General features: G+C 39.4%; 96 protein-coding genes, 2 tRNA genes and 8 pseudogenes (1 of these 106 running past the window's edge). 54 read left to right on the top strand and 52 right to left on the bottom strand.

Annotated elements, in window-relative coordinates:
* Both AA974_RS00545 and AA974_RS00540 read right to left on the bottom strand, forming a co-directional pair.
* A protein-coding gene (locus AA974_RS00545) for an L-lactate permease (protein WP_064432966.1) crosses the window boundary here: on the bottom strand, positions 1-288 show its start. Its footprint begins 1,368 nt before the window's first position; the window shows 288 of its 1,656 coding nt (coding positions 1-288); it begins with the start codon at positions 286-288; its stop codon lies beyond the left edge, outside the window.
* 55 nt (positions 289-343) lie between these two features.
* Positions 344-1,993 (bottom strand): L-lactate permease, encoded by a 1,650-nt coding sequence (locus tag AA974_RS00540; RefSeq protein ID WP_064432965.1) that lies wholly within the window; start codon positions 1,991-1,993, stop codon positions 344-346.
* A 220-nt stretch (positions 1,994-2,213) separates the two neighbouring features.
* On the opposite strand from AA974_RS00540, the gene AA974_RS00535 reads away from it, so the two are divergent.
* Genes AA974_RS00535 through AA974_RS00520 form a run of 4 tightly spaced genes read left to right on the top strand, consistent with a single transcriptional unit; the run spans position 2,214 to position 5,512 of the window.
* Entirely contained in the window at positions 2,214-2,942 is a 729-nt protein-coding gene (locus AA974_RS00535; RefSeq protein ID WP_064432964.1) for a (Fe-S)-binding protein, read from the top strand.
* Positions 2,943-2,970: 28 nt separating this feature from the next.
* The gene (locus tag AA974_RS00530; protein ID WP_064432963.1) at positions 2,971-4,416 is read left to right on the top strand and encodes a LutB/LldF family L-lactate oxidation iron-sulfur protein; all 1,446 of its coding nucleotides are present in this window, start codon (positions 2,971-2,973) and stop codon (positions 4,414-4,416) included.
* Positions 4,409-5,044 (top strand): LutC/YkgG family protein, encoded by a 636-nt coding sequence (locus AA974_RS00525; RefSeq protein ID WP_064432962.1) that lies wholly within the window; start codon positions 4,409-4,411, stop codon positions 5,042-5,044. The genes AA974_RS00530 and AA974_RS00525 overlap by 8 nt, the downstream gene beginning before the upstream one ends.
* 9 nt (positions 5,045-5,053) lie before the next feature.
* On the top strand, positions 5,054-5,512 hold the full coding sequence (locus AA974_RS00520; RefSeq protein ID WP_064432961.1) for a peroxiredoxin: 459 nt from the start codon (positions 5,054-5,056) through the stop codon (positions 5,510-5,512).
* A gap of 222 nt (positions 5,513-5,734) precedes the next feature.
* Here the strand turns inward: AA974_RS00520 and AA974_RS08160 are convergent, their stop codons facing one another.
* Both AA974_RS08160 and AA974_RS00510 read right to left on the bottom strand, forming a co-directional pair.
* Positions 5,735-5,869, bottom strand: coding sequence for an HP0135 family lipoprotein (locus AA974_RS08160; protein WP_021436666.1), 135 nt, complete (start codon positions 5,867-5,869; stop codon positions 5,735-5,737).
* A 78-nt stretch (positions 5,870-5,947) separates the two neighbouring features.
* Positions 5,948-7,297, bottom strand: coding sequence for a class II 3-deoxy-7-phosphoheptulonate synthase (locus AA974_RS00510; RefSeq protein WP_064432960.1), 1,350 nt, complete (start codon positions 7,295-7,297; stop codon positions 5,948-5,950).
* Between the two features lie 181 nt (positions 7,298-7,478).
* Between AA974_RS00510 and AA974_RS00505 the strand changes: the two genes are divergently transcribed.
* Together AA974_RS00505 and AA974_RS00500 are read left to right on the top strand one after the other, a co-directional pair.
* Positions 7,479-8,720, top strand: coding sequence for a serine/threonine transporter (locus AA974_RS00505; RefSeq protein WP_064432959.1), 1,242 nt, complete (start codon positions 7,479-7,481; stop codon positions 8,718-8,720).
* Positions 8,720-10,087 (top strand): L-serine ammonia-lyase, encoded by a 1,368-nt coding sequence (locus AA974_RS00500; protein ID WP_064432958.1) that lies wholly within the window; start codon positions 8,720-8,722, stop codon positions 10,085-10,087. The genes AA974_RS00505 and AA974_RS00500 overlap by 1 nt, the downstream gene beginning before the upstream one ends.
* A gap of 627 nt (positions 10,088-10,714) precedes the next feature.
* Here the strand turns inward: AA974_RS00500 and AA974_RS00495 are convergent.
* The 7 genes and pseudogenes from AA974_RS00495 to thrS form a co-directional block, all read right to left on the bottom strand.
* Positions 10,715-11,576 (bottom strand): annotated as a pseudogene (locus tag AA974_RS00495) (hypothetical protein).
* Positions 11,577-11,840: 264 nt separating this feature from the next.
* A pseudogene (locus AA974_RS00490) lies at positions 11,841-12,272 on the bottom strand (DUF1104 domain-containing protein).
* A 357-nt stretch (positions 12,273-12,629) separates the two neighbouring features.
* Positions 12,630-13,490: an outer membrane protein gene (locus AA974_RS00485; RefSeq protein WP_064432957.1), complete on the bottom strand. Its 861-nt coding sequence runs from the start codon at positions 13,488-13,490 to the stop codon at positions 12,630-12,632.
* A gap of 199 nt (positions 13,491-13,689) precedes the next feature.
* Positions 13,690-14,040, bottom strand: a complete 351-nt coding sequence (gene rplT, locus AA974_RS00480) for a 50S ribosomal protein L20 (RefSeq protein ID WP_001264150.1) — start codon at positions 14,038-14,040, stop codon at positions 13,690-13,692.
* Between the two features lie 95 nt (positions 14,041-14,135).
* Complete coding sequence (gene rpmI / locus AA974_RS00475; RefSeq protein ID WP_064432956.1) at positions 14,136-14,330, bottom strand: 50S ribosomal protein L35; 195 nt, start codon at positions 14,328-14,330, stop codon at positions 14,136-14,138.
* Complete coding sequence (infC, locus tag AA974_RS00470; RefSeq protein ID WP_064432955.1) at positions 14,311-14,922, bottom strand: translation initiation factor IF-3; 612 nt, start codon at positions 14,920-14,922, stop codon at positions 14,311-14,313. Before infC ends, rpmI begins: the two co-directional genes overlap by 20 nt.
* Positions 14,919-16,757, bottom strand: coding sequence for a threonine--tRNA ligase (thrS, locus tag AA974_RS00465; protein ID WP_064432954.1), 1,839 nt, complete (start codon positions 16,755-16,757; stop codon positions 14,919-14,921). Before thrS ends, infC begins: the two co-directional genes overlap by 4 nt.
* A gap of 355 nt (positions 16,758-17,112) precedes the next feature.
* On the opposite strand from thrS, the gene ppsA reads away from it, so the two are divergent.
* Positions 17,113-19,551 carry a pyruvate, water dikinase gene (gene ppsA / locus AA974_RS00455; RefSeq protein WP_064432953.1) on the top strand — a complete coding sequence of 813 codons (2,439 nt, stop codon included), beginning with the start codon at positions 17,113-17,115 and terminating at the stop codon, positions 19,549-19,551.
* Positions 19,552-19,693: 142 nt separating this feature from the next.
* Positions 19,694-20,143 (top strand): annotated as a pseudogene (locus tag AA974_RS00450) (DUF874 family protein); the annotation flags it as partial.
* A gap of 122 nt (positions 20,144-20,265) precedes the next feature.
* Here AA974_RS00450 and AA974_RS00445 read toward each other — a convergent pair.
* Complete coding sequence (locus AA974_RS00445; RefSeq protein ID WP_064432952.1) at positions 20,266-21,192, bottom strand: radical SAM protein; 927 nt, start codon at positions 21,190-21,192, stop codon at positions 20,266-20,268.
* The gene (topA, locus tag AA974_RS00440) at positions 21,185-23,395 is read right to left on the bottom strand and encodes a type I DNA topoisomerase (protein WP_064432951.1); all 2,211 of its coding nucleotides are present in this window, start codon (positions 23,393-23,395) and stop codon (positions 21,185-21,187) included. The genes AA974_RS00445 and topA overlap by 8 nt, the downstream gene beginning before the upstream one ends.
* Before the next feature lie 165 nt (positions 23,396-23,560).
* On the opposite strand from topA, the gene AA974_RS00435 reads away from it, so the two are divergent.
* Positions 23,561-25,105, top strand: coding sequence for a flagellin B (locus tag AA974_RS00435; RefSeq protein WP_064432950.1), 1,545 nt, complete (start codon positions 23,561-23,563; stop codon positions 25,103-25,105).
* 62 nt (positions 25,106-25,167) lie between these two features.
* A complete protein-coding gene (locus tag AA974_RS00430; RefSeq protein ID WP_064432949.1) occupies positions 25,168-27,051 on the top strand; it encodes a motility associated factor glycosyltransferase family protein in 1,884 nt (627 codons plus the stop codon).
* Between the two features lie 23 nt (positions 27,052-27,074).
* Here AA974_RS00430 and AA974_RS00425 read toward each other — a convergent pair whose 3' ends face one another.
* The gene (locus AA974_RS00425; RefSeq protein WP_064432948.1) at positions 27,075-27,371 is read right to left on the bottom strand and encodes a hypothetical protein; all 297 of its coding nucleotides are present in this window, start codon (positions 27,369-27,371) and stop codon (positions 27,075-27,077) included.
* 20 nt (positions 27,372-27,391) lie between these two features.
* Entirely contained in the window at positions 27,392-28,021 is a 630-nt protein-coding gene (locus AA974_RS00420) for a class II aldolase and adducin N-terminal domain-containing protein (RefSeq protein ID WP_196207237.1), read from the bottom strand.
* A 219-nt stretch (positions 28,022-28,240) separates the two neighbouring features.
* On the opposite strand from AA974_RS00420, the gene AA974_RS00415 reads away from it, so the two are divergent.
* The 9 genes and pseudogenes from AA974_RS00415 to AA974_RS00370 all read left to right on the top strand — a co-directional run.
* On the top strand, positions 28,241-29,071 hold the full coding sequence (locus tag AA974_RS00415; RefSeq protein WP_064432946.1) for an HrcA family transcriptional regulator: 831 nt from the start codon (positions 28,241-28,243) through the stop codon (positions 29,069-29,071).
* Positions 29,071-29,646 (top strand): nucleotide exchange factor GrpE, encoded by a 576-nt coding sequence (grpE, locus tag AA974_RS00410; protein WP_064432945.1) that lies wholly within the window; start codon positions 29,071-29,073, stop codon positions 29,644-29,646. The genes AA974_RS00415 and grpE overlap by 1 nt, the downstream gene beginning before the upstream one ends.
* Positions 29,647-29,677: 31 nt before the next feature.
* Complete coding sequence (gene dnaK, locus AA974_RS00405; RefSeq protein ID WP_064434030.1) at positions 29,678-31,540, top strand: molecular chaperone DnaK; 1,863 nt, start codon at positions 29,678-29,680, stop codon at positions 31,538-31,540.
* Positions 31,541-32,062: 522 nt separating this feature from the next.
* The gene (locus tag AA974_RS00395; protein WP_064432943.1) at positions 32,063-32,980 is read left to right on the top strand and encodes an O-acetylserine-dependent cystathionine beta-synthase; all 918 of its coding nucleotides are present in this window, start codon (positions 32,063-32,065) and stop codon (positions 32,978-32,980) included.
* A 21-nt stretch (positions 32,981-33,001) separates the two neighbouring features.
* Positions 33,002-34,144, top strand: a complete 1,143-nt coding sequence (locus AA974_RS00390) for a cystathionine gamma-synthase (protein ID WP_064432942.1) — start codon at positions 33,002-33,004, stop codon at positions 34,142-34,144.
* A 30-nt stretch (positions 34,145-34,174) separates the two neighbouring features.
* Positions 34,175-34,642 carry an S-ribosylhomocysteine lyase gene (locus AA974_RS00385; protein WP_064432941.1) on the top strand — a complete coding sequence of 156 codons (468 nt, stop codon included), beginning with the start codon at positions 34,175-34,177 and terminating at the stop codon, positions 34,640-34,642.
* 133 nt (positions 34,643-34,775) lie between these two features.
* Positions 34,776-36,521 (top strand): bifunctional metallophosphatase/5'-nucleotidase, encoded by a 1,746-nt coding sequence (locus tag AA974_RS00380; RefSeq protein ID WP_064432940.1) that lies wholly within the window; start codon positions 34,776-34,778, stop codon positions 36,519-36,521.
* A 211-nt stretch (positions 36,522-36,732) separates the two neighbouring features.
* Positions 36,733-38,430 (top strand): methyl-accepting chemotaxis protein TlpB, encoded by a 1,698-nt coding sequence (gene tlpB / locus AA974_RS00375; protein ID WP_064432939.1) that lies wholly within the window; start codon positions 36,733-36,735, stop codon positions 38,428-38,430.
* Positions 38,431-38,459: 29 nt separating this feature from the next.
* Positions 38,460-39,215, top strand: a pseudogene (locus AA974_RS00370) (glycosyltransferase family 2 protein); the annotation flags it as partial.
* Positions 39,216-39,225: 10 nt separating this feature from the next.
* On the opposite strand, the gene AA974_RS00365 reads toward AA974_RS00370, so the two are convergent.
* The 3 genes from AA974_RS00365 to tlpA form a co-directional block, all read right to left on the bottom strand.
* Positions 39,226-39,981 (bottom strand): outer membrane beta-barrel protein, encoded by a 756-nt coding sequence (locus AA974_RS00365; RefSeq protein WP_064432937.1) that lies wholly within the window; start codon positions 39,979-39,981, stop codon positions 39,226-39,228.
* Between the two features lie 212 nt (positions 39,982-40,193).
* Positions 40,194-41,300, bottom strand: a complete 1,107-nt coding sequence (locus AA974_RS00360) for an epoxyqueuosine reductase QueH (protein ID WP_064432936.1) — start codon at positions 41,298-41,300, stop codon at positions 40,194-40,196.
* Entirely contained in the window at positions 41,300-43,327 is a 2,028-nt protein-coding gene (gene tlpA / locus AA974_RS00355; protein ID WP_064432935.1) for a methyl-accepting chemotaxis protein TlpA, read from the bottom strand. Before tlpA ends, AA974_RS00360 begins: the two co-directional genes overlap by 1 nt.
* A 213-nt stretch (positions 43,328-43,540) precedes the next feature.
* Between tlpA and thrC the strand changes: the two genes are divergently transcribed.
* Both thrC and AA974_RS00345 read left to right on the top strand, forming a co-directional pair.
* Complete coding sequence (thrC, locus tag AA974_RS00350; RefSeq protein WP_064432934.1) at positions 43,541-45,001, top strand: threonine synthase; 1,461 nt, start codon at positions 43,541-43,543, stop codon at positions 44,999-45,001.
* 96 nt (positions 45,002-45,097) lie between these two features.
* Complete coding sequence (locus AA974_RS00345) at positions 45,098-45,811, top strand: hypothetical protein (protein ID WP_064434029.1); 714 nt, start codon at positions 45,098-45,100, stop codon at positions 45,809-45,811.
* 140 nt (positions 45,812-45,951) lie between these two features.
* Here the strand turns inward: AA974_RS00345 and AA974_RS00340 are convergent, their stop codons facing one another.
* Positions 45,952-46,896, bottom strand: coding sequence for a D-2-hydroxyacid dehydrogenase (locus AA974_RS00340; RefSeq protein ID WP_064432933.1), 945 nt, complete (start codon positions 46,894-46,896; stop codon positions 45,952-45,954).
* 71 nt (positions 46,897-46,967) lie between these two features.
* On the opposite strand from AA974_RS00340, the gene AA974_RS00335 reads away from it, so the two are divergent.
* The 3 genes from AA974_RS00335 (at position 46,968) to futC1 (ending at position 48,486) form a co-directional block, all read left to right on the top strand.
* A complete protein-coding gene (locus tag AA974_RS00335; protein ID WP_064432932.1) occupies positions 46,968-47,498 on the top strand; it encodes a hypothetical protein in 531 nt (176 codons plus the stop codon).
* A gap of 98 nt (positions 47,499-47,596) precedes the next feature.
* Positions 47,597-48,049 (top strand): O-fucosyltransferase family protein, encoded by a 453-nt coding sequence (locus AA974_RS00330; protein WP_064432931.1) that lies wholly within the window; start codon positions 47,597-47,599, stop codon positions 48,047-48,049.
* Entirely contained in the window at positions 48,046-48,486 is a 441-nt protein-coding gene (gene futC1 / locus AA974_RS00325; RefSeq protein ID WP_064432930.1) for an alpha-(1,2)-fucosyltransferase FutC1, read from the top strand. Before AA974_RS00330 ends, futC1 begins: the two co-directional genes overlap by 4 nt.
* Before the next feature lie 17 nt (positions 48,487-48,503).
* On the opposite strand, the gene AA974_RS00320 is transcribed toward futC1, so the two are convergent.
* From AA974_RS00320 to AA974_RS00310, 3 genes and pseudogenes are all read right to left on the bottom strand, one after another.
* Complete coding sequence (locus AA974_RS00320) at positions 48,504-49,328, bottom strand: DNA-methyltransferase (RefSeq protein WP_064432929.1); 825 nt, start codon at positions 49,326-49,328, stop codon at positions 48,504-48,506.
* Positions 49,329-49,331: 3 nt separating this feature from the next.
* Positions 49,332-50,364 (bottom strand): annotated as a pseudogene (locus AA974_RS00315) (hypothetical protein).
* 221 nt (positions 50,365-50,585) lie between these two features.
* Positions 50,586-50,677 (bottom strand) — tRNA-Ser (locus AA974_RS00310).
* A gap of 129 nt (positions 50,678-50,806) precedes the next feature.
* Between AA974_RS00310 and fabD the strand changes: the two genes are divergently transcribed.
* From fabD to tlpC, 9 genes are all read left to right on the top strand, one after another.
* Complete coding sequence (fabD, locus tag AA974_RS00305; protein ID WP_064432928.1) at positions 50,807-51,736, top strand: ACP S-malonyltransferase; 930 nt, start codon at positions 50,807-50,809, stop codon at positions 51,734-51,736.
* A 10-nt stretch (positions 51,737-51,746) separates the two neighbouring features.
* Entirely contained in the window at positions 51,747-52,442 is a 696-nt protein-coding gene (locus AA974_RS00300; RefSeq protein ID WP_064432927.1) for a 5'-methylthioadenosine/adenosylhomocysteine nucleosidase, read from the top strand.
* 241 nt (positions 52,443-52,683) lie between these two features.
* Positions 52,684-54,726 carry an RNA polymerase sigma factor RpoD gene (gene rpoD, locus AA974_RS00295; protein ID WP_196207229.1) on the top strand — a complete coding sequence of 681 codons (2,043 nt, stop codon included), beginning with the start codon at positions 52,684-52,686 and terminating at the stop codon, positions 54,724-54,726.
* A 20-nt stretch (positions 54,727-54,746) separates the two neighbouring features.
* Positions 54,747-56,111 (top strand): C40 family peptidase, encoded by a 1,365-nt coding sequence (locus tag AA974_RS00290; protein WP_064432925.1) that lies wholly within the window; start codon positions 54,747-54,749, stop codon positions 56,109-56,111.
* Between the two features lie 53 nt (positions 56,112-56,164).
* Positions 56,165-57,517, top strand: a complete 1,353-nt coding sequence (locus AA974_RS00285) for an FAD-dependent oxidoreductase (protein WP_064432924.1) — start codon at positions 56,165-56,167, stop codon at positions 57,515-57,517.
* Between the two features lie 8 nt (positions 57,518-57,525).
* On the top strand, positions 57,526-57,714 hold the full coding sequence (locus AA974_RS00280) for a DUF5408 family protein (RefSeq protein WP_064432923.1): 189 nt from the start codon (positions 57,526-57,528) through the stop codon (positions 57,712-57,714).
* Positions 57,715-57,962: 248 nt separating this feature from the next.
* A complete protein-coding gene (gene rplM / locus AA974_RS00275; RefSeq protein ID WP_000167680.1) occupies positions 57,963-58,388 on the top strand; it encodes a 50S ribosomal protein L13 in 426 nt (141 codons plus the stop codon).
* Positions 58,385-58,774: a 30S ribosomal protein S9 gene (rpsI, locus tag AA974_RS00270; RefSeq protein WP_001227269.1), complete on the top strand. Its 390-nt coding sequence runs from the start codon at positions 58,385-58,387 to the stop codon at positions 58,772-58,774. The genes rplM and rpsI overlap by 4 nt, the downstream gene beginning before the upstream one ends.
* Positions 58,775-58,920: 146 nt before the next feature.
* On the top strand, positions 58,921-60,942 hold the full coding sequence (tlpC, locus tag AA974_RS00265) for a methyl-accepting chemotaxis protein TlpC (RefSeq protein WP_064432922.1): 2,022 nt from the start codon (positions 58,921-58,923) through the stop codon (positions 60,940-60,942).
* A 116-nt stretch (positions 60,943-61,058) separates the two neighbouring features.
* On the opposite strand, the gene AA974_RS00260 is transcribed toward tlpC, so the two are convergent.
* The 5 genes from AA974_RS00260 to rpsT all read right to left on the bottom strand — a co-directional run bounded on the left by AA974_RS00260 (position 61,059) and on the right by rpsT (position 66,734).
* A complete protein-coding gene (locus AA974_RS00260) occupies positions 61,059-62,834 on the bottom strand; it encodes a hypothetical protein (protein ID WP_064432921.1) in 1,776 nt (591 codons plus the stop codon).
* A 118-nt stretch (positions 62,835-62,952) separates the two neighbouring features.
* Positions 62,953-64,686, bottom strand: a complete 1,734-nt coding sequence (locus tag AA974_RS00255; protein WP_064432920.1) for an outer membrane beta-barrel protein — start codon at positions 64,684-64,686, stop codon at positions 62,953-62,955.
* Between the two features lie 11 nt (positions 64,687-64,697).
* A complete protein-coding gene (locus tag AA974_RS00250; protein WP_064432919.1) occupies positions 64,698-64,955 on the bottom strand; it encodes a hypothetical protein in 258 nt (85 codons plus the stop codon).
* A 323-nt stretch (positions 64,956-65,278) separates the two neighbouring features.
* Complete coding sequence (gene prfA, locus AA974_RS00245) at positions 65,279-66,337, bottom strand: peptide chain release factor 1 (protein WP_064432918.1); 1,059 nt, start codon at positions 66,335-66,337, stop codon at positions 65,279-65,281.
* A 127-nt stretch (positions 66,338-66,464) separates the two neighbouring features.
* Positions 66,465-66,734: a 30S ribosomal protein S20 gene (rpsT, locus tag AA974_RS00240; RefSeq protein WP_064432917.1), complete on the bottom strand. Its 270-nt coding sequence runs from the start codon at positions 66,732-66,734 to the stop codon at positions 66,465-66,467.
* Positions 66,735-66,822: 88 nt separating this feature from the next.
* Between rpsT and glmM the strand changes: the two genes are divergently transcribed.
* The 10 genes from glmM (at position 66,823) to AA974_RS00190 (ending at position 74,902) form a co-directional block, all read left to right on the top strand.
* Entirely contained in the window at positions 66,823-68,160 is a 1,338-nt protein-coding gene (glmM, locus tag AA974_RS00235; RefSeq protein ID WP_064432916.1) for a phosphoglucosamine mutase, read from the top strand.
* Positions 68,154-68,627, top strand: coding sequence for a signal peptidase II (lspA, locus tag AA974_RS00230; RefSeq protein ID WP_064432915.1), 474 nt, complete (start codon positions 68,154-68,156; stop codon positions 68,625-68,627). The genes glmM and lspA overlap by 7 nt, the downstream gene beginning before the upstream one ends.
* A gap of 18 nt (positions 68,628-68,645) precedes the next feature.
* A tRNA-Val gene (locus AA974_RS00225) sits at positions 68,646-68,721 on the top strand.
* 248 nt (positions 68,722-68,969) lie between these two features.
* On the top strand, positions 68,970-69,686 hold the full coding sequence (ureA, locus tag AA974_RS00220; RefSeq protein ID WP_000779240.1) for an urease subunit alpha: 717 nt from the start codon (positions 68,970-68,972) through the stop codon (positions 69,684-69,686).
* Between the two features lie 3 nt (positions 69,687-69,689).
* The gene (ureB, locus tag AA974_RS00215; protein WP_000724281.1) at positions 69,690-71,399 is read left to right on the top strand and encodes an urease subunit beta; all 1,710 of its coding nucleotides are present in this window, start codon (positions 69,690-69,692) and stop codon (positions 71,397-71,399) included.
* 191 nt (positions 71,400-71,590) lie between these two features.
* Positions 71,591-72,178: an acid-activated urea channel protein UreI gene (gene ureI / locus AA974_RS00210; RefSeq protein WP_000901267.1), complete on the top strand. Its 588-nt coding sequence runs from the start codon at positions 71,591-71,593 to the stop codon at positions 72,176-72,178.
* Between the two features lies 1 nt (position 72,179).
* Positions 72,180-72,692, top strand: coding sequence for an urease accessory protein UreE (ureE, locus tag AA974_RS00205; RefSeq protein WP_064432914.1), 513 nt, complete (start codon positions 72,180-72,182; stop codon positions 72,690-72,692).
* A gap of 11 nt (positions 72,693-72,703) precedes the next feature.
* On the top strand, positions 72,704-73,477 hold the full coding sequence (locus tag AA974_RS00200; protein ID WP_080470964.1) for an urease accessory protein UreF: 774 nt from the start codon (positions 72,704-72,706) through the stop codon (positions 73,475-73,477).
* Between the two features lie 28 nt (positions 73,478-73,505).
* On the top strand, positions 73,506-74,105 hold the full coding sequence (gene ureG, locus AA974_RS00195) for an urease accessory protein UreG (protein ID WP_064432912.1): 600 nt from the start codon (positions 73,506-73,508) through the stop codon (positions 74,103-74,105).
* Positions 74,105-74,902 (top strand): urease accessory protein UreD, encoded by a 798-nt coding sequence (locus tag AA974_RS00190; protein ID WP_064432911.1) that lies wholly within the window; start codon positions 74,105-74,107, stop codon positions 74,900-74,902. The genes ureG and AA974_RS00190 overlap by 1 nt, the downstream gene beginning before the upstream one ends.
* A gap of 56 nt (positions 74,903-74,958) precedes the next feature.
* Here the strand turns inward: AA974_RS00190 and AA974_RS00185 are convergent.
* From AA974_RS00185 to AA974_RS00145, 9 genes and pseudogenes are all read right to left on the bottom strand, one after another.
* Positions 74,959-77,393: pseudogene (locus AA974_RS00185) on the bottom strand (FtsK/SpoIIIE domain-containing protein).
* Positions 77,390-77,737: a hypothetical protein gene (locus AA974_RS00175; RefSeq protein WP_064432910.1), complete on the bottom strand. Its 348-nt coding sequence runs from the start codon at positions 77,735-77,737 to the stop codon at positions 77,390-77,392. The pseudogene AA974_RS00185 and the gene AA974_RS00175 overlap by 4 nt, the downstream one beginning before the upstream one ends.
* Before the next feature lies 1 nt (position 77,738).
* Positions 77,739-78,164 (bottom strand): SMI1/KNR4 family protein, encoded by a 426-nt coding sequence (locus tag AA974_RS00170; protein ID WP_064432909.1) that lies wholly within the window; start codon positions 78,162-78,164, stop codon positions 77,739-77,741.
* Positions 78,134-79,462 (bottom strand): annotated as a pseudogene (locus AA974_RS00165) (HNH endonuclease signature motif containing protein). The gene AA974_RS00170 and the pseudogene AA974_RS00165 overlap by 31 nt, the downstream one beginning before the upstream one ends.
* Positions 79,463-79,471: 9 nt before the next feature.
* Positions 79,472-79,732 (bottom strand): hypothetical protein, encoded by a 261-nt coding sequence (locus AA974_RS00160; protein WP_064432908.1) that lies wholly within the window; start codon positions 79,730-79,732, stop codon positions 79,472-79,474.
* A 16-nt stretch (positions 79,733-79,748) separates the two neighbouring features.
* Positions 79,749-80,318, bottom strand: a complete 570-nt coding sequence (locus tag AA974_RS00155) for a hypothetical protein (RefSeq protein WP_064432907.1) — start codon at positions 80,316-80,318, stop codon at positions 79,749-79,751.
* Positions 80,315-82,747 (bottom strand): hypothetical protein, encoded by a 2,433-nt coding sequence (locus tag AA974_RS00150; protein ID WP_064432906.1) that lies wholly within the window; start codon positions 82,745-82,747, stop codon positions 80,315-80,317. The genes AA974_RS00155 and AA974_RS00150 overlap by 4 nt, the downstream gene beginning before the upstream one ends.
* 43 nt (positions 82,748-82,790) lie before the next feature.
* Positions 82,791-83,414, bottom strand: a pseudogene (locus tag AA974_RS08340) (hypothetical protein).
* A 262-nt stretch (positions 83,415-83,676) separates the two neighbouring features.
* Positions 83,677-83,886, bottom strand: coding sequence for a hypothetical protein (locus AA974_RS00145; protein WP_064432905.1), 210 nt, complete (start codon positions 83,884-83,886; stop codon positions 83,677-83,679).
* A gap of 328 nt (positions 83,887-84,214) precedes the next feature.
* Between AA974_RS00145 and AA974_RS00140 the strand changes: the two genes are divergently transcribed.
* The 8 genes from AA974_RS00140 (at position 84,215) to hypE (ending at position 97,028) form a co-directional block, all read left to right on the top strand.
* Positions 84,215-87,772 carry a bifunctional proline dehydrogenase/L-glutamate gamma-semialdehyde dehydrogenase gene (locus AA974_RS00140; RefSeq protein WP_064432904.1) on the top strand — a complete coding sequence of 1,186 codons (3,558 nt, stop codon included), beginning with the start codon at positions 84,215-84,217 and terminating at the stop codon, positions 87,770-87,772.
* Positions 87,773-87,798: 26 nt separating this feature from the next.
* Complete coding sequence (putP, locus tag AA974_RS00135) at positions 87,799-89,289, top strand: sodium/proline symporter PutP (RefSeq protein ID WP_064432903.1); 1,491 nt, start codon at positions 87,799-87,801, stop codon at positions 89,287-89,289.
* Positions 89,290-89,721: 432 nt separating this feature from the next.
* Entirely contained in the window at positions 89,722-90,975 is a 1,254-nt protein-coding gene (locus AA974_RS00125) for an HNH endonuclease (protein WP_064432902.1), read from the top strand.
* Positions 90,972-92,039 carry a DNA cytosine methyltransferase gene (locus AA974_RS00120; RefSeq protein WP_064432901.1) on the top strand — a complete coding sequence of 356 codons (1,068 nt, stop codon included), beginning with the start codon at positions 90,972-90,974 and terminating at the stop codon, positions 92,037-92,039. The genes AA974_RS00125 and AA974_RS00120 overlap by 4 nt, the downstream gene beginning before the upstream one ends.
* Complete coding sequence (locus tag AA974_RS00115) at positions 92,036-92,734, top strand: DNA-methyltransferase (protein ID WP_064432900.1); 699 nt, start codon at positions 92,036-92,038, stop codon at positions 92,732-92,734. The genes AA974_RS00120 and AA974_RS00115 overlap by 4 nt, the downstream gene beginning before the upstream one ends.
* Positions 92,735-92,785: 51 nt before the next feature.
* Positions 92,786-93,778: an agmatine deiminase family protein gene (locus AA974_RS00110; protein ID WP_064432899.1), complete on the top strand. Its 993-nt coding sequence runs from the start codon at positions 92,786-92,788 to the stop codon at positions 93,776-93,778.
* Positions 93,775-96,027 carry a carbamoyltransferase HypF gene (gene hypF, locus AA974_RS00105; RefSeq protein ID WP_064432898.1) on the top strand — a complete coding sequence of 751 codons (2,253 nt, stop codon included), beginning with the start codon at positions 93,775-93,777 and terminating at the stop codon, positions 96,025-96,027. The genes AA974_RS00110 and hypF overlap by 4 nt, the downstream gene beginning before the upstream one ends.
* Before the next feature lie 2 nt (positions 96,028-96,029).
* On the top strand, positions 96,030-97,028 hold the full coding sequence (gene hypE / locus AA974_RS00100; RefSeq protein WP_064432897.1) for a hydrogenase expression/formation protein HypE: 999 nt from the start codon (positions 96,030-96,032) through the stop codon (positions 97,026-97,028).
* 186 nt (positions 97,029-97,214) lie between these two features.
* Here the strand turns inward: hypE and AA974_RS00095 are convergent, their stop codons facing one another.
* From AA974_RS00095 to AA974_RS00030, 14 genes are all read right to left on the bottom strand, one after another.
* Positions 97,215-98,147, bottom strand: a complete 933-nt coding sequence (locus tag AA974_RS00095) for a GDP-L-fucose synthase family protein (RefSeq protein ID WP_064432896.1) — start codon at positions 98,145-98,147, stop codon at positions 97,215-97,217.
* Positions 98,140-99,285: a GDP-mannose 4,6-dehydratase gene (gmd, locus tag AA974_RS00090; RefSeq protein WP_064432895.1), complete on the bottom strand. Its 1,146-nt coding sequence runs from the start codon at positions 99,283-99,285 to the stop codon at positions 98,140-98,142. The genes AA974_RS00095 and gmd overlap by 8 nt, the downstream gene beginning before the upstream one ends.
* 9 nt (positions 99,286-99,294) lie before the next feature.
* Positions 99,295-100,713, bottom strand: coding sequence for a mannose-1-phosphate guanylyltransferase/mannose-6-phosphate isomerase (locus AA974_RS00085; protein ID WP_064432894.1), 1,419 nt, complete (start codon positions 100,711-100,713; stop codon positions 99,295-99,297).
* Between the two features lie 69 nt (positions 100,714-100,782).
* Complete coding sequence (locus tag AA974_RS00080) at positions 100,783-101,919, bottom strand: DNA type IV secretion system protein ComB10 (protein WP_064432893.1); 1,137 nt, start codon at positions 101,917-101,919, stop codon at positions 100,783-100,785.
* Positions 101,912-102,871, bottom strand: a complete 960-nt coding sequence (locus AA974_RS00075) for a TrbG/VirB9 family P-type conjugative transfer protein (RefSeq protein WP_064432892.1) — start codon at positions 102,869-102,871, stop codon at positions 101,912-101,914. Before AA974_RS00075 ends, AA974_RS00080 begins: the two co-directional genes overlap by 8 nt.
* On the bottom strand, positions 102,871-103,614 hold the full coding sequence (locus tag AA974_RS00070; protein ID WP_064432891.1) for a VirB8 family type IV secretion system protein: 744 nt from the start codon (positions 103,612-103,614) through the stop codon (positions 102,871-102,873). The genes AA974_RS00075 and AA974_RS00070 overlap by 1 nt, the downstream gene beginning before the upstream one ends.
* The gene (locus tag AA974_RS00065; protein ID WP_001217871.1) at positions 103,611-103,724 is read right to left on the bottom strand and encodes a hypothetical protein; all 114 of its coding nucleotides are present in this window, start codon (positions 103,722-103,724) and stop codon (positions 103,611-103,613) included. The genes AA974_RS00070 and AA974_RS00065 overlap by 4 nt, the downstream gene beginning before the upstream one ends.
* A gap of 15 nt (positions 103,725-103,739) precedes the next feature.
* Complete coding sequence (locus AA974_RS00060; protein WP_064434028.1) at positions 103,740-104,792, bottom strand: type IV secretion system protein; 1,053 nt, start codon at positions 104,790-104,792, stop codon at positions 103,740-103,742.
* A gap of 5 nt (positions 104,793-104,797) precedes the next feature.
* On the bottom strand, positions 104,798-105,793 hold the full coding sequence (locus tag AA974_RS00055; RefSeq protein WP_064432890.1) for a PDZ domain-containing protein: 996 nt from the start codon (positions 105,791-105,793) through the stop codon (positions 104,798-104,800).
* Positions 105,793-106,086: a YbaB/EbfC family nucleoid-associated protein gene (locus AA974_RS00050; RefSeq protein ID WP_000347917.1), complete on the bottom strand. Its 294-nt coding sequence runs from the start codon at positions 106,084-106,086 to the stop codon at positions 105,793-105,795. Before AA974_RS00050 ends, AA974_RS00055 begins: the two co-directional genes overlap by 1 nt.
* Before the next feature lie 10 nt (positions 106,087-106,096).
* Positions 106,097-106,447 (bottom strand): aspartate 1-decarboxylase, encoded by a 351-nt coding sequence (gene panD / locus AA974_RS00045; protein WP_064432889.1) that lies wholly within the window; start codon positions 106,445-106,447, stop codon positions 106,097-106,099.
* On the bottom strand, positions 106,437-108,659 hold the full coding sequence (locus AA974_RS00040; protein ID WP_064432888.1) for an AAA family ATPase: 2,223 nt from the start codon (positions 108,657-108,659) through the stop codon (positions 106,437-106,439). The genes panD and AA974_RS00040 overlap by 11 nt, the downstream gene beginning before the upstream one ends.
* Positions 108,659-108,847, bottom strand: coding sequence for an ATP-dependent Clp protease adaptor ClpS (locus AA974_RS00035; RefSeq protein WP_080470962.1), 189 nt, complete (start codon positions 108,845-108,847; stop codon positions 108,659-108,661). Before AA974_RS00035 ends, AA974_RS00040 begins: the two co-directional genes overlap by 1 nt.
* A 1-nt stretch (position 108,848) precedes the next feature.
* Positions 108,849-109,262, bottom strand: a complete 414-nt coding sequence (locus AA974_RS00030) for a universal stress protein (protein ID WP_001023005.1) — start codon at positions 109,260-109,262, stop codon at positions 108,849-108,851.
* A gap of 106 nt (positions 109,263-109,368) precedes the next feature.
* On the opposite strand from AA974_RS00030, the gene AA974_RS00025 reads away from it, so the two are divergent.
* A complete protein-coding gene (locus AA974_RS00025) occupies positions 109,369-110,877 on the top strand; it encodes a hypothetical protein (RefSeq protein WP_230380950.1) in 1,509 nt (502 codons plus the stop codon).
* A gap of 3 nt (positions 110,878-110,880) precedes the next feature.
* A complete protein-coding gene (gene bioD / locus AA974_RS00020) occupies positions 110,881-111,537 on the top strand; it encodes a dethiobiotin synthase (protein WP_064432887.1) in 657 nt (218 codons plus the stop codon).
* Here the strand turns inward: bioD and AA974_RS00015 are convergent.
* Both AA974_RS00015 and icd read right to left on the bottom strand, forming a co-directional pair.
* Positions 111,514-112,038, bottom strand: a complete 525-nt coding sequence (locus AA974_RS00015) for a DUF1523 family protein (protein WP_064432886.1) — start codon at positions 112,036-112,038, stop codon at positions 111,514-111,516. The genes bioD and AA974_RS00015 overlap by 24 nt on opposite strands.
* A 72-nt stretch (positions 112,039-112,110) precedes the next feature.
* Entirely contained in the window at positions 112,111-113,388 is a 1,278-nt protein-coding gene (gene icd, locus AA974_RS00010; protein WP_064432885.1) for an isocitrate dehydrogenase (NADP(+)), read from the bottom strand.
* A gap of 200 nt (positions 113,389-113,588) precedes the next feature.
* Here icd and AA974_RS00005 point away from each other — a divergent pair, with 200 nt between their 5' ends.
* A complete protein-coding gene (locus AA974_RS00005; protein ID WP_064432884.1) occupies positions 113,589-114,869 on the top strand; it encodes a citrate synthase in 1,281 nt (426 codons plus the stop codon).
* Positions 114,870-115,343 lie beyond the last annotated feature (474 nt).

The following is a 115,343-nucleotide window of genomic DNA, read 5'->3' as shown; positions in this document are numbered from 1 at the left end:
TTTAACGCTGAGTTTGTATAAAAAAATCGCCGCAATAATGATCCAAGCGATCGGCCATAAGCCATAGAGGAAGCCATAAAGAAAGCTTGAACCTACCATGCTAACAGGCATTTTATACGCTAAAACCGCAATAATGGCTGACAGAGCCACGCTCAAAAAGACCGCTGTATAACCTTTGAGTTTGAAAACTATTAAAGATAAGAAAAATAACAAAATCGGCAATAAGGCCACAAGAGCGCTCAACCAAATATTACCCAAAGGGTCATAAATCTGATGAAATTCTAGCACTAAAAAATCCCTTTTAAAAATATTCTCTTACTCCCCTAAACCCCCTCCATTAAGATTAAGTAGGAGTAACCGGGATAATAAAGGGGAAGACATAAGCAATAAGAGTGAATACAATCCCCATAATGATCGCCAAAGCGATAGAGTATTTTACTGTAAATCTGAACAATTCGCTCTCTTTCCCCACTAGCCCCACCGCCGCGCAAGCGATAGCGATGCTTTGAGGGCTTATCATTTTACCCACAACACCCCCTGAAGTGTTTGCCGCTAAGAAAAGCACTTCAGGCAAGCCAAGCTGTGTAGCGATGAGCATTTGCAAAGAGCCAAATAAAAGATTAGAACTCGTATCGCTTCCGGTTAAAAACACCCCAAGCCAACCTACAACAGGCGAAAAGAAAGTGAAAACATGCCCGGTATCCGCTAACGCTAAAGCGAGCGTAGCGCTCATGCCGCTATAATTAGCCACATACGCAAACGCTAAAACCACGCCAATGGTTAAAATCGGCAAACGCATTTCTTTTAAAGTGGTCCCAAACACCCCTATCGCATCACTGATTTTCACGCGCAACAAAAACACGCTTAAAAGAGCGGCTAAAAAAATGGAAGTGCCTGTCGTTAGGATCAAAGGGAATTTGAACACGACAGGAAAATTGGTCGCTTCAGTGACAATGGGAACGGTTTTAAAAATCTTTTGACTGATAGAACTGAATTCAAACGCAAAGCTAGAAAACGCCAAAGCCCCACCTTCTTTAAAGAGCGCTTTAAACCAGGGTTGCGTCCATATGATAATCGTAATAGTGAGCAACACAAAAGGCATCCACGCCACAATCACCTTACAAATATGGTGTTTTTCTGTGTTAATCGTGGGCTCTTTGCCATTGCTGGTGAAAATGCGCTTGGGCTGCCAGAATTTTAAAAATAAAGTGGTAGCGATCAATGACACTAAAGCTGAAATAATATCCGGGAGTTGTGGCCCTAGATAATTAGAGCTTAAAAATTGCACGATAGCGAAACTAAACCCGGTAACAACCACTGCAGGAAAAGTCTCTCTGATCCCTCTAAAACCATCCATTAAAAACACAATGAAAAAAGGAATACCAATGGAAAAAAGGGGTAACACCCTGCCCACCATTTGAGAAATCTCTAACTCAGGGATACCCACCACGCTAGCCATTGCCGTAATAGGAATACCCACCGCACCAAAAGCTACAGGAGCGGTGTTAGCGATTAGGCACAATCCGGCAGCGTATAAGGGGTTTAGCCCAAGGCCGACTAAAATCGCCGCTGTGATCGCTACCGGACCTCCAAAACCGATCGCTCCTTCTAAAAACGAGCCAAAACAAAAGCCAATCAAAATCACTAAAATGCGGTGATCCGGCGTTAGGGTTAAAATGCTTTCTTTTAAAATCTCAAAATACCCGGATTTCACTGAAAGGTTGTAAAGAAAAATCGCAGCGATCACAATCCATGCGATCGGCCATAAGCCATAAAGAAAGCCATAGAAAAAACTCGTGCTCACCATTTGAGCAGGCATTTTATACACAAATAACGCAATAATGATTGAAAGCACTAAGCTTAAAAACCCAGCGCTATACCCCTTAAGTTTAAAGACAATAAGAGAAATAAAAAAGAGTGCAATAGGCGATAGCGCCACTAAAGCGCTCAGCCAAATATTGCCTAATGGGTCATAGACTTGATAAAATTCCATAAATTTTCCTTGAATAATTAAAAGTATTTTTTTATCTTACTTAAAAGAAAAAACTAATTTTAAGTAGCATTTAATATTAAGTCAAATTTAACGGGTTTGCGGTTTATTTTAGTAACAATGTTTGAGCGAGTGGGTTTATCAACTTGTGATTACAATCTTACTAATTTTGAGTATTATATTATGTTTGAAACTCTTAATTTGGAATTTTAAGGAGCATTCTTTGAAAGTCAATTTCTTTGCTACTTGTCTAGGAGCAGCCATATACAGCAACGCATCGCTTAACGCTATCAAATTACTCCGTAAGGAAAATTTGGAAGTGGTTTTTAAAAAAGACCAAACATGTTGCGGTCAGCCAAGCTATAACTCAGGGTATTATGAAGAGACAAAAAAAGTCGTTCTATATAATATCAAACTTTATTCCAGTAACGACTACCCTATTATTTTACCTAGCGGTTCATGCACAGGGATGATGCGGCATGATTATTTGGAATTGTTTGAAGGGCATGCGGAATTCAACATGGTTAAAGATTTTTGCTCTAGGGTGTATGAATTAAGCGAGTTTTTGGATAAAAAATTGCAAGTCAAGTATGAAGATAAGGGCGAACCCCTTAAAATCACATGGCATTCTAACTGCCATGCCTTAAGGGTGGCTAAAGTGATTGACTCAGCGAAAAATCTCATCAGACAGCTTAAAAATGTGGAACTCATTGAATTGGAAAAAGAAGAAGAGTGCTGCGGGTTTGGAGGGACTTTTTCAGTCAAAGAGCCTGAAATTTCAGCGGTTATGGTCAAAGAAAAGATTAAAGACATAGAAAGCCGTCAAGTGGATGTGATTGTTTCAGCGGATGCTGGGTGTTTGATGAATATCAGCACCGCTATGCAAAAAATGGGCTCTTTAACAAAACCCATGCATTTTTATGACTTTTTAGCCTCAAGGCTTGGGCTTTAACATTAAAGAATTATTTTAAGGAATAATCATGGAAAAATATCACAGCGACCAAGAATACGAAGAAACCATCACCGACCAATTAGGCGATAAGCAATTAAGGGAAAATTTGCGTTCTGCAATGGATACCTTAAGGACTAATCGTAAGAATCTGATTAAAAATCGTTACAGCGAGTGGGAAAATTTAAGGGAATTAGGCAAAGAAGTCAAGCTTAAAATTTTATCCAGGCTTGATGAATATTTGGAATTGTTTGAAAAAAACGCCACTCAAAACGGCTTTAAAATCCATTACGCTAAAGACGGCGATGAAGCTAATGAAATCATTTACAACCTCGCTAAAGAAAAAGATATCAAGCGCATTTTAAAGCAAAAATCCATGGCGAGCGAAGAAATTGGCTTGAACCATTATCTCAAAGAAAAGGGCATTCAAGCGCAAGAAACGGATTTGGGCGAATTGATTATCCAACTCATTAATGAACACCCTGTGCATATTGTCGTGCCGGCTATCCATAAAAACCGCAAGCAAATCGGTAAGATTTTTGAAGAAAAACTCAACGCCGCTTATGAAGAAGAGCCTGAAAAGCTTAATGCGATCGCCAGAAAACACATGCGCAAAGAATTTGAAAGCTTTAAAATGGGGATTAGTGGGGTTAATTTCGCTATCGCTAATGAAGGAGCGATTTGGTTAGTGGAAAATGAAGGCAATGGCAGAATGAGTACCACCGCATGCGATGTGCATGTTGCTATTTGCGGGATTGAAAAATTAGTAGAAAGCTTTGATGATGCGGCGATTTTAAACAATCTGCTCGCTCCAAGTGCTGTGGGTGTGCCTATCACTTGTTATCAAAACATTATCACAGGCCCCAGAAAAGAGGGCGATTTAGACGGCCCTAAAGAAGCCCACATCATTTTATTAGACAACAACCGCTCTAATATTTTGGCTGATGAAAAGTATTATCGCGCTCTTTCATGCATTCGTTGCGGGACTTGTTTGAACCACTGCCCTGTGTATGATAAAATCGGTGGGCATGCCTATCTTTCTACTTATCCTGGCCCTATAGGCGTGGTGGTATCCCCCCAACTCTTTGGCCTGAATAATTACGGGCATATCCCTAATTTATGCAGTCTTTGCGGGCGTTGCACTGAAGTTTGCCCTGTAGAAATCCCTTTAGCAGAACTCATTAGAGACTTGCGATCGGATAAAGTGGGCGAGGGCAGGGGTGTAGTCAAGGGGGCTAAAAGCACCCAACACAGCGGGATGGAAAAATTCTCTATGAAAATGTTTGCCAAAATGGCAAGCGATGGGGCTAAGTGGCGTTTCCAATTGAAAATGGCTCAATTTTTCTCGCCTTTAGGCAAGCTTTTAGCCCCCATACTGCCTTTAGTCAAAGAGTGGGCGAGCGTGAGAACCTTACCCGATATGGACACAAGCTTGCATGCAAAAGTTCAGCACTTAGAAGGGGTTATTTATGAGTAAAGAGCTTATTTTAAACCGCATTAAAGAAGCCAGAGCCAAGCACACCATTCAGGGAGCAAACCCTGCTTACAGGAATATCATTAAAGTGGAATTTGAAGACTTGGTGGAAGAATACAAACATTTCCAAGTGTTGAATAAAGCTGAAGTCATTGAAAGCGCTAAAGAAAATTTAGAGCAAGCGGTTTTAAAGGCTTTAGAAAATTTTAAAAGCAAAAAAGTCTTACACTCTACAGATTTAAATTTGAATTTTGAAGCATTTAAGGATTTTATTTTACAGCCTTATGATAAAGAAATTGAAGCGATGCGTGAAGAGTTGTTTGAGATTGATACGGCTTTGTTGCATGGGGTTTGCGGGATTTCAAGCTTGGGCATGATTGGGGCGGTTTCTTCGCATGCAAGCCCGCGATTGCTTTCGCTCATCACCCTTAATTGCATTATCTTATTGAAAAAAGAATCCATTGTGCGCAATTTGAGTGAAGGCATGCAAGCTTTAAAAAACCAGAGCAAAAACGGTGTATTGCCCACAAACATGCTCCTTATTGGCGGGCCTAGCCGGACAGCCGATATTGAATTAAAAACCGTTTTTGGGGTGCATGGGCCTCAAAAAGTCGCTATCATTCTCTATTAAAGGATAAGGATGGAAAAATTAAAAGTAGGGCAATTAGCCCCTGATTTTAGATTGAAAAACAGCGATGGCGTAGAAATTTCTTTAAAAGATTTGCTCCATAAAAAAGTGGTGCTGTATTTCTACCCTAAAGACAACACCCCAGGATGCACTTTAGAAGCGCAAGACTTTAGTGCTCTGTTTAGTGAATTTGAAAAGAAAAACGCTGTTGTCGTGGGCATAAGCCCTGATAACGCCCAATCGCATCAAAAATTTATCAGCCAATGCTCTTTGAATGTGATTTTGCTCTGCGATGAAGATAAAAAAGCCGCCAATCTTTACAAAGCTTATGGCAAACGTATGCTTTACGGGAAGGAGCATTTGGGGATTATCCGCTCCACTTTCATTATCAACACGCAAGGCGTTTTAGAAAAATGCTTCTACAATGTCAAAGCGAAAGGCCATGCTCAAAAGGTTTTAGAGAGTTTGTAGTTTGGCTCTCAAGCTTTCACCCGTTTTAATTCTGGGCTTTTTAGCCATTCTCTTACTTTTAAAAACTTTAATTTAGTTGGATAATAAAATTTATAAGGGATAGGGAGTGTTTTGAAGTCGTTTCTCCTTACAGCCCTTAAGATCGCTTGACAAAAGACTACCATCCGCTAGCTTTTTTATTGCGTTTATTTTAAAAAATGCCTTTGAGTATTTTTACAATTTTTATTTTTGTTCAGGCTGCCAAATGGTTTTTTCTGAAGGGGTGCTATCGGCTTCGTTTTGTAAAATTTGTTGTTTGGTTTCACGACAAGCTGCAAATAATAGCACTAAAATTACAGCTAAAAAAGAAATTCTCATTTCAAGCTCCTTTGAATATTAAAATGCTAACGATAATTATAAAGAAAAAGAGTTAAAAAAAGATTAATCTCTTTTTAACTAAGCACGCTGTTTTTTAAGCATGTCAGCGATTAAGAAAGCGAGTTCTAGGGCTTGGGTGGCGTTTAATCTTGGATCGCATTGCGTATAGTAATGGCAACTCAAACCCTCTTCAGTGATCGCTTGCGAGCCACCGATACATTCTGTAACATTCTCACCTGTCATTTCCAAATGAACCCCTGAAGCCAAACTCCCTTCAGCCCTATGGATTTCAAAAAAGCTTTTCACTTCATCTAACACGCTATCAAAAGCCCTTGTTTTAACCCCCAAACTGGTTTTAACCGTGTTGCCATGCATTGGATCAATGCTCCATAAAATATGGCGTTTTTCTTTCAACACCCCTTGCAAAAGTTTAGGCAAACGCTCTTTAATCGTCTTAGAGCCCATGCGCACGATCAAATTCAAACGCCCCTTAATGTTGTGCGGGTTTAAAACATCGCACAATTCTAACACTTCGCTCACGCTCGCATTAGGCCCGATTTTCACGCCAATAGGGTTACAAACCCCCCTTAAAAACTCCACATGCGCACCCTTAGGGTCTCTTGTCCTTTCGCCAATCCACAGCATGTGCGCGGAGCAATCATAAAACTGGTTAGTCAAACTATCCTTACGCACCAAAGGCTCTTCATAATGGAGCAGTAACGCTTCGTGGCTCGTGTAAAATTCCACTTCCCTAAGAATAGGTGTTCGCTCTATCTCCACCCCGCATGCTTGCATAAACCCTAAAGCTTGCGTGATCCGGTCAGCGATTTGCTGGTATTTTTGCCCAAAGTCGTTATTTTTGACAAAATCCAAATTGAAACGATGCACTTGCTCTAAATCCGCTAACCCGCCTTGAGCAAAGGCTCTGATAAGGTTTAAAGTCGCTACGCTTTGATGGTAGGCTTTAAGCATTCTTTCAGGCTTTGGCTCTCTTTCTTTTTTGGAAATCCCATTGATAATATCCCCCCTATAGCTTAGCACTTCTTCATTATCTAGTATTTCAGTCGCATTAGAGCGCGGCTTGGCAAATTGCCCGGCAATGCGCCCCACTTTCACGATTGGTATAGAGCCAGCAAAAGTTAAGACAATCGCCATTTGCATCATCACTTTAAACATGTCTTTAATCCTGTTAGCGCTAAATTGAGAAAACGACTCCGCGCAATCGCCCCCCTGCAACAAAAACGCCTTATTGTCAATCGCTTGGGCTAAGCGCTCTTGCAAGTTCCTCGCTTCACCAGCAAACACTAAGGGAGGGTAAGAGCGTAATTCTTTTTTGACCCTTTCTAATTCTTGCTTATCTTTATAAGTGGGGTGTTGCTCTATCTTAAAAGAATGCCATGAAGCGGGCGACCAAGTTGTGTTTGACATTTCTATAATCCTTTATTAATCTTTTTTTAAGCGTTATTATAGCTTGTGCGGGTTAAATCGTGGATTTTAGAAAATAAATGCGCGCTAAAAACCACCCCTTAATCTCAAAAAACCCCAATCATAAAAAGCTTTATGCTACAATGGAAACTCTTTAACACGATAAAAGGGGCGGTTTAATAGCATGGCACAAGAAAAAGCGCTTATAAGAGATCCTAAAAAACTCAATGCGTTTGATTTGCGTTGGATGGCATCCTTATTTGGCACGGCGGTAGGGGCTGGGATTTTATTTTTGCCTATTAGAGCCGGTGGGCATGGGGTATGGGCTATTGTGGTGATGAGCGCGATTATATTCCCTTTAACTTATCTAGGGCATAGAGCTTTAGCTTATTTCATAGGATCTAAAGATAAAGAAGACATTACCATGGTCGTTCGCTCTCATTTTGGCGCTCAATGGGGTTTTCTTATCACTTTGCTTTATTTCTTGGCGATTTATCCTATTTGTTTGGCTTATGGGGTGGGTATCACTAATGTGTTTGATCATTTTTTCACTAACCAGTTGCATTTAGCGCCTTTTCATCGGGGCTTACTGGCTGTAGCGTTAGTCTCTTTAATGATGTTGGTGATGGTTTTTAACGCTACGATTGTTACGCGTATTTGTAACGCTTTAGTGTATCCTTTATGCTTGATTTTATTGCTTTTTTCTTTGTATCTTATCCCTTATTGGCAAGGTGCTAATCTTTTTGTGGTGCCGAGTTTTAAAGAATTTGTGTTAGCTATTTGGCTAACCTTACCGGTGCTTGTGTTTTCATTCAACCATAGCCCCATTATTTCAACCTTCACTCAAGATGTGGAAAAAGAATACGGCACTTTCAAAGAGTATAAACTCAATCAAATTGAATTAGGGACATCGCTGATGCTTTTAGGGTTTGTGATGTTTTTTGTGTTTTCGTGTGTGATGTGCTTGAATGCTAATGATTTTGTGAAAGCAAGGGAACAAAATATCCCCATTTTAAGCTATTTTGCCAACACTTTAAACAACCCTTTAATCAACTATGCAGGACCTGTGGTGGCTTTTTTAGCGATTTTTTCATCTTTTTTTGGGCATTATTATGGGGCTAAGGAGGGTTTAGAAGGCATTATTATTCAAAGTTTAAAATTGAAAAAAACTCCTAGAACCTTGAGTGTTAGTGTAACGATTTTTTTATGGCTGACTATCACGCTTGTGGCTTATATTAACCCCAATATCTTGGATTTTATTGAAAATTTAGGCGGTCCCATTATCGCGCTCATTCTGTTTGTGATGCCTATGATAGCTTTTTATAGCGTTTCTAGTTTGAAGCGTTTTAGAAACTTTAAAGTGGATATTTTTGTGTTTGTCTTTGGGAGCTTAACGGCTTTGAGCGTGTTTTTAGGACTATTTTAATGGCTAGTTTTTCTATTTTATCTATTTTTAAAATTGGCGTAGGGCCTAGCTCTTCACACACTATAGGGCCTATGGAAGCTGGAGCGAGATTTTGTGGGTTGTTAAAAGGCATTTTAGAGCAGGTTGTGCGCGTTCAAATCATCTTGCATGGCTCGTTAGCTTTAACCGGTAAAGGGCATTTGAGCGATGAGGCGGTTTTAATTGGCTTGCATGGTATTTATGCTAACGAATTAGAGGTAACAACCAAAAAAGCCTTATTGCATGAAGTGCTTGAAAACAAAGTTTTAAAGCTCGCTAACCAACATTGCATTCATTTTGATTATTCTAAAGATTTGATTTTTGACAATAAACCTTTATCCAGACACCAAAACGCTCTCATTCTAAAAGCTTTTAACGCTAAAAATGAGGTTTTAAAAGAAGAAACTTACTATTCTGTCGGTGGAGGGTTTGTCTATACCGAAAAAGAATTAGACAACTTGTCTGAAGAGGGCGGGAATGGAAGCGTTGCTTATGATTTTTCAAGCGCTAAGGAATTGCTAGAATTATGCCAAAAACACCAAAAAAACATCGCTGAAATCGTGCGTTTGAGAGAAGACGCCCAAAAAAACCGCCCTGATGCAATGATGGCTAAAATTTATCATGCGATGCTTGAGTGTTACCATAATGGGGCTAATTCTAAAGAAATGTATCTGCCCGGTTCTTTGAGAGTAACACGATTAGCCCCAAGCATTAAAACGCGTTTAGAAAAACACCCCACAAGCGGGAAAGACCCATTAGCGTTGATTGATTACATTTCGCTTTACGCTCGCGCCATTGCTGAAGAAAACGCTAGCGGAGGTAAGGTGGTAACCGCCCCCACTAATGGAGCGTGTGCGGTGGTGCCAAGCGTGCTTTTATACGCCAAAAACCATTTGTTTGAAAATTTATCGCAAAAGGCCATCAATGATTTTTTACTCACCAGCGCGGCGATTGGCTATCTTTACAAGAAAAACGCTTCCTTGAGTGGCGCAGAAGCGGGGTGTCAGGCTGAAATTGGCGTGGCAAGCTCTATGGCTGCGGGGGGGTTAGCCTATTTGTGCCAAGCGACCACGCAACAGGTTTTAATCGCTAGTGAAATCGCTATGGAACACCATTTAGGATTGACATGCGATCCGGTGGGGGGCTTGGTGCAAATCCCTTGCATTGAACGCAATGTTTTAGGAGCGATTAAAGCGATCAGTGCTTCTAAACTGGCTTTAGAAGATGAATACAAGCCTAAAGTGAGCCTAGATGAAGTGATCGCTACGATGTATGCGACCGGAAAAGACATGAATGAAAAATACAAAGAGACTTCATTAGGGGGGTTAGCTAAAACCTTAAAATGCTAGAGGATAGCTCTAATCTTTAGGGGTTTTAAGTTCCTAAAAAGGCTTTGTTTTTATCCAATGCAAATAAGCTTTATCCAACTTTAATATCCTTCAAAGATTTTAAACAATAGGGTTTTCAAGCGTTATTACATCGTTTGGGATTCCCTTTTATAGCAAAACTCATTAAATTTATTTAAAACTCATAAGAGAATAGGAGGCATTTTGAAACAATTCCCCTACAACCCCCAAAACTAAATCCCCCTAACCCTATAAGAGCGCGTTATGAGAAACTACCGCTCTCGCTTACGCAAGCTCTTTTATTTTGATTGTAAAAAACACTCAAAGGCATCCATTTGATTACCGATACTCCGTTAAAATTTTTACAGGCTTTATAAAATGCGTTGGAATGTCTTAAGATGGGGTTATGTTTAACTCTACCAATCGCTATATTTCAAAGATTTTTACGCAACAAAACCTAATCGTTACCGCAAAAAAAAGCCAAAAAACTTAAAGTCTAAAGATTTTAAAAAAGTAATGGTTTTTAAAAAAGATAGCCCTAACACAAAACAGAGTGATAGGGAGCTAAAAACCTAAAAAAGGAATGCTTAAAAAGACTTATTTAAAGCTCCCTACTAAAAGATAAGTTAGCTATTTTTCAGACTTACTAGAGTCACTAATTTGCCTTTCAAACTCTTGTTGCAAGGCTTGTTGTTGCTTTTCTTTCTTTGAAAGGCGGCGTTTTTTCTTAGGCTTTTCCTCTTTTTTTGAAGAAATTTCTGGCTCTTTTGAAGCTGTTTCTTTGAGCGTGTTAGCATTGGTCGTAGAATCTAGATCCGGATTAGAAGCATTCTGTGTTCTCTTAGAAGAGCTTATAAAGTCAGGGCTATCCGTATGGTTTTCAAGCTCCCCACTGCTCCTCTTTTGAAACGCTGCCTTAGTGTCTTTCTCAGCTTGAGCTTCCATTTTTTTAAGAGTGACTGCATCCAGTTTTCTAGCCTTTTCTTTTTGGCTTATCCTAACCATGCTGATCAAATATTTGATATACCCATCATACATATCCCCAAACTGCTCATGCAAAGCCCCAAAATCCGAGCCTTTATAAAGCCAGTTAAACAAAGGGAGTGAAAGCTCTGTCCCTAAGTCTTTAAGCACATGTTTATAAAACTTCTCCCTATCATTCACGACAAAAGAAACCTTACCACCTTTATGTTCATAATAACAGATCTTTTGATCCACACAGCTTTCCAAACTCCCCTTAAAGAAAGCTCCAAAAGCGGATAAGTCGCCCTTACTCATCTTGGTTTCAGAATACTGGTTAAAATTCTTCACGCGCTCTTTTTCCAAATTAACCATACTCTTTAAAACCCTCTTGCGGTCTTTTTTCACATCCCCTGTAGAGCTTTCAAGAAAACATAACATTGGGATCAACTGTAGTGTTAATAGTAGCAGAATCCGTTTCTGCTCTCAACAAAAAAGTCGTAGCTACTAAAAAAAATAAAATCCGTTTCACACTAAAACTCCTAGTTTTAATAAATATATAACCGCAACAAAAATTACTGTTCTTCATAAGCTCTCTTTTGAAATCTTCTTCTATTGATAAAAAACTACCTAAGAATCCAAGCTATTTTAGCCGTCTTAAAATACAGGCGTTCAAAGGGTCCTTATTATTGGACTATGATACTATAAATATCCAAAAAATACAAACACCATTCCAACATTTTAAACCCTAACCAACGCCAAAAAACAAAAACACCCCACTAACACACCCTAAGCGCTAATGTTTATGATGGCTTGGTTTTTTCCCTTTTTTTCCCTTTTTTTCATGATCATGAAAAGGACCTTCACATGTGCAATCATGCAAATCTAGCCCCTCTTCACGATATTCTTTCATGGTCATTGTTTTCTTTTTGTTAGCAATCACTTCAAGAATTTCTTTTTTACGTTTATCGCGATCTTCTTAGCTTAAAGAAGCTAAATTTTTATCCATCGCTTTCTTAAAATCCGCTTTATAATTTTTACGCTCTTCTTCTTTCATCGCTGCTAATCGTTTATTGACTTCTGCACGAAACTCTGGAACTTCACTAGGAGCAACTTTCCCTGCTTGCTCTAATAGTTGCTTATTATCCATGCTCTTAAAATCACTCGCATTCAAAAAAAGCCCCAAAAAAGTCCCTGTAAATAATAAAGACAACGCTAGTTTTTCCATCAAACGCTCCCAATTCAAAAATAAAAAACAAATTCTATCATCTGATTGATTAAAGATAACTTATAGCACTTTAATAGCAAATTGATTTTTAGATTTTATGATCAGCACTCCATTAAAACAGCTAACCTGTATCCTCTATTATTATTTTCAAAAATAATTAATTCATTTTTGATTTTTCAAAAACTTGTTTGTGTGCTGTTGTGGTAAATTCAATCGCTTGTAAGGATTGCACTTTAATTTTTGCCAAGTAGCCGTATTGATTTTTTAAAACAACGGCTTTGATACCAAAAAACCATAAAAGGCTATAAAGAGCAAAAGCCCTTCTCTATGCCCCCATGAGATTAACCCTAAAACACCTTAAAAGCTTACAATGTAACGCCAATAAAAGGCATAGGGGCGGTGAAAGGTGAATTTATAAGTAACCCCTTCAGGAACATTATCCGCACTAGCAGTATAATAATTGTTGCGAATGGTTTGGATTTTCAAGCCAATTTCAAAACCTTGGTGTTTAGTGCCCAAGCGAATCCCACCATTAACTAAGACCTGGAAATTTGACGGGTGGAAACTCCCTCTGTATTCATCAGCTAGGTCCTTGAAATAATAGTTTGTTGGACCCCAAGAGGTACCACCAATCGCAACGCCAACGAAAAACCCAAAATGCAAGTTCTCACGATTGAAAATAGCTGGGTTAAACAACACATCTGTTCCAGCCCCATAGCCAAACATGAAATTTTGAGAACCCTTGCGAGCGTCTCTCATGCCATAATCATTATAAGTGTAATACTTATAATAAGAGCTTGCAAAATCAAAGAACCCGTAATAACGCATTCCAAATTGCGGGGATTTCTTAAAAAAATGCTTATATCCTACAACAAACCCAAAACCATTGATAGCGTATTGTTGGTTGCTTAAGCCTTTATACCCACGAGTCCCTAAAGCACCATGGGTAAGCCCTCCTGTCGGATTTGACGCTGTAGGCATATTAGGCGTATTAGAGCCATAAGCCCCACTTTGATTACCATTACAATTCCCATGGGAACAATTTTGAGCGGTAGTGCTGAGCATACCCAACTGGTAATCAATCCCTATAAAAGCAGCATTTCTTTCACCTTTTTTTGTAGGGCTAGTCTTAATAGCTTTTTCTTGCTTAGGGGTCTCTGCTGACAACAAGCTTGTCATTGCTAGAGAGATAGTGCCTACTATAACAGATTTCTTCATGTATTCCTTCCTTCTACATTTTCTCTATTTGAGTTCTAGATGCCACATTCTACTATAAAATTGCTTTCTTTTTGATTAAATATAGCAATTGAATGAGAATAAATTGAAACAAAAATCAATTTTAGGAACTTTTTAGTAAAAGGTCCTAAATCCTCTCACCTTTTTTAGGCTAAAACTAAAACCTAACAGCCAATAGAGATTAAAGATGCTCTTTTACGCTCTCTAACACGCTTGTAAAAGCTTGCATGTCATTCATCGCCATGTCTGCTAAAACCTTGCGGTCTAATTCAATGTTAGCCACTTTTAAGGCATGCATGAAGCGCGAATAACTGGTATTGTGCATTCTGCAAGCCGCATTGATCCTTACCACCCACAAACTCCTAAAATCTCTTTTCTTTTGTTTGCGATCCCTAAAGGCGTAATACATGCTTCTTTCAAGCTGTTCTTTAGCCTTTCTAAAATGCTTTCTTCTGCCGCTATAAAACCCTCTAGCGAGTTTTAAGACTTTTTTATGGCGTCTTCTGCGCACAACGCCTGTTTTAACTCTCATTTCTTTACCTTTCTTTTTAAAATATTTTTAGGTGCGTTTCTTGAAACGACTTTCCCTTAAATAAGGGGATTAACTCCACTTTCTAATGAGCATTCTTAAGCCCTGCAAAGCAACGACATGACAGAATGCACATTAGTATGATGCACATGTTTTGGCGCGTTTAGATTGGCTTTACGCTTAGGGCTTTTTTTAGTCAAAATATGACTTTTAAAAGCACTGCCACGCTTAATCAAGTTTTTTTTAACTTTGAAACGCTTATACGCGCCACGATTAGTCTTCATTTTTGGCATGATTTTCTCCTTTCATAAGGTTAATACGATTAAAAGGCGGGTTATTTTCTTTAGTTTTTTTTTCGTTTTTGGGGGCTTCTTTAGCCTTAGGCACAAACATCCACGAAACAAAACGCCCCTCGGTTTTTGGCTCTTTTTCAGGGTTGGCTAAATCTTCCATCATGCTTTGGACTCTAAAAAGCACATCAAGCCCGGCTTTTGAGTTTTGGCTCTCTCTACCCTTTAAAACCACTTTGAATTTGACATGCTTATTGGATTCAATAAATTCCCTCGCATGCTTGACTTTGTAGTTAATATCGTTTTGCGCGATTTGAGTGGAAAGCTTGATCTCTTTGATTTCAATTTGCTTTTGCTTTTTCTTGGCTTCCTTGATTTTCTTTTCATTTTGGTAGCGGAATTTATTATAATCCATCACCTTACACACGGGAGGTTTCGCACTCGCTGAAATCAAAACCAAATCCAAACCTAAATTTTGAGCGATATTTAGCGCTTCTTTGGAAGAAATAATCCCATACACTTCGCCATTATCGCCCACGCAACGCACTTCTTTAAAATTAATGTCTCCGTTTAACAACGCTTCGTTTCTACTCAAAAACTAACCTCTTGCATCTTAGATTCAACCATGTTTAAAAACTCCTTTAAGGGCATTTTATATTGAGCTTGTTTTTCTCTGTCTCTAATGGATAAAATTTCGCTCTCCACTTCTTCATTCCCTAACACTAAAATCATAGGGATTTTTTGCTTTTCAGCTAAGCGCACCTTTTTATTCAAGCTGTCGTTCTTATCCAACACTTCTACAAAAATATCGCACTTTTTTAGTGCCTCTTTTAATTTCAAAGCAAAAACATGATGCTCTTCATTAATAGGAATGAGAGCGATTTGAGTGGGTGCGACAAAGAAAGGGAAATTCCCCCCAAAATGTTCGCTCAAAATCGCAATAAACCTTTCAAACGAGCCTAAAATCGCTCTGTGGATCATCACCGGCTGTTCAGCGTGATTACGCTCATTAGTGAAAGCGAGTTGGAAGCGTTCAGGCAAATTCATATCCACTTGAATCGTGCCACACTGCCATTTACGCTTTAAAGCATCAGTGATTTTAATGTCAATCTTAGGCCCATAGAAAGCCCCTCCCCCTTCATCAATCTTATAATCAATGCGGTGCTCTTTTAGGGCTTCTTTTAAAGCGTTAGTGGCCTTTTCCCAAACTTTATCATCGCCTATGGATTTAGCCGGCCTTGTGGATAATTCCATTTCATAGCTAAAATCAAACGCTTGCATGATCTTATGCGTAAAATCTAAAATCGCGCTCACTTCGCTTTGGATCTGTTCAAAAGAACAAAAAATATGTGCATCGTCTTGGGTGAATTCTCTCACCCTTAAAAGCCCATGCAACACGCCGCTTTTTTCATGTCGATGCACCACGCCGTATTCATAAAACCTTAAGGGCAAATCTCTGTAGCTGTGCAAAGTGCTTTGATAGACTTTAATATGCCCCACGCAATTCATAGGCTTTATGCCGTATTCTTGCTCATCAATCGTGGTGAAATACATGTTTTCTTTATAGTTGTCATAATGCCCGCTGATTTTCCACACATCGCTCTTTAAAATCTCAGGGCCTTTAACCGGCTCATAGCCTCTTAAAAGTAACGCTTTACTCAATAAATCTTCAATGCGTTTTCTGATTCTTGCCCCTTTAGGCAGCCATAAAGGTAAGCCCGCCCCTATCTCGTCATCAAAACTAAAAAGCCCTAGCTCCATGCCTAGCTTTCTGTGATCTCGTTTTTTCGCTTCTTCTATTTGGAAAAGATAATCTTTTAAGCCCTCTTTGGTGGCAAAAGCGATGCCATAGATTCTAATGAGCATTTCATTGTTTTCATCGCCACCCAAATAAGCTCCAGCCAATTTAGTGAGCTTGAAATGGTTTAAAAAACGAGTGTTTGGGAGGTGCGGCCCTTTACACAAATCTTCAAACTCGCCTTGTTGGTACACGCCAAATGCATCGCCACTGATTTTACTCATGACCGCATGCTTTAATTCATCGCCCTTAAAACGCTCCAAGGCTTGCTCTCTGGTTAAAACCTCTTTAGTGATAGCGAGTTTTAACTTCGCAAATTCTTTCATTTTCGCTTCAATTTTAGGCAAATCCTCTTCGCTGATTTTTGAAGCGGTCTTGAAATCGTAATAAAACCCCTCTTCTACCACAGGACCTACAAAAAATTTCGCGTCCGGATAAAGGGCTTTCAAGCTTTGCGCGAGCAAATGCGCACATGAATGCCTGATCACTTCTAAAGCCAAAGGCGAATCATCAAAATATATCGGCTCTGTCCCTTTTAACGCTTTAATCCCATCGCTCAGCCCCAAGACTTTCGCGCTCTCTAAATCTATTATTTGCTCGTCTTTATAAACAGCAATCAGTTCCGCACTCATTCTTTAAAACTTATATCTCCTTTCTTTAAACCTTAAAATTTAGCAATCTTTTGAGCCAAACCCGCATTGCACTTGCGAATCCACTTTCTCAGCTTTAGGGTCGCTCATAGGCTTTAAACACGCTTGTAAAAATACCATACAAAACAAATTCAATAGCAACCGCCTATACAAAACTACCCTTTCTGTTCAAAAATACCTAACTGATCGGTTATTATACTATAAAATCATAAACCAAAAAGAACACCTCTTTATCAAAAAGCTTAGAATACAAACTAGCTAAAACTAAAGCTCTATCATGCTATCATTGTTATACTTTATGTTTTAAAAGACTTAATGATAATTTTAAGGGAGTTTTGTGCGATATATCAAGTTTTTCAAAGAGTTGAACAATAAGAATGTGAATTTGGTTGGGGGCAAGAACGCTAGTATTGGTGAAATGTTTCAAGAATTAGTGCCTATTGGCATTAAAGTGCCTGATGGCTTTGCTATTACAAGCGAAGCGTATTGGTATCTTTTAGAGCAAGGGGGGGCTAAACAAAAAATCATAGAGCTTTTAGAAAATGTTGATGCCACGGAGATTGATGTGTTAAAAATCCGCTCCAAACAAATCAGAGAGCTTATTTTTGGCACGCCTTTTCCTAGCGATTTAAGAGATGAGATTTTTCAAGCTTATGAAATTTTAAGCCAGCAATACCACATGAAAGAAGCCGATGTGGCTGTAAGGAGCTCCGCTACTGCAGAAGATCTACCGGACGCTTCTTTTGCCGGGCAGCAAGACACTTATTTGAACATTAAGGGTAAAACAGAATTGATCCACTATATCAAATCTTGTTTAGCGTCGCTTTTTACCGACAGAGCGATTAGCTATAGAGCGAGTCGCGGGTTTGATCATTTAAAAGTCGCGCTGAGTGTGGGGGTGCAAAAAATGGTGCGAGCGGATAAAGGCAGCGCGGGCGTGATGTTTTCTATTGACACCGAAACCGGTTTTAAAGACGCGGTGTTTATCACTTCAGCGTGGGGGTTAGGCGAAAATGTGGTGGGCGGCACGATAAACCCTGATGAATTTTATGTGTTTAAGCCTACTTTAGAGCAAAACAAACGCCCCATTATCAAACGGCAGCTCGGCAATAAAACGCAAAAAATGGTCTATGCCCCAAGGGGTAGTGAACACCCCACCAGAAACATTAAAACCACCAAAAAAGAATGGCAATCCTTTTCATTGAGCGATGAAGATGTGCTGATTTTAGCCAAATACGCCATTGAAATTGAAAAACATTACTCTAAAGAAGCCAAACAATACCGCCCTATGGATATAGAATGGGCTAAAGATGGCGATAGTGGGGAAATCTTTATCGTTCAAGCACGCCCAGAAACCGTTCAAAGCCAAAAAACCAAAGAAGAAAGTCAAGTCTTTGAAAAATTCAAATTCAAAAACCCTAACGAAAAGAAAGAGATTATCTTACAAGGCAGAGCGATTGGGAGTAAAATTGGCTCAGGAAAAGTGCGCATCATCAATGATTTGGAGCACATGAATTCTTTTAAAGAGGGCGAAATTTTAGTTACGGATAACACCGACCCAGATTGGGAGCCTTGCATGAAAAAAGCGAGCGCGGTTATCACTAATCGTGGAGGGCGCACTTGCCATGCCGCTATTGTGGCTAGAGAAATTGGCGTGCCAGCTATTGTTGGGGTGAGCGGGGCGACTGATAGCCTTTATACCGGCATGGAAATCACGGTTTCTTGCACTGAGGGCGAAGAGGGCTATGTGTATGCAGGCATTTATGAGCATGAAATTGAAAGGGTGGAGCTTTCTAACATGCAAGAAACTCAAACAAAAATTTATATCAATATTGGAAACCCTGAAAAAGCCTTCAGCTTTTCTCAGCTCCCTAATCACGGCGTAGGGCTGGCTAGAATGGAAATGATTATTTTAAATCAAATCAAAGCCCACCCTTTAGCCTTAGTGGATTTGCACCACAAAAAAAGCGTGAAAGAAAAAAATGAAATTGAAAACCTTATGGCAGGCTATGCTAACCCTAAAGATTTTTTTGTGAAAAAAATCGCTGAAGGCATTGGCATGATCAGCGCAGCGTTTTACCCTAAACCTGTCATTGTAAGGACTAGCGATTTCAAATCCAATGAATACATGCGCATGCTTGGCGGCTCTAGCTATGAGCCTAATGAAGAAAACCCCATGCTTGGTTATAGGGGGGCTAGTCGGTATTATTCAGAGAGCTATAATGAAGCGTTTTCGTGGGAGTGTGAAGCCTTAGCGTTAGTGAGAGAAGAAATGGGCTTGACAAACATGAAAGTGATGATCCCCTTTTTGCGAACCATTGAAGAGGGTAAAAAAGTCCTAGAAATCTTAAGAAAAAACAATCTAGAATCCGGCAAAAACGGGCTTGAAATTTATATCATGTGCGAATTACCGGTGAATGTCATTTTGGCTGATGATTTCTTAAGCTTGTTTGATGGCTTTTCTATTGGCTCTAATGATTTAACCCAGCTCACTTTAGGCGTGGATAGAGACAGCGAATTAGTCAGCCATGTTTTTGATGAAAGGAATGAAGCGATGCTAAAAATGTTTAAAAAAGCGATTGAAGCTTGTAAAAGGCACAACAAATATTGCGGGATTTGCGGGCAAGCCCCAAGCGATTACCCTGAAGTAACAGAGTTTTTAGTCAAAGAGGGCATCACTTCCATTTCTCTAAACCCTGATAGCGTGATCCCCACTTGGAACGCTGTAGCCAAGTTAGAAAAAGAATTGAAAGGCCATGGCTTAACTGCACCTTGATAATAAAGGGGTTGATCTAACTTGATTGGATTGACCCTTACAATTTTTCAAACCAATCGTTTAATAACGATTAAATATGACTATATACACTACAATAATAAGATTTTGATGGGTGAAATTGTTTTTTGAAAAAAGGTTGGTAATGGAATCAGTAAAAACAGGAAAAACAAATAAAGTTGGCAAGAACACAGAGATGGCTCACACAAAGACAAATAAAGAGACTCATTTTAAACGAGTGAGCACCATTAAAAATATGCTCAGATCAATTGGTGGGATTTTTACAAAAATTGTAAAGAAAGTTAGAGAACTTGTAAAAAAACATCCCAAGAAAAGCAATGTGGCGTTAGTAGTATTAACCCGTGTTGCATGCAAGAGAGCAAAAGAATTAGACGATAAAGTCCAAGATAAATCCAAACAAGCTGAGAAAGAGAATAAAATCAATTGGTGGAAATATTCAGGATTAACAATAGCGACAAGTTTATTATTAGCCGCTTGTAGCGCTGGCGATATTGATAAACAAATAGAACTAGAACAAGAAAAAAAGGAAGCGGATAACGCTAGGGACAGAGCGAACAAGAGCGGGATAGAACTCGGTTAAAAACATTAGTTTTTAATTATCTGTCGGTTTTTGCGATCATTTTTATGGTATTGTGGCGTTATTTGGTAATCATTTAAAAGCTTAAGCTATCCCTAAAGTAAGGTTACAAATGGAGGTTAAAACGCGCAATAAAACTCCAAAGAGCCGACTCTTTTAATCGTAATTTGTTGGTGGTTTAATAAAGTTTCTAAATGCTTAAAGGTGTTAGGATCTAGTATTAGGGGGGCTTCTTCTGCGCTTAAAGGGCGCCTGGAAATCAAAGCGAGCAATTCGTCTATACCGCAAGAAATCAATTTTTTGGCTTGAGCAGTGGATCGTTTAGGCAAACTCACACAAAGCCCTTCAAAAAATGAAGAGCATTTTAATAATTCATCTTCGCTTAATTTAGGGGCTTTAAAGCTTGAGGGTCTGTCTATGGTGCTTAAATCCACTCTAGCGGTATTGATTTTTTTTAAAAATGCAGCGATGAGTTTTAAGTTGTTCGCGCTATCATTCACGCCCTTAATTAGCAACACTTCAGCCACCAGTTGCCCTTGATAAATTTGAGAAAAGCGTGAAATCCCCTCTAAAATCTTGTCAATGTCTTTAGAATAGGGCTTATCCACTTTTTCAAAGGCTTTCAAATCAATAGCGTCTAAAGAAAATTTAACGATGTCAAATTCCTTTAAGGCTTGTTGGACTTTTGGCTCATAAAATAGTGATCCGTTGCTTAAAATCAAAGTTTTAACGCCCTTTAAAAAAGGCTTGATGCTTTGGATAAGCTCTAATAAATGAGGGTATAGCGTGGGTTCGCCATTAGCGGTAATGGTTAAAACATCAATGGGGGCAGTAAGGTTGTTTAAGGCTTTTTGAATGGCGCTAATCAAGGTTTCCACTTTTATCACTTCTTCCATGCGTTCAATAGGCTTGGCTTTACCCAACTCACAATAAATACAATTGTAATTGCATTGTTTTTTAGAGGGCGATAAATCCACGCCCAAAGACTTCCCAAAACGCCTGGATAAAACAGGCCCAAAAACGATAGGCAAATTTTCTTTAGCCATTATCTCCTTCTAAAAATACGCGTTCTTTGCACTGGATGCATTCATGCGCCTTTTTTTTGCGATAGATTCTTTCACTCATCAAATAATGGCATTTTTCACAACGCTTATTGATGGGCTTATGGTTGGATAAAAAATTGCATTTAGGGTAATTGTTGCAACCATAAAACGAGCCTTTTTTACTCCTTTTTAAGGCAATATCCCCCCCGCATTCTGGGCATTTCACGCCTTCTATGACTTCTTTTGCGTTAGGGGCGCTTTTTAGCGATTTGGTGTTTTTGCATTCAGGGTAGTTGTTGCAAGCTAAAAACGCCCCGTTTCTGCTGAATTTTTGCACCATTTCCCCTCCGCATTTTTCGCACAATTCTTGCTTGACTCCATCATTGGCGTTTTCAGTTTGTTTGACATATTTGCATTTAGGGTAATTGTTGCAAGCGATAAACTCCCCATAACGGCTATTTTTTTTGACTAATTCCCCACCGCATTTAGGGCATGATTCGCCGGTTTTTTCATGCACTTTTTGAGAGATGATATTCTTTTTCCCGGCTTCAATTTTATCCATAAAAGGGTAGTAAAAGTCCTTTAAGACTTGCTGATAGTCGGCTTTATTTTGAGCGATATTGTCTAATTCCTCTTCTAAAGAAGCGCTGAATTTGGAATCCACGATTTCTTCAAAATGCTTTTCTAAAATTTCTATCACCTTAAAAGCACTCTCTAAAGCGCTGATTTGCTTTTTTTCTACCTTGATGTAGTCTCTGTTTTGCAAGAGGGAAATCGTTGGGGCGTAGGTGCTGGGTCTGCCTATGCCTAAACTTTCTAAAACTTTAATCAAACTCGCTTCTGAATAGCGCACTGGAGGTTCTGTAACATGGGCGTTGCTCTCTAGTTTTTCTAATTTAATGGGGTCATTTTCTTTCAAATTGGGGAGCAATTTGTCCTTATCCTCATTGCCTAAAATTTTATAATAGCCATCAAAAAGGAGTTTTCTGCCACTCGCTTTAAACTCGCCTTTTTCACAAGCCACAACCACGCTTTGGCTTTCAAAAAGAGCGTCTTGCATTTGAGAAGCTAAGAAGCGTTTGTAAATTAAGGCATAGAGCTTTAATTCTTCAGGCTTAAGGTAGTCTTTTAAAGCGTTTGGCTCTAAAACAATAGAAGTGGGCCTGATCGCTTCATGGGCTTCTTGGGCGTTTTTATTCTTGCTGGAATAGACTTTGGCTTTAGGGGGTAAGTAGTCTTTGCCATAGTCTTTTAAAATCTTATTCCTCGCTTCTTCTAAAGCTTCTTTAGCGATATTCAAGCTATCGGTCCTCATGTAAGTGATCACCCCCATAACACCTTGCGGGGTGGCTACGCCTTCATACAATTTTTGAGCGATATTCATGGTTTTTGTGGGTGAAAAGCCTAAAAGACTGGAAGCGCTTTGCTGTAAAGTAGAAGTCATGAAAGGGGGCGGTGTGGGGGATTTTTTAGATTTTTTAACGATACTAGAAACAGCGTAGCTTTCTTTTTCTAATTCGTTTTTAATCTCTTGAGCTTTTTTTTCATCAATAAGCTCTTGGGCTTTGAGTTTGTTGCCCTTATAGCTAATGAGTTGCGCTTCTAAATGCGACTCAAAATAAGCGTCTAGCGTGAAGTAGGTTAAAGGTTTAAAGGCTTTGATCTCCCTTTCTTTGTCAATCACAAGCTTTAAAGCCGCGCTCTGCACCCTCCCAGCACTCAAACCTTTAGTGATTTTTGATGCAATCAACGAGCTGAGCTTAAAACCCACGATCCGATCTAAAAAGCGTCTGGCTTGTTGGGCATTGACCTTAGACATATCAATTTGTCGTGGGGTTTTTAGAGCGTTTAAAATCGCATTTTTCGTGATCTCATGAAAAACAATCCTAGGATAGCTCTCCAATTTCCCCCCAATCAAACATGCCACATGATAGCCTATCGCTTCCCCTTCTCTGTCTTCATCAGTAGCGATGTAGGTGGTAGATGCTTTTTTAGAAAGCTCTATGATCTGTTTGACAAGCTCTTTATGATCTTTATCCACGACATAATTAGGGATAAAGCCTGTTTCATCAATCTTAATGCCTAAAGCGAATTTGGATAAATCCCTAACATGCCCTTTAGAGGCGATGACTTCGTAATTTTTATCCAAAAAATTTTTAATGGTTTTAGCTTTTGCTGGGGATTCTACAATAATAAGGTGCTTCATTGAACGCCTTTAATGGAATGTTTATACCTATTAATGAATGATTGTAGCATAGAATTTTGACTAAACGCCCTATTAAACCATAAAAACTATAGCGGTGCTCAAAATCAAAGAGTTGGAACACCCTTTGCTTGACTAACAGCAAATATCTATGCAAAGGATGCAAACATGAGTTTTAGGATAAATACCAATATCGCCGCTTTAACTTCTCATGCGGTAGGGGTTCAAAACAACAGAAACCTTTCAAGCTCGCTTGAAAAGTTAAGCTCAGGGCTTAGGATCAATAAAGCCGCTGATGATTCTAGTGGGATGGCGATCGCTGATAGCTTAAGGAGTCAAAGCGCGAATTTGGGTCAAGCGATCCGCAACGCTAATGACGCTATTGGTATGGTTCAAACCGCTGATAAAGCGATGGATGAGCAAATCAAAATCTTAGACACCATTAAAACCAAAGCCGTTCAAGCCGCTCAAGACGGGCAAACTTTAGAAAGCCGAAGAGCACTCCAGAGCGATATTCAAAGGTTGTTAGAAGAACTAGACAATATCGCTAACACCACAAGCTTTAACGGTCAACAAATGCTTTCAGGAAGTTTTTCTAACAAAGAATTTCAAATTGGCGCGTATTCTAACACCACGGTTAAAGCGTCTATTGGCTCAACGAGTTCGGATAAGATTGGGCATGTGCGCATGGAAACCTCTTCTTTTAGTGGCGAAGGCATGCTCGCTAGTGCGGCAGCACAAAACTTGACTGAAGTGGGATTGAATTTCAAACAAGTCAATGGCGTGAATGATTACAAGATTGAAACCGTGCGCATTTCTACGAGTGCTGGCACTGGGATCGGAGCGTTAAGCGAAATCATCAATCGTTTTTCTAACACTTTAGGCGTTAGGGCTTCTTATAATGTCATGGCTACCGGTGGCACTCCCGTGCAATCAGGAACCGTGAGAGATCTTACCATTAATGGCGTAGAAATCGGGACCGTGAATGATGTGCATAAAAACGACGCTGACGGGAGATTGATTAATGCGATCAACTCCGTCAAAGACAGGACCGGCGTGGAAGCGAGCTTGGATATTCAAGGGCGCATTAATTTACACTCCATTGATGGGCGTGCGATTTCTGTGCATGCAACGAGCGCGAGCGGTCAGGTTTTTGGGGGAGGGAATTTTGCAGGGATTTCTGGGACACAGCATGCGGTTATTGGGCGCTTAACCTTGACCAGAACCGACGCTAGAGACATCATTGTGAGCGGTGTGAATTTTAGCCATGTGGGTTTGCATTCCGCTCAAGGGGTGGCAGAATACACCGTGAATTTGAGAGCGGTTAGAGGTATTTTTGATGCGAATGTGGCTTCAGCAGCTGGAGCGAACGCTAATGGCGCGCAAGCTGAAACCAATTCTCAAGGTATAGGGGCTGGGGTAACAAGCCTTAAAGGGGCGATGATTGTGATGGACATGGCGGATTCAGCGCGCACGCAATTAGACAAGATCCGCTCTGATATGGGTTCGGTGCAAATGGAATTGGTTACAACCATCAATAATATTTCTGTAACCCAAGTGAATGTTAAAGCGGCTGAATCTCAAATCAGGGATGTGGATTTTGCTGAAGAAAGCGCGAACTTTTCTAAATACAATATTTTGGCGCAAAGCGGGAGTTTTGCTATGGCGCAAGCGAATGCGGTGCAACAAAATGTCTTAAGGCTTTTACAATAACAGCCCTTTTAATTCAAAGGGGCGTTAGCCCTTCTTATAAATTATTTTTATAAGTTAGAATGATGGATATTTATCAAAAAAACTTACAAGCTCTTTTCAAAAAAGACCCTCTTTTGTTCACACGACTCAAAGCCGTTAAAGAAAACAAAAAATACGAAGTGTTTTTAGGGAATGATAGCGCGAATTTCAACCTATTAGATAAAGAAACCAACACGCCCTTATTTGAAAAAAGCCCGCTAGATTCAAGCTTAGAGCTATACCAAAATAGTGAAATTTACATGCTCTATCCTTATTTGTATTATTTTGGCTTGGGTAATGGGGTGTTTTATCGCTTGCTTTTAGGCAATGAAAATTTAAAACGCTTGGTGGTCATTGAGCCTGAAATAGAGATTATTTTCATTGTGCTGAATCTTTTGGATTTTTCCACTGAGATTTTAGAAAATCGTTTGATTTTATTGCATGCTAGTTTTTGCAATTACAACATGATCGCTTCATTATTTGATATGGATAAAAAGTCTCGTTTATACGCAAGAATGTATGATTTAAAACTTTTTAACGCTTATTACGAACGATACTCCAGTCAAATGATAGAAATCAACCAGCATTTCACGCGCGCTTTAGAGCATGGTGCTATTAGCGTAGGCAATGACGCTAAAGACGCACTTATAGGCATCAAACAGCATGCCGCTAATTTGCCTGAAGTCATCAAAAGCCCTAGTTTAGTGGATTTTGTGAGCACTTTAAAAAACAGAGACACCGCTATTATTGTTTCAACCGGGCCCAGTTTGAACAAGCAGCTCCCCCTTTTAAAAGAAATCGCTCCTTACGCAACGCTTTTTTGTATAGACGCTTCTTTCCCTATTTTAGCCAGAGCCGGTATCAAGCCTGATATTGTGCTGTCTTTAGAAAGGGTGGATTTAACGGCGAAATTTTACGAAGAAACCCCCTTAGATTTTCAAGAAGGCGTTATTTTTGCTCTGACTTCCATTGTGCATAAACGATTGATTAAAGCGATTAAAAAAGGAGTTAAACAATTCAGTTTCCGCCCCTTTGGTTACACCAACCTTTTTGATTTGCACCAGTATGGCTATGTGGGCATAGGCATGAGCGCAGCGAACATGGCGTATGAATTAGTGGTGCATTCTCGTTTCAAAAGATGCGTGTTTATCGGGCAAGATTTGAGCTTTTCACAAAGCGGTAACAGCCACGCTAGTGGGGCGATTTATGGCGATAGAGAGATCAAGCCTAAAAAAGATAAAGACAAGATCTTTATAGAAAAATATGGGGGTGATGGGGAAGTAGAAACCACTTTAGTGTGGAAACTTTTCTTAGAATTTTTTGAAAAAGATATTTTTAACACGCCCTATAAACTAGAAGTCATTAATGCTACTGAAGGGGGGGCTAGGATTAAAGGGACTAAAGAAATGCCCTTTAAAGAAGTGTGCGAAAAAATAGATAAATCCAAGCCAAAGCCTCCTATCAATCTGATTTATCCCACTCAATCAGAACAGGCTAAAAATTTAAAGATTGCTGAGCAAAAATGCGAAGAAATCATCAAATACGCCCATGAGAAAAAAACCCAAGTTGAAGAAGTGTTTTTGAAAGTGGCGCGATTTTTAGAAGAAGTGGAAAAGCTTCATGAAGAAAAAAAATTAGAAGAGTTGGACTTTAAAAAATTAGAAAATTTGAGCGCTGAAATTGATAACATTAAAGAGCTTTTTGATGACAAGCGATTCAATTCGTATTTTATGGATGCGATACAATCTTACATCTTCCACCAGGAATTGCATATCGCTGAAATCGTGTGTAAAAAAACGAATAATGAAGACGAATTAAGGGCTAAGCAATTAGAATACATTTATGTGCACAAATACTGGCTTTTTAGTTTAGCGGGTGGGATTGATTGCGTGATAGAAGCGATCAAAATGGCTTTGAAAGAATGGTAAAACCCCTTTTTAAATGTGTATCTTTAAGCGTATGTGTCTAGGTTGGAATACATTTCAGGGGTATTTTCACCACCAACAAGGCTTTTCTCAACTTGGGATCTATCTTTAATCCCGCCGTCGTTATTGATAGCGTTTAAAGCTTGTAATCGATCAAAATCAGGGGCGTTTTGCGTATCATCTTGGCTGAAACCATCTTGAACGCTGCTTTGTTGTAGATCTTGCTCTACTTGATTCCTGTCCTTTATGGTTGCGTCATTATTGATATTGTTCAAGGTTTGGAGCTGTGTGAAATTAGGGGTGTAACGGGTGTTGATGGTCATGCTTTATCCTTTTTAGCTTTTTACACGCTCAATCGTGGATCATCATTATAGCAACAATCCATTAAATCGCCTAGTCGTAAAACCTTGCATGAGTTTTCAATCAGATCAAAAACTTCCATGAGTTTAGAAAGCTCCCTGTGGTAGGCAAAAATCCCACACCCCTTAATGAAAACAAAATATTTTTTGCTCTCTTGGAGTTGGCGTAAAATTTCTGTATCCGCTCTTTCTTGCCAGCTGTCATAGTCTTTGGGGTTAAAAATGGCGATTTCTTCGCCCAAAGAACGATACCCTAAATAATCTCTAGGGAGCAATCGGTTGTGGCGCAAGGAATACGCCAAGCTATAAGGAGGGCGCGCGTAAGCGATGAATTTAGCGTCCAAAAACTCCCTATACACGCTCGCATGAATGGGCGAATCCAAGCTTGCTTCTTTCCAGCGGTAATCTATCTTGTCATGCAAAACCAGTAAGGTGTTTTCATTCAATTGATCAAAAACAGCGTTTCTTTTATTGATCACAAATTGATTGGTGCCAATGCGTGCTGAAATAGAGCCTTGATAAAGCCCAAAAAAACCTTTTCTGAACATGGATAATGAAATGCTTTGGAGCGAATGAATCAGCCCGCTGTCAATGCCTCTTGTGTGTGTGTTCATGCTTGCCATGATAACAAGTTTTTTTAATAAAAGTTATTAGTTGCCCAATAGATCTAAATTAAATTAACTCTATAAAAAATCCTAATTTAATACTAGTAAATAAATTTAGTGATACAGACTAAACTTTAAAGAAAAATCGGGTAATTTTTATCACTTTTTTAAAACAAGTGATAGATTATTAACTTTTTATGCTATAATGCGAGGGTTCTTTCATCAAGAATGGTGATTGACGAGATTTTTCAAATAATGATGTTAAGAAGAATTAAAGTAGGTTCTAATTTGAATAAAAAAGAGAGTTTGTTAGATGCGTTTGTTAAAACCTATCTGCAGATTTTAGAACCCATTAGTTCTAAACGCTTAAAAGAGTTGGCAAACTTGAAAATATCTTGCGCGACGATCAGGAATTATTTTCAAATCCTTTCTAAAGAGGGCATGCTTTATCAAGCCCATTCTAGCGGTGCTAGATTGCCTACTTTTAAGGCGTTTGAAAACTATTGGCAAAAATCGTTGCGCTTTGAAGCTTTAAAGGTGAATGAAAAACGCCTGAAAAGTGCGAGTGAAAATTTTGGGCTTTTTACGCTGTTGAAAAAACCCAGTTTGGAGCGTTTAGAAAGAGTCATTGAGTGCGAAAAACGCTTTTTAATTTTGGACTTTTTGGCGTTTTCTTGTGCGGTGGGTTACAGCGTTAAAATGGAGAAGTTTTTATTAGAGCTTGTGGGTAGAAGCGTTGGAGAAGTGCGCTCAATCGCTGCTTCTGTCAATGCGTTGAGTTTGGCCAGACAATTAGAGCGTTTGGAGTATTCCAACACGCAAATTACGCGCTTTAATCTAATGGGGTTAAAAACGCTTTTAAACAGCCCTTTATTTTTTGACATTTTAGGGGGTAAGGTTTTAGAGCGTTTGAAAAAGGGTTTGCATTTTATAGAGCCTGATTGCATGCTAATAATGCGCCCTATAGAATTTCAAAACAAGCGGATGCAGCTACTTTGCGTGGGGAAATTGGAATGCGATTATGAAGGGTTTTTTCAAATGATTTCTAAGGAGGAATAATGAAAGATGAACATAACCAAGAACACGATCATTTAAGCCAAAAAAATCTAGAGTCTTGTGAAAATCCTTGCGCTTGCAAAGAACAACAAGGTGGAGAAAAACAAGAAGCGAGCGAAAAAGAATGCGAGATCAAGGAAGAATTTGAGCTTAAATATAAAGAAATGCACGAAAAATACTTAAGAGTGCATGCGGATTTTGAAAATGTGAAAAAGCGCTTAGAAAGAGACAAGAGCATGGCGTTAGAGTATGCGTATGAAAAAATCGCATTGGATCTATTGCCAGTGATTGATGCGCTTCTTGGGGCTCATAGAAGCGCTATAGAAGTGGATAAAGAGAGTGCTTTAACCAAGGGCTTGGAGCTTACGATGGAAAAGTTGCATGAAGTTTTGGCAAGGCATGGCATTGAAGGGATTGAATGCTTAGAGGAATTTGATCCCAATTTCCACAATGCGATCATGCAAGTCAAAAGCGAAGAAAAAGAAAACGGGAAAATCGTGCAAGTTTTGCAACAGGGCTACAAGTATAAGGGTAGGGTTTTGAGACCGGCAATGGTGAGCATTGCTAAAAACGATTAAAAACATTTATTTTAAAAGAAAGGATAATACTATGGGAAAAGTTATTGGAATTGATTTAGGGACAACCAACTCCGCAATGGCGGTGTACGAAGGCAATGAGGCAAAAATTATTGCCAATAAAGAGGGTAAAAACACCACTCCTTCTATTGTAGCCTTTACGGATAAGGGCGAGATTTTAGTGGGCGAGAGCGCGAAAAGACAAGCGGTAACCAACCCAGAAAAAACCATTTATTCTATTAAAAGAATCATGGGTTTGATGTTTAATGAAGATAAGGCTAAAGAAGCTGAAAAACGCTTGCCTTATAAGATTGTGGATAGGAATGGGGCTTGCGCGATTGAGATTTCGGGTAAAGTTTATACCCCTCAAGAGATTTCAGCCAAAATTTTAATGAAGCTCAAAGAAGACGCTGAAAGTTATTTAGGCGAGAGCGTTACTGAAGCGGTTATCACGGTTCCGGCTTATTTTAACGACAGCCAAAGAAAAGCGACTAAAGAAGCCGGCACGATTGCAGGGCTTAATGTTTTAAGAATCATCAATGAGCCTACAAGCGCGGCGTTAGCTTATGGCTTGGATAAAAAAGAGAGCGAAAAAATCATGGTTTATGATTTGGGTGGGGGAACTTTTGATGTTACCGTTTTAGAAACAGGCGATAATGTCGTAGAAGTTTTAGCCACAGGGGGCGATGCGTTTTTAGGGGGTGATGATTTTGACAATCGTGTGATTGATTTCTTAGCGCTTGAGTTTAAAAGCGAAACGGGCATTGAAATTAAAAACGATGTGATGGCGTTGCAACGCTTGAAAGAAGCGGCTGAAAACGCTAAAAAAGAATTGAGCTCTGCAATGGAGACTGAAATCAATTTACCCTTTATCACAGCGGACGCTACTGGGCCTAAACACTTGGTTAAAAAACTCACTAGGGCTAAATTTGAAAGCTTGACAGAAGATCTAGTGGAAGAAACGATTTCTAAAATTGAAAGCGTGATCAAAGACGCAGGGCTAACCAAAAATGAGATTTCAGAAGTGGTGATGGTAGGCGGCTCCACTCGTATCCCTAAAGTCCAAGAAAGGGTGAAAGCGTTTATCCATAAAGATTTGAATAAAAGCGTCAATCCTGATGAAGTCGTAGCGGTGGGAGCGAGCATTCAAGGGGGCGTGTTGAAAGGCGATGTGAAAGATGTGCTTTTATTAGATGTTACGCCCTTAAGCCTTGGGATTGAAACTTTAGGGGGCGTGATGACTAAAGTGATTGATAGAGGCACGACTATTCCGGCGAAAAAATCTCAAGTGTTCTCAACCGCTGAAGACAACCAGCCTGCTGTGTCCATTATGGTTTTACAAGGCGAAAGGGATTTGGCAAGGGATAATAAATCTTTGGGTAAATTTGATTTGCAAGGCATCGCTCCAGCTCCAAGAGGCGTGCCGCAAATTGAAGTAACCTTTGATATTGACGCTAACGGGATTTTAACCGTGTCAGCTCAAGATAAAAATACCGGTAAAAGCCAAGAGATTAAAATTTCTGGCTCTAGCGGGTTGTCTGATAGCGAAATTGAAAAAATGGTTAAAGACGCTGAATTGCACAAAGAAGAAGATGCTAGGAAAAAAGAAGTGATTGAAGCGAGAAACCATGCCGATAGTTTGGCGCACCAAACCCAAAAAAGCCTTGATGAGCATAAGACCAATTTGAATGAAAACGACGCTAACGAGATCCAAAACGCCATTAACGCCATTAAAGATTGCGTCAAAAACGATAACGCTACTAAAGCTGAGCTTGAAGACAAAACGAAATCATTAGTGCAAGCGGCTCAAAAATTAGGCGAAGCTATGGCGAATAAAAACAACGCCGAGCAACCCAAGAAAAAAGACGATGATGTGATTGATGCGGAAGTGGAGTGAAACGCTTTTAAAAACTTCTTTTAAGCGGGCGGTTTTAATGAAAACCCGCTTGCTTTTCTCATTTTCATCAATGGGATATTGATTGCAAAATCTAAAAAACACTCAAAGCGTTTTTTAATCAAAATACCAAAGCTTGATTTAATTAAGCGATAGCTTTCAAGGTTTAATTTAAAAAGCGTTGGCAAGATTTTAGGGAAATCCCTTATGGGGGAATTCCTTTTTTGTATAGGGTTGTTTCTCAATGGCTTTTGCTAGATGGCTCTAATTCAAAGTACGCAGCGGGGATTTGATTGAATTCGTTAGCAAAGTGTAAAAAATCGTTGGTAATATTTTCAAGATTGGCTTCTAAATCGTCATAGATCTCTTGGTAATCCCCTAAAAATATCCTGATAGCAAAAGCGATTGATGGCTCAAAGCATAGATTTATTTTACCGACACCAACATTCTACTATCAATTTTACTCCATTTAATGAGTTTAGGCATAATCGCAAAATTGAGTTATTGTTATCTTTAGGAGGAATGATGATTATCACCACCATGCAAGACGCCATAGGCCGCACTCCCGTTTTTAAATTCACCAGCAAGGATTACCCCATTCCCACAAAGTCCGCCATTTACGCCAAACTAGAGCATTTAAACCCAGGAGGGAGCGTTAAAGATCGCTTAGGCCAATACCTTATAGAAGAAGGGTTTAGAATAGGTAAAATCACTTCTAAAACGACCATCATTGAGCCTACCGCAGGCAATACCGGCATCGCTCTAGCCTTAGTCGCAATCAAGCACCACCTTAAAACCATCTTTGTTGTCCCGGAAAAATTCAGCACAGAAAAACAACAAATCATGAGGGCTTTGGGGGCTTTGGTGATCAACACACCTACTAGTGAGGGGATTTCTGGCGCTATTAAAAAAAGTAAAGAGTTAGCCGAAAGTATCCCTGATAGCTATTTGCCCTTGCAATTTGAAAACCCTGATAATCCCGCCGCTTACTACCACACCCTAGCCCCTGAGATTGTCCAAGAATTAGGCACAGGGCTTACGAGCTTTGTAGCCGGGATAGGGAGTGGTGGCACTTTTGCGGGCACGGCTAGGTATTTGAAAGAACGCATCCCTACGATTCGCTTGATTGGGGTGGAGCCAGAGGGTTCTATTTTGAATGGGGGAGAGCCTGGGCCTCATGAGATTGAGGGCATTGGCGTGGAGTTTATCCCTCCTTTTTTTGCAAACCTGGATATTGATGGCTTTGAAACGATCTCAGATGCAGAGGGTTTTAACTACACTAGGGAGTTAGCCAAGAAAAACGGCTTATTGGTGGGGAGCTCTAGCGGGGCGGCTTTTGTAGCAGCATTGAAAGAAGTGCAACGCCTCCCAGAAGGCAGCCAGGTTTTAACCATTTTCCCGGATGTTGCCGATCGTTATCTTTCTAAAGGTATTTATTCATAAATTCATAAACAAGGAAAAACCATGCGCATGCAAACAAAACTAATCCATGGGGGCATTAGTGAGGATGCGACAACGGGGGCGGTGAGCGTGCCTATTTATCAAACTTCCACCTACCGCCAAGACGCCATAGGCCGCCATAAGGGCTATGAATACTCCCGCTCAGGCAACCCCACACGCTTTGCTTTAGAAGAACTCATCGCTGATTTAGAAGGGGGGGTTAAGGGGTTTGCTTTTGCTTCTGGTTTAGCTGGGATCCACGCCGTTTTTTCCCTCTTGCAATCAGGCGATCATGTGTTATTAGGCGATGATGTTTATGGGGGGACTTTTCGCTTGTTCAACAAAGTGCTTGTCAAAAACGGGCTTTCTTACACCATTATAGACACTAGCGATATATCCCAAATCAAAAAGGCTATCAAGCCCAACACCAAAGCCCTTTATTTAGAAACCCCTAGTAACCCCTTGCTTAAAATCACGGATTTAGTGCAATGCACTAGTGTTGCTAAAGATCATGGTTTGCTCACTATCGTGGATAACACCTTTGCCACCCCCTATTGCCAAAACCCGCTTCTTTTGGGAGCAGACATTGTAGCGCATAGCGGTACAAAATACTTAGGCGGTCATAGCGATGTAGTCGCCGGGCTTGTAACCACTAATAATGAAGCGCTAGCCCAAGAAATCGCTTTTTTCCAAAACGCTATCGGTGGGGTTTTAAGTCCCCAAGACAGTTGGCTGTTGCAAAGAGGGATTAAAACGCTAGGATTACGCATGGAAGCCCATCAAAAAAACGCCCTTTGCGTGGCTGAGTTTTTAGAAAAACACCCTAAAGTAGAAAGGGTTTATTACCCGGGCTTGCCCACTCACCCTAACCACGAGCTAGCCAAAGCCCAGATGCGTGGCTTTAGTGGGATGCTCTCTTTCACTCTCAAAAATGACAGCGAGGCGCTTACTTTTGTAGAAAGCCTTAAGCTATTCATTTTAGGTGAGAGTTTGGGCGGGGTGGAAAGTTTGGTGGGGATTCCAGCGTTTATGACCCATGCGTGTATCCCTAAAACACAACGAGAAGCTGCAGGGATTAGAGATGGCCTGGTGCGCTTGTCTGTAGGGATTGAGCATGAGCAGGATTTGTTAGAAGATTTAGAGCAAGCGTTCACTAAAATAAGCTAAAGTTACTATTTATAAACTAAAGGAGTTAAAATGAAAACACCAAAAATGAATGTAGAGAGTTTTAATTTGGATCACACCAAAGTCAAAGCCCCTTATGTGCGTATCGCCGATCGCAAAAAGGGCGTTAATGGGGATTTAATCGTCAAATACGATGTGCGCTTCAAACAGCCCAACAAAGATCACATGGACATGCCAAGCTTACACTCTTTAGAGCATTTGGTCGCTGAGATTATCCGTAACCATGCCAGTTATGTTGTGGATTGGTCGCCTATGGGTTGCCAAACGGGATTTTATCTCACGGTGTTAAACCATGACAATTACACAGAGATTTTAGAGGTTTTAGAAAAGACGATGCAAGATGTGTTAAAGGCTACAGAAGTACCTGCCAGCAATGAAAAGCAATGCGGTTGGGCGGCTAACCACACTTTAGAGGGCGCGCAGAATTTAGCACGCGTTTTTTTAGACAAACGCGCTGAGTGGTCTGAAGTGGGGGTTTGATTGGCGGAGGAATGATTTTACTCCCCTACCCCCTTATCCGTTTTAGGCGTTAAACGCCAATCAAAAACCATCGTATCCGTGTTAATATGATGTAAAAATTAATGTTATGAATCTCTTTTATGGAAGGATTTCAATGAGAAAGTTGGTTTTAATCATCTTTTTAACGCTGGCACTTTCAATATCTGCAAAAGAAGTAAAAATAGTGTTTTTAGAAACTTCAGACATTCATGGGCGGCTTTTTTCGTATGATTATGCGGTGGGGGAACAAAAACCCAATAACGGCTTGACAAGGATTGCGACTTTAATCAAAAAGCAGAGGGCTGAGAATAAAAATGTGGTTTTGATTGACAGCGGGGATTTGTTGCAGGGTAATAGCGCGGAGTTGTTTAATGATGAGCCTATCCACCCGCTAGTTTTAACCGAAAATGATTTGAAATTTGATATTCGTATGCTTGGGAATCACGAGTTTAATTTCAGCAAAGATTTTTTAGAGAAAAATATTAAAGGGTTTAATGGCGATGTCGTGAATGCGAATATTATCCAAACTGCGGACAATAAGCCGTTTGTAAAACCTTATGCGATTAAAAAAATTGATGGCGTGAAGGTGGCGGTTGTGGGGTATTTGGTGCCGCATATCCCCACTTGGGAGGCCTCTACGCCTGAACATTTTGCAGGATTGGAGTTTTTGGACGCTGAAGAATCGTTAAAAAAGACTTTGAAAGAGCTAAAAGGGAAGTATGATATTTTGATTGGCGCTTTTCATTTGGGGCGAGAAGATGAGAAAGGTGGCGATGGGATACCGGATCTAGCGAAAAAATTCCCGCAATTTGACATCATTTTTGCAGGGCATGAGCATGCGGTTTATAACACTAAAGTGGGAAGGGTGCATACCATTGAGCCTGGAGCGTATGGGGCTTATCTGGCAAAGGGCGTGGTTGTATTTGACACCCAAACGAAGAAAAAAATCATAACGACTGAAAATTTACCCACAAAAGATGTTCCAGAAGATGAAGAATTAGCGAAAAAATATGAATATGTGGATAAAAAATCAAAAGAATACGCTAATGAAGTTGTCGGCGAAGTTACAAAAACCTTTATTGACAGGCCTGATTTTATCACAGGAGAAGCGAAAATCACTACAATGCCCACAGCCGCATTGCAAGAAACACCGGTAATAGAATTGATTAACCATGTGCAAAAATATTATGCAAAAGCCGATGTTTCAGCGGCAGCCTTATTCAATTTTGGGGCAAATTTGAAAAAAGGGCCTTTCAAAAGAAAAGATGTCGCCTATATTTACAAGTTCGCTAATACGCTCATTGGAGTGGATATAACGGGTGAAAATCTATTGAAATACATGGAATGGTCATACCGATTTTACAATCAGTTGCAACCAGGCGATTTGACGATCAGTTTTAATGAAAACATTCGCGGCTATAACTTTGATATGTTTTCTGGCGTGAAATACCAAGTTGATGTTACAAAACCCGCCGGATCAAGGATCATTAATCCAACAATCAACAACAAACCCATTGATCCCAAAGCGGTCTATAAATTAGCGATCAACAATTACCGATTCGGGACATTATCCAAGACATTAAATTTGGTTACAGACGCTAATAGGTATTATAATTCTTACGATGGATTGCAAGATAATGGGCAAATACGAGATCTAATCATCAAATACATCACCGAAGAAAAAGGCGGGAAGGTAACCCCTGAACTGGAACATAATTGGGAAATCATCAACTATAATTTCAAAAACCCGTTGTTGGAAAAATTGAGAGAAAAATTAAAAGAGGGGAGCGTCAAAATCCCCACTTCAAAAGACGGGAGGACTTTGAATGTCAAATCCATTAAGGAAAGTGAAGTTAAATAAGGTTTTTTATTTTTATTATGTTTATTTTTAAGCCTAACTTAAAAAAGGGTGTTCTATAATTTTAGCTTGTTTGTTCTCTGTTTACATTGGTTTTCAAACAACCGGGTTTTTAATTTTGTTTTGTGCCACCACTCATTTTTCGGGGGGGGGGTGCATTTAGAAGCTAACTCTAAAATTAGGGTTTGACTTAAAAATGATTGATAGGAGATGAATGGTGTTTTTTTCAATGTTTTCTTCGTTGGGGGCTCGTATTATATTTATCGTGCTAGCCGCTCTTTTAGGTTTAGGGGGGCTTTTTATTGGTTTTGTAAAGGTTACGCAAAAAGATGTGCTAGCGCAACTCATGGAGCATTTAGAAACCGAGCAATACAAAAAGCGTGAAAAAACGCTCGCTTACATGACAAAGCTTCTTGAACAGGGCATTCATGAGTATTACAAAAATTTTGATAATGCTACTGCAAGAAAAATGGCGTTGGATTATTTTAAACGCATTAACGATGATAAGGGCATGATTTATATCGTGGTGGTGGATAAAAATGGGGTGGTGCTGTTTGATCCGGTCAATCCTAAAACCGTAGGCCAATCAGGGCTTGACGCCCAGAGCGTTGATGGGGTGTATTATGTTAGGGGGTATTTACAAGCGGCTAAAAAAGGGGGAGGCTATACTTATTATAAAATGCCTAAATACGATGGAGGCGTGCCGGAGAAAAAATTCGCCTACTCGCATTATGATGAGGTGTCTCAAATGGTGATCGCAACGACTTCTTATTACACTGACATTAACACAGAAAATAAAGCGATCACAGAAGGCGTAGATAAGGTTTTTAATGAAAACACCACGAAATTATTCCTTTGGATACTGAGCGCGACAATAGCGTTAGTGGTTTTGACGCTCATATACGCTAAATTAAGGATCGTGAAACGCATTGATGAACTGGTCCTTAAAATCAACGCTTTTAGCCATGGAGATAAGGATTTGAGAGCCAAAATTGATGTGGATGATCGCAACGATGAAATCTCGCAAGTGGGCCGTGGGGTCAATTTGTTTGTGGAAAATGCCCGCTTGATTATGGAAGAGATTAAAGGGATTTCCACCCTCAATAAAACTTCAATGGATAAATTAGTCCAAATCACGCAAGAAACCCAAAAGAGCATGAAAGATTCATCAACCACCCTAAATTCCGTAAAAAATAAAGCCACTGATATAGCGAGCATGATGAATATTTCCATAGAGCAGTCTCAAGGGTTAAGGAAGCGTTTGATTGAAACGCAAGCGCTTGTCAAAGAGAGCAAGGATGCGATCGGGGATTTATTTTCTCAAATCACAGAGAGCGCGCACACTGAAGAGGAACTCTCTAGCCAAGTGGAGCAACTCAGCCGTAACGCTGATGATGTCAAATCCATTTTGGATATTATCAATGATATTGCCGATCAAACCAATCTTTTAGCCCTAAACGCCGCTATTGAAGCCGCACGGGCCGGCGAGCATGGCAGAGGCTTTGCGGTGGTGGCTGATGAAGTGAGGAATTTAGCCGGGCGCACTCAAAAGTCTTTAGCCGAAATCAATTCCACTATCATGGTGATTGTCCAAGAAATCAATACCGTAAGCTCGCAAATGAATCTCAATTCGCAAAAAATGGAGCGCTTGAGCGATATGAGTAAAAGCGTGCAAGAAACTTACGAAAAAATGAGCTCCAATTTAAGCTCAGTCGTGTCAGACAGCAATCAAAGCATGGACGATTACGCCAAATCCGGACACCAAATTGAAGCTATGGTAAGCGATTTTGTAGAAGTGGAAAAAGTGGCTTCTAAGACTTTAGCCGATTCTTCAGAGATTTTAAACATCGCTACGCATGTGAGTGGAACGACTATGAATTTAGACAAACAAGTGAATTTGTTTAAAACTTAATTGGGGGGAGTTTATCAAAAAGGGTTGGATTGTTAAAAGTTTCTGTGATCACGGCGTGTTTTAATAGCGAAAAAACCATTGAAAACACCATTCTTTCCGTGCTCAATCAAACTTATAAAAACATTGAATACATTATTATAGACGGGGCTAGCGCGGATAACACTTTAGGAATCATTCAAAAGTATAAAGACAAAATCGCTTGCGTGATAAGCGAAAAAGATAAGGGCATTTATGACGCCATGAACAAAGGCATAAAGCGTTCTAGTGGGGATATTATCGCTTTATTGAATAGCGATGATTTTTACAAAGATGAGTTTGTGGTAGAAAAAGTGGTGCATGAATTTGAAAACAAACGCTGCGATAGCGTGTATGCGGATCTGGTTTTTGTCAAACCTGATTGTTTAGAAAAAGTGGTCCGTTATTATGAAAGCGGGGAGTTTAGCCCTAAAACTTTACTTTATGGTGTGGTGCCAGCGCACCCCACGCTTTTTGTTAAAAAAGCCATTTATGAACGCTATGGCTTATACAAAACCGATTATAAGATTTCAGCGGATTTTGAGATGATTATCCGCTTGTTTGTGGTGCAAAAAATAAGCTTTTCTTATTTGAAAGAAGTGTTAGTCATCATGCGCACCGGTGGGGTTAGCGCGAGTGGGTTTAAAAGCCTTTTATTAAGGAATAAAGAAAACATACGAGCATGCCAAGAAAACGGCATTCAAGCGAATGTTTTTTCCATGCTTTTAAAATACCCTAGGAAAATAATGGGCCTATTTAAAAGGGGATCTTAAAGGGGGACTAAAACGAAACGATTAAAGAAAGGTTAGCGTTAAATCGTGGTTTGAATCTTTCTTGATGGTTGTTGTAGGTGTAAAAAACATTCCTCACTAAAGGCGTTTCAATCCCTAACTGCAAAGACAAATAGCCGATAAAATCCACGATAAAACCAAAACGAAAAGGGGCTTGAAAAAAGGTTTTCTTGGTTCTTGGGATGATTGTCGTGATAGCGCCGGATTTAATCGTATCCACTAATAACACCCCTTGCTCTAAAGCGATCCCCAAATAACTCCTAAAACGATAGGTTTTTTTATCCACAAAAATCCAAGAAAAATCTAACGCACCCCCGTAATTTTGCACCATTAGGATTTGAGGCTGGGAGAGCGAAACGGAATGGGAATAGTTATAGACGCTAAAGATTCTAAAACCGACTTTAGGGTGGTTTCTTAAAAAATGCTCCAAACCTGTAGCGGTGTTAAACCCTATGCTATTAGCCATAAGAGTCAAGTTTTGATTAGTGGTTGAATAAGCGGCTTGCGAATAGTTGTATCCAAAAATAAAGAAAAACTTAAGGCTTTTTTCTAAAGCCCTTTTTAAGATTTGCTGGTTTTTGTCTAGGATTTGCTGTTTTTCATGGTTTTTATCAATGGTTAGGGGCTTGTCGTCTTCATTCTTGTTTTTAAAATTTTCTAAGAATTGAGACCAAGTGATTTCTTTGGCTTCTAAAAAGAGTGGTTTCAACGATAAAAAGAGATAAATACTAAATAGAGTTTTCAAATACAGCCTTAAACTTTTTGTGGCTATTGTGCCTAATTATCTTAAATTAACTTTAAATCACTTATGTATTTTTACTATAACCCCCACTCACACACAACGCTATATTTTAAAATACAATCTATTGAGATTTTATCCCCATCAAGTATGGATAAGCCAACTTTAATCATTTTTAATTTTCATTACAAGAATCTATCGCTCCATTAAAATTTAGCTTATAGCAAATAAAACACTTTTTCTTCTTGAAAAATGCTTTTAATTTCTACAAAAAGGGTTTTTTCTATGCGTTCTTCTAGCACGATAATGGGGTTAATGCTCTCGCTCCCGCTCACTAACGCCCTTAAAGACAACTCTTCTTCATAATTTAAGGGGTTAAGGTTTAACTCTTTTAAATTATCGTAGTTTTTTGCCATAAGAGTATTAAGACCTTCTAAAGTTAAAAACAAGGTTTCATCTCTTTGGCTATAACCTACTAGCACGCTTAAACGCTGAGAAAAAACCCACCTTAAATCGTTGATCCTAACTCTAGCCTTATTTTTAGAACGCGCCAGAATGCAACAATTCAAAGGGTTTGAATTTTTAGAAAGCCACACGCCCCCGTTTAATAAGCGGTAAGTTGCGATCGTTTTTTGGGCTAAAAAAGGCTTATTGCCATTCTTTTTAGCCGCTTCTAATGCTCTAAAAACTTGCGTTCTTTCTTCAACGCTTGCGGGTAAAATCTGGCGTTTTAAAGGCGAGTAAAGCTCAAAGGGGCTTCTGTTTTGGGATTCTTTTTGGATTTTTAAAGCGAATTGGCAACCGCAATAATTTTGCCTGTAAAGCTCATTTTCTCTCGCCAAAGCTTGCAAGTTTAAATCCAACTCGCTCTTAAAATGTTCAAAATTATCGTTTCTGAACACCACAAATTCCAAATTGTGCCTTTGCGCGATGTGTTGTCCCTTAGTGATGAGCTGGTTAGGGTCTTTTTTAGGGCTTGTGAGTAAGGTGGTGGTGAATTTTTCTTCCCCTAATTCAAAGGCTTTTAACGCGCTCGCTTCTAATCGTAAATCAAAACACTCAAAACAGCGCTCGCTTTTTTCCCCTAACAATTCCTTACCCTTAGCCTTATCTAAAAATTTTTCTAATTCATAATCGCCTTCAAGCAATTCAATTTCTAGCATCTCGCAAGTGCGTTTCACATCTTCTAAACGCAACAAATATTCGCTATAAGGGTGGATATTGGGGTTATAAAAAAACCCTATAATTTTTTCACCCACAAAAGCCTCTTTAGCCTTTTTTAAAAAATAAAGGTTATCCACTGAGCAGCAAATATGAATGAGCATTAAAACTGCTTTTTATTCACATCTTCTAAAATGTCGTTAGAGACTTTGTCAATTTCTTGACTGATCTCTAAAGAATCGCTAGCGATTTTTAGATTGCCCTCAGTAACTGATCTTAAGGCTTCAATAGAAGCGTTGATTTCTTCTACTTCTTTAACCTGGTTTTTAATGCTTTCGCTCGTGTCTGAAATGCTTTGAACTAAAATATTAATATTGGCTTCAATTTCGCTGAGCGATTTTTGCGTCCTTTCAGCGAGCTTTCTCACTTCATCAGCCACCACCGCAAAACCTCTGCCATGCTCGCCAGCTCTTGCGGCTTCAATAGCGGCGTTTAGGGCTAATAGATTCGTTTGATCGGCAATGTCTCTAATGATTTCTACAATGCTTTTAATGTCTTGCCCTTGTTCAATCATGGATTCACTTTGAGAGCTCACGCCTTGAATGGAAGTGGTGATATTTTCTATCGTTTTAGAAGTTTCCATCAAGCTTTTGTGTTGGGAGTTTGAAGCCTTCTCTAAATTTTGCACGCATTCTTTTAAATTCGCACTATCGTTCGCTAAATCTTTGGCAAAATTAGACGAAGTCTCTAGCATTTTTTGGATTTCTTGCCCTAAAGCGTTAGTGACCAATTCCACCCTACCCGAAGCGTTTTGGATCCGACCTCTAAAATCCAAACCAGAATAGCTTTCAAAGATTTTGAAAATGCTTGGCATGTGAGTCCCTACGCTTTCTTGCAAATAATCCATGATCCCGTTTAGCGCGTCTTTCAATTCTTTCAAATCAGGGCTTGCGGGTTCAGCCGTGATGCGCACCGCAAAATTCCCTGCTTTCACATCTGAAACCACTTTAATAGTGTCTTGGACGGCTTGCTTGTCTTCTTGCATGATTTTTTGGGTTTGCAAGATATTTTTATTGATCGCTGTTTGCATGCGCCCTAATTCGTCATTAGATTGCGCTTCAACCAATTTAATATCGCTAGAATGGGCTTGATTGTTCAATAATTTAAAGAAATGAGACAAGGTGCTAGAAACGACTTCCAAACGATTGCTCACAATCGCTCGCATTAAGAGAGTGATCGCTACGATTAAGGCTAACACCATGATAGCGCTCGCTATAATCACCACAAAACGCACCGAGCCTACTTGCTCATAGACTTTGTCTTTTTCAATGATTAAAGCGATCATCCAATTAAGATTGTCTTTACTTTCTGTTTTGCCTAGCATTTTAAAGGTTTCAACGGCTAAAAAATTTTCCTTATGGCTAAAGGGATCCAGGTATTCTAAAGTCGCTTTAGAGCCGTTTTCTAAAATCGCCATCACTTCATTAGTGGCTTTAGGCACGCTCTTATAAATTTCTGTAATAGATTTGTCTTGCAAACTCTTATTCGCGCTCAAAAGCACTTTACCTTTAACGCCAATTAAAAACAAATCGCTCCTGTTTTTAGTGATTTCATTACTGAAGCCGTCAATGGAAATAAAAACTATCAAAGCCCCTACAACCTCTTGAGTGTTTTCATTCAATAAAGGTAAAAGAACATCAACCCCATAAACTTCCGCCCCATTAGGCATTTTCCTATAATAAGGCAAGCTTTTAGAAATTTCTTTATTTTTCATCGCTTTTTGCGCTAAAGGGTTATTCCCTAATGACGGATTTTCCATCAACTTAATCGCATCGTTATCCCTTAAAAGCATGAGCCTTAAATCCTCTCTGTCTTTGAAAAACATGCTCACCCCAGCGACATGCGAATTGGCTAAAATGAAGTTTTTTAACAATTGGATTTTGATTTCTCTTTTGGTGTCTTTAGGGAGCATTTCTTTGACAATACCCATGCTCGTATAAGTATTTTCAAGAACCCCTTGCACTTCCTTAACTTTAAAATGCAAACTATCTTGCATAGAATGCAGAGCGCTTTCTTTTAAAATCTCTTTCACCCTGCTGTTTAAGGACACCCCTAAAATGCTCACGCACACAATCACAATCAACGCCACGCACAATATGATTTTATTACCGATACTCAAACCTTTAGACAAAACACAACCTTACTATGATGGAATTTTTTGCCCATTTGCGGCAAAATTTTAAACCGCATTATAGTATGATAAGCATAAATCAAAAATTAAATTGGATTAAAAAGGCGATCAATCATTCTCATTAAAAAACCATTTTAAGGTTGCATTCGCTCTTTTAGGGTATGCTACGACTTGAAATTATCCAAATATAAAATAATATAAAAAGGAATCATCATGCCTTTTGTCCCCACTCGTTCTTTGAAAGAAAAAAAGATTGATTTTATTGAAGCGGTATTAAACCCCAACGCCCCAAAAGGCGGGCTTTACACTTTAGAGCATTTTGAAACATTAGAATGGCAGGATTGTCTGAATCTGAGCTATAATGAATTGGTAGAATGCGTGTTTGAGCGATTGGGTTTAGAGATTCCTAAGGGTTTATTGACAAGCGCTTTAAAACGCTATGAAAATTTTGATAACCCTAAAAATCCAGCCCCTATTTTTGCGCTTAATGAAAGGCTTTTTGTCCAAGAGCTCTACCATGGGCCTAGTTTGGCGTTTAAAGACATGGCGTTACAGCCTTTAGCGAGCTTGTTTTCTGGTCTGGCGGTAGGGAAAAATGAAAAGTATTTGATGCTCGTTTCTACAAGCGGCGATACCGGTCCTGCGACTTTAGAAAGTTTGGCGGGTATGCCTAATGTTTTTGTGGTGTGTTTATACCCCAAAGACGGCACAAGTTTAGTCCAAAAACTCCAAATGGTTACTCAAAGCGCTAGCAATTTAAAGGTCTTTGGGATCAGCGGGGACTTTGATGATGCGCAAAACGCACTCAAAAACCTTTTAAAAGACGATGGTTTTAGCGACGCTTTAAAAGCGCACCAATTAAAATTAAGCGTGGCTAATTCCGTGAATTTCGGGCGCATCGCTTTTCAAATCGTCTATCATATTTGGGGCTTTTTAGAATTGTATAAAAAAGGGGCGATCAATTCTAAAGAAAAAATCACCCTGGCCATACCTAGCGGTAATTTTGGGAACGCTTTAGGGGCGTTTTATGCCAAAAAAATGGGCTTGAATATTGCTAAAATCAAGGTTGTAACCAACAGCAATGATGTTTTAAGGGAGTTTATAGAGACAGGGCGTTACGATTTAACTCATCGTTCTTTAAAGCAAACCTACTCGCCGGCTATGGATATTTTAAAAAGCTCTAATGTGGAAAGGGCGCTTTTTAGCCTTTTTGGGTTTGAACGCACGCTAGAATTGATGCAAGCTTTAGAAGAAGAGAGATTTTATGCGTTAAAGCCTAAAGAATTAGCCCTTTTACAAGAGCATTTTTCTTGCGCGAGTTGCTCAGATGAAGATTGTTTGAAAACAATCCAAGAGGTTTATGCAGAGCACCAATACCTAATTGACCCCCACACCGCCACTGCTTTAAACGCCAGCTTGAAAACCCATGAGAAAACCCTTGTTTCTGCCACCGCTTCTTATGAAAAATTCCCTAGAACCACCCTTTTAGCCTTAAACGAGCAAAAGAAAAACAATAACGACAAAATCGCCCTAAAAACGCTTAAAAACAGCTACAATACCCCGGACAGCCAGCGTCTTGATGATTTGTTTGAAAGAGGAATCAAGCACCAAGAAGTTTTAAAACTCAATGAGATTAAATCTTCTATTCTTTTGTGGCTAGAAAGCTTGCATTAAATCTTTTTTAAGTAATAAAGTCTCCATTTTAAGTCAAACTACACTATAATAAGGGAATTCTAAACGAAGATTAAACTTTGAATGAAAGGGATTTTGATGAGAAAAATCGTTTTAGTAGCGATAGCCTTACTGATGAGTGCTTGCGCGAGCTATAAAATCACGCCTGAACATGTCACATCTTATAATAATGGGATTCAAGTGATGACTTCCACGCAAGCCAAATCTAAAGTCCAGCTAGAAATCGCTCAAAGCAAATTGAAAGGCTTGAATGCATCCCCCTTAGTGCTGTATGTAGCGGCGCAAGTTTTAGAGGGAAATCCTGTGGTGTTTAGCCGTAAAGCCATTTCGGTGTCTATCAACCAAACGAATTTACCGGTCTTAAGCTTAAGACAAGTGATGAAATCCAGTTTTGATTTTGAGGGTATTTTACAAAGTTTTAATATTGCCGTGCCGACCACCCCTATTGATAATGTCAATATGATCACCCCGCCTATGTTTTATTACGGGCAAGGGGGATTTTTAGCTTATAACGGCATGATGTATGGGGGAATGGGCATGTATGGGCCAGGCTTTGGCATGATGATGATGGATGATGTAGAAGAGCAAGAAGTCATGCAAGAAAGCCGCCAAGCTTTAAAAATCCTAGCGATCAATTACCTTAAGAAAAACACCCTTAATGTTGAAAGTAAGGCTAAGGGAGGGTTTGTGGTGGTGGATACCAAAAACCTTAAAACCCCGGGTGTGGTGGTGGTTAAAGTCTTTTTAGAAGATGAAATCCACACCTTTAAAATTGATATTTCTAAGATGTGATTATCCCCTTTAATAAAAGCCTTTGGGTCAATCCGCCTGAAGGTTTTTTTGGTTAAAAACAATCAAACCTTACTCCATTTTTTAGATTTTATTTTATGGTAAAAGGGGAGAAAAGCCAAGCCATTAAACCCCCCTTGCGTTTATTTTTGAGAAGCTAAAAAATCTTGGATATTTTCTTTGGTTTTTTCTACCAAGGTTTTCAAGCTGTCGCTATACGCCCATGCGATATGGGGGGTTAAAAGCAGTTTATTTTGGATCTTTGGGTTCAAAAACGCATGATCTTTTTCAAAAGGCTCTTTCACAAACACATCGCTCGCGTAATACAAATCTTTGGTTTCTAAAATTCCAGCTAGATCCTTTTCATTCACAATGCCCCCACGCCCCACATTGATTAAAATCGCCCCATCTTTTAGGCTTTGCAATTCTTTTAGAGCGATTAAATCGCGCGTGCTTTCATTTAAGGGGGCATGAATGCTGATAATATCGCTTGTTGTGAGCAGATCTTTTAAACTCAAGCGCTCATACTCTTCTTTTTTATCTTTAGGGGAATAATACACCACCTTTGCCCCGAAAGCTTGAGCGATCTTGGCGACTCTTTTACCGATAGTCCCTAAACCAATAACCCCCCATTGACTCCCTTTAATAAGCCCCATTTTAATATCGCTAATGTGCGTAAAAATATCGCTTCGACTATACTCCCCGCTTTTGCAATAACGATCGTAATCGTTGATCCTCCCCAATAAAGACAACGCGCACGCTAAAGTGTGCTGGGCTACGGATTCTGTAGAATAAGCGCTCACATTTTTGACTTCTATGCCTGAAGCTTTCGCGCTTTTTATATCCACATTATCCGTGCCCGTAGCGGTGATGCAAATGAGTTTGAGTTTAGGCAACTGGCTTAAAACCTCTTTAGTGATAATGACTTTATTCAATACCATTATTTCAGCTTCAATCGATCGTTCAACAATTTGATCGGGCGAAGTGATCTCATAAAAATCAAAATCTGCCACTTCTTTTAAAACTTCTAGCGCTTTTAACCCCACGCTTTTAGCATCTAAGATTACGCCTTTTTTGAATGTTTTCATCTCTTTACTCCTAGAATTAATTTTAAATTATATAATTAAACCACAAAATCCTTTTTTAAAAGAAAATGAGCATGCCAAAACCCAAGAAAAACACCCTCCCATGTAGCCCTTCTATCAAAATGTCTTATTTCATGCGCTTTCTCATTAAATGGCGCACCCGTTCTTTAAGCCATAAAATGATGACTCTCATTCAAATCTTAAGCATTCTGGCTTTAGCGAGCAAGGCCAGTGAAGATTTAGAAGAGCAACTCAAAAAAATCAAAGATTACATTTATAGAACCCTAAACGCTAAAATCGCATCTGATGTGTATAACCGAGTGCTTATTTTAGTGAATGAATATTGCACTAATGAAGAATTATTTGATAAAGAGAGCGTTAAAATTTCAGATTTACTCATTCAAGACATTCAGCTTTACGCACTAGTAGATGAAATGCTTAAAGAAGATAAATACCAAGTCCAGCACACCATTTTAAAGGGCATCATCAAGCGCAAATACGATGAAGCCTACTCGCTCAATAGCGAAGACAGGATTCTTTTAGAATACCAGGAACGCTTGCTAGAACCCTCATACGCATCTTTTTCAAATAAAAAATTCAAATGATTTAAAAGCGTTATTCCCCCACTTTTTAGGCTTTTATTGAAAAAGGGCTTTAAAATGAGCTAAAATTAGCGTTTCATTTGGAAATACAAAGGGATTGAATGGCTTTTAAGGTGGTGCAAATTTGCGGGGGGCTTGGGAATCAAATGTTTCAATACGCTTTTGCTAAAAGTTTGCAAAAACACCTTAATACGCCTGTGCTATTAGACATTACTTCTTTTGATGGGAGCAATAGGAAAATGCAATTAGAACTTTTCCCTATTGATTTGCCCTATGCGAGCGCGAAAGAAATCGCTATAGCTAAAATGCAACATCTCCCCAAGCTGGTAAGAGATGCGCTCAAATGCATGGGACTTGATAGGGTAAGCCAAGAAATCGTTTTTGAATACGAGCCTGAATTACTCAAACCAAGCCGCTTGACTTATTTTTTTGGCTATTTCCAAGATCCACGATATTTTGACGCTATATCCCCTTTAATCAAGCAAACCTTCACTCTACCCCCCCAGAAAATCATAAAAAAAAAGAGGAAGAATACCACCGCAAGCTTTCTTTGATTTTAGCCGCTAAAAACAGCGTGTTCGTGCATATAAGAAGGGGGGATTATGTGGGGATTGGCTGTCAGCTTGGTATTGACTATCAAAAAAAGGCGCTTGAGTATATGGCAAAGCGCGTGCCAAACATGGAGCTTTTTGTGTTTTGCGAAGACTTAAAATTCACGCAAAGCCTTGATCTGGGCTACCCTTTTATAGACATGACCACTAGGGATAAAGAAGAAGAGGCGTATTGGGATATGCTGCTCATGCAATCTTGTCAGCATGGCATTATCGCTAATAGCACTTATAGCTGGTGGGCGGCTTATTTGATAAAAAATCCAGAAAAAATCATTATTGGCCCCAAACACTGGCTTTTTGGGCATGAAAATATCCTTTGTAAGGAATGGGTGAAAATAGAATCCCATTTTGAGGTGAAATCCGAAAAGTATAACGCTTAAAGCGGCTTAAAAAGGGCTTATTGGAGATTTAAATCTTTGATTTTAGATTGTATCTCTTCATAGCGAGTGTCTAATTCTAATTTTCTGTTCATTGATATTTTGATAAACCCGCTTTCTTTTTCTATGCCGATAAATTCCCTCTTCAAAAGATTAGCCGCAATGCCTGTAGTAGAGCTCCCGCTAAAAGGATCGCCAATGAGAGAATTCCCATCGCTCGCCATTAAAAGCAAGCGCACTAATAAAGCGAGGGGTTTTTGAGTGGGGTGCTTGCCATTCACTTTTTCCCAAGGAGCGATCGCCGGGAAGCTCCACACATCACGCATTTGTTTATCATTATTGATCTTTTTTAAAATCTCATAATTAAAAACATGCTTGTGTTTGTGGCTTTTTCTCGCCCAAATGATTTGCTCAGCTGAGTGCGTCAAATAACGGCAACTAAAATTAGGAGGAGGGTTGGTTTTTTGCCAAGTGATGAGATTTAAAATCTTAAAATCCAATTTTTGTAACACACGCCCCAAAGAAAAAAGATTGTGGTAAGTCCCACTGATTAAAAGGCTTCCTGTGTTTTTTAAAGCCTTTTTGGCGTTGTTTATCCACCGGTAATTAAACTCATCAATATCTTTAATCCCATCTTCTTTATCCCAATCGCCTTTATTGACGCTCACAATTTTACCGCTCTGTATGCTCAAGCCGTCATTAGAAAGGAAATAAGGCGGATCAGCAAAAATCAAATCAAACTGATTTTCAAATTGGGGCAAAACCTCATTGCAATCCCCTTGATAAAGAGTGAAAAGCTTGTCTTCGCTTTTAAAAATGGGGCAAGAAAGATAAGGCACTTCCATTTTTTATTCTGCTTTAATGCCTTTGTTTTCAATGTGTTTTTGTATTTCTTCATCATCAAGTGCTTTATCAAAATATCCCTCCGTGTTGATTTGCGTATCAAATCCTTTTTCAATTTGCTTGTTAATGTACATTATAAAAGACTTAAAATCCTCCGAACTTTGTTCTACAAGTATGTTAAGTGTTGGTATATCAATCTCCCTTTCCCTAGCTTCCAACAAGATTTTTGAGCTTGAAATCTCAGATTCCAGCTTGATAACCCCTATACCAAAGCTTTGGTTGAGCCGCTTTAATTCGTTAAAAACTTTATCTTCAATCTTTTTAAAAACCACCAAATACCCCTGATTAGCCCAGCTGGAATTGCTCACCGCTTGAAAATAGCTTTTTTTAAAATTTGGAAAAATTAAGCTCTTTTTTAAGCTCAAAGGAAAAAAGCTTGTGTTTTTTTGACCGGTTATGGTGTAAAAATTTCAAAGTTTCTTCATTGTAGGGAGAATCTTTATCATAGGGAAAATACACGCCCACGATGTCAGGATAATTCCACATATATTCGCCCGCTTCGCCTTTTTTTGGGCACTTTTCATGGTAGATAGTTTTGCATAGGAGCTTGAAATTTGGATCTTCATCAAGGAATTTCACAAGCAGTGGGTGTAAATCCCTTTCATTAAAAGAGATTTTTTGTTTTTTAGCTGCACCTGAACACTCGCTCTGTTCATCGTCTTCTTCTTCTTTGGCATTTGAGATTTCTTGTGGAGGAAATTCTCTTTCACGAGATTTGAGCCAATAGAAATGGGCTTTTCTTTCTTTGCGTGCAACATAAAATTGCTTCTTTTCTTTAGGAATGTCGTGCTCACCAAGTCTACTTCCAAGACTAGCAATAGTCTGCTTTTTATCCTCTTCGATTGAGCGGCTTTTTCTTTTTCCTTTTTTGTGTTCTTTATCCAATCCCATTCCACAAGCTCTCTCCCAAATTTCTTCTTTACTCAAAGGCCTCTCTGCTTGTTCTAAAACTTTTTTACCTAATTCTCTGTAATCCATGTTCTTGTTCTTTTTTTTTGTGATTGTAAACAGAAACGATTATACTCAAAATGTTTGAAAATACCGTAGCGGGTATAGGGTTTAGGCTGGGTGTCTCTCTTCACCCAACCTAAAATTTGTATTTGTAAAATCTGTAAAAGGAGTGTCGTAAAAGGAATGCTTAGAAACTATGGTGTCTCGTTAATACATTCTAAATAAAAAGTTTTTAAAGGCAAAAAGGCTGGCGGACAGGGAGGGATTCGAACCCTCGGTAACCTTGACGGCTACGCATCCTTAGCAGGGATGTGGTTTCAGCCAACTCACCCACCTGTCCTTTAAAAAGTAGAATTATAGTAAAAATAAGTTAAAATAAACCTTAAACTTTAATGGTTTCTAAACAAAACTAAGGGCTTTTATATTACAATCTTAAATTATAGATTAATAAAATTTAAAGGATAACACCATGCGATACGCGCTATTATTTCCAGGGCAAGGCTCGCAATGTATAGGAATGGGAAAGTCATTCTATGAGAGCCACACCCTAGCCAAAGAATTGTTTGAAAGGGCTTCTAACGCGCTTAAAGTGGATATGAAAAAAACGCTTTTTGAAGAAAATGAGCTTTTAAAAGAGAGCGCTTACACCCAGCCTGCCATTTATTTAGTGAGCTATACCGCTTACCAATTGCTCAACAGGCAAGCGGATGGGGGGTTAAAACCCGTTTTTGCTTTAGGGCATTCGCTCGGCGAAGTGAGCGCGGTGTCTTTGAGTGGGGCGTTAGATTTTGAAAAAGCCCTTAAACTCACGCACCAAAGAGGCAAAATGATGCAAGAAGCGTGTGCGAATAAAGACGCGTCCATGATGGTCGTTTTGGGCGTTTCTGAAGAAAGCCTTTTGAGTTTGTGTCAAAGGACCAAAAATGTGTGGTGCGCGAATTTCAATGGTGGCATGCAAGTGGTTTTAGCCGGGATCAAAGACGATTTGAAAGCTCTAGAGCCGACTTTAAAGGAAATGGGGGCTAAAAGGGTGGTTTTTTTAGAAATGAGCGTGGCGAGCCATTGCCCTTTTTTAGAGCCTATGGTTTTTAAATTCCAGGAATTGCTAGAAAAAAGCCTGAAAGATAAATTCCATTTTGAAATCATCTCCAATGCGACTAACGAAGCGTATCACAACAAAGCAAAAGCCGTTGAATTATTGAGCTTGCAACTCACTCAGCCGGTGCGTTATCAAGACTGCGTGAAATCCAATAATGACCGAGTGGATGTCTTTTTTGAATTAGGCTGTGGGAGTGTGTTAAAGGGGCTTAACAAGCGATTGAGCAACAAACCCACCATAAGCGTGGGGGGTAATAAAGGGCTTGATGAAGCCATTGAGTTTTTAGAAGAATTCGTGTGATTGGGAGAAAATGGTGCAAAAAATTGGCATTTTGGGGGCGATGAGAGAAGAAATAACCCCTATACTAGAATTGTTTGGCGTGGATTTTGAAGAGATTCCTTTAGGGGGGAATGTTTTCCATAAAGGCGTTTATCACAACAAGGAAATCATTGTCGCTTATAGCAAGATTGGCAAGGTGCATTCCGCTTTAACCACAACGAGCATGATTTTAACGTTTTGCGTTCAAAAGGTGCTTTTTAGTGGGGTGGCTGGAAGCTTGATTAAAGACTTAAAAATCAATGATTTGTTAGTGGCTATTCAATTAGTCCAGCATGATGTGGATTTGAGCGCGTTTAACCACCCTTTAGGGTTCATCCCAGAAAGCGCGATTTTTATTGAAACTAGCGAAAGTTTAAACGCTTTGGCTAAAAAAGTCGCTAATGAGCAACATATCGCACTCAAAGAAGGCGTCATCGCATCAGGCGATCAGTTTGTGCATAGCAAAGAAAGGAAAGAGTTTTTAGTGAGCGAGTTTAAGGCGAGCGCGGTGGAAATGGAGGGGGCGAGCGTGGCGTTTGTGTGCCAAAAATTTGGCGTGCCATGCTGTGTGTTAAGGAGCATTAGCGATAACGCTGATGAGAAAGCTGGCATGAGCTTTGATGCGTTTTTAGAAAAAAGCGCTCAAACTTCAGCGAAATTCTTAAAAAGCATGGTGGATAAGCTTTAGGGCTTGTTTTTACCAAACCATTAAAACCTTATTTTTAAAGAATGGGGTTTTTAGATTTGATTTTAAACTCATTTTTTAAGAGATTATTACTTGATTAGTGTCGCACTCTCTATATGATTTTCAATATTCATTAAAACAAAACCAAATTCCAGTAAAATAATTAGAATTTAAGCTATTTTTTAGTAGAATAACAAAGGATTAGGTGTATCTTATCTTATAGACCTGGCTTTTGATTGAAAGCATGGGTTCTTATCTTATGGAGTGTCCAATGAAAAAGAAAGCTAACGAAGAGAAAGCCCCAAAAAAAGCCAAAACAGAAGCCACACAAGAAAATAAAACTAAGGAAAAAGTTAAAGAGAGTAAGGTTAAAGAAAGCAGAGCTAAAGATAATAATAAGGCTAAAGAGAGCGAAGCCAAAGAACCTGTTCCTGTTAAAAAGCTTAGTTTTAATGAAGCGTTAGAAGAATTGTTCGCTAATTCCTTAAGCGATTGCGTTTCTTATGAGTCTATCATCCAAATCAGCACGAAAATCCCCACTCTAACCCAAGTCAAAAAAATCAAAGAATTGTGCCAAAAATACCAAAAGAAATTAGTCAGCTCTTCAGAATACGCTAAAAAACTCAATGCGATTGACAAGATTAAAAACACTGAAGAAAAGCAAAAAGTTTTAGATGAAGAATTAGAAGATGGCTATGACTTTTTGAAAGAAAAGGATCTTTTAGAGTGGAGCAGAAGCGATAGCCCGGTGCGCATGTATTTGCGCGAGATGGGGGATATAAAACTTTTAAGCAAAGATGAAGAGATTGAATTGAGCAAGCAAATCCGCTTGGGCGAAGACATTATTTTAGACGCAATTTGCTCGGTGCCGTATTTGATTGATTTTATCTATGCGTATAAAGACGCTTTAATCAATCGTGAAAGAAGGGTTAAAGAGCTTTTTAGGAGCTTTGATGATGACGATGAAAATAGCGTGAGCGATTCTAAAAAAGATGATGACAGCGAAGAATATGAAGAAAACGAAGAAAGGAAAAAAGTCGTTTCTGAAAAAGACAAGAAGCGCGTAGAAAAGGTTCAAGAAAGCTTTAAAGCCCTAGATAAGGCTAAAAAAGAATGGCTCAAAGCCCTTGAAGCCCCTACAGATGAAAAAGAAGATGAGCTGGTGCGTTTATTGACCTTAACCCACAAACGCCAAACGCTCAAAGACAGACTCTATGACTTAGAGCCCACCAGCAAACTGATTAATGAATTAGTCAAAACGATGGAAACCACTTTAAAAAGCGGCGATGGGTTTGAAAAAGAGTTGAAACGCTTGGAATACAAACTGCCCTTATTCAATGACACTTTGATCGCTAACCATAAAAAAATCCTTGCTAATATCACTAACATGACTAAAGAAGATATTATCGCTCAAGTGCCAGAAGCGACTATGGTGAGCGTGTATATGGATCTCAAAAAGCTTTTTTTGACTAAAGAAGCGAGCGAAGAAGGCTTTGATTTAGACCCTAACAAGCTAAAAGAAATTTTAGAGCAAATCAAAAGAGGGAAATTGATTTCCGATCGCGCTAAAAACAAAATGGCTAAATCCAATTTAAGGTTGGTGGTGAGCATCGCTAAACGATTCACGAGCAGAGGCTTACCATTCTTGGATTTGATTCAAGAGGGTAATATCGGCTTGATGAAAGCGGTGGATAAGTTTGAGCATGAAAAGGGTTTCAAGTTTTCTACCTATGCAACCTGGTGGATCAAGCAAGCTATCAGCAGAGCCATAGCCGATCAAGCCCGCACTATCCGCATCCCCATTCACATGATTGACACCATTAATCGCATCAATAAAGTCATGCGCAAACACATTCAAGAATACGGCAAAGAGCCTGATTTGGAAGTGGTGGCTGAAGAAGTGGGGCTTTCGTTAGATAAAGTGAAGAATGTGATTAAGGTAACTAAAGAGCCTATCAGTTTGGAAACCCCAGTCGGCAATGATGATGATGGCAAATTTGGGGATTTCGTGGAAGATAAAAATATCGTTAGTTCTATTGATCACATCATGCGTGAAGATTTAAAAGCGCAAATTGAAAGCGTTTTGGATCAGTTGAATGAGCGAGAAAAAGCGGTGATCCGCATGCGTTTTGGGCTTTTAGACGATGAAAGCGATCGAACTTTAGAAGAAATTGGCAAGGAATTGAATGTTACTAGAGAAAGGGTGCGCCAAATCGAAAGCTCTGCGATTAAAAAATTGAGAAGCCCGCAATACGGGCGCATTTTAAGAAACTATTTGCGCATTTGATGTTAAGGTTTCTCTAAAGCATGCGTTACTTTCTTGTAGTTTTCTTGTTTTTGTTTGTAGGTTGCATGAAAAAGGATTTCACGCTCAAAGATTTATCCTTACCCCAAGAGGCTTCAAGCTATCTTGCAAGCTCTCAAAATGGCAGTAACAATATTGACCCCCAAGCGTTAAGAGAAAAATTAAAAAAGAGCTATCTCAAAGCGTGGTATTCCCCATGGCTAGACATGAAAGTCAAAAGCAATAAAAAAGAAGTGTTTTGGATCCTTAAGGAGATGAATAAATCCACCGGTTATGGCGAAGATCTAAAACCCAACGCCAAAGCTTTCAATGATGAGCTGATTAAAAGCATGGATATTGAGCGTTACCCGAGCGCTAAGATTAGGGCTGTTGTAGCGCGAGATAGCGATGTTAGGGCTGTGCCTACTAACAAGCCTTATTACCTCTCTCAAAAAGGCTATCCTTTTGACAGGTATCAAAATTCGCTGATTTTTCAAGGCACGCCGGTTTTGATCACGCATTTCAACACGGATAAAACTTACGCCCACATTCAAAGCAGTTTTGTTTATGGTTGGATCAAAACAAACGATTTAGCCTACATGCGCGATAAAGACATAGAGCTTTTAACCAATCTTAAAGATTATGTCATGCCTATAAAAGATAAAATCCCCCTTTATACAGACTATGGGGATTTTTACACCAGTGCCAGGGTGGGCGAATTGTTCGCTCTCATCCCCCAAAGTCAAAAAACATCTCAAAAATCCCAAAAAAAGGGATTAAAAGCCTATGGTTTTTTAAGAGACGCTAAGGGCTATGCGACTTTACAAAGCGTGATTTTAGAAGAAAAGGATTTTTTTGTTTTCCCTAAAGCTTTTACTAGCGAGAACATGGCGTATTTTATAGACACCATGCTAGGGCAAAAATACGGCTGGGGTGGGCTATTGGGTAATAGGGATTGCTCGGCTTTCACTAGGGATAGTTTTGCTAATTTTGGTATTTTGCTCCCCAGAAATTCCTATGCGCAAAGCCGTTATGCGAACAATTATGTGGATTTAAGCCCTATGAAAGCCAAAGAAAAAGAAAACTACATCCTTAAAAACGCCACTCCTTTTGGAACGCTCATCTATTTAAAAGGGCATATCATGCTCTATTTAGGTGCATACAACCATCAAGCGATAGTCGCTCACAGCATTTGGTCGGTGCAAACCCAAAAGCATTTTAAAACCTTGAGCCATAAAATAGGAGGCGTGGTGATCACTTCATTATGGTTAGCTGAAGAACATAATGGGGCGTTTTCTAAAAAGAAATTATTGATTGACAGGGTGCTTGGAATGAGCGATTTGAAAGATTTTGTCAATAAAACTTCAAGCCCTTTGAATGCGAATTGATTTTCTTATACTATGATTACGATTTATCAATTTAAAACATTTGGAGAAAGACAATGAGTAGGGAATTTGATGCTGTTATTATTGGAGGTGGGGTTTCAGGGTGTGCGACCTTTTATACTTTGAGCGAATACAGCTCCTTAAAGCGCGTGGCTATCGTGGAAAAATGCTCTAAATTAGCTCAAATCAGCTCTAGTGCTAAGGCTAATTCGCAAACCATTCATGATGGCTCTATTGAAACGAATTACACTCCCGAAAAAGCTAAAAAAGTGCGTTTGAGCGCTTACAAAACCAGGCAATACGCGCTCAATAAAGGCTTGCAAAATGAAGTGATTTTTGAAACCCAGAAAATGGCTATAGGCGTGGGCGATGAAGAATGCGAGTTCATGAAAAAACGCTACGAATCCTTTAAAGAAATCTTTGTGGGGTTAGAAGAATTTGACAAACAAAAGATTAAAGAATTAGAGCCTAATGTGATTTTAGGGGCTAATGGAATAGACAGGCATGAAAACATTATCGGGCATGGTTATCAAAAAGATTGGAGCACCATGAATTTTGCAAAGTTGAGTGAAAACTTCGTTGAAGAAGCCCTAAAATTAAAGCCTAACAACCAGGTGTTTTTGAATTTCAAAGTGAGAAAGATTGAAAAACGCAACGACACTTACGCAATCATTTCAGAAGACGCTGAAGAAGTGTATGCTAAATTCGTGCTGGTCAATGCCGGCTCTTACGCTTTGCCTTTGGCTCAGAGCATGGGCTATGGCTTAGATTTAGGGTGCTTGCCTGTGGCGGGTAGCTTTTATTTTGTGCCGGATTTATTAAGGGGTAAGGTTTATACCGTTCAAAACCCCAAGCTCCCTTTTGCAGCCGTGCATGGCGACCCTGATGCCGTCATTAAAGGAAAAACACGAATCGGGCCTACCGCTTTAACGATGCCCAAATTAGAACGCAATAAATGCTGGCTTAAGGGCATTAGCTTGGAATTGTTGAAAATGGATTTGAATAAAGATGTGTTTAAAATTGCGTTTGATTTGATGAGCGATAAAGAAATCCGTAATTATGTGTTTAAAAACATGGTTTTTGAATTGCCTATTATCGGTAAAAGGAAATTTTTAAAAGACGCTCAAAAAATCATCCCCTCTCTTAGCCTAGAAGATTTAGAATACGCTCATGGTTTTGGCGAAGTGCGCCCGCAAGTTTTAGACAGAACCAAGCGAAAACTAGAATTAGGCGAAAAAAAGATTTGCACCCATAAAGGCATCACTTTCAACATGACCCCCTCTCCAGGCGCAACGAGTTGCTTGCAAAACGCCCTTGTGGATTCCCAAGAAATCGCTGCGTATTTGGACGAAAGCTTTGAATTAGAACGCTTTTATAAAGATTTATCCCCAGAAGAATTGGAAAATTAAAAAAACGCATGCCCAAAGAACAAGAAGCCCAAGAAATCGCTAAAAAAGCCGTTAAAATCGTGTTTTTTTTAGGGCTTGTGGTGGTGCTTTTGATGATGATAAACCTTTACATGCTCATCAATCAAATCAACGCGAGTGCTCGTATGAGCCAACAAATCAAAAAGATAGAAGAAAGGCTCAATCAGGAGCAAAAATAAAGGCTTTTCTCAATTCCAATATTTTTAACACATTTGTTTTCTAAAGCTCTGTTCTATGGTAAAACTCGTTTTTTTAAGGGGATAAGAGGTGTTTTGAAACCACCCTCCCCCTTAAGATTGCACCACAAGAAACTACCGCTTGATTAAGATCAAGCTCTTTATTATTTATCTTTAAACTTTCCTTAAATTCAGTAAAATTTAAGCTTATTTCCTTATAATAGTCGCTTTAATTTTATCAAAGGATTCTTATGACAAAGACCGCTAAAGTCAATGACATCGTTCGTGATTGGGTCGTTTTAGACGCTAAAGACAAAGTTTTTGGCCGCTTGATCACTGAAATCGCTGTGCTTTTAAGAGGCAAACACCGCCCTTTTTACACCCCTAATGTGGATTGCGGGGATTTTGTGGTGGTTATCAACGCTAATAAGGTTAAATTTTCAGGCATGAAATTAGAGAATAAAGAGTATTTTACCCATTCAGGCTATTTTGGCAGCACTAAGAGCAAGACTCTCCAAGAAATGCTAGAAAAAACCCCCGAAAAGCTCTACCACTTAGCCGTTAGGGGCATGCTCCCTAAAACGAAATTAGGGAAAGCGATGATCAAAAAACTCAAAGTTTATCGTGATGATAAGCACCCTCACACCGCACAAACTAGCAAAAAGGACGCTAAATGAGAAAAATCTATGCTACCGGTAAAAGAAAAACCGCTATCGCTAAAGTGTGGCTCACTCCGGGTAAAGGCGAATTGAGTATCAATGAGCAGAGCCTGAATCAATGGTTAGGTGGGCATGAAGCCATTAAAATGAAAGTCATGCAGCCCTTACTTTTAACCAAACAAGAGCAGTCTGTGGATATTAAGGCGGTGGTTTTTGGTGGGGGCTACTCAGCGCAAGCGGAAGCCTTAAGGCATGGCATTTCTAAAGCTTTGAACGCTTATGATATTGCTTTTAGAGCCATTTTAAAACCTAAAGGCTTGCTCACTAGGGATTCAAGGGTGGTTGAACGCAAAAAATACGGCAAAAGAAAGGCCAGAAGAAGCCCGCAATTCTCTAAAAGGTAATTTTTTATCTCTCCTTTGGGGGAGCTTTGGAGGGCTTTGGCTCTCTTTTATTTTCTGCTTTTTTGTTCTCTCTTGTTTTATTAAAACTTCAAAATAATAATGTATAATAATCGTTCTCTATCGATCGTTTTAAAAGGGCAAAAGGAATGAAATCTACAAGAATTGGTTCTAAAATCGTCATGATGGTGTGCGCGGTTGTTATTATAATTAGCGCTGTTATGGGCGCTATCATCAGCTACAAGGTTGAAAGCGTGTTGCAAAGCCAAGCTACAGAATTGTTGCAAAAAAAAGCTCAGTTAGTCAGTTTTAAAATTCAAAGCATCATGAAGCGCATTTTTATTGGCGCTAATACCCTTGAAAAATTTTTAAGCGATGAAAATAGCGCTATCAACGACACCCTAAAAAGGCGCATGCTCTCTGAGTTTTTGCTGGCAAACCCTCATGTGTTGTTGATTAGTGCGATTTATACGAATAATAATGAACGAGCCATCACTGCCATGAACATGGATTCAAAAATCGCTTACCCTAATACCGTGCTCAATGAAAGCATGACAAATCAAATCCATTCGCTCAAAGATATAACCCGTTCAGATCCCTATTATAAAGAGGTTAATGGCAATAAAATCTATGGCATGGATATTACCCTCCCCCTAACGGATAAGAATCAAAAGATTATAGGCGCGCTGAATTTCTTTTTAAACATTGACGCTTTTTATACCGATGTGGTAGGCAAAAAAAAGAGCAACACCTTTTTAATGGGGAAAGATGGCAGGCTTTTGATCAGCCCTAATCGTGAGATCCAAGATAAGATTTTAAGCGCTATCAATCCGGATAAACGAGTCGCTAAAGGTGTGGAGTATTACAATCAAAACGAAGCGGGCACTTTGAGCTACCATTCATTAAGCGGGAATACAGAAACCTTTTTAGCCATACAGCCCTTTGATTTTTTTGAAGAAAAAGGGAATAACGGCAATCATTGGCGTTGGGCAATTGGGAAATATGTCAATAAATCTTTAGTCTTTAAAGAAGCGGCAAACACCAAATACATTATTATCACCACTTTGATTTTAGGCGTGCTGGTGTTAGCCTTTTTAGTCTTTATCATCATTTCTAATCTCATAACCAAACGCATCAGTAGGGTCAATAACACCCTAAATGATTTTTTCAACTTGCTTAATAACCCCAAAAATAACCATGCCATAAGCCTAACGCCCCCAAGCACCTATGATGAAATCGGGCAAATGCAAGCTTCTATTAATGAAAACATTCTTAAAACCCAAGAAAGCATTCAAGCCGATAATAAAGCCATTCAAAACAGCATTGAAGTGACAAACCATGTGGAAAACGGAGATTTCACGCAAGAAATCGCATGCGTGCCTAAAAATAAAGATTTGCAAGCCCTAAGGAATACGATTAATAGCATTATCCAGTATTTTCGTAACCAAATTGGCGCCAATATTGAAGCCCTAAATAACGCCCTAGAGCATTATAAAAACCTGGATTTCACCCACCACATCCAAAATCCTAAAGCCAACATGGAAAAAGCGCTCAACACTTTAGGGCAAGAAATTTCTAGCATGCTTAAAGCTTCTTTAGGGTTTGCAAACGCGCTCAATCATGAATCCAAAGATTTAAAAACTTGCGTGGATAATTTAACCAAAACCGCCCATAAACAAGAAAGAAGCCTGAAAAACACCACTCAATCCTTAGAAGAAATCACTAACATTATTACAACCATTGATTCTAAAAGCCAAGAGATGATCTCTCAAGGCGAAGACATTAAAAGCGTGGTGGATATGATTAGAGACATCGCTGATCAAACGAATTTATTAGCCCTAAACGCTGCTATTGAAGCCGCAAGGGCTGGCGAGCATGGCAGAGGCTTTGCGGTGGTGGCTGATGAAGTGAGAAAACTCGCTGAAAGGACGCAAAAATCGCTCAGCGAAATTGAAGCCAATATTAATATTCTCGTTCAAAGCATTGCCGATAACGCTGAGTCTATTAAAATGCAAAATAAGGGCGTAGAAAACATCCACAACTCCATTAACGCCTTGCAACAAGATGTCCAAGATAATTTGACTATCGCTAATCATTCTTTAGCAGTCAGCACTAAAATTGACGGGATTTCCCAAGATATTTTAGAAGATGTGAGCAAGAAGAAATTTTAATTTCTGCCCTAATTTTGAGCGTCTGAAATGTGAAACTGCTTTAAAGCAAGGGGCTTTCTAACTATAAAGCACCCTAACGAACGCTAATGTGAAAGGCTCTTTATTAGGGGTTAATCTCAATTCCCCATATCGCCCATATCCCCCATGTCTCCCATATCGCCACCCATATCGTCGTTCATATCCCCCATATCACCCATGTCATCGTTGCTATTGCCCATGTCGTCGTTCATATCGTTCGCGTTGTTCATGTCATCGCCCATGTCGTTGGTGTTGTTCATACCGTCATCAGCGTTACCCGTATCATCGTTGCCGTTGTTTGCGTTGCTCATATCATCAGTGTTACCGGTATCAGTATTGCCAGTGTCAGTGTTACCGGTATCTGTATTATTCATATCGCCGGTATTGTTCATGCCGCCAGCGTCTTTATCATCAGCGGGGGTGTCAGTAGTGCTAGTATCGTTTGTGGCGTTAGTATCAGTGTGGGTATCGTCAGCGTGGGTATCATCGGTGTTAGTGGCGCTGTTAGGGTTTATGAGCGCGTTACCCCCTTGATCCTTGCTATCATTTGCATGGGTGTTGCCCATGTTGTTGGTGGGTGTTTGTTGCGTAGGTTGTTGCATGGGGTTATTGATCGCATCATTCAAATCATCTCTATCATCGCCATCAATTTTCAAACTCCCGTCTAAATAATTCCCCACCACATCGCTGCTATGGCTTAATTGTTGCACGCTATCTAAGGCTTTATCCACTTGAGCTTGTTGTTCGCTTGAAAGCCCTTTTTGATCTTTTAAGTCATTGTCTAGTTGGTTTAGGTTATTGTCTAATTTGTCCCTCACTTCCATAGCTTTATTGACAACTGAATCAATCTTATTAGGGCTCGCCCCATCTTGCTTCATTTCTTTGATTTCCCCCACTAAATGGTTAAGCTCTTTGGCTTGAGAAGTTATCGCATCCACGCTTTTAGTGGGCATGGCTTTAGTGTGGAAAAGCGAATTGTCTTTGAGCATACGGCTGTTGTCTAAATTGACTAAAGCGCTATTCAAGCGGTTGGTTTGGATGCCTTTGCTGAATTTGGGATCACGATAAAAGCTCATGAGATTAGCCTGCTGTAAGGATTTGTCGTCCTTATCGTCTCTGCCATCATCAGTAGGCGTATCCAGTTGATTAGCGTCATGGTCTAAAATCTCTTCTTGATCGATCGCATACATGTAATTTTCTAACATCAAGTAATCTTGAACTTGCATCATGAAAAACATGTTAGGGTAGAATCCATACATGCCATCATAAAAGTCATAAAAATCATACATTCCCATTCCATACATGCCATACATGCCCATGCCATACATTCCATACATGCCATAATAAGGGCTATAGTAAGAGTTGTAATAGTTGTTGCTTCTATAATAAGGGCTTTGAGCCTTTTCATTCTCTTGTTGTTTTTTAAGATACGCCCCTACCACGCTCAAATCAGCGAGCATTTTTTGAGCCGTTTTTTGATCTTTTAAAGAAATGCCTAAGGGGATATAAATACCGGTGCGGTAACTATAAAAAGAATCTCTAGCGATGATTTTAAGGCAATATTTTAAATTCTTTTGCAATTTTAGGGCTTGCCTTAAACGCGCATGCGCTCTTAAATTCCCCAAGATGCCAGAGCCAAAACGCATTTTTTCTACTAGCGTGCTGAATTTTTTTGCATCGCCATTAGCCGCATTGATATAGTTTAAAGCAGTAGCTCCCCACTCTTTAGTGCTGCTTTGATAACCCCCAAAATCCACTATTTTTGGCGTTAATTCCCCTTTTAATTGCGAATCTTTTAAATCAAACAACGCCCTATTCACGCTAATAGCGTTTAGACTGAGTGTCATTATAAAAAGTATTTTTATAGTTTTCATTTATAACCTTAAAAAATATCTCTTGCGAGCATTATAGACTATTTTTAGAAATCAAAATGACTTTTAGAAAAAAGAAACCAACAGAGAGAAAACCATCTATTGGAAAGAAGAGAAAGGCTTAGAAGTTGATCATGTAGTTAAAATAGATAGAGAAATTCCTTTTATAGAACACATCTACCGATCCATCTACGCCCCTTTCTTTATAGAATTGGTTGGTGAATAAAGGCAATTTAAAGCCCATTTCAATCCCGCTGTGTTTAGAAAAATTGCTCCTAAAACCAAATTCAACAGGCATTTGGAAATAGCTCGCATTCATGCTCGCTGAACAGCCTGCAGTGTTATTGCAAATGTTCATTTGAGATTTTAAGTAGCTCTCTCCTTGAACGATAAACGAATCCCCTCCTAATCCAAAGCCTAAGAACAACCCTGCTGTGTTATAGCCCTCTTTGCTTTCATAGAAGTTATAGAGTGCATCAAAGCCCATGCCATAAGTGAAGTTATTCACTTGAGATGCGCCCTCCATGATTCCAAGCTGGCTCCCTACAAAGCTTAAATTCGCATGGTTATAGCTGTAGTATCCATAAGACCTAAAGCCAAAGCGTTTGGTTTTACCAAAGAACCACTTATACCCTGCCATCGCATCTACCCCATACATTTGCCCGTAATTATTAGTGTTAATCACGCTTGGCGTGTGGGTTGCTTGGGCTTGAGCGACAGCGGTTTGGATGTTTTTATGCACACTCATGAAAGCGTCTTTTTGAGCCGTTAGATTGGTTTTTAGCGCGCTTAAGAAATTTATGGCGTCTGTCGTTGCGCTGTTCGTTGCACTACTACCGGCAGCTACAAGCGTAACGGCTTGCGTTTTTTGCGTATCAGCTGTAAGATCGGCTAGAGCCGTATCCACTTGATTGATAGCTCTATCTAACGTGCCCACAACCGCATTAGAGCCGTTCGTCAATTGCCCGATCGTCGCGCTAGAAGAATCTAAATAGCCTTTTAAAGTGTTTTGAGCGCTTTCTAACGCACTAAACGCACTGCTTAGCCCTTGAGCATTAGAAATCACACTGCTTAAATCAGTATTACTATTCAAAAGATTGCTGATCGTTGCGGTTTGCTGAGACATGGTTTCTACCCCACTTAAAGTGGCGTTCATAGAGCTCACGCTCACACTCTTAAGACTATTAACCATAGCGGTATCTTTGGTTAGCTGGCTTGCCACGCCGCTACCGCTTGGAGTTGGTGAGCCGCTTGAAGAGGCTTTATCATCCTTTTTCTCTGGTGGGGTTGATGGAGCTGGTGTTTCTTTCTCATCTTGTAACGCCGTGCTTAAAGCATCTTGGTCTGTAGTGAGCTTATCTTCAGCCTTTTGTAAATTTGCTTCAGCGGTTTGCTCTGCTGCTTGATCCGCTGTAAAAGTTGTTTCATCAAAATCTTTAGATTTAGCATCGCCTTCAACTTTAGCTACATCGTCTTGTAAAGTTTTTTCAGCTTTTTGAACGGCTGTGTTATCGGTTTCTACTTGGTTAGCCGCATTAGCTACAGTGGTGTCAGCACTTTTTGTATCAGTTTCATCAGTTTTAGCGGTGGTTTGATCAGCAGCAGCGGTGTTTTCAAGTTTTGTCGCTTCTTGGCTGTCGCTTGCAACGGTGGATTGGGCTTGTTGTTGTGGGGTTTGTGAACTGCTATCCTTTTTATCTTTACTACCCTCACTCTTTTCAGCATAATTACCAAAAACATGCGATAGTTTTTGCAATGCTGCGTAGGTTTCTAAATCAGTAGCGTTCATGCTCCCTAAAAGCACGCTACTGGCCGCTAAAGAGACGAAGCCTAATTTTTTGAATGACTTTTTCATGACTTCCTCCCTTATTTTTTCATCCAGCTTGCGCTTGGATTGACTTTAGTGTCCGGTTTGGAAGCGCTCTGCGTTTGAGAGGCTGGAGCTGCTTGATTGTTGCCAAACATTGAAGTGTCTATCGGGGTGTTATTGTTAGCACCTGGGGTGCGGGTGGTGTTTTGGTTTTCTAAATTAGAATATTGAAACCCTCCTCCTAAAAACGCGCCGCTTTTTTCTGCCATAGACACACTAAAGGCTAATGCCATACCTAAAAAAACCTTTTTCATTTAAAACTCCTTAATGTGAGAAATCCTAGAATTTCTTTTTTTATTTCGCTCTTATAAATATTAAGCTTTGTAGTTATGTCACAAAAAATTAAATTTTTTGTTAAGAATGGGTTAAATAAAACTTTTTATTTTTTAAAAGTGAATATATATAGAATTTAAAATTATATTTAATTAGATTTTATGGAAGCTCTTACGCTGTTTTTGTGGGGCGAAAATTTGGAGCATGTTAGGGTTTTTGGTAGTAGTGGGTGGCTATCTTAAAAAATGCTTGGGTATTTTATCGCTTTTGTCGTATCGTTTGCGTATCGTTTGATGGTAAAATCTCATTCAAACTGGCTTTGAAAATGAGCGATTAAAGGGTTAATCACTTCATCTAAATTCCCTGAAAGCATGACTTCTTCTAAACTATACAGAGTTAAATTGATTCGGTGTTCGCTCAAGCGGTTTTGCGGGTAATTATAAGTGCGGATCCTTTCGCTCCTATCCCCACTACCCACTTGCTCCTTTCGGTCTTTAGCGTTAGCGAGTTGTTGCTCTTCAATTTGTTTTTCATAAAGGCGCGCTTTTAAGATTTTTAAGGCTTTATCCTTGTTTTTATGCTGGGATTTTTCATCTTGCATGCTCACGCTGATATTAGTGGGAAGGTGCGTGATGCGGACCGCAGAGTCTGTGGTATTGACGCATTGCCCCCCATGCCCGCCAGCGCGAAACACTTCAATCTTTAAATCGCTAGGGTTGATAGAAACTTCCACATCATCCACTTCAGGCATGATCGCTACTGTAATAGCGGAAGTGTGGATGCGCCCTTGAGATTCTGTCTCTGGGACTCTTTGGACTCGATGCGTGCCTGATTCAAATTTGAGCCTTGAATGCACGCCCTTGCCCTTAATCAAAGCGATGATTTCTTTATAGCCCCCTACGCTGTTTTCGCTAGAGCTCACTATCTCTACTTTCCATTTTTTCAAATCCGCATAACGGCAATACGCTTTAAACAAATCTCCTACAAAAATGCCCGCTTCATCGCCCCCCGTGCCGGCTCTTAACTCTAAATAAATGTTTTTATCATCGTTAGGATCTTTGGGGATAAGGAGTTGCTTAATGGTCGTTTCTAGATCGTTTTTTTTGATTTCTAAAATTTTTAACTCTTCTTTAGCCAGTTCGCTCAATTCCTTGTCTTCTAAAAGCTCTTTATTTTCTTTGATATTCTCTAAAACGCTCAAATACTCTTTACTCGCTATAGAGATTTCTTCAATGGAGCTTTGCTCTTTGCTCAATTCAGTGAGTTTTTTAATATCGCTAATCACTTCAATGCTAGAAAGCAACGCTGTGAGTTCGTCGTATCGCTTGAGAATGGAAGAAAGCTTTTCAGCCAGAATAGACATGCAAGACTACCTATTAAAAAGATGTGAATAAAAAGACACAACAATCTAAAAAAAACGCAAAACTTAAAAAGAAGCCCAATAATAAAAACCCATCACTGAGCTTAAAGAAGTCAAAAACGCCCCAAAACTAAGCGAGAGCGATTTTTTTCACTGAAGCGTTAAGCCTTGAGACTTTCCTAGAAGCGGTGTTTTTCTTTAAAATCCCCTTGCTGACAAATTTATGCAACTCTTTATTAGCGATTTTCAAACGCTCTTGAGCTTTTGCTACATCATTGAAAGCGACCGCTTCACGCACGGCCTTAATGATATTTTTAACTTTAGTTTTATAGAACCTGTTGCGTTCGGTTCTTTTAATGGTCTGTCTGATTCGCTTTTCTGCGGACTTATGATTTGCCATGAGCCTTTTTAATCCCCTTGTAATATAAAATTTGGCATAATTCTATCTAAAAATTGATTAAAAATAGTTTAAAAGGCATTTTATAACGATGAAAATTTTTGGGACTGATGGCGTGAGGGGTAAAGCAGGGGTGAAACTCACCCCCATGTTTGTGATGCGTTTGGGCATTGCTGCCGGATTGTATTTTAAAAAACATTCTAAAACGAATAAAATTTTAATTGGTAAAGACACCAGAAAAAGCGGCTATATGGTAGAAAATGCTTTAGTGAGTGCTTTAACTTCCATAGGCTATAATGTGATTCAAATAGGGCCTATGCCTACCCCTGCGATTGCGTTTTTAACCGAAGACATGCGCTGCGATGCGGGCATTATGATAAGCGCGAGCCACAACCCTTTTGAAGATAACGGCATTAAGTTTTTCAATTCTTATGGTTATAAGCTTAAAGAAGAAGAGGAAAAAGCGATTGAAGAAATCTTTCATGATGAAGAATTACTGCATTCTAGCTATAAAGTGGGCGAGAGTATTGGTAGCGCTAAAAGGATAGACGATGTCATAGGGCGCTATATCGCACATTTAAAACACTCTTTCCCCAAACATTTGAATTTACAGAGTTTAAGGATCGTGCTGGATACCGCTAATGGCGCGGCTTATAAGGTGGCTCCGGTAGTTTTTAGCGAGCTTGGGGCTGATGTTTTAGTGATTAATGATGAGCCTAATGGGTGTAATATTAATGAGCAATGCGGGGCTTTACACCCCAACCCATTGAGCCAGGAAGTGAAAAAATACCGCGCAGATCTGGGCTTTGCTTTTGATGGCGATGCCGATAGGCTGGTGGTGGTGGATAATTTAGGGAATATCGTGCATGGGGATAAGCTTTTAGGGGTGTTAGGGGTTTATCAAAAATCTAAAAACGCCCTTTCTTCTCAAGCGGTTGTCGCCACGAGCATGAGCAATTTAGCCCTTAAAGAATACTTAAAATCTAAAGATTTAGAATTGAAGCATTGCGCGATTGGGGATAAGTTTGTGAGCGAATGCATGCGGTTGAATAAAGCCAATTTTGGAGGCGAGCAAAGCGGGCATATCATTTTTAGCGATTACGCTAAAACAGGCGACGGCTTGGTGTGCGCTTTGCAAGTGAGCGCGTTAGTGTTAGAAAGCAAGCAGGTAAGCTCTGTTGCGTTAAACCCCTTTGAATTATACCCCCAAAGTCTAATGAATTTGAATATCCAACAAAAGCCTCCTTTAGAAAGCCTGAAAGGTTATAGCGCTCTTTTAAAAGAATTAGACAAGCTGGAAATCCGCCATTTGATCCGCTATAGCGGCACTGAAAACAAATTACGAATCCTTTTAGAAGCTAAAGATGAAAAGCTTTTAGAATCCAAAATGCAAGAATTAAAAGAGTTTTTTGAAGGGCATTTGTGCTAAAAACCACTCAAAAAAGTCTGTTGGTTTTTATAGGGGTTTTCTTCCTTATTTTTGGCGTGGATCAAGCGATTAAATACGCTATTTTAGAGGGGTTTCGCTATGAAAGTTTGATGATAGACATTGTTTTGGTGTTCAATAAAGGCGTGGCGTTTTCCTTGCTCAGTTTTTTAGAGGGGGGTTTGAAATACTTGCAAATCCTTTTGATTTTAGGGCTTTTTATCTTTTTAATACGCCAAAAGGAGCTTTTTAAAAACCATGCGATAGAGTTTGGCATGGTGTTTGGTGCTGGGGTTTCTAATGTTTTAGATCGGTTTGTGCATGGGGGCGTGGTGGATTATGTGTATTATCATTATGGCTTTGATTTTGCCATTTTTAATTTCGCTGATGTCATGATAGATGCGGGCGTGGGCGTTTTATTGTTGAGACAATTCTTTTTTAAGCAAAAACAAAACAAAATTAAGGCATAATTACCCTTTTTAAATAAAGGTCGCGTAGCTCAGTTGGTAGAGCACTACCTTGACATGGTAGTGGCCGCTGGTTCAAGTCCAGTCGTGGCCACCATTATTACTCCAATCCTAATTCTCATTTTTTTGTGGGTTTTTGATTCTATCAAAATTCTAAAGGGCATCAAACGCGCTTTTAATCACGCTTTTATAACGATTCAAAACTATAACACTAATTCATTTAAAATAATAATTAGTTAATGAATGCTTCTGTTAATCTTAGTAAATCAAAACATTGCTACAATTACTCCAACCTTGATTTCGTTATGTCTTCAAGGAAAAACACTTTAAGAATAGGAGAATGAGATGAAACTCACCCCAAAAGAGTTAGATAAGTTGATGCTCCACTATGCTGGAGAATTAGCTAGGAAACGCAAAGAAAAAGGCATTAAACTTAACTATGTGGAAGCGGTAGCTCTGATTAGTGCCCATATTATGGAAGAAGCGAGAGCTGGTAAAAAGACTGCGGCTGAATTGATGCAAGAAGGGCGCACTCTTTTAAAACCTGATGATGTGATGGATGGCGTGGCAAGCATGATCCATGAAGTGGGTATTGAAGCGATGTTTCCTGATGGGACCAAGCTCGTAACCGTGCATACCCCTATTGAGGTCAATGGTAAATTAGTTCCTGGTGAGTTGTTCTTAAAAAATGAAGACATCACTATCAACGAAGGCAAAAAAGCCGTTAGCGTGAAAGTTAAAAATGTTGGCGACAGACCGGTTCAAATCGGCTCACACTTCCATTTCTTTGAAGTGAATAGATGCTTAGACTTTGACAGAGAAAAAACTTTCGGTAAGCGCTTAGACATTGCGAGCGGGACAGCGGTAAGGTTTGAACCTGGTGAAGAAAAATCCGTAGAATTGATTGACATTGGCGGTAACAGAAGAATCTTTGGATTCAACGCATTAGTTGATAGGCAAGCGGATAATGAAAGCAAAAAAATCGCTTTACACAGAGCTAAAGAGCGTGGTTTTCATGGTGCTAAAAGCGATGATAACTATGTAAAAACAATTAAGGAGTAAGAAATGAAAAAAATTAGCAGAAAAGAATACGCATCTATGTATGGTCCTACCACAGGCGATAAAGTGAGATTGGGCGATACAGACTTGATCGCTGAAGTAGAACATGACTACACCATTTATGGCGAAGAGCTTAAATTCGGTGGCGGTAAAACCCTAAGAGAAGGCATGAGCCAATCCAACAACCCCAGCAAAGAAGAATTGGATTTAATCATCACTAACGCTTTAATCGTGGATTACACCGGTATTTATAAAGCGGATATTGGTATTAAAGATGGCAAAATCGCTGGCATTGGTAAAGGCGGTAACAAAGACATGCAAGATGGCGTTAAAAACAATCTTAGCGTGGGTCCTGCTACTGAAGCGCTAGCCGGTGAAGGTTTGATCGTAACTGCTGGTGGTATTGACACACACATCCACTTCATTTCACCCCAACAAATCCCTACAGCTTTCGCAAGCGGTGTGACAACGATGATTGGTGGCGGAACTGGCCCTGCTGATGGCACTAACGCAACCACTATCACTCCAGGCAGAAGAAATTTAAAATGGATGCTTAGAGCGGCTGAAGAATATTCCATGAACTTAGGTTTCTTGGCTAAAGGTAACGCTTCTAACGATGCGAGCTTAGCCGATCAAATTGAAGCTGGTGCGATTGGCTTTAAAATCCACGAAGACTGGGGAACAACTCCTTCTGCAATCAATCATGCGTTAGATGTTGCGGACAAATACGATGTGCAAGTCGCTATCCACACAGACACTCTGAATGAAGCCGGTTGTGTAGAAGACACTATGGCAGCCATTGCCGGACGCACTATGCACACTTTCCACACTGAAGGTGCTGGTGGCGGACACGCTCCTGATATTATTAAAGTAGCCGGTGAACACAACATTTTGCCCGCTTCCACTAACCCCACTATCCCTTTCACTGTGAATACAGAAGCAGAGCATATGGACATGCTTATGGTGTGCCACCACTTGGATAAAAGCATTAAAGAAGATGTCCAGTTCGCTGATTCAAGAATCCGCCCTCAAACCATTGCGGCTGAAGACACTTTGCATGACATGGGGATTTTCTCAATCACTAGTTCTGACTCTCAAGCTATGGGTCGTGTGGGTGAAGTTATCACCAGAACTTGGCAAACAGCTGACAAAAACAAAAAAGAATTTGGCCGCCTGAAAGAAGAAAAAGGCGATAACGACAACTTCAGGATCAAACGCTACTTGTCTAAATACACCATTAACCCAGCGATCGCTCATGGGATTAGCGAGTATGTAGGTTCTGTAGAAGTGGGCAAAGTGGCTGACTTGGTATTGTGGAGTCCAGCATTCTTTGGCGTGAAACCCAACATGATCATCAAAGGCGGGTTCATTGCATTGAGTCAAATGGGTGATGCGAACGCTTCTATCCCTACCCCACAACCAGTTTATTACAGAGAAATGTTCGCTCATCATGGTAAAGCCAAATACGATGCAAACATCACTTTTGTGTCTCAAGCGGCTTATGACAAAGGCATTAAAGAAGAATTAGGGCTTGAAAGACAAGTGTTGCCGGTTAAAAATTGCAGAAATATCACTAAAAAAGACATGCAATTCAACGACACTACCGCTCACATTGAAGTCAATCCTGAAACTTACCATGTGTTCGTGGATGGCAAAGAAGTAACTTCTAAACCAGCCAATAAAGTGAGCTTGGCGCAACTCTTTAGCATTTTCTAGGATCTTATAGGAGTCATGCTCCTTAAATCCTTATTTTTCAGCTCTCTGATTTTTTGTTTATCAAAAAATTGGGGGCTTTTTTTGTTTTTATTTTTTGTCAATTTACTATTTTTTTTTATGATTAGCTCAAGCAACAAAAGTTATTCGTAAGGTGCGTTTGTTGTAAAAATTTTGTTTGGAAGGAAAAGGCAATGCTAGGACTTGTATTGTTATATGTTGGGATTGTTTTGATCAGCAATGGGATTTGCGGTTTAACCAAAGTCGATCCTAAAAGCACTGCGGTGATGAACTTTTTTGTGGGCGGGCTTTCCATTGTTTGTAATGTGGTTGTCATCACTTATTCCGCACTCCACCCTACAGCCCCTGTAGAAGGTGCCGAAGATATCGCTCAAGTATCGCACCATTTGACTAGTTTCTATGGGCCAGCGACTGGGTTATTGTTCGGTTTTACCTACTTGTATGCAGCTATCAACCACACTTTTGGTTTGGATTGGAGGCCCTACTCTTGGTATAGCTTATTCGTAGCGATCAACACTGTTCCTGCTGCGATTTTATCCCACTATAGCGATATGCTTGATGACCACAAAGTGTTAGGCATCACTGAAGGCGATTGGTGGGCGATCATTTGGTTGGCTTGGGGTGTTTTGTGGCTTACCGCTTTCATTGAAAACATCTTGAAAATCCCTTTAGGGAAATTCACTCCATGGCTTGCTATTATCGAAGGTATTTTAACCGCTTGGATTCCTGCTTGGTTACTCTTTATCCAACACTGGGTGTGAGATGATCATAGAGCGTTTAGTGGGCAATCTAGGGGATTTAAACCCCTTGGATTTCAGCGTGGATTATGTGGATTTAGAATGGTTTGAAACGAGGAAGAAAATCGCTCGCTTTAAAACTAGGCAAGGCAAAGACATAGCCATACGCCTTAAAGACGCCCCCAAGCTAGGTCTCTCTCAAGGGGATATTTTATTTAAAGAAGAGAAGGAAATTATCGCCGTTAATATCTTGGATTCTGAAGTCATTCACATCCAAGCTAAGAGCGTGGCAGAAGTGGCGAAAATATGCTACGAAATAGGAAACCGCCATGCGGCTTTATACTATGGCGAGTCTCAATTTGAATTTAAAACACCATTTGAAAAGCCTACGCTAGCCTTATTAGAAAAGCTAGGGGTTCAAAATCATGTTTTAAGTTCAAAACTAAATTCCAAAGAACGCTTAACCGTGAGCATGCCCCATAGTGAGCCTAATTTTAAGGTCTCACTAGCGAACGATTTTAAAGTGGTTATGAAATAGAAAAATAGCAGATGGATAAAGGAAAAAGCATGAAAAGCACTAAAAAAAGCGTGGGTATGCTCCCAAAAACTCCAAAAACAGACAACAATGTCGATAGTCATCATGTGGATAATGAATTTCTGATCTTACAAGTCAATGATGCGGTGTTCCCCATTGGCTCTTACACGCATTCTTTTGGGCTAGAAACTTACATCCAGCAAAAAAAGGTTACCAATAAAGAAAGCGCTTTAGAGTATTTAAAAGCCAATCTCTCCAGCCAGTTCCTTTATACGGAAATGCTGAGCTTGAAATTAACCTATGAAAGCACCCTCCAACAAGATTTAAAAAAGATCTTAAGGGTTGAAGAAATCATTACGCTATCCACAAGCCCCATGGAATTACGATTAGCCAATCAAAAGCTAGGCAATCGTTTCATTAAAACCTTACAAGCCATGAACGGATTAGACATGGGCGAATTTTTTAGCGCTTACGCTCAAAAAACCAAAGATCCAACCCATGCCACTAGCTATGGCGTTTTTGCGGCGAGCTTGAATATTGAATTGAAAAAGGCTTTAAGGCATTATCTTTATGCACAAACTTCTAACATGGTGATCAACTGCGTTAAAAGCGTCCCTTTATCCCAAAACGACGGGCAAAGAATCTTATTGAGCTTGCAAAGCCCTTTTAACCAGCTCATAGAAAAAACCCTAGAACTAGACGAAAGCCACCTGTGTGCGGCAAGCGTTCAAAACGACATTAAGGCGATGCAGCATGAGAGTTTATACTCGCGCCTTTATATGTCTTGAATTTTAATCTCAAATTGAAAGGAATTTTATGGTAAAAATTGGAGTTTGTGGTCCTGTAGGAAGCGGTAAAACCGCCTTGATTGAGGCTTTAACACGCCACATGTCAAAAGATTATGACATGGCGGTCATCACGAATGATATTTACACTAAAGAAGACGCAGAGTTTATGTGCAAGAATTCGGTGATGCCACGAGACAGAATCATTGGCGTAGAAACAGGAGGCTGTCCGCACACAGCTATTAGAGAAGACGCTTCTATGAATTTAGAAGCCGTAGAAGAAATGCATGACCGTTTCCCTGATTTGGAATTGCTTTTGATTGAAAGCGGAGGCGATAACCTTTCGGCGACTTTTAACCCAGAGCTAGCGGACTTTACGATTTTTGTGATTGATGTGGCTGAGGGCGATAAAATCCCTAGGAAAGGCGGACCAGGAATCACGCGATCAGACTTGCTTGTCATCAATAAGATTGACTTAGCCCCCTATGTGGGAGCGGACTTGAAAGTCATGGAAAGGGATTCTAAAAAAATGCGCGGCGAAAAGCCCTTTATTTTTACGAATATCCGCGCTAAAGAAGGTTTAGATGATGTGATCGCTTGGATCAAGCGCAACGCTTTATTGGAAGATTGATGAACACTTACGCTCAAGAATCCAAGCTCAGGTTGAAAACCAAAATAGGGGCTGACGGACGGTGCGTGATTGAAGACAATTTCTTCACGCCCCCCTTTAAGCTCATGGCGCCCTTTTACCCTAAAGACGATTTAGCTGAAATCATGCTTTTAGCGGTAAGCCCTGGCATGATGAGAGGCGATGCACAAGACATGGAATTAAACATCGGTCCAAATTGCAAGCTGAGAATCACTTCGCAATCCTTTGAAAAAATCCATAACACTGAAGACGGGTTTGCCAGCAGAGACATGTGCATTGTTGTGGGGGAAAACGCTTTTTTAGACTTCGCACCTTTCCCGTTAATCCCCTTTGAAAACGCGCATTTTAAGGGCAATACCACGATTTCTTTACGCTCTAGCTCTCAATTGCTCTATAGTGAAATCATTGTCGCAGGGCGAGTGGCTCGTAATGAGTTGTTCCAATTCAACCGCTTACACACAAAAATCTCTATTTTACAAGATGAGAAACCCATTTATTATGACAACACGATTTTAGATCCAAAAACCACCGACATGAATAACATGTGCATGTTTGATGGCTATACGCATTATTTGAATCTGGTGCTTGTCAATTGCCCCATAGAGCCATCTAGCGTGCGAGAACGGATTGAAGAAAGCGAAGGAGTGGATGGGGCAGTGAGTGAAATCGCTAGTTCTCATTTATGCGTGAAAGCTTTAGCGAAAGGCTCAGAACCCTTATTGCATTTAAGAGAAAAAATCGCTCGTCTCATCACGCAAACCATCACGCAAAAGATTTAAAAGCACTTCAAAAAGATTAAATTCCTTTAGTCTTTTTAACCCCCCCTTTTTTAACACTATAAACTGAAAGGCCTGAATTCAGTATAGCCGTCTTGAGAAAGATCTACAAATAGTGCGTTGAGTTTGTTTGTTAATGGAGGTAAATCTTTTGCGATAGCGTCTAAGTTTTCCCTATTGCACTTAAAGGCCAAGCGTTGTTTGAAGTGCTCTTTTAACAACTCACTTAATGACTTGAGATTGTAATTATCTTTAATCTGTTTGAAATCATGCACAAAGATGATGCAATACTGCTCGTTGTCTGTGGCTTTTTCTAAAAACGATTTTAATTTTTCCACCCCTATTTTTTCGCACAACTCTTTGGCTTCATTCAGATTATCTATCACAAGCACGCTATTAGGGCTTATGGCGGTGTCTAGAACGCTCACTAGAGGGCTTTGCATGGGCGTGATGTTGTGTTTTTCAGCCCATCAAGTTCTCTTATAAGGCGTTTTTCAGCGTTGTAAAAGAGCAACTCTTTGTTGGCCGTCTTGAAATTTTGAGCGAAGAGCTTCATTAAGGCGATGCGAGCGTTTAAATCTTGGCTCACCACCAACAAATGCGATTCATTGCTTTCAAACTCAACCATAAAGTCCTTTTGCTCATAGTCCGCTTCTTTGCCCAGATGCAAACGCATTTCATCAGCCTTAAGGGTGTTGGGCATTTCTAAAGGCGTCTCGCCATTATAGATTTTATGATCTATGGGCACGAGATTTCTCTGGTTAAATGCTTCATGGATTTTTTTGATAAATGCTTTGAAATCATCAGGGGCTTTAGGGATAGTCATCTTGGTGTGGGATTTTTGATGCCCCCCATTGTTGTTGAAAATGCCTTCTGGCCTGACAAGCTCACAAGCCGCATCGTCACTCAAAACACTATTGCTGTCTTCGGCGTCCATAGGCAAAGCGATGCGGTTGGCGATTTGAGCCATAATGCTTCTATTGATGTCAGCACCGCGCATGGTTTGAGTGGCTAAAATTAAATGCACCCCATAGCTACGGCCCTTTTTAAGCAGAGTGTTTAAAAGCTGTTCCACGCTATCTCTCCCTTTAAGGGAGTTATCGCTAAAAAGCACCTGAAATTCATCAATCACTACGATTAGTCTGGACATTTCGCCATGCTTTCGGTAATCGCTCAAATCTTTCACATTAATTAAATTTCTTGAACTCATTGGCTCTTTCTTGCATCTCTTTACAAAGCCAGCTTAAAAAACTCATGCCATAACCTATCGAACTCGCCACGCTCACTAACCTCGCATGCTCTAAAATCGTTGGGTTTGTGTAGGCGTTAAATTCCACCCCCTCTTTATAGTCTAATAAAAAGAGTTGGACCTCATTAGGCAAATAGTAGAAGGCCAGGTTTTGGATCAATACATGCAAGAAATTGGATTTCCTGCTCCCGCTGCGCCCGCAAATGAGCGTGTGGTTTTGCGCTCCACCGATCTCAAAACACACCTCTTTGTGGTTAATATCCCACCCCACTGGCACAGACACTTCAGAATGAGAGCTTTCAGTCCAAAATTCTTCGTCTTTTTGTAAGTCTTTCAACTCCCTCTTGACTGCTTTCCTTCCCTCGTAATACGCTTTAATTTTAGTAGCGAAGTTTTGCATGTGCTGGGATTGGATACCTTGATCGTTGATCACTTCTACGCTAAGGTATTTGAAGCGTTCAAAACTTGTCCTGTCTTTAAAAAACTCCGCATAGTTTTTCAAATATTCTGCGGATTTATTGTTTTTTTCGCTCTCTAAATTGACAAAGCTCAAAACCCCATTTTTAGAGCCAAAACGCATGATTTTTTCCAGATGATAAAGTGCATCTTTACTCAAAGCATCCACCCCGCTTAAAAAAAGCGCTTTTAAAGGCAAGGGGTCTGTGGCTTTTTCATTATAATGCGCGAAATCTTTATAACCGGCTAGTTTTTCTTGCAAATTAACCTTTAAATATTCATACAAATGCTTTAGGGATTCTTCTATTTCCTTGCTCTCGGTTAAAATTCTTTGCTGGTAAATAAAATCATTGTTTTTATCTAAAAGCCTTCTTGCCAAACTGAAAATGCCTCCCAAGCTCAGCGCATCAATCAAAATCACTTCTAATTGCACTAAAGGCGTTCTGGATAGCAAGCACATGAGCATTTCTCTTAAAAACTGCCCGTCTTTTTCATGCTCTATATACAAGCTTTTAGGAGGGAAAGGATAAACTTTAGGCAAGCAAAAATCCACATTAGCGCCATTTTTGCCTTTAATTTCCAATAAACCGCAGCTTAAAAATTGGGGGTAAGCGCCGTTTCATTGAATTCTGGCGCATCTGTGAATTGCACTTGAATTTGCCTGATGCTCTTTTGGTAGTCTTCTATTGGTGAGACGATGGGTTTGAGAAAACTCTCTGGCTCTTTTTTATGGACAACTTTATCTAGGGCATCATCCAGTTTTTGCAACAATGTGTTGATTTCAATTATTTTTTATCCTCTTTTTTAAGATATTTATCATATTTTTTATTAGCTTCTCTTTCCTTCTCTTTGGATTCACGCATCAACTTATCGATCTCGCTTTTTGAATGGAAATTCATATCAATTCGCTTCATCAAAGACTCGGCGTTTTCAATTTGCTCATTGATTCTTCTTCTTTGGCTTTGAGTGTCTTGCTCTAAATTTTCTAAATCATGTGCGATTCTTAGCATGTCCTCTAACACCTCATCTCTGAGTTTCTGCCCTAAATCATCTTGCATGGCATTTTCTGTAAAATCACCACAAATCTTTTTTAATTCAAGGGTGCAACCCTCCAAATAAACTTCATGAGACATTTTAACCCCTTGATTCCAGTTTTTTAAAAAACATTTTGAGGTGCAACAACGCATGTTTTGAGCCATCATCAGTGTCTAAAAACAGCACCACATCGGTAGTCGTATTCAAAAGATAATACCCCCCATACCCGTCATTAGCGAATACAATTTCTTCAGGCTCTAACCATTCTTTCAAGCTCTGCATGAAATCAATAAATAAGCCCTTGCCCTCTAAATTGAAGTTCAAAACATGTTTGAAAGTGTAAGACTTATTACCCACCGTAAAATAACGCCATTGGCTAAAACCATAGTTTGATCGTTTGACAAAGTCCTTAAACGCATCGCTCAACCCCATTTTTAGCTGATCTTCTAACCCAATCAATGCATTTTCATTGAGCGGCTCTACAAATTCCCAAATCAGTTCTGAGTTTGTAGGAATGCTTTCCATAGTCGATATCCTTTCGTGTGTTTCACGCTTAATAATAACTCTTCTCTCACCAACGCCAAGTTCCCTAAAACATTCGCGTCAAAATGCCACAAATACCCCTTAGGAATGAAACCTTTTGCGATCTGTTCTAGTTCTGCCGCATCAAAGCCCAAATCCTTATTTTTAAGCACGGCTTCTAAAGCCTTTAGGGCATGATGAGCGCATGCGGTTTTATCCACATTCTCTAAAGGCACAATGGCACTACACAACTCATTAAATCTGACTTTTTCGGGGTAGGGGTTTTGCTCATCTATAATAAAGCCCTCTTTTTCTTTTTCTAAAAACTCGCTATAACCCAACGCTTGCCGCTTATAATCTTCATGCCGCTCTAAGACGGGCGCTATTTTTTGGCTCAAATTTTCTGTAGCACGCTCTAACTCTGTGTCCAAATTATCAAAAGCTTCTTTTACGGCGTTTGAATCGTTAGGGGATTTTTTGATTTTTTCTGTAAAATCTTTTAAAACTTTTTTGCAATGCTTTTGGGCTAACGAAAGGCCACCATCAAAAGAATACGCGTTGCTCATCAAATCTTTTCCATGCTCTTTAGCGCGTTCTAACTCACCGCTAGAATCATGGTAGAACCTGTCTTTCAAATCCGTGTATAAAGAAAAGCTAAAATCTTCCCTTAAATCTTTCAAGCACTCATCAAAAGCGCTTTTTTTAGGCTTATCAACAATCGTAGGGCTTTCAAAATCGCGCTCTTTCAAAATTTCTGGGGGCGCGATATGGTATTCGTTATCTATCGCTTCACTCACTCTGTTCAAACGCTTGATAAATTCCTTGTGTTTATCGGTATAAAAATTCAACGCTTTTTTAAGTCTCTCCCAAGCGCTTTCCACAAGTTCTCTGCTCGCTTTGGCTTGAGCCGAGTAGATTTCAAGCGCTTGTTCCAATAGCTCCACATTCCTTTCCCATTTTTCTGTGTTGTCTTTCATGTGACTCAAAGCCAATTCAGCGGCTGCAACGGCTGCAGTAGCAGCAATTATGACAGGAGGGTAAACACACATGGAATAGAAGTAAATTTAAAGCCTCCTAAAACTAATCTAGTGCCCCTTTCATCACTTTTGGCTTTTTCTAATTCTTTTATAGCGCCTTGCAGCTGGGATTCAATTTTCTTGCTTTCTGTTAGGATATTTTGTGCGTATTTATCAAGGTTTTTGATGAATTGAGCGCATTTTTCTTCTTGCAAGGTTTTTTTAAAATCCCTGCATTTTTTAACGATTTCATTGACTTCTTCTGTGTCCGTTCCATTCAGCCATGCATTATCCTTAATAGTCTTCTTCTAAAACCCTAATCCTCTCTTTAAGCCATGCGATTTGCTCTTGCGCGGCTTCATCAAACTCGTTGAAAGTGCTTCTCAAGTTGTCTAACACCTCGCTAAATTTGTCTTTCCTATCGTCTTTCCATGAATCCAAATTATGGAAATGGCTGCTCAAGCCATTCACTTCATCATTCAGTAACTCTTTAAAGCGTTCTAAATGTTCCACAAACCCTCTGACCTCTTCGGTATCCATTTGCACTCTGCTCATCTGTTATCCTTTTCTTTTAAAAATTTTCTTCACTAGAATCAGGCTTTTTATCGCCGCTGATTCTAATGCTCCCACCCCCATAGCTAGGGGGTGTTTCTGCTTGCGCTTCTAGTGCTTGGCCTCTTTCTCTTTTATACTTTTCTTGCTGGCTTTGGTGGTATGTTTTCATGCTGTCTATCACTATTTTTTGATGAGAGCTCCCTAAATCAGCGTTAGTGAGCAATTTTTTGGTGCCATTACCCAAGCTATTAGAACGCTTGTCTTCTATTGTAAGAGACAAATTCAAATCCTTAAACCTCTCTAAAGCATCCACTAGCGCTACCACAAGCTTCCTGTCCCAGACAGAATTTTTCAGCTCCTTATACAAGGAAAAAATCTCGTGCGGGAATTGTTTGTCATACAAAAACAAAAGGTCTAAATTTTCTAAAAATTCCAAATTGGAACGCTCTTTAAAATTTTTCAAAAAGCCCTCTTTTAAAGGCTCAAAGCCTTCAGTGATAGGAATTAGCCTCTTGTCTTTGGTGTGTTTAAACACCATAACGCTTTCTTCAATCACGACAAACGCATACGCGTTCTTAGCCATCATAATTTTTCTACCTCGCTTTCATAGATTAATTGGTTGTCTTTAAACAGCCCCACTTTAATGCTTTGTGAATCCACACAGCACACCTTCACATCCACTCCTTCATGCTCTTCTAGCGCTATGGAAATAAAATGCGTGTCTTGAATGTTTAAAGCGTTGGTGTTGGCTAGGGGTTTATCGCTGTAGCGTATCTCTAGCACATCAAAGCCTCCCCATTCCTCTTTAGTTTGGAACATCTGGTATTCATTAGGTTTTAAAGAATCCCGACTGATTCTCGTGTGGAATTTCCCTTCTCTCTCCATGCCCAAATCGTATTTAAACACAGGATTGGAATCTATAGAGGGCATTTCAATTCCTCCAGGTTTGTTCCTGCTTTCTAAAAGCCCGAAAGCCACCCCAGTTTTGCAAGTGGGCTTCAAATAAGCCGGGATATTAGAAGCATCTTCTCCTGTAAGCTCTGAAATCTGATCGTCTGATTCTGGCGTGCCTAGTGGATCATAAAGAATGAATGCAAAATCATCTTTAGAAGTCTTTTGCTTGTAATCTTTAAGCTGCTTTTCTTTAGCGTTTTCAAACGCTTGTTTGACCAGCACTGATCGGCTCGCATTCCCCCCTAAGAAAACATGAAACGACCGACACTGATCATCAATATTTTCAGCCATCACTTGAGAAAATCCTGCAAAGAAGTTGGCAACGCCTTCATCTATCTTGCCTTTTAAGAGGTTTAAAAGCTCTTTGCAATCCACTTTGGGTTCGGTTTCTTCTTCTTTCCCGTTCCTATCAAACAGCACGATTTTAAAATCCTTTTCAAAGTCTTTTATCTCAAACTCTTCATCTTCTTCTATCGCTTCTACGCTATCAGCGTCTAAATTTTCTAAAAAGCCGCATAATTTGGAAGCAATCTTTTGCAAATTCAAGCGCACTTCTCTGGAGTTTTGCATAAAAGATCCAAAGCGTTGCGTATCGATTCTGTCATAGTTGGGCTTAGCGATGACAATGTCTTTTTCTTTGAGCGTTTGAAAATTTTGGGCATACGCTTCCCAAGCCAATAATTCCAATAAATTTTCACCGCCTAAAAATTTATCCCCTCCGCTTCTGAAATGCGTCATTTTGTAAGCGAATTTAGGGCTAGCGTTTTTTTCCCATTTGCCAAAGTCAAAATCAGTCTTCCCGCCCCCAAAATCAAACACCCCGTAATAAATTGGCTTGTTTAATTTGTCTGATTTAAAAAACCCATAACTTTTTAAAGCGCTGATGGCATACGCGCAAGGCTCGCTCGCTCTTAATTCCACTTTGAAATTTTTAGCCGTTTTGTCATCGTCAAAAACATGCCTGGGTAAGGATTTTCTCAAGCCTTTTTCAAAACTCTCTCTGATTTTTTCAGCCTGATGCTTTTCATACTTGATGGGATAGGATAAAAAGTATTTCAAAAACACGCCATTATGCATGTTGTTGATGCAGCGGCCAACATAGTAAGCATAGATTTCTATGGGGTTAAAATCCGTGCAACTAGTAAAGCTTTTTAAAGTAAAATCCGCATGTAAATCCCTAAACTTCTGTTCTTCATCCGCTCCAGCCCATTGCTTCAATTTAGAAAAAAACCGATACAAATCATTACCTTGAACGCTTGTAAGATTCTTTTGGGCTTCATGCGCCACTTCCATATCGTCCTTATTTGTGAAAGGGCGGTGGTTTAAAGCGTTATAAGCTTTAAGAAAGGCTCCTTTGTGCCTGAACTCTACTATCGTGGGGTTTTCAAGCTTTGCAAGACTCATATCATCCACGCTCCCGCCAATAGAGAGCAAGCGGTATGTTCCGTTCTTGTCCATGTAGCTTGCAGTCGTGCTTTTAGTCCCAAAGTCAATAGCGACAATACCCCCATTGACATCTTTCAAACTTGAACGGGCATATAAATTGACTTCTTTATTGTTATGGTCCTTGGGCAAATTATCAAACCTAAAGGTTACGCTTTCTTTAGATTTAGGCATATCTAATTCCCAATGCCCCCCGTCTAAATCAAACAATCGGCTTTGACTATAACTCTTAAGGCCTACCGCTATCTCATCCACTTTGAGCATTTTCTCTTTAAACGCTTCAAAATCCACATACACACAGCTATCAGAAACGATTTTTAAGGCTTTTTCTATTCGCTCATTAGTGATCTTTTCAGCTTGCGCTAAATCCTCTATGAATTTTTGATTGTCATCAGAAAAATACCTTAAATAAGTCTCATTATAGGCAATCACATGGAGCACTCTCAAGGCTTTTTTGAACTTGATTCTATCTTCTTCTGACACTTCTTTTTTAAAATGGATCAAACTTGCCTCAATTGTTTCATTGAATGCGGCTCCATTCTTTAAAGACAGATCACACAATTCCTCTACTAAGGGGTGGCCAATAGGCAGTGTTAAACTTTGTAAGCGTGTTACCATGATATTTCCTTTATTGTGGTTTTTGTTGCTGCAATTTTTGGGGTTACTCTTTCAATTGGCGTTTTAAATCCTCTATCTCGCTTCTAAAACGACTGTTTTGCAAGTCCAACTCGTTTTTGTCTGTGTTTTTTAAGCTCAACAGACGCACCAATTCTCGCTCCAGCTCGATTTCTCGCCCCAACTTGGTGCTTGCTTTAGTTAGCCGTTCTTTTTCTCTTAATAACTCAGCTTTTTCTTTTTCTAAAACTTGTTGAGAGTTTTTTAAGTCATTCGCTTGCTTTTGTGATGCGTTAAGCTGATAGTTTAGATTTTCTTTTTCTTGGTTCGCTTGGTTTAATTGGTTTTTTGTCTTTGATAGATCTGTAGTTAGATTTTCTTTTTCTGTGGATAACCCGTTGATCTTGTTAGCTAGATCGCTGTTTGCTTTAGTCAGATTATCTTTTTCTTTTAATAATTCGGTTTTTTCTTTTTCTAAAACTTGCTGAGAGTTTTTTAAGTCATTCGCTTGCTTTTGTGATGCATTAAGCCGATTGTTTAGATTTTATTTTTCTGTGGATAACCCGTTGATTTTGTTAGTTAGCTCGGTGTTTGCTTTAGTCAGATTTTCTTTTTCTTTTAATAACTCGGTTTTTTCGTCTTGGGCTTCTTTAAGAAGTGCTTTCTTTATTTCTTGTAATTCATCATCTAATTTTTGAATGCGATCTGCAAGATTGTTAATAGAATTGTTAATAGATTTTAAAAGCTCTTCATTATTATTGGGGGGGTGGAAGCGGTCGTTTTTGAAATATTCGTATTTTCTACGATATGAGCACCACTCATAAATCTCCTTTTATCTTGTATCAATGCTAAAAAGATTGTTATTGTAATTTGAGAAAACTTAAAATGAGCTTTATTATCTCCCCCCTTTTCGCCCCCCTCTAAACAAACCCCTAGAATGTAGAATCCCAGTGGTTTAAATTAGAAGAATAAGGGTCAAAAAAGCCCTTAGGCGTGTATTGCGCTTCTTTTTTTGCAGGAGCGTCTTTTAGAGAATGGTCTTTAGGAAGACAAGCGAAACGCTGAGTATCAAAGCTAGAACAACCGCTCAATAACAACGCGCCGAGTGTGCCAATCATCATACCATTTTTAATTGTTTTCATTTTATATCCTTTGTTTTGTAAAATTCTTTTCAAATCCGTTTAATTTAAAATCGTTTAATTGAATAAGCTAAACTTTAAATTAAGCGACACGAATGATATAATTTATTTTTAAACAAAAAGTAAATGAAGCTAAAAACAATACAAATTATCACTCAAATTCTTATCATTGTGTAAAAATGCGTGATAAACTCAAAAAGATTGGAATGAGAATTAATTACCACCAGAACAAAATTTAAAATTTAAAAAACATTACCAACCCATGAGACTTAAAGCCAAGCGCTTAAAACATGCTACAATCAAGCCAAATTCTTAAATAAAAGGTCAGCTCATGCAAAAAATCATTGACGATTCACTAGAATTAGCCAAAAAACTGCAAGATAGTATCAGCAACCATTTGAGCGAGCAAGAAAAAGCGTTCCACTCTAAAATGCAAAAGCTTTTAAATAACCCTGAAAACAAAGTCATGCTCATAGAGCTTATGGATCGGAGTTTTAGATGCCTGGACAATAAAGCCCGCTTTGAAATGATTGAGCATGTTTTAGACAAATACAAAAGCCGTGAGATTTTTTCTCCGTTTGAAAAACTGCTTTTAATGGGGTTTTTGAGCTTTGGGAAAATGCTCCCTGATATGAGCGTGCCTTTCTTTGTCAATAAAATCAGAAGCGACACGAAAGCGATGGTCTTGGATCAAGAAGAAAGCCACTTAAAAGAGCGGATTTTAAAAAGAAAGAATGAAAAAATCATTTTGAATGTGAATTTTATTGGCGAAGAGGTTTTAGGCGAAGAAGAAGCTAGTGCGCGTTTTGAAAAATACTCTCAAGCTTTAAAGTCTGACTACATTCAATACATTTCCATTAAAATCACAACGATTTTTTCTCAAATCAATATCCTTGATTTTGAATACTCTAAAAAAGAGATTGTCAAACGCCTAGACGCTCTTTATGCCCTGGCTTTAGAAGAAGAAAAAAAGCAAGGCATGCCTAAATTCATCAATTTGGATATGGAAGAATTTAGGGATTTAGAGCTCACGGTGGAGTCTTTTATGGAGTCCATCGCTAAATTTGATTTGAGCGCTGGTATTGTGTTGCAAGCCTATATCCCTGATTCTTATGAATATTTGAAAAAACTGCACGCTTTTTCTAAAGAAAGGGTTTTAAAAGGGTTAAAGCCCATTAAAATCCGCTTCGTTAAGGGAGCGAACATGGAGAGCGAAGAGACTATCGCTTCCGTGAAAGATTGGGCGTTACCCACATTTTCCAATAAGCAAGACACTGATTCTAATTACAATAAGATGCTGGATTTTGTTTTAGAGGGCGATAATTATAAATACATTCATATTGGCACAGCAAGCCATAATATTTTTGAAATCGCTTATGTCTATACGCGCATCCATGCCATTAACGACCCTGTTGTGTTGGAGCATTTTAGCTTTGAAATGCTAGAGGGCATGAGCTTGCAAGCGAGCCAGGAACTAAAAGAGATGCACCAACTCATTCTTTATGCGCCGGTGTGCGATGAAGCGCATTTTAACAATGCGATCGCTTACTTGGTAAGGCGACTAGATGAGAACACCTCAAGCGATAATTTCATGAAAGCTTTCTTCAACCTCAAAGTAGGCACGAACGAATGGAAAGACCAAGAGCAACGCTTTTTAAACAGCCTTAAAGGAATCGCTGCTTTAGACAATGCCACCCACAGGACTCAAGACAGAAACGCCAAACAAAGCGGGCATACCACCTACCCAAACCACTCCTTTAAAAACGAAAGCGATACCGATTTTATTTTAAAAGCCAACCGAGAATGGGCTAAAAAAGTGCGCGAGAAAATGCATAACGCCCCTATTTTAGAGCTTTACCCAGAAATGGATGGGAGGTTTGAAGATCCTAATTTAACCCCTTTAGAAGTCTTTGATAAAATCCGTCATAAAAAAATCGCTAGCGTGCATCTAGCGGATAAGGAAGCGATTTTAAAAGCCCTAGAAGTGGCTAAAAGCGATAAGAGCCGTTTCAGTCAAAAAAGCTTTACAGAAATCCATGCCTTAATGAGTCAAACCGCCCAGCTTTTTAGAGAAAGGAGAGGCGATCTAATAGGGATTTCGGCTTTAGAAGTGGGTAAGACTTTCGCTGAAACGGACGCTGAAGTGAGCGAAGCCATTGATTTTTTAGAGTTTTACCCTTATAGTTTAAGGGTGTTACAAGAGCAAAACCCAAAAACGAAATTCACCCCCAAAGGCGTGGGTGTGGTCATTGCCCCATGGAATTTCCCTGTGGGCATTTCTGTAGGCACTATCGCTGCTCCCCTAGCCGCTGGCAATCGGGTGATTTACAAGCCCTCAAGTTTGTCTAGCGTAACGGGTTATAAGCTTTGTGAGTGCTTTTGGGATGCGGGCGTGCCTAGAGACGCGCTCATTTACTTGCCCTCTAAAGGGAGCGATATTAGCGAACATCTTTTAAAAGATGAAAGCATCAAGTTTGCCATTTTAACCGGGGGCGAAGACACCGCTTATAAAATGCTAGAGGCTAACCCCACTTTAGCCTTGAGCGCCGAAACAGGCGGTAAAAACGCCACTATTGTGAGCAAAATGGCAGACAGAGACCAAGCGATTAAAAATGTCATCCATTCCGCTTTTAGCAATTCTGGGCAAAAATGCTCCGCCACTTCGCTTTTAGTGTTGGAAAAAGAAGTCTATGAAGATGAGAACTTTAAAAAGACTTTGATAGATGCGACTCTAAGCCTTAGCGTGGGCGATCCTTTTGATTTCAAAAACAAAATCGGCGCTCTAGCACACAAGCCTAATGAAAAGGTCATCAAAGCCATAGATGAATTGAAAAGCTATGAAAATTACGAAATCCCGGTAAGCTTTGCCAATGATAACCCCTATTTGATGAAGCCAAGCATCAAATACGGCACTAAAAAAGGCGATTTCACACACCAAAATGAGCTTTTTACGCCCATTTTATCCGTGATGAAAGCGCAAGATCTAAACGAAGCGATAGAGATAGTCAATTCTACCGGTTACGGGCTGACTAGCGCGTTAGAGTCTTTGGACGAAAGGGAGTGGGAGTATTATTTAGAGCACATTGAAGCCGGTAATATCTATATCAACAAACCCACCACAGGAGCGATTGTTTTGCGCCAGCCTTTTGGGGGGGTTAAAAAATCCGCTGTGGGATTTGGGAGAAAGGTAGGCATTTTTAACTATATCACGCAATTTGTGAATACCCACCAAGAAGAAGAAGATGAAAACGCCTTAATTAACCCCTTAAGCGAAGCTTTAGAGGGCTTGACTCAAAAAGGCTATGATGAGCATACGCATGAGTTGAAGCGCGCGATTTTTATGGCAAAGAGCTACGCTTATCATTATAAGCATGAATTCAGCCAAACTAAAGACTATGTCAAAATCAGAGGCGAAGACAACCTTTTTTCCTACACTAAAGTTAAAAGCGTGGGCTATCGCATCACCGAAAAGGACACTTTAAGCGATATGTTAGGCGTCGCTTTAGCATGTTTAATTTCTCAAATCCCTTTAACGCTCAGCACCGAAAACGAACGAGCGAACAAAGATTTAACATTTTTTTTAGAATGCTTAAAAGCGCTCCAAGCAAACGCCCCTATTGTTTATGAAAGCTTGCAAAAATTCAGCGAGAAATTGAACGCTTTCAATCGTGTCCGTTATTTAAAAAGCGGTTTGGATTTATTGCATAAACAAGCGAGCGCTTTAGGGATTGTTTTAGCCACGGCTAAACCCTGCTTAAACGGGCGTTTTGAATTGCTGTATTACCACTTAGAGCGATCGGTTAGCATCTCTTATCATCGTTACGGGAATTTAGGTTCAAGGGTTTTAAGGCAACCCGCTTGCCACAAATCATGTTGTGCTGAAAAATAAATATTGTATTAAATAAGGAGATCAAAATGGGACATGTTGTTTTAAGCACCCCTATTGTTACGATGTTTGTCGTTTATTCGCTGTTAATGCTCTATATTGGTTTTTATTTTTACAAACAAAATGAAACGACTGAAGATTATTTTTTAGGCGATCGCTCTATGGGCCCTGTGATTAGCGCTTTGAGCGCGGGAGCGAGTGATATGAGCGGGTGGCTTTTAATGGGATTACCTGGAGCTTTATATGTGGGGGGCTTAATCAACTCACACATCGCCATAGGGTTGAGTTTGGGTGCCTTGATTAACTGGGTTTTTGTGGCTAAACGCTTACGCATTTATACGAGTGTGATCGCTAATTCTATTACCATTTCAGATTATTTTGAAACGCGCTTTAGCGATGACAGACACATCTTGCGTTTGATTTCAGCTTTGGTGATTTTAATCTTTTTTATTTTTTACATTTCTTCAGGGCTAGTAAGTGGGGCTAAACTCTTTGAAGCGACCTTTGGCATTCAATACACCTACGCTTTAAGCATTGGCACGCTGATTATCGTCTCTTACACCTTTTTAGGGGGGTATAAGGCGGTGTGTTGGACGGATTTGATTCAAGGGCTTTTGATGATGAGCGCTTTAATCGTGGTACCGATCGTTATGATAATCCAAATTGGAGGGGTTGGAGAGGGGATTAAAATCATTAGAGAAATCAAGCCTGAAAACCTTTCTTTCTTGCAAGGCTCTAGTATAGTCGCTATTATTTCAAGCCTTGCTTGGGGGTTAGGCTATTTTGGGCAACCCCATATTTTAGTGCGTTTCATGTCTATCCGCTCCATTAGAGATGTGCCTAAAGCGACCACTATTGGGATTTCTTGGATGGTTATTTCTTTGATTGGGGCATGCGTTATGGGGCTTTTAGGCGTTGCGTATGCACATAAATTTGACTTGAGCTTGCAAGACCCTGAAAAGATCTTCATTGTGATGAGTCAATTGCTCTTTAACCCTTGGATCACAGGTATTTTATTGAGCGCGATTTTAGCGGCGGTGATGAGCACGGCCAGTTCGCAACTGCTTGTAAGCTCTTCTACCATTGCTGAAGATTTCTATGCGACAATTTTCAATAAAAACGCCCCCCAAAAATTAGTGATGGTTATTTCTAGGCTTTCGGTTTTAGGGGTGGCTTGCATCGCTTTTTTTATTTCAACAGATAGAAACGCCAGCATTCTCAGCATCGTGAGTTACGCATGGGCTGGCTTTGGTGCGAGCTTTGGCTCTGTGATTTTGTTTTCACTTTTTTGGTCAAGAATGACACGCATTGGCGCGATTGCTGGCATGCTCTCTGGGGCTAGCACGGTGATTTTATACGATAAATTTGGCAAAAGCTTTTTGGATATTTATGAAATCGTTCCGGGCTTTATTGCAGCGAGCGTAGCTATTGTTGTGTTTAGTTTGTTTTCTAGCGTGCGAGCAGGCACTAAAGAGGCTTTTGAAACCATGCTTAAAGAAATTGAAAGCTTGAAACATTAATGCTTCAAATGAGTGTGGTTTAATCCTTAAATTCCCCTATGCTCTTTAATCAAACCTTAACCTGTATTTCTTTATTTTTTGGAGGCAGGAGTGGGGCACTATGGGCTTTTAGGAAGGGTTTGAAGGTGTTGCTACCAATGAAATTTTAGAAAAACGCTTGAATACCTAAAGGATTAATCGCAAATGCAAATCAGATGAAAGCTATGATTAGTGGGGGCATTAAAAAGCCAAAAACAAAAGAAAAAATTTTAAAACAAATTGAATTTTCAAGCTAAAATTTTAACAAGTTTTATTGAAACTGGCTATAAAAACCCGCTTGACTTATTTTATCCTTTTCTTAAGCCATGGCTTTGTTAGTAGCATGGATAAAACCTTTAAACAAAAACTAATAAGCGCTATCTTATAATCCTTTTAAAAAATGAAAGGTTATTGTTGCTTGTTTCTCGCTTTTTAAACTCTATTGATCCTTTTAATTTAGGGGTATTGTTGAGCCGTTTCCAAATTAAAAATGGTTGTATTTATGGGGTGTGTTCTTATAAGACTTCAAAATTTGTCCATGACTATGAAGAAAGCAAAACGCAAGTTTTAAACGCTCTCAATCGTTTAAGCGTGCATCAAATTTGGCAGTTCAATCAAGAGAGTGTTACAAAAATCAAAGGAACTTTTGTTTTCATTTTAGAAAACGACTTGCATTTAGATGAAAACTCTTTTTACAAGAAACTTTTAAACTCGCTCATAGACAATTTTTCTTGTTACGCATCTATTCCAATGACAGATAAAGAATATAAAATAGCAACAAATGAATATAAAAGACTCTTTTTGAGCGGGCTTTTTGAAAGCAGGGGCAGCATTGATACGAAACGAAGCTTTTTAACTTTAGATTACTTCTTTCATAACCCTTTAGAGTTTAACAAGTTCCATTATTTAATTGATTTTTTCAATATCCCTAGCGAAGCGCTGAATTTCAATTTCAGGGAATTACAACCTGAATATGTGCAAGTCATTAACCAACGAAACGCTCAATTTAGGATTTATTTAAATTGGTATTCACACTATATCGGTCTGTTTAACCCCTATAAAGCACGAATCGCTAGCGTTACACTTGAAACCGATCTTAAGAAATATGATGGTATTTATTTCAAATTAAGAGTTCTACCAAAAACAGAATATCGTGGCAATAGCTTTATAGAACGCGCTCATTTTTATTTGAAAAATGTTTATCAACAAGATTTAGATGATAAAAGCATTGAAAAATTAAGGGAGCAGTTAGGATTGATTCAAAAGAGTTGGGAGTTTAAACGAGATAGCAAAATCATCAATTTTTATCGTATTTCAACGCCTAATGTTTGCAACGCATGTTGCGGTGATTATGACATTAAAGAAAGAAGTTTTATTTCTTTACCTTTGTATAAAATCACTCAAGATCCTAATTCCTACTATACTGAAATACACCATGTGATTTCTTTAGGCAAAAACAAAGAATTAGATGTTTTAGCCAATCTTGCTAAACTTTGCCCCGCTTGTCATAGGGCTTTAAAAAAAGGGGCTAGCGAAGAGGGGTTTCAAAAACGCTTGATTGGAAATATTCTCAATCACAATAAAGACAACTTAGAATTTGCGCAATTGCGTTTTGAAACTGATGATTTTCCAACGCTTATTAATCGTATTTATGAAAGCTTAAGATGAATTATAAAATTTTAGATTTATTTTGTGGGGCTGGGGGTTTTAGCGCTGGGTTAGAGTATTTAAAAGAGTTTGACGCTTTAATAGGTCTAGATTGCGATAAACAAGCCCTAATCACTTTTGAAAACAACCATAAAAACGCTATGGGTGTTTGTGGGGATATCACTCAAACCGCAATTAAAGAAAAAGTCATCAAACTAGCCCAAACATTAGAAATCAACATGATCATTGGCGGACCTCTCTGTCAAGGCTTTTCTAATAAAGGGAAAAATTTAGGGCTAAAAGATCCTAGGAATTTTTTATTCTTAGAATATATAGAAATAGTGAAAGCCATAAAACCAGAAATTTTTATCATTGAAAATGTGAAAAATCTCATCTCTTGCGCTAAAGGCTATTTTTTAGAAGAAATTAAAGAAAGATTGAACGCTTTAGGGTATCAATTAAGCTATCAAATCCTAAACGCTAAAGATTATGGCGTGCCTCAAAATAGAGAGAGGGCCTTTATTGTAGGGGCTACTCGTTTTAGTTTTGATTTTAATCTTTTAGAGCCTTCTCAAAGCGTGAATATTCAAGATGCAATAAGCGATTTAGCCTATCTTTGTTCTAATGAGGGGGCGTTTGAGAGCGATTATTTAAACCCTATCCAATCAAGTTATCAGGCCTTGATGCGAAAAGATAGCCCTAAATTATACAACCATCAAGCCACCAACCACTCGCAAGCCGCTTTAGAGAAATTAAAGCTCATTGACAAAGAGCAGGGCAAAGAATGCTTGCCTAAAAACTTGCATGGCAAACAGCAATTCAAAAGCACATGGGGGCGTTTGAATTGGAATAAAATCAGTCCCACCATAGACACACGATTTGACACTCCAAGCAATGGCACCAACTCCCACCCTGAATTGCACTGCTCTATCACGCCTAGAGAAGCCACCAGGATACAAAGTTTTAGCGATAATTATATCTTTTATGGCAATAAAACGAGTGTTTGCAAGCAAATCGGTAACGCTGTGCCTCCTCTTCTAGCCCTAGCTTTAGGCAAAGCGATCTTAAAAAGCTTAAGAAAATGATACAAATTTATCACGCTAACGCTTTTGAAATCATCAAAGATTTTTACCAGCAAAATTTAAAAGTGGATGCGATCATCACTGACCCTCCTTACAACATTTCGGTTAAAAACAATTTTTCCACCCTAAAGAGCACTAAAAGGCAAGGCATAGATTTTGGGGAATGGGATAAAAATTTCAAGCTTTTAGAATGGATCGCACGCTACGCCCCCTTAGTCAATCCAAACGGCTGCATGATTATTTTTTGCTCTTACAGGTTTATAAGCTATATCGCTGATTTTTTAGAAGAAAACGGCTTTGTGGTCAAAGACTTTATCCAATGGGTTAAAAATAATCCCATGCCAAGAAATCTTAACCGGCGCTATGTCCAGGACACGGAATTTGCCCTGTGGGCGGTTAAAAAGAAAGCTAAATGGGTGTTTAACAAACCAAAAAATGAAAAATATTTACGGCCCTTGATTTTAAAAAGCCCTATAGTGAGCGGGAATGAAAAAACGCCTCACCCCACGCAAAAAAGCCTGGCTTTAATGGAAAAAATCATTTCCATCCACACAAACCCTAATGACATCGTTCTAGATCCTTTCATGGGGAGCGGCACCACCGGCTTAGCGTGCAAGCGTTTAAAACGAAATTTTATCGGTATCGAATCAGAAAAAGAATATTTTCAAATCGCCAAAAAGCGTTTGAATTTGTTTTAAAAACGCTATTTGAATGAGATTGTGTTATAGTTGCTTAAAAGGATATTTTTAATGAAAAGAATGTTAGCGGAGTTTGAAAAAATCCAAGCGATTTTAATGGCGTTCCCCCATGAGTTTGGCGACTGGGCGTATTGCATCAAAGAGGCGAGAGAAACTTTTTTAAACATCATTCAAACCATAGCCAAACATGCCAAAGTGTTAGTGTGCGTCCATACTAGCGACACTATCGGCTATGAGACGCTTAAAAACTTATCTGGTGTAGAGATCGCCAGGATTGACACTAACGACACATGGGCTAGGGATTTTGGAGCGATCAGCATTGAAAATCATGGCGTTTTAGAATGCTTAGATTTTGGATTTAACGGCTGGGGGTTAAAATACCCGTCCAATTTAGACAATCAGGTGAATTCCAAGCTCAAAAATTTAGGGTTTTTAAAACACCCTTTAAAAACGATGCCCTATATTTTAGAGGGCGGGAGCATAGAAAGCGATGGGGCCGGGAGTATTTTAACCAACACCCAATGCCTGTTAGAAAAGAATCGTAACCCCCATTTGAATCAAAATGGAATAGAAAACATGCTTAAAAAGGAATTAGGGGCTAAACAAGTGCTGTGGTATTCTTATGGCTATCTCAAAGGCGATGACACCAATAGCCATACCGACACGCTCGCTCGCTTTTTAGATAAAGACACCATTGTTTATAGCGCATGCGAGGATAAAAACGATGAGCATTACACAGCCTTAAAAAAAATGCAAGAAGAATTAAAAACCTTTAAAAAACTGGATGGAACGCCCTATAAACTCATCCCCCTAGAAATCCCCAAAGCCATTTTTGATGCAAACCAACAACGCTTGCCGGCGACTTATGTGAATTTTTTATTGTGCAATAACGCTCTCATCGTGCCCACTTACAACGACCCTAAAGACATGCTCATTTTAAACACCTTAAAACAACACACGCCCTTAGAAGTGATAGGGATTGATTGCAATACCTTAATCAAACAGCATGGAAGCTTGCATTGTGTAACGATGCAACTTTATTGAACAAAATCACGCTTTTTGGCGTGGTTCAAGGCGTGGGCATGCGCCCTTTTATTTACACCCTAGCTCAAGAATTAGAGCTTGTAGGCTTTGTGCGTAACACCCAAGCGGCTTTAGAAATCGTCTTACCCGTCCATCAAACAGAGTCTTTTTTAAACGCCCTAAAAAAAGGGTTGCCCCCTTTAGCGTTGGTTGGAAAAATCCTTATTAACCCTTATGATAAGGCACTCAAATCCAATGATTTTAGGATTTTAGAAAGCAAGAACCACCCCTTAAATTTGCTCAGTCAGATCCCTAAAGATTTAGGCGTGTGTGAGGATTGCTTGCGCGAAATTAGAGATAAAAACTCCCCCTATTTTCGTTACGCTTTCAATTCTTGCGCGAAGTGTGGGGCAAGATACAGCCTTTTAAACGCCCTACCCTATGACAGAGAAAACTCCGCCCTAAAACCTTTCAAACTCTGTGGGTTTTGCGCATTCGTTTATAAAGATGCCACTAACAAACGATTCCACATTCAAGGCATAAGCTGCAAAAAGTGCGGTATCACGCTCAATTATAAGCGATTTAAAAACGATGACGCTCTTTTAGAATGCGCTAAAGACATTCAAAAGGGTAAAATCATCGCTCTTAAAGGTTTGGGAGGCTTTGCTTTGGTGTGCGATGCGAGGAACTTTCAAACCATAGAAAGATTACGGCTTTTAAAAAACCGCCCCCTAAAACCTTTTGCGCTCATGTTTAAAGATTTAAACACCGCCAAACAGCATGCGTTTTTGGATGCATTAGAATGCGAGAGTTTAAATTCTGCAAGCACCCCCATTCTTTTAGCGCGTAAAAAACCTAATACGCAATTAGCCCAAAATATCGCTAAAAACTCCCCCTTTTATGGCGTCATCTTACCCTATACCCCTTTGCATGCTTTATTACTGGATTTATTGGATTTCCCTATTGTTTTTACGAGCGCAAATTTCAGCTCCCTCCCTTTAGCGAGCGATGAAAAAGAAATCGATTCGCTTCATTTTATTTTTGATTTTAAGCTCACGCACAACCGCGCTATTATTCACAGGATTGATGATAGTATCGCGCAGCGTGTGGATAATGTGATTCGCCCCATGCGTTTGGCTAGGGGGTTTGCCCCACTTTATCTCACTTTGCCCAAACGCTCTAATTGTTCGCCTAAAAAGATTTTAGCGCTTGGAGCGGAGCAAAAAGGGCATTTTAGCCTATTAGATAGCGCGACTTCCATTCTTTTACTCTCGCCTTTTTGTGGGAATTTGAGCGTTTTAGAAAATGAAAAACACTTTAAAGAAACTTTGAATTTTTTCTTAAAAACCTATGATTTTAAACCCACGCTATTAGCTTGCGATAAGCATAAAAACTACACCACCACTAAAATGGCTTTTGATTTTAATACGCCCTTGTTGCAAGTCCAGCACCACCATGCCCACTTTTTAGCGAGTGTCTTAGACGCGTTGTTGCAAGACCCGCATTTAAACCATCCTTTTATAGGAATCATCTGGGATGGGAGTGGGGCTTATGAAAATAAGATTTATGGGGCGGAGTGTTTTGTGGGGGATTTTGAATGCATTAAAGAAACCGCTAGGTTTGAAGAATTTCTGCTTTTAGGGGGGCAAAAAGCGATCAAAGAGCCTAAACGCTTGGTTTTAGAAATTGCTTTAAAACACCAACTCAATAAGCTTTTCAAGCGCATTCAAAAACATTTTAAAGAAGATGAATTAGAAATTTTTCAGCAAATGCATGACAGAGGAATTCAAAGCGTCGCTACCAATTCCATAGGGCGTTTGTTTGATATAGTAGCGTTTAGTTTGGATTTAGTGGGAACGATTAGCTTTGAAGCCGAGAGCGGGCAGGTTTTAGAAAATCTAGCCTTACAAAGCGATGAAATCGCCTTTTACCCTTTTAAAATCAAAAACGGCGTGGTGTGTTTGAAAGAATTTTATCAAGCATTTGAAAAGGATTTGGGCGTTTTAGAGCCTGAACGCATCGCTAAGAAATTTTTTAACAGCTTAACAGAAATCATTAGCGCTTTGATTGCGCCTTTTAAAGAGCATGTGGTGGTGTGCAGTGGGGGTGTGTTTTGCAACCAATTATTGTGCGAACAATTAGCCAAACGATTCAAAAACTTTCAAAGGAAGTATTTTTTCCATAAGCATTTCCCCCCTAACGATAGCAGTATCCCTGTCGGTCAAGCCTTAATGGCGTATTTCAACCCTACAATCATCAAAAAAGGATAAAAATGGATAGCGTAACTCTGGCATGCGGGAACGGAGGGAAAGAAACAAACGCTTTAATTGAGCGAGTCTTTATGCCCTATTTAAAAGAATGGATTAGCGCGTTTGATGAAGACGCCCCTAAATTTAAAGCTCATGGGGAATATTGCGTGAGCACGGATAGTTTTGTCATCACGCCCTTAATTTTTAATGGGGGCGATATAGGCAAGCTTTGCGTTTGCGGGAGCGCGAATGATGTGAGCGTGCAAGGGGGCGAACCTTTGTATTTGAATATGGGTTTTATTTTAGAAGAAGGCTTAGAAATCCCTCTTTTAAAACACATTCTACAATCCATACAAAAAGAATTGTTTAAAGCCAACCTAAAACTCCTCTCCCTAGACACTAAAGTCGTTCCAAAGGGGAGCGTGGATAAGCTTTTTATCAACACAACCTGTATTGGTAAAATCATCAAGCCAGGGATTTCTTCGCGCCATTTAAAACAAGGACAAGCCATTATCATAAGCGACACTATCGCTAACCATGGGGCAAGCTTGTTTGCGATGCGTCATGAAATCAAGCTTAAAACTGATCTGCAAAGCGACTGCCAACTGCTCTATCCCTTATTAAAACCCCTATTTTTAAGCGATCTCAAAATCCATGCCTTAAGAGATGCAACTAGGGGCGGGTTAGCGAGCGTGCTAAACGAATGGGCGAACAGCTCTAGAGTGAAAATCGTTATAGAAGAAGAAAAAATCCCCTTAAAAGAAGAAACTAAAGGGATTTGTGAGATTTTAGGGCTAGAACCCTACGCGTTAGCCAATGAGGGGGTGTTTGTTTTAGCGCTCCATCAAAAAGACGCCCCTAAAGCCTTAGAAATTTTAAAAATTAACGAAAAAGCTAAAAACGCTTGCATGATTGGCGAAGTGTTTGAAAACCCTTATCCTAGCGTGGTTTTAAAGAACGCATGGGGTTTTGAAAGGATCTTAGAAACGCCAGAAGGCGAATTATTGCCTAGAATTTGTTAAGGCTAAGGCGCTTTTTAAAAGCCCCACCACGCTTTTGAAAACACTTGAGAGCGAAGCAGGCACCAAACCCTTTTAATGGTTCAAGGTTTGTTTGAAGCCAAACAACCACCAATCGTAACTACCGCTAGCCCAACGCTTAATAGCGGAGCGTTTTTATAGCCCTATTATAAGGGCCTTGATTTTATTTCAAACCTCTAAAAGCTTCAAATAATACTCATAAGCTTCCTTGATGCCTTGTTCTAGAGGGATTTCTAATTCCCATTTTAAAGCCTTTTGTTTGGAAATATCCATAAGCTTTTGCTGCATGCCCACAGGTTTGGATAAGTCTTTCACAAACACGCCCTTATAGTCTAAAACCTGAGCGACTTTTTCGTAATACTCTTCAATGCTGTAATCCACTCCAGAGCCGACATTCATCACGCTAGGCATTGAAGCGATATTATCATAAGCTAGAGCGATGAATCTCGCTAAATCTTTAGCGTTTAGATATTCTCTTCTGGCAGTGCCATCGCCCCACATCGCAAAATTTTTTTCACCCTTTAATTTAGCGGTGTGCATCCTGGCAATAAGCCCTGGTATCATGTGTGCTATTTTTTCTTCAAATTTGTCAAACTCGCCATAAAGGTTACAAGGCACTAAGGTTTTATAAAAAACGCCTTTTTCAGCACTCACATACTCGCAATACTTCATCACAGAGAGTTTGGCTAAAGCGTAGCCTTCGTTCGTTGGCTCTAAAGAGCCGTTCAATAAATCGCTTTCTTTTAAAGGGTTAGGGGCGAATTTAGGATAAGCGCAAGAGCTCGCCAGATTAATGGCTTTTTTCACGCCCAAATCCAAAGCGCTAGAAAAAAGATACAAGCCCATCAGTAAATTCTCAACCATGTAAGTTGAAAGATCGTTCATGTTAGCGACAATACCCCCCACTCTCCCGGCGCAATGGATAATGCCTGTAGGCTTGTATTCTTTCAAATAAGCTTGAACATTGTCTTTATCCAATAAATACAATTCGCTCTTTTTAGGGGTGAGTAAAGTAACATCAGGCTTATTTTTTTTAAAATACAACGCCGTGTTCTGCCCCACCATGCCATAGGCACCGGTGATTAAAATAACCTCATTCATAAAAATTCCTTAAAATATAACCCCCATCTTGCAAGTAAAGGCTTTTCTGGCATTCTTTTAAATCGTATTCTAACATGTCCTTAACCAACTCTTTTAAATCGTATTCCCTAACCCAGCCTAGCTCTTTTTCTGCCTTAGTGGGATCGCCTAAAAGCAAATCCACTTCAGTGGGTCTGAAATAGCGCTCGTCTATGCGCACCACGATTTTGCCCGTTTTTAAATGGCTTAAGTTTAATTTTAAAGCGTCCGCTCTTTTTCCATCAACGCTTTTAATCAAACCGATTTCTTTAATCCCTGTATTTTGAAATTCTAAACCAATACCGATAAATTCAAAGCTCATTTTCACAAAATCGCGCACGCTTGTGGTCTTCCCTGTAGCGATCACATAATCTTGTGGGGTGGGTGCTTGGAGCATTAAATGCATCATTTTCACATAATCTTTGGCATGCCCCCAATCTCTTTTAGCGTCTAAATTCCCTAAATACAAGCAATCCGTTAAGTTATACGCTATCGCGCTAGCGGCTCGTGTGATTTTACGAGTGACAAAAGTTTCGCCCCTTACCCTACTCTCATGGTTAAAAAGAATGCCATTAACCGCAAACAAGTTATAAGCCTCTCTGTAATTTTTGGTGATGTAAAAGGCATACATTTTAGCGACCGCATAGGGGCTTCGCGGGTTAAAGGGGGTGTTTTCATTTTGTGGGGTTTCTAAAACTTCGCCATACAATTCGCTCGTGCTGGCTTGATAAAATCGTGTTTTATTTTCTAATCCTAAAATCCGCATGGCCTCTAAAATCCTTAGCGTGCCAATACCATCAGCGTTAGCGGTGTATTCTGGGGTTTCAAAAGAGACTTTCACATGGCTTTGAGCGGCTAAATTATAAATCTCTGTAGGCTTAGTGGTAGCGATTAAATGGATGAGATTAGAACTATCGGTCATATCCCCATAATGCAAGAAGAAACGCCTTTGGTGTTCGCTGTGTAAATCTTCATACAGATGATCGATCCTAGAAGTGTTGATGCTAGAAGAGCGCCTTTTTAACCCATGCACTTCATAACCCAAATTGAGCAAGTGTTCAGCCAGATAGCTCCCATCTTGGCCGGTAACCCCAGTGATTAAAGCGATTTTTTCCTTCATTGAATTTCCTTATATTAAATTTTCTTGATTTTGTCTGTTAAAATCATCATCAACCCTTACAATATCGTCTTCACCGACATATTCGCCCACTTGAACTTCTATGATGGTTAAAGGGATTTTGCCATAATTAGCCAAGCGGTGTAAGGTGTTTTTAGGGATATAAGTGGATTCATTAGCTTGCAATTCAAACGATTGGCGATCCAACTCCACGCTCGCCATCCCGCTAATCACCACCCAGTGTTCGCTCCTGTGGAAATGCTTTTGTAAAGAAAGCCTTGCGTTAGGTTTGACTTCTAAAATCTTAACCTTGTAACAACCACTCTCATGCAAGACTTCATAGCTCCCCCAAGGGCGATACACTTTAGTGTGCGTTTGCAACAATTCTTGGTTATGCGTTTCTACCTCGCTCACTAAAACTTTTAAATCTTTAGCCTTGTCTTTATGAGCGATTAAAAGAGCGTCTTTAGTGTCAATAATCGCTAAATCCTCAACGCCTAAAAGAGCGCTCACTTTATGAGAAAACACTAAATTATTCTGGCTCTCTTTGGCAAAAACAGGAGTTTGATTCAGGCTGACATTTTCTTTAGGCTCGTTAGCCACTTCTTCAAAAAGAGCGTTAAAATTCCCTAAATCGCTCCATTTGGCGTTTAATCCTACCATTTTGATTTTGTGGCTTTTTTGCATTAAAGCTATATCCACGCTCACATCTTCTAAATCTTGCATGCTCTTTTCGCTCAAACGAGCGATCTTTTTTTCAAAAAAATACGCGTTTTCCAAAGATTCAAACGCTCTTTCACACCCCTTTAAAATATTAGGGGCATGCTTTTTCAATTCGTCTAAAAAAACGCCTACTTGGAAAACAAACATGCCGCTATTGAAATAAAAACCTCCGCTTTTTTGAAACTCTATCGCTCTTTCTAGGCTTGGCTTTTCAACGAATCGCTTGACATCTAAACCATTAGGACTTTCAATATACCCAAACTCCGTGTTGGGCTTTTCAATATTGATCCCAAAAGTGACTAAAAAACCTTTTTGGGCTAAATCAATCGCTTTTTTTATTGCATTTTCATACGCTTGAATGTCTTTAATCAAATGATCGCTTGGCGTAACAATGAGCAAATCTTCACTATCGCTCATTAAAGCGCTCAAAGCAATGGCGTTAGCGGTGTTTTTACTCAAACTCTCTAATAAAAAACCCACGCTTTTGTTTTTGATTTCGCTTTCTATTTCTTCTAGGGCCAAAAAATAATGCTTTTCATTGCACACAATGAGCGTTTCATCTACTAAGGAAGCGTTTCTTTTAAAACTCAATTCAAACAAGCTTTCATTGCCAAAAAGCTTTAAAAATTGCTTAGGGTATAGGCTACGGCTTAAAGGCCACAGGCGTTTTCCGCTCCCCCCACTCAGTAAGATATTTTTAATTTTCATGCGTTTTCTTGTCAGGCTCTCTTTTGTTTTTTAGGGTTATTATAGCGTTTTTAATCTGGCATTTTTGAGTTACTTCAAAAACTCAGCGATGACTTCATTCTCTCTGGGTATAGGAAAGAAGATGTCAGTATTAGGCGAAATGAAAACCCTACTCCCCTCTCTAATCACCACAATAGGAGCGATCTTGCTCTTGTCTCTTAAAATTTGATTGACCACTTGATTGATCCCCATGCCGCTTTGCCTCATCAATTGCAATAAAAGATAATCCCCAAAGAAATTAGTCACCTCTTCTTTATTGCCCCTGTTGTTTAAAGCCGAAGTGATCCCAATCAATAAGCCGTTAGTGAGAGTAGAAAGCAGTAATGGCACGCCATAGCGCTGGAAATTCCTTTCAATCAATTCCCCCACTAATCCGTTATAGCCTTTAATGTCCGCCCCTTTAGCGTTAGTGAGCATGATATTGATGCCATGGGGAGTGATGATGCGGCTCCATACAATATCCAAGCGGTATTCGCCCATTTTGTTATTGTTGCTGTAATAGCCTATGACTTTAGAGCCTTTGAGGATTAAGACGGCCTTGCCCATGTGAGCAAAAATATCGCTCTCCACTTGCGCGATGACTTTACCAGCGATCTGGCTAGAAATAGGCGTGATCAAAAAGGCGGGTATCATTTTATCGGCTGTAATGGTGCGTAAAAGCTTGTTTTCATTAGTGGCAATGTCTTTTTCTTTAAGGTTAGTAAAACCATCAATGCCTTTAGGGTTATCCATGGGGAAAATCAGGTTTTCTTCGTAATTTTTAGGGCTTTGTTTGAAAGGGGTGATGCGAGCGGCTAGTAAATCCAATTGCTTTAAAGAAAAGTCTTTTTTAGGGGGGGTTGTGTTTGTTTTTGGATCTATGGAAGGGTTCTTAAAAGTTTCTTCTTTAGAATAGCTCATTTCTTTGGAGTTTAGGGCTTTTAAAGCGGCTTTTAGCTGTTCTTGTAAGGCTTTGATGGTAGCGTCTTTGGAGCTTTCTGTAGGAATTGGCTGCGGGCTTTGAGTGAAGGTGTAGTCTTGTAAGGGGTATTTCACCTCATCGTCATTCAAAAGGTTAGATTGGTTATTTAGAGGGGCTTTTGGCTTTTGATGATAGATTAAAGAAATTGTTATAATCGCTGCGAAACCCCCTACAAAAACAAGCGCCCCCTTAACCCACTTATTCATTTTTACCCTTTTTGATAAAACGAATACACAAATAGTCCTTGCCCAGCCTTAAAGTCCATTTAGCCGAGACATCTTCAGCGATAATGTAATCGCCCACAATCCTTGTATTCACCGGGTTATCATAGCCATCAACGACTTTATAAATCACTGGGAATTTAGAGAGCGCTAATTTTTTGTCAAATTTAAAATAAGTGAATTGCTTGTCGTTAAAAATTTCTTCAGGCATCAAGGAGAGTTTGGATTTTTTAGAACAAATCCCTAAACAATACCATTTCCTTTGAGAGCTTTTTAAAGCCCTATAGCCTTTTTGAATGTCTTTTTTAACGATTTTCATGGCATTAGTGTTATCGCCAATGGTTATAGTCTCTTCTTCTTTTTCTTTGGTTTCTTCTTTTAAGGGTTTGTTGTTTTTAAGGGCATTTTCAAGGATATTTTCTTTATTTTGCGGCTTCATAAAAGCGTTGGAATAATAATTTTTATCTTCTATGAAAACCTGTAAATTAGGGTGTTTGGAGCTAGTGAAAGTGGTAGAAAACACATAGAAAGAAAAAATCTTACCCTCATTATCAATCACGCTGACATTAGAATCCACGCCAATTTGTAAGGGTTTGATAAGTAAAATGCGATCGTTACTTTCTAAGATTTTCGCATCAAAGCCCACCTTATCCCCTAAAACAAAATCGCTAATGGGTTTTGAAAAAAACAATAAGGTCGCCATCGCATAACGCAAGCGGATTTTATAGGTTTGCCCTTGAAAGTAATCAATGTTCAAAGTGTTGGACATTTTTGAGCGGTTTTTATCAAAAAAGCTCCCTTGAATGGCGTTTAAATCCTGCATGGGGTGGTTTAAATTCGCCGGGGCTGTTTCGTTAGCCTCTTCTAAAAAATCATCGGCTTTTAAAGCGCTAAAAGCCAACAAAAAACCCGCAAGAGCGTATAAAACCTTACGCATCAATCGCCCCTATTAATCGGCGCGATTTCAGTGATGCTGTAGCGAGTGATTTTAAAGCCAGTAGGGTTTTTAGGCATGGAAGCGTAATCAAAATCCGGGGTGTCAAACAAATAACTCAGCACGATTTTATAACGCTTTTCATACACCAACTTGTTTTCGTTCATGAGTTTAGCTGCAATAGAGACGCTCGCAATGGGGTTATTGTCTTGCTGATAGATCGCAATATTGACGATATGGACTTCTCTTTCCAAATGGCTTTGCGTATAAATGCTGTTTTGCGCTTTAATCAAATCTTCAAAGCGTTGCCACACTTTAGAACTGCTTTGCAAGCGCACCAATTCATAGCGCGATTTATCGTCAATGCGGTTAATGCTCTCTCGGTTTAACACATACGCCCCAATGAGCGAGCGAGCCAACGCTTCATTACTAGAAATGCTTTTATCCGCTCTTTGGATAATGGCGTAATGCTTGTCCTGGTTTAAAAAATCCACGAAATGGTGTTCGGTTTTTTGTAGGGGTAAAACACTGATTAACACGATCGCTAAAACAAGAGCGATAAAACTCATCAAGCCTAAGAGTTTATAAGCGATTTTCAAGCGGTTCCTCTCCAGTCTAAACACGCTTTGCATGTCCAAATCATTCACCGAAAAACCAGAAAGCTTGTTTTCTAAATGCTTTTCTTGGTGGCTTAAAAGCTCTTCTAAATAGATCAATTGCTCGCTATTGAAAGGCTTTTCTTTCATGCGAGATTCAACCTGTTTTCATACAATGTGCAAGGGCTTTTTTTCATCTCATGCACCTTACTGGTGCAACCAAACAACATGAGTCCCATAATAACAAAAAAAATTCTCATTAAATTCCCATTTATTTAAATTTCATTTTTTGTATTTATTGTATCCTTTTTAACCTTTTTTTGCTTGAAATTTGGAATTTTTACATCTAATTGAGTGGTTTCTACCTTAAATGTGGGGGAATGCGTTTCTTTTTCTTTAGAGACGCTTTCGCTCATAGAAGAAACGCTAGAAGGAGCGGGTGGGGTCGTGATGTATTGTAAGGAATTAAGGGCGTTTTGGCTGAGGTTAGCGCTCAAATTTGTGGCGAGTTTATAAGTTTCTTTAAGGCTGTTTTGCACCCTAAACAAAGCGTTGATGAAAAAAGGCACGCCTATGATAAAAACGCAACACAAAAATAACGCTACCACCAATAAAAGGCTTAAGTCTTGTTTTTCTTGCATATGAGCGTCTATTAAAGCCTTAGTAACCGACACATTCAAAAACCCCACCAACAACAAAAAAGGCTTGTAAAATCCAAGAGCGAAGCATTTTTTTAAGCATGCCACCACAATGCTCCTCCAGGTCTTAAAAAACCCAAACGCTAAAAACAGCACCCCTAAAGAGCACCACACATGCACTTCTAAATACACTAAAATGATGATCGCAAACAGCACGCTCAAAAAAAGGGCTTGCAAGATACTTAAAAAAAGCCACACAGACATTTCATTATGGCTCAAATCGCTGATAAAACTAAGGGCATAAAAACCATGATTAAAGATAAAATCTAAAGAAAGCGCGTGGTTAGAAAAGTTACTCAAGCTTTGAGAGAGACTTTGCACGATCATGTTAGGTGCAATAAAAATAGCGTTTTGGAAAAATTCGTAAAAATGCATGGGATTTTTTAAAGCGTAGTTAAAAAGCGCAAAAAACCCCACAAATAATAACGCTTCTAAAAGCGCGCTGGCGCTGAAGAAATTCTGTTCTTTCATGCTCCTATAAGCAAAGAGCATGAACGCCAAAGCGACCATGCTATTAAACACCAATTGCGCATGCAAAGTATAGAGAAAAAATTCAGCGAAACGCCCTAAAATCGCCGTGAGAGGCGTGATAAACCAAGAAAGAATGATCTCATAAGCGTCATTTTTCATCAATTTCAACGGACTTTAATGTAAAATTCAAAGCCTTTACGCCACATTAATAATTCAATTTTAGTCGCGCTTAACGCTTCTCTTAAAGCTTTCGGGTTGAACGCCACATTTTTACGATTCACCCATAAAATCCTATCCCCAAGCTTTAAAAAATCCAAGCCTTTGGGTAAATGACTGCCTATTTTAGTGATGATAAAACGCTCATCTAAAGCGATGCCATAGCGCTCTAAAAAAGTGTCTTTGAGTAAAAACCCCCCATAACGCTTATTGGCTTTAAGCGTTACTTCTTTGATTTTATGGTTTCGTTTGATGGTTACTTTTACAAGGCTTTGGTATTCAAGATTGCTCACCATCCATTCAAACTCCGCTAATGAGTGGATCTTTTGATGGTTGATCGCTAGGATTTCATCGTTTTTTAAAAAAGGGTTTTTAGGGAAAAAGGGATCAAATTGCGCTACCACTAAACGCTTATTATCCTCTTCTAAACGCACCCCAATATCCCCATAATAAGGCTCTTGCTGGTTTAAAAAGCGCTTGATAAATTTCGTTTCTATAAAGCCATTCCCCCCTACCCCTAGCCCTAACATTTGATAGCAAATATTACTGATAACGCCATTTTTTTGGATCTCTTGTGAAATTTGGGCGTAGCGATCATAGCCTTTTTGTTTAAAAAGCAATCGTGCTTCTATGGCTTGATTATCCCCTATACTAGCCATTGGCCTTATAAGGGCGTTTTTGTCTAAATCCCTTAATGTATAAACATACTCGCTTGGTGTGCTTTGCAACAAATACAACCCCACAAAAGGATCGGATTTGATGACTTTGGCGTGTTTAGGGTAGGTTTTGGAATAATACAAATACACGCCCTTAGGCAATTCTTTTAAAGCCACGCCCCCTTTTTGAAGGCTCGCTTTTTTAAAAAAAGCCTGACAATGCTTGAAATCATAAGCCCCTAAGCCATTCAAAAAAAAACATAGAATGATAAGGGCTTTGTGAAACATCACAATTTAGCAAAATTCCCCAACATATTAAAGGCTAAATTTTTTCGGTTTTCTTCTACGGCTTTATACCCGTCATTCAAAGCGCTCATCAAATAGATTTGCATCGCTTCTTTATCTTCTAACAGGCTGTCATCAATTTGCAAATCCACTAACTCCCCCACCCCATTAAAACTCACGCTCACCATTCCCCCACCGCTTTTGGAAGTGTGGATCGTGTCTTTATTCTTTTCTTCTAGTTGAGAAAACTCTTTTTTCATGCCGTCTAGTAACCCACCCAATTGACTAAAATCCATCTCTAACCCCTTATTTTTCTAAAATTTCATTCTTTTCACCCACCAGCACAATGCATGGCTTGTGCGCGTTGATTTCATCTTCATTCATGCTCGCATAAGCTAAAATGATCACCACATCGCCTATGGCCACCTTTCTGGCTGCTGCGCCATTGACGCAAATTTCGCCCCTTTTTTTCCCTAAAATCACATAGGTGCTGAAGCGTTCGCCGTTATTGACATCCACGATTTCTACCTTCATACCCTCTCTGAGCTTGGCGAGCTTGGCTAAATCCTCATCTATAGTGATCGAACCTACATAATTGAGATTAGCGTCTGTGATAGTAGCCCTATGGATTTTACTATAAAGCATTTCAAAAGTCATTTTCTTTCACTTTTTGTGCACGCTTGATTTCTTTTAAAGCCAATTGGTTTTTTTCTAGCAAGCAAGCGATCTTACAAGGTTTTTTAAACGATTGCAAGAGCAGTAGATCGCTTAATTGGGTTTTGATTTCATTGTGAATGATTTTTTTAATTTCTCTCGCTCCTAAAGTCGTTTGATAGCTTTTTTGCGCAATGAATTTCAAAACTTCTTTATGGAATTTTAAGGCTATGTCTTGCTCTAGCGCTAGGGCTTTTAATTTGTCTAATTCTACAGAGACAATGCGTTCAAAATCCTCCAAACTGAGCGCGTTAAAGGGCACGATCGCATCAATCCTAGAGCGTAATTCAGGGGTCAAAAGCTCTTTAACGGCTTTATCATGCTTGGTGTTTTTAGCGCTAAAAAACCCTAGCGTATCCTTATCCTTACTCCCCACATTGGAAGTCATGATCAAAATCACATGCTTAAAACTCGCCTGATTGCCTAAACTATCGCTCAAAGTGGCGTTATCCATCACTTGCAACAACAAATCATACACATTAGAATGGGCTTTTTCTATTTCATCTAAAAGCAGCAAACAATGCGGGTGTTTTTTAATCGCATTCACCAATAGCCCCCCTTGCTCAAACCCCACATAACCGCTAGGACTCCCGATGAGTTTTGCCACGCTATGGGCTTCTTTGTATTCGCTCATGTCAAAGCGTTCAAAATGCAAATCCAAATTCAAGGCCAATTCTTTAGCCAACTCTGTTTTCCCCACCCCACTAGGCCCTACGAATAAAAAGCTCCCCACAGGCTTATTCTTTGCAGAAAGCCCACAATACTGGATTTTAATCGCATTGCTAACGAGATTGATCGCTTCTGCTTGGGCAAAAATCTTATTTTTAAGCGATTTTTCTAAATTCCTTAAAAGGGCTTTTTTATCGTTGCTCAAACGCATTTTAGGGATTTTAAGCTTTAGAGCGAGCGTTTCTTTCACATCATCAACGCCGATTTTTTTGCCCTTCTTAGGGTTGATTTTTTTCCTCGATCCCACCTCATCTAGTAATTCAATCGCTTTATCCGGCAAGAATTTATCATGCATGTAATAACTCGTTAAATCCACGCATGCCTTAAACACGCTCTCATCATAACGCACCTGGTGGTGTTCTTCATAAAGGGGAGCGATCTTTTTTAAAATCAAGTAACACGCCTCTTTAGAAGGCTCTTCAACTTTTATTACTGAAAAGCGCCTGTTGAAAGCCTTGTCTTTTTCAAACACGCTGCGGTATTCTTCAAAAGTGGTCGCTCCTAAACATTTCAAGCTCCCGTCCGTTAAAACCGGTTTTAATATATTCGCCGCATCCAAGTTCCCAGCGTTACTGCTCCCTGCGCCTAAAAGGGTGTGGATTTCATCAATGAATAAAATGATACGACCGTTTTGTTGGATTTCTTTGAGCGTTTTTTTCAAGCGTTTTTCAAAATCCCCTCTGTATTTTGTCCCAGCCACCATTAAAGCCACATCCAAAGAATAGACTTCATATTCTTGCAAAAACTCCGGCACTTCTTTTTGAGCGATTTTTAAAGCCAAAGCTTCAGCGATGGAGGTTTTCCCTACGCCCGCTTCGCCAATTAAAAGCGGGTTATTCTTTTTTCTGCGCCCTAAAATTTCTATCACTCTTAGAATCTCTTCTTCTCTGCCAATGACGGGATCTAAAGCGTTATCTTGGGCTAAAGCGCTCAAATTTTTAGCGTATTTTTTTAGGGGAGTGTTTTTGGGCGCTTCTTCATTATTAATGTCATTAGGGATACCATGGTTGTCCAAATCCAATAAAGCAGGATTGGAATACAAACGAGCGATGCCAAAACTATCCATGAGTTTTGAAGCGTAACAATCAGGGTGATCCAGCATTAAAATAAGCAATTCTTCCACGCCCACGCTCTCAAAACAACTCGCATACATTCTTTTAAGCATTCTTAATAGCACAAAACTCCTGTCAGGCATTTTGGCTGGATCACTCTTTAAGGGCACATATTGCAACAAATAGTCTTTAAGGATTTGCTTCATTTGATCATAGTCATCTCTTTCTAAAGCGCCAATCATCTTTGCCCCGCTCTCATGCTCTAAAATAACCAATAGCACATGCTCTGTGGTGCAAAGGGCGTGGTTAAGATCCAAGGCTAAATTTAAAGCTTGGTTTAGAACTTCATTTAGATCTTGATTGAATTTAGCCATTATTTTATCTCTTCTACCAATAGTTTTAAAGGGAGATCTAACGCTCTGGCTGTGAGAGCTTGAGCCTCTTCCAAAGACTTGTCAAAAAAATCCCTCAAAGCAGAGATTACAAATTCCGCTGTCGTAATGGGGTCATCCACCATGATCACCTGCGACATGGTGGGGGTAGGTATGTTATACATTTTCATGCTACTTAGCGATCACAACAGGGATACTGGATTGTTCAACAAGGCTATTTTGGTGTGAAATGAACAAACGATACAACAAATTCGATTCGCTCGCTCCAATCAATAACAAATCATAATCCTTAGCCATATCCAAGACCACATCAATCAAATCACCGCTTTTTAGAACGCTCTCGCACTCTATATTTTCTTTTTTGAAAGCGTCTTCAAATTGCTTTAACAAAGCCTTAGCTTTTTCTTCTTCTAAGGCTTCTGTCTGGCCATAATCCATCATCCCGCTTTCGCTATAAATAAACACTTCCATGCTCACATGCAATAAGGTAAAACGGACCTCTTTAAGCGAATGGGCTAATTTGACAGCGAATTTAATAGCGTTATAACATTCTTGCGTGTCGCTAATCCCAAATAAAATATTCATAAGAACCAACCTTAAATGAAGTTTTGATATTATACCAAATAAACCCTAATTACCGCTGAAAGCTCAAAGATAAAGCGTTATAATCTCGCTCAAAAAAGGACACAAAATGCTATTGAGTTACGACTTTTTAGAATTTGTTGATGAGCCACAAAGAAACACTTCTTTGACAGGAGCTATTGATAAGGCTTTAGCGGACAAGAAGTTAGCTAGACAAAATAAACCTGAAGTTAGGGTGCTTGGTAAGAGCATGCCCTTAAGCAAGTTTTTAGATGCATTTGGCGATGAAATCTCACGACTTAAATACGATATGAGCCACAAAACCATCAAAGGCTCTACAATTGAGAGTTCTAATCTTGTCAGCATTTATAAAAAGATTGCTAGCGGACTACCTTTTGGGATCATCTCGGCGTTTAGACCTTTTAAAGACGCTTTTATTAAAGACTTTACTGAAAAGGAACAAGAATTATTAGTAGAAGCTTATAAGAGCGGTTTTAAGGTTTCTCAATTAGACAAAGTAGCTAAAAAATGGAATGGCGACCCTAACCCCATAGACGCTTCTCATCTTGCTGACGCCTTTTTGAGAGAGTATAGGACTATCGCTCTCAAACTATCCACAGCATTAGGCAAGTCTTTTGTTAGTAAATTCTTAAACCCTAAAAGTGAAGCCACAATGAAAGACCTTATGTCTAGTAAAGAATTTATTGAGAGATACCGCTACACTAAAAAGGACAATATGGATAGAACACGACAGCTAAAAGGGATATTGGATAGTAAGCGAGATTTCATTGGTTACATTGAAGTGCTAGGATATTGGAAAGACAACCCTAAAGACAATATTTTACCAGATAAAGAAGTTAGCTTTTTTGTATTCCAAAACGAACCTAGTAGCGCATTTGATTTGAAAGACCACTTATTATTATGGGGGAAAAAATTCAATCAAGCAGCGATTTGTTATTGTGAAAATAGTGTCTATAATAACAAAGACAGATACTATGTGGAATTGGTGAGCGCTCTACCAGAGGATTTTGGTAAGGTGTGGGCTAAATTTAATAACATCACATTCTCTAGCCCTAGTCAATTACCAAAATCTCTCACAAGACTAAAAAATCAAGTCTATACATTCTTTGAGAAAAAACCTGAAAAAGACAATTATGGTATAGCTTTTAAAGACATTGTTAAGACACAATTAAAAGCGACTTATATGCCTCACATTATTGGCAACCTTACAGACACATTTGAAAATGAAATTAAAGGATTTATTGAAAGGACACAAAGTAGGGTTCGGGCTTATGGGTATCCCAAGATTTTCACTATTGATGAGATAGAAAATTGGGAGCGACAAGGTATTGATAACAGAGAAAGACTAAAATGCTCTACAAGTAAAAGCTTTAGACAGAGTTACAACCACAACATTAAAGTCAATAACCTTTTTAAAGCTATGCGACAAGGTAAAAAAGTGAGTTCTACACTCATTGCTAAAGCGCTTGCTAACACTATAGACACCGATGTGGGTTATTGCTTTATCTCACCGACAGATTTAGTGACACAACTTGATAACATCAGCCCTAGACTATCTAAAAGCATATTTGATGGGGCTTACCAATTTAAAAGTTAAACCATGCTCTTTATCAGCGCGACTAACACTAATGCCGGCAAAACCACATGCGCTAGACTATTAGCCCAATATTGCAACGCTTGTGGCGTCAGAACGATTCTATTAAAGCCCATTGAAACAGGCGTTAATGACACGACCAACCACTTTAGCGATGCGCATTTGTTCTTGCAAGATAACCGCCTTTTAGATCGCTCTTTAACCTTAAAAGACATTTCATTCTATCGTTACACTAAAGCTTCAGCCCCCCTCATCGCCCAACAAGAAGAAAACCAAAACACCCCCATTGATACCAATAATTTAATCCAGCGCCTCCAAAATTTCACCAAAACTTATGATTTAGTCATCGTTGAAGGGGCTGGAGGGCTATGCGTGCCTATCACTTTAGAAGAAAACATGCTGGATTTTGCCCTAAAATTAAAAGCTAAAATGCTTTTGATTAGCCATGACAATTTGGGCTTGATTAACGATTGTTTGCTGAATGATTTTTTATTGAAATCCCACCAACTAGACTATAAAATCGCTATCAATTTGAGAGGAAACAACACCGCTTTTCACAGCATCAGCTTGCCCTATATTGAGCTTTTTAATGAACGCTCCAATAACCCCATTGTGATTTTCCAACAAAGCCTAAAAGATTTAATGAGCTTTGCCCTTAAATAAAGCGCAAACAGAACCCACGCTGATAAAAAAGACCACTAACAGCAAAGCGTATAAAATCCAGCTAAAAATGGGCTTTGAAATGCCAGCACTCTCTTTTAGGGGCTTTAAAAAAATCGCATTAGGGAACATGTCTAGCGTGTTGATCCGCCAGCCATAGTATTGCACTTCCACTTGCTGATTGACTAAACTTTGAGCGAGAGCCGAAATATCAGCCGAATTAAACTTAAAATAAAAAGGGAAGCCAAAGCGCGTGTCTTCATTGCGATAGACTTTCACGCTCTGTTTGTCTTTGGGGTCGTAAGTTTGTATAAAATAAACATCTCTAGTAGGGCTTTTTAACGCCTTATTGGGCGTGTTTTCATTTTCATTCATTCTTTTGACTTCCACCCCGCTAATGACAGCCACGCTATAATGGGGCATGAAATAGCTCACTAAAAGCATGAGCGCTAAAAAGATCGCCGTTAAAATGAACAAAACCACATTACGCACAAATTTTACCAACTTCATTCCTTATGATAGTATTAGTGTTTTTTTCGCATTCAAACACCATTTAAGAGCTTAAAAAACGCTCTTTCACATGTTTTCAATCATCACGCTAGCAAATTCAGAGCATTTCACTTCTTTAGCCCCATCCATCAAACGAGCGAAATCATAAGTGACTTTCTTGCTTTTAATCGCTTTTTCCATAGCAGAAACGATCAGATCAGCCGCTTCCACCCAACCCATATGCCTTAACATCATTTCCGCGCTCAAAATAATAGACCCCGGATTGACTTTATCTAGCCCGGTGTATTTAGGAGCGGTGCCATGGGTGGCTTCAAACATGCCCACTGTGTCATTGAGATTAGCCCCAGGAGCGATACCAATACCCCCCACCATCGCCGCTAACGCATCAGAGATATAATCCCCATTCAAATTCATGGTCGCAATGACGCTGTATTCGCTAGGGCGTAATAAGATTTGTTGCAAAAAGGCATCAGCGATCATGTCTTTAATGATGATTTCTTTACCGGTTTTAGGGTTTTTCAAAGAACACCATGGACCTTTATCAATGACTTGAGCGTTAAATTCTTTTTGAGCGAGTGCATAGCCCCATTTCATGAACGCCCCCTCAGTGTATTTCATGATATTACCTTTATGCACAAAAGTTACGCTTGGCTTGTCGTTATCAATAGCGTATTCAATCGCCTTCCTCACCAGCCTCTCTGTGCCTTCTTTACTAATGGGTTTTACCCCTATGCCACTGCTTTCAGGGAAGCGGATTTTTTTAACCTTTAATTCATTTTGTAAAAAATGGATGAGTTTTTTCGCTTCCGTGCTGCCTTCTTGCCACTCAATGCCCGCATAAATATCTTCAGAATTTTCTCTAAAAATCACCATATCCACTTTTTCTGGTTCTTTAACCGGGCTCGGGCTCCCATACCATCTTACCGGTCTCAAACACACATACAAATCCATTTTTTGGCGTAACGCTACATTCAAAGATCTAAACCCCTCACCAATAGGCGTGGTCAAAGGCCCTTTAATAGAGACTTTATAATGGTTAATCGCTTCAATAGTGTCCGGTAACAGCCATTGCTCTTCTGGGCTTAATTCTTTATGATCTTTAAATTTTTGATAGCATTTTTCGCCCACAAACACCTCATACCATGCGATTTTTTTCTCGCCCTTATACGCTTTTTGAACCGCGCTATCCACGACTTTAATCATCGCAGGGGTAATATCCGATCCAATGCCATCGCCCTCAATGAAAGGGATAATGGGGTGGTTTGGCACATGCAATTTGCCGTCTTTAATCGTAATTTCTTCGCCCTCTTTAGGCTTTTGTAAAATTTTAGGGTTGTAAGCCATCTCTCGTCCTTTTTATAAAATTTAAGTAACTATACTAGCACAAAAATACTATATAACCCCTAAAAATCTTTTTTTGAATGCGTGTTTAAAAGTAGCGTTTAGAAATAACTTGAAAAAACGGAATGTTTTTAAAAAGAAATCATTTAATTTTTTGGCTTATAATTGGGAGCTGAATACCATTAAATACTTAAGGAAATTGGATGTCTATTACTTTAATCAATAATGAAAATAATGAACGCTATGAATTTGAAACGATTGAATGCACTCGTGGGCCTAAAGCGGTGGATTTTTCCAAGCTTTTTGAAACGACCGGGTTTTTTTCTTACGATCCAGGGTATTCTTCTACCGCTGGGTGTCAGTCTAAGATCAGCTATATCAATGGCAAAAAAGGCGAATTGTATTACAGAGGGCATAGAATAGAAGATTTAGTCGCCAAATACAAATATGTAGATGTGTGCAAATTGCTTCTCACAGGGGAATTGCCCAAAAATCAAGATGAAAGCTTGGAATTTGAATTGGAATTACGGCACAGAAGCTTTGTGCATGAGAGCTTGTTGAACATGTTTTCAGCTTTCCCTAGTAACGCCCACCCTATGGCGAAACTCTCTAGCGGTGTGTCTATTTTATCCACCCTTTATTCCACGCACCAAAACATGCACACTGAAGAAGATTACCAGACTATGGCTAGAAGGATTGTCGCTAAAATCCCCACGCTTGCGGCTATTTGCTATCGTAATGAAGTGGGAGCGCCCATTATTTATCCGGATATCGCACGCTCTTATGTGGAAAATATCCTTTTCATGCTGAGAGGATATCCTTACAGCCGATTGAAACACACCACTCAAGGCGAAGTGGAAATCACGCCCCTAGAAGTGGAAGCCTTTGATAAAATCCTAACCTTGCACGCTGACCATGGGCAAAACGCCTCTTCTACCACGGTAAGGAATGTCGCTAGCACCGGTGTACATCCTTATGCAGCCATTAGTGCGGGCATTAGCGCTTTATGGGGGCATTTGCATGGTGGGGCGAACGAAAAAGTGCTTTTGCAATTAGAAGAAATTGGCGATGTGAAAAATGTGGATAAAACCATCGCACGCGTGAAAGACAAGAACGACAATTTCAAACTCATGGGCTTTGGGCATAGAGTGTATAAAAGCTATGATCCGCGCGCAAAAATCTTAAAAGGCTTAAAAGACGAACTACACAAAAAAGGCGTTAAAATGGATGAGAGATTGAGCGAAATCGCTGCGAAAGTAGAAGAAATTGCGCTAAAAGACGAGTATTTCATTGAAAGGAATCTCTACCCTAATGTGGATTTCTACTCTGGCACGATTTTAAGGGCTTTAAAAATCCCCGTGCGTTTCTTCACGCCGGTGTTTGTCATTGGCAGAACCGTAGGTTGGTGCGCTCAGCTTTTAGAGCATGTCAAAAGCCCGCAAGCCAGGATCACACGCCCAAGACAAGTCTATGTAGGGGGTTAGGTTTTGTCCTAACAAATCGTTAATGATAGTTTTAAGAAACGCTCAAAACCTTGTTTAAAGAGTAGGCATCTTGCACCAAGCAAGCGATAATCTATCAATAACCGCATGCAAACGCCCCAAAACTCAAGGATAACTCCGCTTTTACAAGCAAGCCCTTGAGTTTTTGGGGAAAATAATTATAAAACACTTCTCTTAAGAAAATTTAAGAAATTATTTTTACAACAAACCAGAAACAATCAAAGTTAAAAAACCCCCCTTTTTTTATAACTACCCCTATTCAACAACCTCATTTTTTTAAAATTACTTTTATTGGTTTAATATTTGTTCCAAAACACCCCAAAAACCTTTTTTTTTTTTTTGAAACAACAAAACGCCCGATTAGTGCAAAAATCTTATCAATATATGCTATATTAACGAAATCTTGTGATAGGATCTCATACTTTTACGAGACTTATCTAACCATTTTAATTTCAA

The organism is Helicobacter pylori (assembly GCF_001653475.1).
In the GTDB taxonomy this organism is placed as follows: domain Bacteria; phylum Campylobacterota; class Campylobacteria; order Campylobacterales; family Helicobacteraceae; genus Helicobacter; species Helicobacter pylori_CM.
This window is presented reverse-complemented; position numbering and strand designations above follow the sequence as displayed.

What these genes read in the sequence shown, in the direction of transcription:
- AA974_RS00540 (WP_064432965.1), bottom strand. Translation starts at nt 1,993, where the DNA reads ATGGAATTTTATCAAGTCTATGACCCATTAGGCAATATTTGGCTGAGC.
- AA974_RS00530 (WP_064432963.1), top strand. Translation starts at nt 2,971, where the DNA reads ATGGAAAAATATCACAGCGACCAAGAATACGAAGAAACCATCACCGAC.
- AA974_RS00525 (WP_064432962.1), top strand. Translation starts at nt 4,409, where the DNA reads ATGAGTAAAGAGCTTATTTTAAACCGCATTAAAGAAGCCAGAGCCAAG.
- AA974_RS00520 (WP_064432961.1), top strand. Translation starts at nt 5,054, where the DNA reads ATGGAAAAATTAAAAGTAGGGCAATTAGCCCCTGATTTTAGATTGAAA.
- AA974_RS08160 (WP_021436666.1), bottom strand. Translation starts at nt 5,869, where the DNA reads ATGAGAATTTCTTTTTTAGCTGTAATTTTAGTGCTATTATTTGCAGCT.
- AA974_RS00510 (WP_064432960.1), bottom strand. Translation starts at nt 7,297, where the DNA reads ATGTCAAACACAACTTGGTCGCCCGCTTCATGGCATTCTTTTAAGATA.
- AA974_RS00505 (WP_064432959.1), top strand. Translation starts at nt 7,479, where the DNA reads ATGGCACAAGAAAAAGCGCTTATAAGAGATCCTAAAAAACTCAATGCG.
- AA974_RS00500 (WP_064432958.1), top strand. Translation starts at nt 8,720, where the DNA reads ATGGCTAGTTTTTCTATTTTATCTATTTTTAAAATTGGCGTAGGGCCT.
- AA974_RS00485 (WP_064432957.1), bottom strand. Translation starts at nt 13,490, where the DNA reads ATGAAGAAATCTGTTATAGTAGGCACTATCTCTCTAGCAATGACAAGC.
- rplT (WP_001264150.1), bottom strand. Translation starts at nt 14,040, where the DNA reads ATGAGAGTTAAAACAGGCGTTGTGCGCAGAAGACGCCATAAAAAAGTC.
- rpmI (WP_064432956.1), bottom strand. Translation starts at nt 14,330, where the DNA reads ATGCCAAAAATGAAGACTAATCGTGGCGCGTATAAGCGTTTCAAAGTT.
- thrS (WP_064432954.1), bottom strand. Translation starts at nt 16,757, where the DNA reads ATGAGTGCGGAACTGATTGCTGTTTATAAAGACGAGCAAATAATAGAT.
- AA974_RS00445 (WP_064432952.1), bottom strand. Translation starts at nt 21,192, where the DNA reads ATGGCTAAAGAAAATTTGCCTATCGTTTTTGGGCCTGTTTTATCCAGG.
- topA (WP_064432951.1), bottom strand. Translation starts at nt 23,395, where the DNA reads ATGAAGCACCTTATTATTGTAGAATCCCCAGCAAAAGCTAAAACCATT.
- AA974_RS00435 (WP_064432950.1), top strand. Translation starts at nt 23,561, where the DNA reads ATGAGTTTTAGGATAAATACCAATATCGCCGCTTTAACTTCTCATGCG.
- AA974_RS00430 (WP_064432949.1), top strand. Translation starts at nt 25,168, where the DNA reads ATGGATATTTATCAAAAAAACTTACAAGCTCTTTTCAAAAAAGACCCT.
- AA974_RS00425 (WP_064432948.1), bottom strand. Translation starts at nt 27,371, where the DNA reads ATGACCATCAACACCCGTTACACCCCTAATTTCACACAGCTCCAAACC.
- AA974_RS00420 (WP_196207237.1), bottom strand. Translation starts at nt 28,021, where the DNA reads ATGAACACACACACAAGAGGCATTGACAGCGGGCTGATTCATTCGCTC.
- AA974_RS00415 (WP_064432946.1), top strand. Translation starts at nt 28,241, where the DNA reads ATGGTGATTGACGAGATTTTTCAAATAATGATGTTAAGAAGAATTAAA.
- grpE (WP_064432945.1), top strand. Translation starts at nt 29,071, where the DNA reads ATGAAAGATGAACATAACCAAGAACACGATCATTTAAGCCAAAAAAAT.
- dnaK (WP_064434030.1), top strand. Translation starts at nt 29,678, where the DNA reads ATGGGAAAAGTTATTGGAATTGATTTAGGGACAACCAACTCCGCAATG.
- AA974_RS00395 (WP_064432943.1), top strand. Translation starts at nt 32,063, where the DNA reads ATGATTATCACCACCATGCAAGACGCCATAGGCCGCACTCCCGTTTTT.
- AA974_RS00390 (WP_064432942.1), top strand. Translation starts at nt 33,002, where the DNA reads ATGCGCATGCAAACAAAACTAATCCATGGGGGCATTAGTGAGGATGCG.
- AA974_RS00385 (WP_064432941.1), top strand. Translation starts at nt 34,175, where the DNA reads ATGAAAACACCAAAAATGAATGTAGAGAGTTTTAATTTGGATCACACC.
- AA974_RS00380 (WP_064432940.1), top strand. Translation starts at nt 34,776, where the DNA reads ATGAGAAAGTTGGTTTTAATCATCTTTTTAACGCTGGCACTTTCAATA.
- tlpB (WP_064432939.1), top strand. Translation starts at nt 36,733, where the DNA reads ATGGTGTTTTTTTCAATGTTTTCTTCGTTGGGGGCTCGTATTATATTT.
- AA974_RS00360 (WP_064432936.1), bottom strand. Translation starts at nt 41,300, where the DNA reads ATGCTCATTCATATTTGCTGCTCAGTGGATAACCTTTATTTTTTAAAA.
- thrC (WP_064432934.1), top strand. Translation starts at nt 43,541, where the DNA reads ATGCCTTTTGTCCCCACTCGTTCTTTGAAAGAAAAAAAGATTGATTTT.
- AA974_RS00345 (WP_064434029.1), top strand. Translation starts at nt 45,098, where the DNA reads ATGAGAAAAATCGTTTTAGTAGCGATAGCCTTACTGATGAGTGCTTGC.
- AA974_RS00340 (WP_064432933.1), bottom strand. Translation starts at nt 46,896, where the DNA reads ATGAAAACATTCAAAAAAGGCGTAATCTTAGATGCTAAAAGCGTGGGG.
- AA974_RS00335 (WP_064432932.1), top strand. Translation starts at nt 46,968, where the DNA reads ATGCCAAAACCCAAGAAAAACACCCTCCCATGTAGCCCTTCTATCAAA.
- AA974_RS00330 (WP_064432931.1), top strand. Translation starts at nt 47,597, where the DNA reads ATGGCTTTTAAGGTGGTGCAAATTTGCGGGGGGCTTGGGAATCAAATG.
- AA974_RS00320 (WP_064432929.1), bottom strand. Translation starts at nt 49,328, where the DNA reads ATGGAAGTGCCTTATCTTTCTTGCCCCATTTTTAAAAGCGAAGACAAG.
- fabD (WP_064432928.1), top strand. Translation starts at nt 50,807, where the DNA reads ATGCGATACGCGCTATTATTTCCAGGGCAAGGCTCGCAATGTATAGGA.
- AA974_RS00300 (WP_064432927.1), top strand. Translation starts at nt 51,747, where the DNA reads ATGGTGCAAAAAATTGGCATTTTGGGGGCGATGAGAGAAGAAATAACC.
- rpoD (WP_196207229.1), top strand. Translation starts at nt 52,684, where the DNA reads ATGGGTTCTTATCTTATGGAGTGTCCAATGAAAAAGAAAGCTAACGAA.
- AA974_RS00290 (WP_064432925.1), top strand. Translation starts at nt 54,747, where the DNA reads ATGCGTTACTTTCTTGTAGTTTTCTTGTTTTTGTTTGTAGGTTGCATG.
- AA974_RS00285 (WP_064432924.1), top strand. Translation starts at nt 56,165, where the DNA reads ATGAGTAGGGAATTTGATGCTGTTATTATTGGAGGTGGGGTTTCAGGG.
- AA974_RS00280 (WP_064432923.1), top strand. Translation starts at nt 57,526, where the DNA reads ATGCCCAAAGAACAAGAAGCCCAAGAAATCGCTAAAAAAGCCGTTAAA.
- rplM (WP_000167680.1), top strand. Translation starts at nt 57,963, where the DNA reads ATGACAAAGACCGCTAAAGTCAATGACATCGTTCGTGATTGGGTCGTT.
- rpsI (WP_001227269.1), top strand. Translation starts at nt 58,385, where the DNA reads ATGAGAAAAATCTATGCTACCGGTAAAAGAAAAACCGCTATCGCTAAA.
- tlpC (WP_064432922.1), top strand. Translation starts at nt 58,921, where the DNA reads ATGAAATCTACAAGAATTGGTTCTAAAATCGTCATGATGGTGTGCGCG.
- AA974_RS00260 (WP_064432921.1), bottom strand. Translation starts at nt 62,834, where the DNA reads ATGAAAACTATAAAAATACTTTTTATAATGACACTCAGTCTAAACGCT.
- AA974_RS00255 (WP_064432920.1), bottom strand. Translation starts at nt 64,686, where the DNA reads ATGAAAAAGTCATTCAAAAAATTAGGCTTCGTCTCTTTAGCGGCCAGT.
- AA974_RS00250 (WP_064432919.1), bottom strand. Translation starts at nt 64,955, where the DNA reads ATGAAAAAGGTTTTTTTAGGTATGGCATTAGCCTTTAGTGTGTCTATG.
- prfA (WP_064432918.1), bottom strand. Translation starts at nt 66,337, where the DNA reads ATGTCTATTCTGGCTGAAAAGCTTTCTTCCATTCTCAAGCGATACGAC.
- rpsT (WP_064432917.1), bottom strand. Translation starts at nt 66,734, where the DNA reads ATGGCAAATCATAAGTCCGCAGAAAAGCGAATCAGACAGACCATTAAA.
- glmM (WP_064432916.1), top strand. Translation starts at nt 66,823, where the DNA reads ATGAAAATTTTTGGGACTGATGGCGTGAGGGGTAAAGCAGGGGTGAAA.
- ureA (WP_000779240.1), top strand. Translation starts at nt 68,970, where the DNA reads ATGAAACTCACCCCAAAAGAGTTAGATAAGTTGATGCTCCACTATGCT.
- ureB (WP_000724281.1), top strand. Translation starts at nt 69,690, where the DNA reads ATGAAAAAAATTAGCAGAAAAGAATACGCATCTATGTATGGTCCTACC.
- ureI (WP_000901267.1), top strand. Translation starts at nt 71,591, where the DNA reads ATGCTAGGACTTGTATTGTTATATGTTGGGATTGTTTTGATCAGCAAT.
- ureE (WP_064432914.1), top strand. Translation starts at nt 72,180, where the DNA reads ATGATCATAGAGCGTTTAGTGGGCAATCTAGGGGATTTAAACCCCTTG.
- AA974_RS00200 (WP_080470964.1), top strand. Translation starts at nt 72,704, where the DNA reads ATGGATAAAGGAAAAAGCATGAAAAGCACTAAAAAAAGCGTGGGTATG.
- ureG (WP_064432912.1), top strand. Translation starts at nt 73,506, where the DNA reads ATGGTAAAAATTGGAGTTTGTGGTCCTGTAGGAAGCGGTAAAACCGCC.
- AA974_RS00190 (WP_064432911.1), top strand. Translation starts at nt 74,105, where the DNA reads ATGAACACTTACGCTCAAGAATCCAAGCTCAGGTTGAAAACCAAAATA.
- AA974_RS00175 (WP_064432910.1), bottom strand. Translation starts at nt 77,737, where the DNA reads ATGTCTCATGAAGTTTATTTGGAGGGTTGCACCCTTGAATTAAAAAAG.
- AA974_RS00170 (WP_064432909.1), bottom strand. Translation starts at nt 78,164, where the DNA reads ATGGAAAGCATTCCTACAAACTCAGAACTGATTTGGGAATTTGTAGAG.
- AA974_RS00160 (WP_064432908.1), bottom strand. Translation starts at nt 79,732, where the DNA reads ATGAGCAGAGTGCAAATGGATACCGAAGAGGTCAGAGGGTTTGTGGAA.
- AA974_RS00155 (WP_064432907.1), bottom strand. Translation starts at nt 80,318, where the DNA reads ATGATGGCTAAGAACGCGTATGCGTTTGTCGTGATTGAAGAAAGCGTT.
- AA974_RS00150 (WP_064432906.1), bottom strand. Translation starts at nt 82,747, where the DNA reads ATGGTAACACGCTTACAAAGTTTAACACTGCCTATTGGCCACCCCTTA.
- AA974_RS00145 (WP_064432905.1), bottom strand. Translation starts at nt 83,886, where the DNA reads ATGAAAACAATTAAAAATGGTATGATGATTGGCACACTCGGCGCGTTG.
- AA974_RS00140 (WP_064432904.1), top strand. Translation starts at nt 84,215, where the DNA reads ATGCAAAAAATCATTGACGATTCACTAGAATTAGCCAAAAAACTGCAA.
- putP (WP_064432903.1), top strand. Translation starts at nt 87,799, where the DNA reads ATGGGACATGTTGTTTTAAGCACCCCTATTGTTACGATGTTTGTCGTT.
- AA974_RS00120 (WP_064432901.1), top strand. Translation starts at nt 90,972, where the DNA reads ATGAATTATAAAATTTTAGATTTATTTTGTGGGGCTGGGGGTTTTAGC.
- AA974_RS00115 (WP_064432900.1), top strand. Translation starts at nt 92,036, where the DNA reads ATGATACAAATTTATCACGCTAACGCTTTTGAAATCATCAAAGATTTT.
- AA974_RS00110 (WP_064432899.1), top strand. Translation starts at nt 92,786, where the DNA reads ATGAAAAGAATGTTAGCGGAGTTTGAAAAAATCCAAGCGATTTTAATG.
- hypE (WP_064432897.1), top strand. Translation starts at nt 96,030, where the DNA reads ATGGATAGCGTAACTCTGGCATGCGGGAACGGAGGGAAAGAAACAAAC.
- AA974_RS00095 (WP_064432896.1), bottom strand. Translation starts at nt 98,147, where the DNA reads ATGAATGAGGTTATTTTAATCACCGGTGCCTATGGCATGGTGGGGCAG.
- gmd (WP_064432895.1), bottom strand. Translation starts at nt 99,285, where the DNA reads ATGAAGGAAAAAATCGCTTTAATCACTGGGGTTACCGGCCAAGATGGG.
- AA974_RS00085 (WP_064432894.1), bottom strand. Translation starts at nt 100,713, where the DNA reads ATGAAAATTAAAAATATCTTACTGAGTGGGGGGAGCGGAAAACGCCTG.
- AA974_RS00080 (WP_064432893.1), bottom strand. Translation starts at nt 101,919, where the DNA reads ATGAATAAGTGGGTTAAGGGGGCGCTTGTTTTTGTAGGGGGTTTCGCA.
- AA974_RS00075 (WP_064432892.1), bottom strand. Translation starts at nt 102,871, where the DNA reads ATGCGTAAGGTTTTATACGCTCTTGCGGGTTTTTTGTTGGCTTTTAGC.
- AA974_RS00070 (WP_064432891.1), bottom strand. Translation starts at nt 103,614, where the DNA reads ATGAAAGAAAAGCCTTTCAATAGCGAGCAATTGATCTATTTAGAAGAG.
- AA974_RS00065 (WP_001217871.1), bottom strand. Translation starts at nt 103,724, where the DNA reads ATGAGAATTTTTTTTGTTATTATGGGACTCATGTTGTTTGGTTGCACC.
- AA974_RS00060 (WP_064434028.1), bottom strand. Translation starts at nt 104,792, where the DNA reads ATGAAAAATGACGCTTATGAGATCATTCTTTCTTGGTTTATCACGCCT.
- AA974_RS00055 (WP_064432890.1), bottom strand. Translation starts at nt 105,793, where the DNA reads ATGTTTCACAAAGCCCTTATCATTCTATGTTTTTTTTTGAATGGCTTA.
- AA974_RS00050 (WP_000347917.1), bottom strand. Translation starts at nt 106,086, where the DNA reads ATGGATTTTAGTCAATTGGGTGGGTTACTAGACGGCATGAAAAAAGAG.
- panD (WP_064432889.1), bottom strand. Translation starts at nt 106,447, where the DNA reads ATGACTTTTGAAATGCTTTATAGTAAAATCCATAGGGCTACTATCACA.
- AA974_RS00040 (WP_064432888.1), bottom strand. Translation starts at nt 108,659, where the DNA reads ATGGCTAAATTCAATCAAGATCTAAATGAAGTTCTAAACCAAGCTTTA.
- AA974_RS00035 (WP_080470962.1), bottom strand. Translation starts at nt 108,847, where the DNA reads ATGAAAATGTATAACATACCTACCCCCACCATGTCGCAGGTGATCATG.
- AA974_RS00030 (WP_001023005.1), bottom strand. Translation starts at nt 109,262, where the DNA reads ATGAATATTTTATTTGGGATTAGCGACACGCAAGAATGTTATAACGCT.
- AA974_RS00025 (WP_230380950.1), top strand. Translation starts at nt 109,369, where the DNA reads ATGCTATTGAGTTACGACTTTTTAGAATTTGTTGATGAGCCACAAAGA.
- bioD (WP_064432887.1), top strand. Translation starts at nt 110,881, where the DNA reads ATGCTCTTTATCAGCGCGACTAACACTAATGCCGGCAAAACCACATGC.
- icd (WP_064432885.1), bottom strand. Translation starts at nt 113,388, where the DNA reads ATGGCTTACAACCCTAAAATTTTACAAAAGCCTAAAGAGGGCGAAGAA.
- AA974_RS00005 (WP_064432884.1), top strand. Translation starts at nt 113,589, where the DNA reads ATGTCTATTACTTTAATCAATAATGAAAATAATGAACGCTATGAATTT.